This window comes from Streptomyces sp. NPDC052016 (genome assembly GCF_044548445.1).
Taxonomy (GTDB): domain Bacteria; phylum Actinomycetota; class Actinomycetes; order Streptomycetales; family Streptomycetaceae; genus Streptomyces.
In genome coordinates, this window is the sequence record NZ_JBIUBX010000021.1 from 57,672 (window position 1) to 158,018 (window position 100,347).

At 71.7% G+C, this 100,347-nt stretch carries 78 protein-coding genes, 1 pseudogene and 1 riboswitch (1 of these 80 cut by a window edge); of the genes and pseudogenes, 52 read left to right on the forward strand and 27 right to left on the reverse strand.

The window, feature by feature from the left end; all coding sequences use genetic code 11:
• From ACIHAR_RS25395 to hflX, 3 genes are all read left to right on the forward strand, one after another.
• Positions 1–785: the 3' end of a RelA/SpoT family protein gene (locus tag ACIHAR_RS25395; RefSeq protein WP_400022037.1), read on the forward strand. Its footprint begins 1,471 nt before the window's first position; 785 of the gene's 2,256 nt are visible here — the last part of the coding sequence; its start codon lies off the left edge, out of view; the stop codon is at positions 783–785.
• Positions 786–1,241: 456 nt separating this feature from the next.
• Complete coding sequence (locus tag ACIHAR_RS25400; protein ID WP_400022039.1) at positions 1,242–2,969, forward strand: M1 family metallopeptidase; 1,728 nt, start codon at positions 1,242–1,244, stop codon at positions 2,967–2,969.
• 149 nt (positions 2,970–3,118) lie between these two features.
• A complete protein-coding gene (hflX, locus tag ACIHAR_RS25405; RefSeq protein WP_365458919.1) occupies positions 3,119–4,612 on the forward strand; it encodes a GTPase HflX in 1,494 nt (497 codons plus the stop codon).
• Between the two features lie 103 nt (positions 4,613–4,715).
• On the opposite strand, the gene ACIHAR_RS25410 is transcribed toward hflX, so the two are convergent.
• Positions 4,716–5,918 carry a trypsin-like serine peptidase gene (locus ACIHAR_RS25410; protein WP_400022042.1) on the reverse strand — a complete coding sequence of 401 codons (1,203 nt, stop codon included), beginning with the start codon at positions 5,916–5,918 and terminating at the stop codon, positions 4,716–4,718.
• Positions 5,919–6,093: 175 nt separating this feature from the next.
• Entirely contained in the window at positions 6,094–7,317 is a 1,224-nt protein-coding gene (locus ACIHAR_RS25415; protein WP_400022044.1) for a trypsin-like serine peptidase, read from the reverse strand.
• 682 nt (positions 7,318–7,999) lie between these two features.
• Between ACIHAR_RS25415 and ACIHAR_RS25420 the strand changes: the two genes are divergently transcribed.
• The 4 genes from ACIHAR_RS25420 (at position 8,000) to ACIHAR_RS25435 (ending at position 14,989) form a co-directional block, all read left to right on the forward strand.
• Positions 8,000–9,682, forward strand: coding sequence for a diaminobutyrate--2-oxoglutarate transaminase family protein (locus ACIHAR_RS25420; RefSeq protein ID WP_400022046.1), 1,683 nt, complete (start codon positions 8,000–8,002; stop codon positions 9,680–9,682).
• A gap of 275 nt (positions 9,683–9,957) precedes the next feature.
• A complete protein-coding gene (locus ACIHAR_RS25425) occupies positions 9,958–12,066 on the forward strand; it encodes an IucA/IucC family protein (protein ID WP_400022048.1) in 2,109 nt (702 codons plus the stop codon).
• A 62-nt stretch (positions 12,067–12,128) separates the two neighbouring features.
• Positions 12,129–12,743: a GNAT family N-acetyltransferase gene (locus ACIHAR_RS25430; RefSeq protein WP_400022050.1), complete on the forward strand. Its 615-nt coding sequence runs from the start codon at positions 12,129–12,131 to the stop codon at positions 12,741–12,743.
• Between the two features lie 251 nt (positions 12,744–12,994).
• Complete coding sequence (locus tag ACIHAR_RS25435) at positions 12,995–14,989, forward strand: ATP-dependent DNA helicase (protein ID WP_365458904.1); 1,995 nt, start codon at positions 12,995–12,997, stop codon at positions 14,987–14,989.
• A gap of 156 nt (positions 14,990–15,145) precedes the next feature.
• Here the strand turns inward: ACIHAR_RS25435 and lexA are convergent, their stop codons facing one another.
• On the reverse strand, positions 15,146–15,925 hold the full coding sequence (gene lexA, locus ACIHAR_RS25440) for a transcriptional repressor LexA (protein ID WP_365458901.1): 780 nt from the start codon (positions 15,923–15,925) through the stop codon (positions 15,146–15,148).
• A 585-nt stretch (positions 15,926–16,510) separates the two neighbouring features.
• Here lexA and nrdR point away from each other — a divergent pair.
• A complete protein-coding gene (gene nrdR, locus ACIHAR_RS25445; protein WP_365458898.1) occupies positions 16,511–17,080 on the forward strand; it encodes a transcriptional regulator NrdR in 570 nt (189 codons plus the stop codon).
• A gap of 168 nt (positions 17,081–17,248) precedes the next feature.
• The gene (locus tag ACIHAR_RS25450; RefSeq protein WP_365458895.1) at positions 17,249–20,143 is read left to right on the forward strand and encodes a vitamin B12-dependent ribonucleotide reductase; all 2,895 of its coding nucleotides are present in this window, start codon (positions 17,249–17,251) and stop codon (positions 20,141–20,143) included.
• A 107-nt stretch (positions 20,144–20,250) separates the two neighbouring features.
• Here the strand turns inward: ACIHAR_RS25450 and ACIHAR_RS25455 are convergent, their stop codons facing one another.
• Positions 20,251–20,784, reverse strand: a complete 534-nt coding sequence (locus ACIHAR_RS25455; RefSeq protein WP_365458892.1) for a TerD family protein — start codon at positions 20,782–20,784, stop codon at positions 20,251–20,253.
• A 153-nt stretch (positions 20,785–20,937) separates the two neighbouring features.
• Here ACIHAR_RS25455 and ACIHAR_RS25460 point away from each other — a divergent pair, with 153 nt between their 5' ends.
• The 5 genes from ACIHAR_RS25460 to ACIHAR_RS25480 all read left to right on the forward strand — a co-directional run bounded on the left by ACIHAR_RS25460 (position 20,938) and on the right by ACIHAR_RS25480 (position 25,291).
• Positions 20,938–21,543 (forward strand): YdbC family protein, encoded by a 606-nt coding sequence (locus ACIHAR_RS25460; RefSeq protein WP_365458889.1) that lies wholly within the window; start codon positions 20,938–20,940, stop codon positions 21,541–21,543.
• A 121-nt stretch (positions 21,544–21,664) separates the two neighbouring features.
• Positions 21,665–22,324 carry a histidine phosphatase family protein gene (locus ACIHAR_RS25465; protein ID WP_365458886.1) on the forward strand — a complete coding sequence of 220 codons (660 nt, stop codon included), beginning with the start codon at positions 21,665–21,667 and terminating at the stop codon, positions 22,322–22,324.
• Positions 22,325–22,336: 12 nt separating this feature from the next.
• Positions 22,337–23,242, forward strand: a complete 906-nt coding sequence (locus tag ACIHAR_RS25470) for an ADP-ribosylglycohydrolase family protein (RefSeq protein WP_400022054.1) — start codon at positions 22,337–22,339, stop codon at positions 23,240–23,242.
• 640 nt (positions 23,243–23,882) lie between these two features.
• Positions 23,883–24,584 carry a ribonuclease HII gene (locus ACIHAR_RS25475; protein ID WP_400022056.1) on the forward strand — a complete coding sequence of 234 codons (702 nt, stop codon included), beginning with the start codon at positions 23,883–23,885 and terminating at the stop codon, positions 24,582–24,584.
• Between the two features lie 68 nt (positions 24,585–24,652).
• Positions 24,653–25,291 (forward strand): hypothetical protein, encoded by a 639-nt coding sequence (locus tag ACIHAR_RS25480; protein WP_365458877.1) that lies wholly within the window; start codon positions 24,653–24,655, stop codon positions 25,289–25,291.
• Positions 25,292–25,602: 311 nt separating this feature from the next.
• On the opposite strand, the gene ACIHAR_RS25485 is transcribed toward ACIHAR_RS25480, so the two are convergent.
• The gene (locus tag ACIHAR_RS25485; protein ID WP_365458874.1) at positions 25,603–26,223 is read right to left on the reverse strand and encodes a hypothetical protein; all 621 of its coding nucleotides are present in this window, start codon (positions 26,221–26,223) and stop codon (positions 25,603–25,605) included.
• 319 nt (positions 26,224–26,542) lie between these two features.
• Complete coding sequence (locus ACIHAR_RS25490; protein WP_400022059.1) at positions 26,543–28,708, reverse strand: RecQ family ATP-dependent DNA helicase; 2,166 nt, start codon at positions 28,706–28,708, stop codon at positions 26,543–26,545.
• Positions 28,709–28,883: 175 nt separating this feature from the next.
• On the opposite strand from ACIHAR_RS25490, the gene ACIHAR_RS25495 reads away from it, so the two are divergent.
• The 7 genes from ACIHAR_RS25495 (at position 28,884) to ACIHAR_RS25525 (ending at position 40,698) form a co-directional block, all read left to right on the forward strand.
• A complete protein-coding gene (locus ACIHAR_RS25495) occupies positions 28,884–30,626 on the forward strand; it encodes a DUF4192 domain-containing protein (protein ID WP_400022061.1) in 1,743 nt (580 codons plus the stop codon).
• A 701-nt stretch (positions 30,627–31,327) separates the two neighbouring features.
• Positions 31,328–33,247: a glycogen debranching N-terminal domain-containing protein gene (locus tag ACIHAR_RS25500; RefSeq protein WP_400022063.1), complete on the forward strand. Its 1,920-nt coding sequence runs from the start codon at positions 31,328–31,330 to the stop codon at positions 33,245–33,247.
• A 131-nt stretch (positions 33,248–33,378) separates the two neighbouring features.
• On the forward strand, positions 33,379–34,137 hold the full coding sequence (locus ACIHAR_RS25505; protein WP_388755950.1) for an NUDIX domain-containing protein: 759 nt from the start codon (positions 33,379–33,381) through the stop codon (positions 34,135–34,137).
• Positions 34,138–34,411: 274 nt separating this feature from the next.
• On the forward strand, positions 34,412–36,685 hold the full coding sequence (locus ACIHAR_RS25510) for an ATP-binding cassette domain-containing protein (protein ID WP_400022065.1): 2,274 nt from the start codon (positions 34,412–34,414) through the stop codon (positions 36,683–36,685).
• A 162-nt stretch (positions 36,686–36,847) separates the two neighbouring features.
• Positions 36,848–37,735 carry an FCD domain-containing protein gene (locus tag ACIHAR_RS25515; protein WP_365458856.1) on the forward strand — a complete coding sequence of 296 codons (888 nt, stop codon included), beginning with the start codon at positions 36,848–36,850 and terminating at the stop codon, positions 37,733–37,735.
• Positions 37,736–38,165: 430 nt separating this feature from the next.
• Positions 38,166–39,710: an RNA polymerase sigma factor gene (locus ACIHAR_RS25520; RefSeq protein ID WP_365458853.1), complete on the forward strand. Its 1,545-nt coding sequence runs from the start codon at positions 38,166–38,168 to the stop codon at positions 39,708–39,710.
• A 136-nt stretch (positions 39,711–39,846) separates the two neighbouring features.
• Positions 39,847–40,698 carry a serine protease gene (locus ACIHAR_RS25525; RefSeq protein ID WP_365458850.1) on the forward strand — a complete coding sequence of 284 codons (852 nt, stop codon included), beginning with the start codon at positions 39,847–39,849 and terminating at the stop codon, positions 40,696–40,698.
• 113 nt (positions 40,699–40,811) lie between these two features.
• On the opposite strand, the gene ACIHAR_RS25530 is transcribed toward ACIHAR_RS25525, so the two are convergent.
• The gene (locus ACIHAR_RS25530; RefSeq protein ID WP_365458847.1) at positions 40,812–41,042 is read right to left on the reverse strand and encodes a hypothetical protein; all 231 of its coding nucleotides are present in this window, start codon (positions 41,040–41,042) and stop codon (positions 40,812–40,814) included.
• Positions 41,043–41,485: 443 nt separating this feature from the next.
• Here ACIHAR_RS25530 and ACIHAR_RS25535 point away from each other — a divergent pair, with 443 nt between their 5' ends.
• The 3 genes from ACIHAR_RS25535 to ACIHAR_RS25545 all read left to right on the forward strand — a co-directional run bounded on the left by ACIHAR_RS25535 (position 41,486) and on the right by ACIHAR_RS25545 (position 46,113).
• The gene (locus ACIHAR_RS25535; protein ID WP_388755942.1) at positions 41,486–43,609 is read left to right on the forward strand and encodes a type IIA DNA topoisomerase subunit B; all 2,124 of its coding nucleotides are present in this window, start codon (positions 41,486–41,488) and stop codon (positions 43,607–43,609) included.
• A 357-nt stretch (positions 43,610–43,966) separates the two neighbouring features.
• Positions 43,967–44,524 (forward strand): DUF485 domain-containing protein, encoded by a 558-nt coding sequence (locus ACIHAR_RS25540; protein WP_365458841.1) that lies wholly within the window; start codon positions 43,967–43,969, stop codon positions 44,522–44,524.
• Positions 44,521–46,113 (forward strand): cation acetate symporter, encoded by a 1,593-nt coding sequence (locus tag ACIHAR_RS25545; protein WP_365458838.1) that lies wholly within the window; start codon positions 44,521–44,523, stop codon positions 46,111–46,113. The genes ACIHAR_RS25540 and ACIHAR_RS25545 overlap by 4 nt, the downstream gene beginning before the upstream one ends.
• 93 nt (positions 46,114–46,206) lie before the next feature.
• On the opposite strand, the gene ACIHAR_RS25550 is transcribed toward ACIHAR_RS25545, so the two are convergent.
• The 3 genes from ACIHAR_RS25550 to ACIHAR_RS25560 all read right to left on the reverse strand — a co-directional run bounded on the left by ACIHAR_RS25550 (position 46,207) and on the right by ACIHAR_RS25560 (position 49,861).
• The gene (locus tag ACIHAR_RS25550) at positions 46,207–46,887 is read right to left on the reverse strand and encodes a response regulator (protein WP_365458836.1); all 681 of its coding nucleotides are present in this window, start codon (positions 46,885–46,887) and stop codon (positions 46,207–46,209) included.
• Positions 46,884–48,554: a sensor histidine kinase gene (locus ACIHAR_RS25555; RefSeq protein ID WP_365458833.1), complete on the reverse strand. Its 1,671-nt coding sequence runs from the start codon at positions 48,552–48,554 to the stop codon at positions 46,884–46,886. Before ACIHAR_RS25555 ends, ACIHAR_RS25550 begins: the two co-directional genes overlap by 4 nt.
• A gap of 368 nt (positions 48,555–48,922) precedes the next feature.
• A complete protein-coding gene (locus tag ACIHAR_RS25560) occupies positions 48,923–49,861 on the reverse strand; it encodes a sucrase ferredoxin (protein ID WP_365458830.1) in 939 nt (312 codons plus the stop codon).
• A 587-nt stretch (positions 49,862–50,448) separates the two neighbouring features.
• Between ACIHAR_RS25560 and ACIHAR_RS25565 the strand changes: the two genes are divergently transcribed.
• Positions 50,449–50,685 (forward strand): hypothetical protein, encoded by a 237-nt coding sequence (locus ACIHAR_RS25565; RefSeq protein ID WP_189147568.1) that lies wholly within the window; start codon positions 50,449–50,451, stop codon positions 50,683–50,685.
• 211 nt (positions 50,686–50,896) lie between these two features.
• Here ACIHAR_RS25565 and ACIHAR_RS25570 read toward each other — a convergent pair whose 3' ends face one another.
• The gene (locus tag ACIHAR_RS25570) at positions 50,897–51,460 is read right to left on the reverse strand and encodes a DUF6082 family protein (protein WP_365458824.1); all 564 of its coding nucleotides are present in this window, start codon (positions 51,458–51,460) and stop codon (positions 50,897–50,899) included.
• 319 nt (positions 51,461–51,779) lie between these two features.
• On the opposite strand from ACIHAR_RS25570, the gene ACIHAR_RS25575 reads away from it, so the two are divergent.
• Positions 51,780–52,916: a CobW family GTP-binding protein gene (locus tag ACIHAR_RS25575; protein ID WP_400022073.1), complete on the forward strand. Its 1,137-nt coding sequence runs from the start codon at positions 51,780–51,782 to the stop codon at positions 52,914–52,916.
• On the opposite strand, the gene ACIHAR_RS25580 is transcribed toward ACIHAR_RS25575, so the two are convergent.
• Positions 52,913–55,369 (reverse strand): DNA topoisomerase (ATP-hydrolyzing) subunit A, encoded by a 2,457-nt coding sequence (locus ACIHAR_RS25580; protein ID WP_400022075.1) that lies wholly within the window; start codon positions 55,367–55,369, stop codon positions 52,913–52,915. The two genes, ACIHAR_RS25575 and ACIHAR_RS25580, sit on opposite strands and share 4 nt — an antisense overlap.
• A gap of 321 nt (positions 55,370–55,690) precedes the next feature.
• Between ACIHAR_RS25580 and ACIHAR_RS25585 the strand changes: the two genes are divergently transcribed.
• From ACIHAR_RS25585 to ACIHAR_RS25600, 4 genes are all read left to right on the forward strand, one after another.
• Positions 55,691–57,034: a pitrilysin family protein gene (locus ACIHAR_RS25585; RefSeq protein ID WP_365458815.1), complete on the forward strand. Its 1,344-nt coding sequence runs from the start codon at positions 55,691–55,693 to the stop codon at positions 57,032–57,034.
• Positions 57,031–58,419 (forward strand): pitrilysin family protein, encoded by a 1,389-nt coding sequence (locus tag ACIHAR_RS25590; RefSeq protein WP_365458812.1) that lies wholly within the window; start codon positions 57,031–57,033, stop codon positions 58,417–58,419. The genes ACIHAR_RS25585 and ACIHAR_RS25590 overlap by 4 nt, the downstream gene beginning before the upstream one ends.
• A 583-nt stretch (positions 58,420–59,002) precedes the next feature.
• Positions 59,003–59,170, forward strand: a riboswitch (cyclic di-AMP (ydaO/yuaA leader).
• 13 nt (positions 59,171–59,183) lie between these two features.
• A complete protein-coding gene (locus tag ACIHAR_RS25595; RefSeq protein ID WP_400022078.1) occupies positions 59,184–59,939 on the forward strand; it encodes a M23 family metallopeptidase in 756 nt (251 codons plus the stop codon).
• 187 nt (positions 59,940–60,126) lie between these two features.
• On the forward strand, positions 60,127–60,819 hold the full coding sequence (locus tag ACIHAR_RS25600) for a GntR family transcriptional regulator (RefSeq protein WP_400022080.1): 693 nt from the start codon (positions 60,127–60,129) through the stop codon (positions 60,817–60,819).
• Between the two features lie 269 nt (positions 60,820–61,088).
• Here the strand turns inward: ACIHAR_RS25600 and ACIHAR_RS25605 are convergent, their stop codons facing one another.
• Complete coding sequence (locus ACIHAR_RS25605; RefSeq protein ID WP_365458804.1) at positions 61,089–61,370, reverse strand: HPr family phosphocarrier protein; 282 nt, start codon at positions 61,368–61,370, stop codon at positions 61,089–61,091.
• A 178-nt stretch (positions 61,371–61,548) separates the two neighbouring features.
• Here ACIHAR_RS25605 and ACIHAR_RS25610 point away from each other — a divergent pair, with 178 nt between their 5' ends.
• The 4 genes from ACIHAR_RS25610 to ACIHAR_RS25625 are packed head-to-tail and all read left to right on the forward strand — an operon-like array spanning position 61,549 to position 66,886.
• Positions 61,549–64,359: a GNAT family N-acetyltransferase gene (locus ACIHAR_RS25610; RefSeq protein WP_400022082.1), complete on the forward strand. Its 2,811-nt coding sequence runs from the start codon at positions 61,549–61,551 to the stop codon at positions 64,357–64,359.
• Positions 64,360–64,402: 43 nt separating this feature from the next.
• Positions 64,403–64,999, forward strand: a complete 597-nt coding sequence (locus tag ACIHAR_RS25615; RefSeq protein ID WP_365458798.1) for a DUF5998 family protein — start codon at positions 64,403–64,405, stop codon at positions 64,997–64,999.
• Positions 64,999–66,195: an alkaline phosphatase family protein gene (locus tag ACIHAR_RS25620; RefSeq protein WP_400022085.1), complete on the forward strand. Its 1,197-nt coding sequence runs from the start codon at positions 64,999–65,001 to the stop codon at positions 66,193–66,195. The genes ACIHAR_RS25615 and ACIHAR_RS25620 overlap by 1 nt, the downstream gene beginning before the upstream one ends.
• Before the next feature lie 43 nt (positions 66,196–66,238).
• Positions 66,239–66,886 carry a thymidine kinase gene (locus ACIHAR_RS25625; RefSeq protein ID WP_365458793.1) on the forward strand — a complete coding sequence of 216 codons (648 nt, stop codon included), beginning with the start codon at positions 66,239–66,241 and terminating at the stop codon, positions 66,884–66,886.
• 33 nt (positions 66,887–66,919) lie between these two features.
• Here the strand turns inward: ACIHAR_RS25625 and ACIHAR_RS25630 are convergent, their stop codons facing one another.
• Entirely contained in the window at positions 66,920–67,723 is an 804-nt protein-coding gene (locus tag ACIHAR_RS25630) for a VOC family protein (RefSeq protein ID WP_365458790.1), read from the reverse strand.
• A 291-nt stretch (positions 67,724–68,014) separates the two neighbouring features.
• On the opposite strand from ACIHAR_RS25630, the gene ACIHAR_RS25635 reads away from it, so the two are divergent.
• Positions 68,015–68,866, forward strand: coding sequence for a sulfurtransferase (locus tag ACIHAR_RS25635; RefSeq protein ID WP_400022088.1), 852 nt, complete (start codon positions 68,015–68,017; stop codon positions 68,864–68,866).
• 136 nt (positions 68,867–69,002) lie between these two features.
• Here the strand turns inward: ACIHAR_RS25635 and sepH are convergent, their stop codons facing one another.
• The 3 genes from sepH to ACIHAR_RS25650 form a co-directional block, all read right to left on the reverse strand.
• On the reverse strand, positions 69,003–70,037 hold the full coding sequence (sepH, locus tag ACIHAR_RS25640) for a septation protein SepH (protein WP_365458782.1): 1,035 nt from the start codon (positions 70,035–70,037) through the stop codon (positions 69,003–69,005).
• 415 nt (positions 70,038–70,452) lie between these two features.
• The gene (locus ACIHAR_RS25645; RefSeq protein ID WP_400022090.1) at positions 70,453–71,772 is read right to left on the reverse strand and encodes a D-arabinono-1,4-lactone oxidase; all 1,320 of its coding nucleotides are present in this window, start codon (positions 71,770–71,772) and stop codon (positions 70,453–70,455) included.
• Positions 71,732–72,967, reverse strand: coding sequence for an MFS transporter (locus tag ACIHAR_RS25650; RefSeq protein WP_400022092.1), 1,236 nt, complete (start codon positions 72,965–72,967; stop codon positions 71,732–71,734). The genes ACIHAR_RS25645 and ACIHAR_RS25650 overlap by 41 nt, the downstream gene beginning before the upstream one ends.
• A 297-nt stretch (positions 72,968–73,264) precedes the next feature.
• On the opposite strand from ACIHAR_RS25650, the gene ACIHAR_RS25655 reads away from it, so the two are divergent.
• Both ACIHAR_RS25655 and ACIHAR_RS25660 read left to right on the forward strand, forming a co-directional pair.
• Complete coding sequence (locus tag ACIHAR_RS25655; RefSeq protein ID WP_400022094.1) at positions 73,265–74,392, forward strand: ferrochelatase; 1,128 nt, start codon at positions 73,265–73,267, stop codon at positions 74,390–74,392.
• 8 nt (positions 74,393–74,400) lie between these two features.
• A complete protein-coding gene (locus ACIHAR_RS25660; RefSeq protein ID WP_400022096.1) occupies positions 74,401–75,216 on the forward strand; it encodes an inositol monophosphatase family protein in 816 nt (271 codons plus the stop codon).
• 73 nt (positions 75,217–75,289) lie between these two features.
• Here the strand turns inward: ACIHAR_RS25660 and ACIHAR_RS25665 are convergent, their stop codons facing one another.
• A complete protein-coding gene (locus ACIHAR_RS25665) occupies positions 75,290–75,463 on the reverse strand; it encodes a hypothetical protein (RefSeq protein WP_016824338.1) in 174 nt (57 codons plus the stop codon).
• A 418-nt stretch (positions 75,464–75,881) separates the two neighbouring features.
• On the opposite strand from ACIHAR_RS25665, the gene ACIHAR_RS25670 reads away from it, so the two are divergent.
• From ACIHAR_RS25670 to ACIHAR_RS25685, 4 genes are all read left to right on the forward strand, one after another.
• A complete protein-coding gene (locus ACIHAR_RS25670) occupies positions 75,882–76,535 on the forward strand; it encodes a response regulator transcription factor (RefSeq protein WP_003993508.1) in 654 nt (217 codons plus the stop codon).
• A 4-nt stretch (positions 76,536–76,539) separates the two neighbouring features.
• Complete coding sequence (locus ACIHAR_RS25675) at positions 76,540–77,772, forward strand: HAMP domain-containing sensor histidine kinase (RefSeq protein ID WP_365458768.1); 1,233 nt, start codon at positions 76,540–76,542, stop codon at positions 77,770–77,772.
• Between the two features lie 396 nt (positions 77,773–78,168).
• Complete coding sequence (locus tag ACIHAR_RS25680; RefSeq protein WP_003993510.1) at positions 78,169–78,465, forward strand: DUF4193 domain-containing protein; 297 nt, start codon at positions 78,169–78,171, stop codon at positions 78,463–78,465.
• Between the two features lie 13 nt (positions 78,466–78,478).
• Positions 78,479–79,417 carry a hypothetical protein gene (locus ACIHAR_RS25685; RefSeq protein ID WP_365458765.1) on the forward strand — a complete coding sequence of 313 codons (939 nt, stop codon included), beginning with the start codon at positions 78,479–78,481 and terminating at the stop codon, positions 79,415–79,417.
• Positions 79,418–79,450: 33 nt separating this feature from the next.
• On the opposite strand, the gene ACIHAR_RS25690 is transcribed toward ACIHAR_RS25685, so the two are convergent.
• Positions 79,451–79,915 (reverse strand): DUF3093 domain-containing protein, encoded by a 465-nt coding sequence (locus ACIHAR_RS25690; protein ID WP_365458762.1) that lies wholly within the window; start codon positions 79,913–79,915, stop codon positions 79,451–79,453.
• Positions 79,916–80,016: 101 nt separating this feature from the next.
• Between ACIHAR_RS25690 and ACIHAR_RS25695 the strand changes: the two genes are divergently transcribed.
• The 6 genes from ACIHAR_RS25695 to ACIHAR_RS25720 all read left to right on the forward strand — a co-directional run bounded on the left by ACIHAR_RS25695 (position 80,017) and on the right by ACIHAR_RS25720 (position 84,584).
• Positions 80,017–80,601, forward strand: a complete 585-nt coding sequence (locus ACIHAR_RS25695) for a PaaI family thioesterase (RefSeq protein WP_365458759.1) — start codon at positions 80,017–80,019, stop codon at positions 80,599–80,601.
• Positions 80,598–81,149 (forward strand): dUTP diphosphatase, encoded by a 552-nt coding sequence (gene dut, locus ACIHAR_RS25700; protein ID WP_384649628.1) that lies wholly within the window; start codon positions 80,598–80,600, stop codon positions 81,147–81,149. The genes ACIHAR_RS25695 and dut overlap by 4 nt, the downstream gene beginning before the upstream one ends.
• A 1-nt stretch (position 81,150) precedes the next feature.
• Positions 81,151–81,915 (forward strand): DUF3710 domain-containing protein, encoded by a 765-nt coding sequence (locus ACIHAR_RS25705; protein WP_365458753.1) that lies wholly within the window; start codon positions 81,151–81,153, stop codon positions 81,913–81,915.
• Positions 81,916–82,070: 155 nt separating this feature from the next.
• Positions 82,071–83,255 (forward strand): alginate lyase family protein, encoded by a 1,185-nt coding sequence (locus ACIHAR_RS25710; RefSeq protein WP_400022101.1) that lies wholly within the window; start codon positions 82,071–82,073, stop codon positions 83,253–83,255.
• Between the two features lie 174 nt (positions 83,256–83,429).
• Positions 83,430–83,828 carry an OB-fold nucleic acid binding domain-containing protein gene (locus ACIHAR_RS25715; protein WP_365458747.1) on the forward strand — a complete coding sequence of 133 codons (399 nt, stop codon included), beginning with the start codon at positions 83,430–83,432 and terminating at the stop codon, positions 83,826–83,828.
• Positions 83,829–83,831: 3 nt separating this feature from the next.
• On the forward strand, positions 83,832–84,584 hold the full coding sequence (locus ACIHAR_RS25720) for a DUF3159 domain-containing protein (RefSeq protein ID WP_365458744.1): 753 nt from the start codon (positions 83,832–83,834) through the stop codon (positions 84,582–84,584).
• Between the two features lie 251 nt (positions 84,585–84,835).
• Here the strand turns inward: ACIHAR_RS25720 and ACIHAR_RS25725 are convergent, their stop codons facing one another.
• Positions 84,836–85,513 (reverse strand): TrkA family potassium uptake protein, encoded by a 678-nt coding sequence (locus ACIHAR_RS25725; protein ID WP_365458741.1) that lies wholly within the window; start codon positions 85,511–85,513, stop codon positions 84,836–84,838.
• The gene (locus ACIHAR_RS25730) at positions 85,513–86,181 is read right to left on the reverse strand and encodes a TrkA family potassium uptake protein (protein ID WP_365458738.1); all 669 of its coding nucleotides are present in this window, start codon (positions 86,179–86,181) and stop codon (positions 85,513–85,515) included. Before ACIHAR_RS25730 ends, ACIHAR_RS25725 begins: the two co-directional genes overlap by 1 nt.
• A gap of 395 nt (positions 86,182–86,576) precedes the next feature.
• Here ACIHAR_RS25730 and ACIHAR_RS25735 point away from each other — a divergent pair, with 395 nt between their 5' ends.
• The gene (locus ACIHAR_RS25735; RefSeq protein WP_400022104.1) at positions 86,577–88,700 is read left to right on the forward strand and encodes an APC family permease; all 2,124 of its coding nucleotides are present in this window, start codon (positions 86,577–86,579) and stop codon (positions 88,698–88,700) included.
• Positions 88,701–88,848: 148 nt separating this feature from the next.
• The gene (locus tag ACIHAR_RS25740; protein WP_400022105.1) at positions 88,849–90,192 is read left to right on the forward strand and encodes a class I SAM-dependent RNA methyltransferase; all 1,344 of its coding nucleotides are present in this window, start codon (positions 88,849–88,851) and stop codon (positions 90,190–90,192) included.
• A gap of 455 nt (positions 90,193–90,647) precedes the next feature.
• Here the strand turns inward: ACIHAR_RS25740 and ACIHAR_RS25745 are convergent, their stop codons facing one another.
• Positions 90,648–91,436, reverse strand: coding sequence for an OBAP family protein (locus tag ACIHAR_RS25745; RefSeq protein WP_365458669.1), 789 nt, complete (start codon positions 91,434–91,436; stop codon positions 90,648–90,650).
• Between the two features lie 309 nt (positions 91,437–91,745).
• Here ACIHAR_RS25745 and ACIHAR_RS25750 point away from each other — a divergent pair, with 309 nt between their 5' ends.
• Together ACIHAR_RS25750 and ACIHAR_RS25755 are read left to right on the forward strand one after the other, a co-directional pair.
• Positions 91,746–92,378, forward strand: coding sequence for a carbonic anhydrase (locus ACIHAR_RS25750; protein ID WP_400022141.1), 633 nt, complete (start codon positions 91,746–91,748; stop codon positions 92,376–92,378).
• A complete protein-coding gene (locus tag ACIHAR_RS25755) occupies positions 92,375–92,722 on the forward strand; it encodes a sulfurtransferase TusA family protein (protein WP_365458664.1) in 348 nt (115 codons plus the stop codon). The genes ACIHAR_RS25750 and ACIHAR_RS25755 overlap by 4 nt, the downstream gene beginning before the upstream one ends.
• Before the next feature lie 70 nt (positions 92,723–92,792).
• Here ACIHAR_RS25755 and ACIHAR_RS25760 read toward each other — a convergent pair whose 3' ends face one another.
• Genes ACIHAR_RS25760 through ACIHAR_RS25780 form a run of 5 tightly spaced genes read right to left on the reverse strand, consistent with a single transcriptional unit; the run spans position 92,793 to position 98,401 of the window.
• On the reverse strand, positions 92,793–93,413 hold the full coding sequence (locus ACIHAR_RS25760; protein WP_400022108.1) for a GNAT family N-acetyltransferase: 621 nt from the start codon (positions 93,411–93,413) through the stop codon (positions 92,793–92,795).
• Positions 93,344–94,339 (reverse strand): DUF5914 domain-containing protein, encoded by a 996-nt coding sequence (locus ACIHAR_RS25765; protein WP_365458661.1) that lies wholly within the window; start codon positions 94,337–94,339, stop codon positions 93,344–93,346. The genes ACIHAR_RS25760 and ACIHAR_RS25765 overlap by 70 nt, the downstream gene beginning before the upstream one ends.
• The gene (locus ACIHAR_RS25770) at positions 94,336–95,388 is read right to left on the reverse strand and encodes a phytoene/squalene synthase family protein (protein WP_400022110.1); all 1,053 of its coding nucleotides are present in this window, start codon (positions 95,386–95,388) and stop codon (positions 94,336–94,338) included. Before ACIHAR_RS25770 ends, ACIHAR_RS25765 begins: the two co-directional genes overlap by 4 nt.
• Positions 95,385–97,013, reverse strand: a complete 1,629-nt coding sequence (gene crtI / locus ACIHAR_RS25775) for a phytoene desaturase family protein (protein ID WP_400022112.1) — start codon at positions 97,011–97,013, stop codon at positions 95,385–95,387. Before crtI ends, ACIHAR_RS25770 begins: the two co-directional genes overlap by 4 nt.
• The gene (locus tag ACIHAR_RS25780; protein ID WP_400022114.1) at positions 97,010–98,401 is read right to left on the reverse strand and encodes a polyprenyl synthetase family protein; all 1,392 of its coding nucleotides are present in this window, start codon (positions 98,399–98,401) and stop codon (positions 97,010–97,012) included. The genes crtI and ACIHAR_RS25780 overlap by 4 nt, the downstream gene beginning before the upstream one ends.
• A 377-nt stretch (positions 98,402–98,778) precedes the next feature.
• Here ACIHAR_RS25780 and ACIHAR_RS25785 point away from each other — a divergent pair.
• Positions 98,779–99,993: pseudogene (locus ACIHAR_RS25785) on the forward strand (lycopene cyclase family protein); the annotation flags it as partial.
• Positions 99,994–100,347 lie beyond the last annotated feature (354 nt).

A 100,347-nucleotide genomic window follows, 5' to 3' on the forward strand; every position in this document is an offset into this window, starting at 1 on the left:
TGAGCACCGTTCTGCGGGACGGCGACACCGTTCAGCTCCTCATGGGCCAGGACCCGGCCTCCGAGCCCTCCAGGGAGTGGCTGGAGCACGCCCACACACCGGCCGCCCGCATCGCCATCCAGCGATGGCTGGCGACGCATCCGGGGCCGGACGGCGCGGGCGCGGAGCCGGGCGGAGGGATCGCGGAGCCGGGCGGTGGGGCTGCCGGTGACGCCACGGACGCCGGAGAGACGGCAGGCGGTGCGGCCGCCGACGCGATCGAGGCAGTGAGAGCCGCCGGCGGCGTCCTCGCCCGCCCCGCCGCCGAGCATCCCGCCCCCTGGCCCGGCGCCGCGATCACGGCGGTCGACCGTCCCCGAGCGAGCGTCCGGCTCGCCGGGTGCTGCACGCCCGTGCCCTCCGACGAGGTGATCGGCTTCGCGGTGCGCGGGGGAGCGGTGACCGTGCACCGCGTGGAGTGCGCCGCCGTGTCGCGTATGACGAACGCGGGGCGCGCACAGGTCGACGTGCGCTGGGGAGACACCACCGAGTGCCGGGTCACCCTGGTCGCCGAATCGTTCGGGCGCCCCCATCTGCTCGCCGACCTCACCGAGGCGATCGCCCTGGAAGGCGCCGAGATCGTCTCCGCGACGGTCGAACCCCCGAGCCAGCAACGCGTACGGCACACCTACACCCTCCAGCTTCCCGACGCGGCCCATCTGCCGACCCTGATGCGCGCCATGCGGAACGTCCCCGGCGTGTACGACGTGAGCCGCGCCCAGCACCACGCCGCACCGACACCCTGAACCGACATCCACGGGTGCGCCCCGGGAACCGCGCCCAGGCCCGGTCACGCCGGACGCCCGCGGTCCGGCCTGCCGGCTCGGCGTGGCCCGGGCGTCGTAGGCCACGTCCCGGCTCCCTTGCGCCGTACGACGCCCTCGTTCCCGTGCGCCCCGCCCGGCCCGTACGTCTTCTCCGGCGCATCCGGCGAGACGCTGTCCCAGGCCTCCCGTCCGGCACGCCTCGGTTCCGGCGCCCGCCGTACTCCCGCTCCGGCCTCGTTCCGACGCCCGCCGATACTCCCGCTCCGGCCTCGTTCCGGGCCGCCGATACACCCGCCCTGGCGCCCCTGCCCCGAACACCCACCGGCGGCGCTGCGCTGCACCCCCTGCTCGCAGCCACGCGCGTGTGCGACCCGTTCGGGTGGGGTGGGCGCGCGTCGTCGCCGGGGTGGGGGCGGGCGCTGGTAGCGGTGGTCCATGCCCCTCAGCCGTGTCACCCCCGGTGCCCGAACCGTCCGCTCCCGTCGCATCAAGTCCGCGATGCTCGCCTCGGCCGTCTCCGTCTGTCTCGTCGCCGCGAGTGCCCCGGCGACGCCGCTCGGTGTCGGCGACCGCCTCTTCCCGTACCTCGGCAACCCCGGGTACGACGTGGCGGCGTACGACCTGGCCTTCACCTACTCCGGCAGCAACAGCAAGCCGCTCCAGGCGGTGACCACCATCGAGGGCTGGACCACCGCCGCCCTCGAGCGCGTCAACCTCGACTTCGCCCACGGCAAGGTCCAGTCCGTGGAGGTCGACGGCGAACCGGCCGCCTTCACCAGTGCCGGCGAGGACCTGGTCATCACGCCGGAGGACCCGTTGCCGCAGGGCGACTGGATGCGCATCACCGTGCACCACACGAGCGACCCGGTGAGCGCCGACGGCCGGGAGGGCGGCTGGGTGCGGACCGCGGACGGCCTCGCGATGGCCAACCAGGCCGACGCCGCCCACCTGGTGTTCCCGTGCAACGACCACCCTTCCGACAAGGCGCGGTTCACGATCCGGGTCACCGCGCCCAGCGACTACACGGCCGTCGCCAACGGCCTGCCGGCCGGCGTCGACAAGGCCGGGAACACGACCACCTGGACGTACCGCACCCACCACCCCATGGCCACCGAACTCGCCCAGGTGTCCATCGGCCACTCCACCGTCCTGCACCGCGAGGGCCCGCACGGACTGCCCATCAGGGACGTCGTCCCGACCAAGGACCGCGATCTCCTCGAACCGTGGCTGAAGAAGACCCCCGACCAGATGACCTGGATGGAGAGCAGGGTCGGCCCCTATCCGTTCGAGACGTACGGCCTGCTCATGGCCGACGCCACCACCGGCTTCGAACTCGAGACGCAGACCCTCTCCCTCTTCGAGAGAAAGCTGTTCGCCGGGTCCGTCTACCCGGCCTGGTACGTCGAGTCGATCATGGTGCACGAGCTGGCCCACCAGTGGTTCGGCAACAGCGTCACCCCGCGCACCTGGTCCGACCTGTGGCTCAACGAGGGGCACGCCACCTGGTACGAAGCCCTCTACGCGGAGGAGCGGGCGGGGCGCACCCTGGAGGCGCGGATGAAGGCGGCGTACGGCGACTCCGACGGATGGCGTGCGGCCGGCGGCCCGCCCGGGGCCCCCAAGCCGCCCACTCCGGGCCAGAAGATCGGCATCTTCCGCGCGAACGTCTACGACGGCGCGGCCCTCGTGCTGTACGCCCTGCGCCAGGAGATCGGCACGCAGGCCTTCGAGCAACTGGAGCGCGCGTGGGTGCGCGACCACAAGGACGCCACGGCCGGCACCGCCGAGTTCCGGCGCCTCGCCGAGCAGATCGCCGGGCGCGACCTCGGGACCTTCTTCGAGGCCTGGCTGTACGGCGAGAAGACCCCGCCGATGCCCGGACACCCGGAGTGGAAGTCGGCGGCCCCCGTGTCCGCCGGAAAGGCCGGGGGAAAGGCCTCGGAGAAGGCCGGAGGGCAGGCTGAAGGGAAGGCCGAAGGGAAGACCGGCGGTAAAGCCGGAGCGAAGGCCGGAGACAAGGCCGGAGACAAGGCCGGCGGTGCGCTCGGAGGGAAGGCCGGGGGCACGGCCGGAGCGAAGGGCGGGGACAAGGCCGAGGGGAGGACTGGGGGAAAGGCCGGGGGAACGGCCGAGGGAAAGGCCGCGGCGAAAGCCGCGGAATAAGGCGATGACGAGACGGGTCGTACCGTGCGACCATCGTCAGGTCGGCGCGGCACAGGAAAAGCCGGACGGGACGACGGGAATCTCCCGGGGTACTCGTGCGTTGTGCAATACGACCGCCGATTCGACATCCCCAACGACGTAAGGACCCAATGACCTCCTCTTCTTCCCCTTCCCAGGACGCCAAGCGCTTGGCGCACGCCTACCCCGAAGGTCTTCGGGCCGATGCCCTGATGGAAGAGGACGTCGCCTGGAGCCACGAGATCGACGGAGAGCGGGACGGCGACCAGTTCGACCGCTCCGAGCGCGCGGCTCTTCGCCGCGTCGCCGGCCTCTCCACCGAGCTCGAGGACGTCACCGAGGTCGAGTACCGTCAGCTCCGCCTGGAGCGGGTCGTTCTCGTCGGCGTCTGGACCTCGGGGACCGTGCAGGACGCGGAGAACTCCCTCGCGGAGCTCGCCGCCCTCGCGGAGACCGCGGGCGCGCTCGTGCTCGACGGCGTGATCCAGCGCCGCGACAAGCCCGACGCGGCCACCTACATCGGCTCCGGCAAGGCCGACGAGCTGCGCGACATCGTCCTCGAGACGGGCGCGGACACCGTCATCTGCGACGGTGAGCTGAGCCCGGGCCAGCTGATCCACCTCGAGGACGTCGTCAAGGTCAAGGTCATCGACCGTACGGCCCTGATCCTCGACATCTTCGCCCAGCACGCCAAGTCCCGCGAGGGCAAGGCGCAGGTCGCGCTCGCGCAGATGCAGTACATGCTGCCGAGGCTGCGAGGCTGGGGTCAGTCGCTGTCCCGTCAGATGGGCGGCGGCAAGGGCGGCGGCCTCGCCACCCGTGGTCCCGGTGAGACCAAGATCGAGACGGACCGGCGCCGGATCCGCGAGAAGATGGCGAAGATGCGCCGGGAGATCGCGGAGATGAAGACCGGCCGTGAGATCAAGCGCCAGGAGCGCAAGCGCCACAAGGTGCCGTCGGTCGCCATCGCCGGCTACACCAACGCGGGCAAGTCCTCGCTGCTCAACCGCCTCACGGGCGCGGGCGTGCTCGTCGAGAACGCGCTGTTCGCGACCCTCGACCCGACCGTGCGCCGGGCCGAGACCCCGAGCGGCCGGCTGTACACGCTGGCGGACACCGTCGGATTCGTCCGGCACCTGCCGCACCACCTGGTCGAGGCGTTCCGCTCCACCATGGAGGAGGTCGGCGAGTCCGACCTGATCCTTCACGTGGTGGACGGCTCGCACCCGAACCCGGAGGAGCAGCTGGCCGCCGTGCGCGAGGTGATCAGGGACGTCGGCGCCACCGACGTGCCCGAGATCGTCGTGATCAACAAGGCGGACGCGGCCGACCCGCTGACGCTCCAGCGGCTCATGCGGATCGAGAAGCGCTCCATCGCCGTCTCGGCCCGCACCGGCAAGGGCATCGACGAGCTGACCGCGCTCATCGACAACGAGCTGCCGAGGCCGTCGGTCGAGATCGAGGCGCTCGTGCCGTACACGCACGGCAAGCTGGTCGCCCGCGCCCACACCGAGGGTGAGGTGATCTCCGCGGAGCACACGGCGGAGGGCACGCTGCTCAAGGCGCGGGTGCACGAGGAGCTGGCGGCGGATCTCGCGCCGTACGCTCCGGCGTCGCTCGCCTGACGTCTCGCGTACGACCGGACACTCCGGATACAAAGGCCCGCCCCCTGCCGAGCAGGGGGCGGGCCTTTCAGGTGGACGGCGCCGTGCAGGTGGCGCGTACGGGTCACTGACCGCCGTACGTCCTGCTCATGTTCTCGTAGAGCGCCTGGGCCTCCTGGCCGAGCTGCGGGCCTGCCAGCCAGGTGTTGTCCGCCGGGCCGATCGAGGTGTTGGAGACCAGCTTGGTCTCGCCGCCCACCGTCCGGAACCAGCCGCCGCCGGACGAACCGCCGGTCATGGTGCAGCCGATGCGGTACATCGTCGGCAGCGACGGGCTCAGCGACAGCCGCCCCGGCCTGTCGATGCACTTGAACATCTTCAGCCCGTTGTACGGCTCCGCCGCCGGGTAGCCCCAGGCGCCCATCGCGTCGACCTCGGTCGCGGACGGCGCGGAGAAGTCGACGTCCAGCGCCCCGCCGACGGTCTCCTCCAGCGACGTGGAGCCGGCCTCGGGCGTCACATGCAGCACGGCGTAGTCGTACGCCGCACCCGCGCCGCCCGTGTCCGAGCCGCCCTTGATCCATCCGTTCGACGTCGACGCCCAGTCGGCCCACCAGTTGCCGTACGGGGCGATCTCCGCGGCCGTCGCGTCTCCCAGCTGGGCCTCGGTCCTGCCGAGGTCGTTGTAGGCCGGGACGAAGACGATGTTGCGGTACCAGCCGCCCTCGCCGCCCGCGTGCACACAGTGGCCGGCCGTCCAGACCAGATTGGACTTGCCCGGGTGGTTCACGTCCGTGATGACCGTGCCCGAGCAGACCGCCGTGCCGTCGGGCGTGTCGAAGAAGACCTTGCCGACCGGGGCCGCGTTCTCGTGGTACGGCGTCTTCTCCGCCTCCGCCTCGACGGGCGCGGGCTCCGGGTCGCTGACGCCCTGGTCGGCGATGGCGTCCTTGGTGGTGACCGTCTTGTCGGCCTCCTTCGCGGACCGCATCCGCTCCGGCTTCCACAGGCCCTCGATCACCGGGTTGACGAAGTCCTTGGCCTCCCTCAGCCACTTGTCCTTGTCCCAGTCCCGCCAGCCGCCGTTCGCCCAGTCGTCGACGTCGATTCCGCGCTCCTTGAGCTTGTCGGCGATCTCGGACGGGACGCGGACCTTGCCGTCGCCGGTGCCGGCGGCCTGGGAGGCGGTGGCCGAGGCGTCGGCCTTGGTGTCGTCGGCGCCTTCGCAGGCGGTCGCGGTCAGCGTCAGGGCCGCTAGGAGCCCGCCGGTCAGAAGGAAGCGCCGCCGACCGCGCCGGTGCGCGACGGGCGTACGTGTGGAACGCATGGTGCGATGTCCCCCGTTGAAACACGTGAATGGCATGTACGGCATGTACTTGTCATGTTCTGGCGGCCCCCGACCTTGATCGCCGAGGGCAACACCCCACTATGCCCCCCGATTTGAGAGCGAACGGCGGTGGGGTGGTGAAGGTTCCCGTCAGACACCACCCCTCTGCCGCGGCTCACTGCCCGGCGAACTTCTCGCTCACCTCGTCGTACACGCCCTTGGCCGCCTCACCCAGCCGCGGCCCCGCGAGCCAGCCCGCGTCCACCGGGCCGATCGAGGTGTTGGACACCAGCGCCGGCTTGCCGTCCGAGCCCGTCGCCACCCAGCCGCCGCCGGACGAGCCGCCGGTCATCGTGCAGCCGATGCGGTACATCGTCGGGTCCGTGGCGTTCAGCGACAGCCTCCCCGGCTTGTCCTGGCACTGGTACAGCTTCTGCCCGTCGTACGGCTCTGCCGCCGGGTAACCCGTGGCGGTGACGCTCTTCATCTTCGTCGCGGTCGGCGCCGCGAAGTCCACCGGAAGCGCCGAACCGACCGTCTCCTCCAGCGACTTGCCGGAACCGCCCTCCTCCGGCGTCACATGGATCACGGCGAAGTCGTACGGCGCCCCGTCACCGCCGGTCTGCCCGCCCTGCTCGATCCACTGGTCCGAGGTCTGAGCCCAGTCACCCCACCAGACCCCGTACGGCGCCACTTCCTCCTTGGTCGCCGTCTGCAACTCCTTGTCCGACTTGCCCCCGTCGTTGTACGACGGCACGAACGCGATGTTGCGGTACCAGCCGCCCTTCTTGCCGGCGTGCACACAGTGGCCCGCCGTCCAGACCAGGTTGGACTTGCCGGGGTGGGCCGGGTCCTGCACCACCGTCGCCGAGCAGACCATCGTGCCCTCGGGGGAGTCGAAGAACACCTTGCCCGCCTCAGGCGCGTTGGCGTGGTACGTGGGAGACACGGCCGTCGCGTCCACTGCCGCCGGCGCCGGGTCGGTCACACCCTGGTCGCCGGCGAGGTCGCTGTCGTCGACAGCCCGGTCCGGGTCCTCGGCCTCGCGCATCCGGTCCGGGTCCCACAGGCCCTGGATGATCGGGTTGATGTAGTCCTGAGCCTCGCGCAGCCAGTCCTCCCTGTCCCAGTCCTTCCAGGCGCCGTTCCTCCACTTGTCGAGGTCGATTCCGTGCTCCTTGAGCCGGTCCTTGATGTCGTCCGGGATGGTGATCTTTCCGTCACCGCCCGCCGAGGCGGACGCGGTGGCCCGGCCGTCCGCCTCGGCGCCCCCCGAGTCGCAGGCGGTCGCGGTGAGCGTCAGCACCGAGGCGAGGGCAACGGCGCCCAGAACAGGGGAGGTTCCACGGCGGGCCTTCCTCCCCCGGCGAGCGGTGAACGACGGCCGTATGGATCGCATGATCTGACTCCCCCTGCTGGAAACGAACTTGGAGCGATGGCCGTCTCCGCCGCTGAACTCACGGTGATCTCACCCCCGGTTCACACGGGTCTCACGGCCTTGCGGAACGGCATCACACGATATGCGCTCGCTGCAGGCGACTTCCGACGGAACGGCAACGGTTCGGCCACAAGCCGTCTGACCTGGCCCGATATCTGGCATTCGACGTCCGGCATCTGACATCCGGTGGCAAGCGGCCGGCCCAGATGGTCCAGGTCGCCCAGGTGATCCAGGTGGCGCGCCGCAACCGCAAGGTTCCGTCACGCCAGGGATCTCTCGGCTACCCGTAACCCGCTGGACCGTCGGGGGTTGGTAGCCGTGGGGCCTTCCGTCTGCTCGCGGCCCTCCGTGCGGGATTCCACCGGGTGTGCGGGGGACGCCGTTTCGCCGAGGTCGGCGAAGCCGGCGCCGCTCCGACTCCCGGTCCGACTCCGGGGTCGACTCCCCGTCCGACTCCGGGTCCCGCGACGCACCAACTCGCCTCTGAACAGCGGGAGGACAGGGAGACGTGGCCGTGAACGAGCCTGCGCCCGGGGAGGCGTCTTCGGAGCCCTCCGGCGGCGGGGTTTCCGCTGCCGGAGGGCACACTGCCGGCGCTCGCGCCGCCGGCGCCTCCGCCGTGAGCGCGCCCACCGCGCGGAGCGTGAGCGGTGAGGGCGTCTCCGCTGTCGGGAACTCGGCAACTGGGCGGCCGACGCAGGAGGGAATCCTGCGGCGGCAGTCGGCGCGCGAGCCGGCGGCGCGCACCTACGCGCGCACCCTGCCGATCGTGCCCGTGCGGGCGCGCGGACTGACCATCGAGGGCGCTGACGGCCGCCGCTACCTCGACTGCCTGTCGGGCGCCGGCACCCTGGCGCTCGGCCACAACCACCCCGTCGTGCTGGAGGCCATCCGCAAGGTCCTCGACTCCGGTGCACCCCTCAACGTTCCCGACCTGGCCACTCCCGTCAGGGACGCCTTCATCACCGAATTGTTCCGCACCCTGCCCTCCGGACTCGCCGCCCACGCACGCGTGCAGTTCTGCGGTCCGGCCGGCACGGATGCGGTGGAGGCCGCCCTCGGACTGGTCCGGGCCGCCACCGGCCGCACGGGAGTCCTCGCGTTCACCGGAGCCCACCACGGCATGACCTCGGGTTCCTTCGACGCCTCCGGGGGCGCCTTCGGCATACGGGCGACGCGCCTGCCCTTTCCGCAGGACTATCGCTGTCCCTTCGGTGTCGGCGGCGAGCGGGGCGCCGACCTCGCCGCACGCTGGACCGAGTCCGTCCTCGACGACCCCCGATCCGGTGTGCGCCCTCCCGCCGGGATGATCGTCGAACCCGTCCAGGGCGAGGGCGGCGTCCTCCCCGCACCGGACGCCTGGATGCGGCGCATACGACAGATCACCGCCGAACGGTCCATCCCGCTCATCGCCGACGAGGCCCAGACAGGAGTCGGTCGGACCGGTGCCTTCTGGGCCGTGGAGCACAGCGGGATCACGCCCGATGTCATGGTCCTCTCCAAGGCCATCGGCGGCAGCCTGCCCCTGGCCGTCATCGTCTATCGCGACAGCCTCGACGTCTGGGAACCCGGTGCCCAAGTGGGCACGTTCCGCGGCAACCAACTCGCCATGGCCGCCGGCACGGCGACGCTCGCCTACGTCCGCTCCAACCATCTCGCCGACCGTGCGGCCACCTTGGGCGCACACATGCTGAGCCAACTCCGGCAACTGGCCCATGACTTCCCGTGCATCGGGGACGTGCGCGGGCGCGGGCTGATGATCGGGATCGAGATGGTGGACCCAGACGCCGTGTACGACAGCGGCGAACACCAATGGGCCGGCAGGCAGGGCCGCGCTGGTGCTCACGACCGCGAGGGCAGTCGGACGAACCCGACCGGGGAAGCAGCGGCGGCAGCTCCCGGATCCTCGGAGGTGCCTCTGCGGGCGGTTTCGGCGGGCCCCGACCAGGTGGGTGTTTCGGCCGACGTTGCCTCGTCGCGACTCCACTCTCCCGCTCAGGGAGAGGACATCCCGACCGCCGACGTTCGCGGCCCTCACCCGGCCGCCCCCGGCCTTGCCGCCGCCGTCCAGCGGGAGTGCCTGCGACGCGGCCTGATCGTCGAACTCGGCGGACGCCACGCCGGCGTCGTACGTCTGCTGCCGCCCCTGACGATCAGCGACGAGCAGGCCGCCGCCGTGCTCGACCGGCTGGCGGACGCCGTGGAGGCGGTGGCCCGCGCCCACCCCGGTCGCACGGGCCAGGTCGATCACGGCCGGTCCGGCCCGTCGCAACAACCGACCGGCCCACCCCCACGCCACGGGAGCGGCACCGAAGACCCGAGCTGACCCGACCGGCAGCCCCACAGGCGCCCTGCGTACGCCATGGTCATCCGCCGCCCGGGTACGACATCGCCGATGTGACCCGTGAGCGAACTGAGTGAAGAGGTGCACAGGCCGCCGGGGGCCGCCTCCGCCACGTGGAACACACAGCTCCCGGCCACGCCTCCCCAGAACCCACGTCTCGACGGAGCCACCGGAGTCCGCCCACGGGCTGCGTGCCCACCGCCACCACACCCCGTTTCGTCGCCGACCGAGCCCACCCCACCCGACGAGGAACGACCTTGAACACATCCCTCCAGCCAGCCGGCTCAGCCACCCCGCCCACTGCCACTTCCCCCGCACCGGCGTCCCCCTCCTCTGTTCCGTCAACGTTCTTCACCCCCGCTGCCCCGGTCCCCCGCCGTCGGGAAGACCCCCATGCCACCGAACCACCGCACCTGGCGCACCCCGCTCTCCTGGACCACCCCGACCCCCTCACGGCGGCCCAGGCCGCGGCCGTGGAGAACCTGCTGCGCTGCTGGGTGCGCGAGAACGGCCTGTCCGCCCCCGACGACGGCATCCTGCGCATCCCGCTGCCCGCCAGCGGCACCACTCTGCTCACCCCCGTCCCCTACTGGTCCCCGACGGGCTGGCACCGCTTCGGTCCCGTGCACCTGGCGCATGCCTCCGACCACGCCCCACCCGCGGACGCGGTCACGGTCGCGGCCCTGCTGGCCCGCGAGACGCTCGCATCGCCGACCCCCACGGCCGCCGCCACAGAGGAGCCGCGCATCGGCGAGGGACGGGACGCCCTCCGAGGCCACGGCACCACTGCCTGCCCAGGCCCAGAAACCGCCCGGGCAGACGGCCGCACCGCCCCCAACTCCGCCATCGAGGCCGGGGTCGACCTCGTCGCTCGCGTCGCCGACTCCGTCCGCCGAACCGCGACCTTCATCAGCAGCCGAGGGGAAAGCCCGGCGGACCAGCCTGACCTGTTCCTCTCGGCCGAACAGGCACTGATGCTCGGACATCCCTTCCACCCGACCCCCAAGAGCCGCGAAGGCCTCTCGGACACCGAAGCCGCCCTGTACTCACCTGAGTTGCACGGCACCTTCCGCTTGCACTGGCTGGCTGTCGCCCCCTCCGTACTCGCCACCGACTCCGCCTGGACCGAGCGTGGCCGCCGCGTCCCCGCGGACCGGCTGACGGCCCGACTCGCCGGCGCCGGGCTGTCGCTGCCCGACGGCCACGCCGCCCTGCCGATGCACCCCTGGCAGCTACATGAGGTCCGCCAACGTCCCGACGTCGCAGCCCTGTTCGACGCGGGACTGCTCCGCGACCTCGGCACCCACGGATTTCCCTGGCATCCCACCTCTTCCGTCCGCACCGTCTACCGCTCGGGCGCCCCGGCGATGCTCAAGCTGTCGCTGGGCCTGCGCATCACCAACTCCCGCCGCGAGAACCTCCGCAAGGAACTGCATCGCGGTGTCGAGGTGCACCGCCTGTTGCGCACCGGCCTGTGCAGGCAGTGGCAGACGGTCCATCCGGGCTTCGACATCGTCCGCGACCCGGCCTGGCTCGCGGTCGACGGCCCGGACGGCCTCCCGGTGACAGGGCTCGACGTGGTGATCCGGCACAACCCGTTCACCCCGGCCGACGACGTCTCCTGCGTCGCCGGCCTCGTCGCGCCCCGGCCGTCCGCCCGAGAGAACGCACAACCAGGTCATCCCGTGACCGGGACGCACCTGCCGGCTCAGGGCACGGCTTCCCCCGGGCCGTCGCGGCTCGCCGCGCTCGTCACCCGCCTCGCTCGGAAGACGGGCCGACCGCGAGTCGCCGTGGCCACCGAGTGGTTCCTGCGCTACCTCGAGCAGGTCGTCCGTCCGGTGCTGTGGTTCGACGGCGAGGCAGGCATCGCTCTGGAAGCACACCAGCAGAACACGCTCCTTCTGCTGGACCCCGACGGCTGGCCCACCGGCGGCCGCTACCGCGACAACCAGGGCTACTACTTCCGCGTGTCCCGCCGCACGGAACTCGACGCCCGACTGCCCGGAATCGGCGAACACAGTGACACCTTCGTCTCCGACGAGGTCACCGACGAACGCTTCGCCTACTACCTCGGCATCAACAACGTCCTCGGACTCATCGGCGCCTTCGGCTCCCAGCGGCTCGCCGACGAGCACGTACTGCTCGCCGCCTTCCGACGGTTCCTCACGGACGCCGCCCACGGCCCCGCCCGGTTGCGCAGTTCGCTGCCCGCCCGTCTGCTCGACTCACCCGTCCTGCGCTGCAAGGCCAACCTCCTGACCCGGCTCCACGGCCTCGACGAACTCGTCGGTCCGGTCGACACCCAGTCCGTGTACGTCACCATCGCCAACCCCCTGCATCTCCTCAAACCTTCAGCTTCCTGAACACCCACTCCCTCACCCCACCGAGGTGCCCACCCGTTCCGCCGTCGGAGAGAGGCCTTACCGTGCATCCCACACACGTCGAGGACATGCCGGCTCTCTGTCTGTCCGCACCCGATGCCGACGACCTGCTGAACCACATCGAGGGCTGGGGTCCCGTCGCCACTCCCACCGGCGTCTTCCACCTCGTCCCCGTCCGGGTCGAGAGGGACCTCCGCCGCATCTGCGGTTGGATGAACGACCCCGATGTCGCCGCCTTCTGGGAGCTTTCAGGTCCCGCCTCCGTGACCGAGGCCCATCTGCGGTGCCAACTCGACGGCGACGGACGCAGCGTTCCCTGTCTCGGTGTCCTGGACGGCACTCCGATGAGCTACTGGGAGATCTACCGGGCAGACCTCGACCCACTGGCCCGTCACTATCCGGCCCGGCCTCATGACACGGGTATCCACCTCCTCATCGGCGGTGGCGCCGACCGTGGACGAGGACTCGGCGCCGCTCTGCTCCGAGCCGTGGCCCGCCTCGTACTCGACAGGAGACCCGCGTGCGCACGTGTCCTCGCTGAACCCGACCTTCGCAACATCCCCTCCATCGCCGCCTTTCTCAGTGCCGGCTTCCGGTTTTCCGCCGAGGTCGACCTGCCCGCCAAGCGAGCGGCCCTCATGGTCCGGGACCGGCCATGACGCCCCCTGTTGCGACCCTCCGCTGTCGTGCCGTTACAAGGTGAACGCCTCGGGGTGCCGACCGGTTCCCCGTCGTCAGGCGGCCGAAGAATTCTTTTCCGGCCGGTCACGCACTCCGCCCCACCGCCCCTCCGCCCACCACCGACTCGAGAAGCACCGACATTGATTCCGTCCCCGCCGTCCCCGCTGTCACCTCTGACCACCTGCATGACCCCACGTTTGTCAGTCCCGCGCCGTAGGGTGGTCGCGCTATGACGAAGCCCTCACTCCCCGAACTCCTGCATGCCGCCGTCGCCGCCGTCGGCGGTACGGAGCGCCCCGGCCAGGTGACCATGGCCGAAGCCGTCGCGGAGGCGATCGACGACGGCTCCCATCTGCTGGTCCAAGCCGGCACCGGTACCGGTAAGTCCCTGGGGTACCTCGTGCCCGCGCTCGCACACGGGGAGAGAGTCGTCGTGGCGACCGCCACCCTGGCACTGCAGCGCCAGCTCGTGGAGCGGGATCTGCCGCGCACGGTCGACGCGCTGCATCCGCTGCTGCGTCGCCGCCCGGAGTTCGCGATGCTCAAGGGCCGCTCCAACTATCTGTGCCTGCACCGTCTGCACGAAGGCATGCCTCAGGACGAGGAGGAGGGCCTCTTCGACCAGTTCGAGGCGGCCGCGCCCACCAGCAAGCTCGGCCAGGACCTGATGCGGCTGCGCGACTGGGCCGACGAGACCGAGGACGGGGACCGCGACGACCTGACACCCGGCGTCTCCGACCGCGCCTGGAGTCAGGTCTCCGTCTCCTCGCGCGAGTGCCTCGGCGCCTCGAAGTGCGCGTACGGTGCCGAGTGCTTCGCGGAGATGGCTCGCGAGCGCGCCAAACTGTCCGAGGTCGTCGTCACCAACCACGCCCTGCTCGCCATCGACGCCATCGAGGGCGCCCCGGTCCTCCCGCAGCACGAGGTGCTGATCGTCGACGAGGCGCACGAGCTGGTCTCCCGGGTGACGGGAGTCGCCACCGGCGAGCTCACCCCGGGCCAGGTCAACCGTGCGGTGCGCCGCGCGGCGAAACTGGTCGACGAGAAGGCCGCCGACCAGCTCCAGACCGCCGCCGAGGGCTTCGAGCGGCTGATGGAGCTGGCGCTGCCGGGCCGCCTCGAGGAGATCCCGGAAGACCTCGGCTACGCCCTCATGGCGCTGCGCGACGCAGCGCGCACCGTCATCTCCGCGATCGGCGCGACCCGCGACAAGTCGGTCCAGGACGAGGACGCCGTCCGCAAGCAGGCGCTCGCCTCGGTGGAGAGCGTGCACGACGTGGCGGAGCGGATCGTGAACGGCTCCGAGTACGACGTCGTCTGGTACGAGCGCCACGACCGCTTCGGCGCCTCCCTGCGCGTCGCCCCCCTGTCCGTGTCGGGCCTGCTCCGCGAGAAGCTCTTCGCGGACCGCTCCGTCGTCCTGGCCTCGGCGACGCTGAAACTGGGCGGGGACTTCAACGGCGTGGGCGCCTCTCTGGGCCTCGCCCCCGAGGGCACGCAGGGCGAGGACGTCCCGCAGTGGAAGGGCATCGACGTCGGCTCGCCCTTCGACTACCCCAAGCAGGGCATCCTGTACGTCGCCAAGCATCTGGCGCGCCCCGCGCGGGACGGTGACCGCGGGGACATGCTGGACGAGCTGACGGAGCTGATCCAGGCGGCCGGCGGGCGCACCCTCGGCCTCTTCTCCTCGATGCGGGCCGCCCAGCTTGCCGCGGAGGAGCTGCGCACCCGCATTCCCGAGTTCCCCATCCTGTTGCAGGGGGAGGAGACCCTCGGCGAGCTGATCAAGAACTTCGCGGCGGATCCCAGGACCTGCCTCTTCGGCACGCTCTCGCTCTGGCAGGGCGTCGACGTCCCCGGACCCAGCTGCCAGCTGGTGGTCATGGACAAGATCCCGTTCCCGCGCCCGGACGATCCGCTGATGAGCGCTCGCCAGAAAGCGGTGGAGGACGCCGGGGGCAACGGCTTCATGGCAGTCGCCGCCACGCACGCCGCGCTGCTGATGGCCCAGGGTGCGGGCCGGCTGGTACGCGCCTCGGGTGACCGCGGTGTCGTCGCCGTACTGGACCAGCGCCTGGCGACCGCCCGCTACGGCAGCTACCTCAAGGCGTCCATGCCCGACTTCTGGTACACGACGGACCGCAACCAGGTCCGTAGGTCACTGGCGGCGATCGACGAGGCGGCGCGGAAGGCGGAGCTGGAATCGGCAGCGGAAGCGCAGTGAGGGAGGGCCTGGTCCGGTAGCCGGCCCGGCCGTCCGCCGTCCCCAAGCGGTGGGGCAGCGTCGGTGGGCGCAGCACAGGGCCCCGGAATCGGCGCAGGGATTCCGGGGCCCAGTCAGGGGCGGAGGCGGATCGAGAAGGCCCGTCCACCGCCGGTCTCAGACGCGGCGCAGAACGGCCACCACCTTGCCGAGAATGGTCGCGTCGTCGCCCGGGATCGGCTCGTATGCCGCGTTGTGCGGGAGCAGCCACACATGGCCGTCCTCACGCTTGAAGCGCTTGACGGTGGCCTCGCCGTCGAGCATGGCGGCCACGATGTCGCCGTTCTCGGCGACCGGCTGGCGGCGGACGGTGACCCAGTCGCCGTCGCAGATCGCGGCCTCGATCATCGAGTCGCCCACGACCTTCAGCACGAACAGCTCACCGTCACCGACGAGCTGCCGGGGCAGGGGGAAGACGTCCTCGACCGACTCCTCGGCCAGGATCGGGCCACCGGCGGCGATCCGGCCGACCAACGGAACATACGACGCGGCGGGCTTGCCGGCGGTGTCCGTGGGCTGCACGGCGGCGGCCTGGTCGGAACCGCGGACCTCGTACGCGCGCGGGCGGTGCGGGTCGCGGCGGAGGAAGCCCTTCCGCTCCAGTGCCATCAGCTGGTGGGCGACCGAGGACGTGCTGGACAGGCCGACCGCCTGGCCGATCTCCCGCATGGACGGCGGATATCCGCGCCGCTGCACGGAGTCCCTGATGACCTCGATCACCCGCCGCTGCCGGTCGGTGAGCCCCGAGCTGTCCGCCCGGATGCCTGGAGGTCGTCCCGGCAGGGAGCGCTTGTGCCCCTCGGGATTCGTGGCTTCGTTCATCGCGTGCACCGGCTCGAGTCGGCCCTGGGAGCGGTCCTGGGCGGTGATGGTGGCACTGTCTGCGGTGGTGGTCACGTCGGCCCCTCTCGATGGTCTCCCTGCTGGACAACGGTAGTTGCTTTCGAAAGGTTGCGCCAAACACACGTTCGAGTGAAAAAGCGTGAAACGCCTGACTTGATCATGTGCCTGGGTGTATGGCTAGCGCGCTGGCCGACGGATGAAAGCGTGCATTGTTGTACTCTTCACCGCCGGGATCGATGACCTTGTGAGGTGTCGCCCCAGTCTGCCATCCGTCCTCCCGTCGGTCGGGCACCGGGCCCGGCTCTGTGCGAGAGTCGCACCTCTCCTCCTCCTGGTGCTCACGCCACCCCTCAGTCGCGCCGCGGTGACACGGCTGTGCACGCGCGCCTAGGCGCGAGTTCCGCATGCTCAATGTGACGGCGGGAACGCGGCCTGTGAGCCCTTGGGGTGCGACACGCGTCGCCGCCTGGGTGTATGAGCCAAGCCCCATATCTAGTGGTTGGATGTCACCGGCAGCCCACAAGTTGTGGTCCCCCGGGTCATCGCACCCTCCTGGATCGCCTATGCTTGGGGCTGCTTCGAGGGGCCCGTGAGGCCCTGCGAGGCTATTGAGTCTGCTGTGAGGAGGGTTGGGAATTCATGCACTGCCCCTTCTGCAGGCACCCCGACAGCCGCGTGGTCGACAGTCGTACGACCGACGACGGCACGTCGATCCGCAGGCGCCGCCAGTGCCCTGACTGCTCCCGTCGTTTCACGACCGTGGAGACGTGCTCGCTCATGGTGGTGAAGCGGTCCGGAGTCACCGAGCCCTTCAGTCGCACCAAGATCATCAACGGTGTGCGCAAGGCATGCCAGGGACGGCCCGTCACCGAGGACGCACTCGCCCAGCTCGGCCAGCGCGTCGAGGAGGCGGTGCGTGCCACCGGGAGCGCCGAACTGACCACCCACGACGTGGGGCTGGCCATACTCGGCCCGTTGCAGGAGCTCGACCTCGTCGCCTACCTGCGATTCGCGTCCGTCTACCGGGCGTTCGACTCGCTCGAGGACTTCGAGGCCGCCATCGCGGAACTCAGGGAGCAGACGGGACACCCCGCCGCGGACGACGACGACCGCGAGGACGCCGAAGGCGCTGTCGCGGGGGGCCGGGAAGACGACGGCGGGCGTGGAGGGACCGTACAGGTCCCCGAGCCCGCCCACGCTGCCGACTGACCGGAGGGCCGGAACCGGGCGACAGACCCCGGATCCGGTCGGGGCGGCGGCGCACGAAGACTTTGTTGCGGGTGAGGGCGAGTGTGTCGCCCGCAGCACCAGACACAACACCGCGCCACGGGAACATCGTGGCATTTCAGGGCGTTTTTGCCTGTACAGGGAGGCGGCATGACAGAGACGGCGAGCGGTCCGGCACGAGGTTCCCGAGCGAAGGGCGCCAAGGCCACCAAGGGGCTGCGTGTCGAGCGCATCCACACCACCCCCGGCGTGCACCCGTACGACGAGGTGGCCTGGGAGCGCCGTGACGTCGTCATGACCAACTGGCGCGACGGCTCGGTCAATTTCGAGCAGCGTGGCGTCGAGTTCCCCGACTTCTGGTCGGTGAACGCGGTCAACATCGTCACCAGCAAGTACTTCCGGGGAGCCGTCGGCACCCCGCAGCGCGAGGTCAGCCTCAAGCAGCTGATCGACCGCATCGTGAAGACGTACCGGAAGGCCGGTGAGGACTACAAGTACTTCGCCTCGCCCGCCGACGCCGAGATCTTCGAGCACGAGCTGGCGTACGCCCTCCTGCACCAGATCTTCAGCTTCAACAGCCCGGTCTGGTTCAACGTCGGCACCCCGCAGCCCCAGCAGGTCTCCGCCTGCTTCATCCTGTCGGTCGACGACTCCATGGAGTCGATCCTCGACTGGTACAAGGAAGAGGGCATGATCTTCAAGGGCGGTTCCGGCGCGGGCCTGAACCTCTCCCGCATCCGCTCCTCCAAGGAACTGCTCTCCTCCGGTGGCAACGCCTCCGGCCCGGTCTCCTTCATGCGCGGCGCCGACGCCTCCGCCGGCACCATCAAGTCGGGTGGCGCCACCCGCCGCGCCGCCAAGATGGTCGTCCTCGACGTGGACCACCCGGACATCGAGGACTTCATCGAGACCAAGGTCAAGGAGGAGGAGAAGATCCGCGTCCTGCGCGACGCGGGCTTCGACATGGACCTGGGCGGCGACGACATCACGTCCGTCCAGTACCAGAACGCCAACAACTCGGTCCGCGTGAACGACGAGTTCATGAAGGCCGTCGAGCAGGGCGGCCAGTTCGGCCTGCGCGCGCGGATGACCGGTGACGTGATCGAGGAGGTCGACGCCAAGTCGCTCTTCCGCAAGATCGCCGAGGCCGCCTGGGCCTGCGCCGACCCCGGCATCCAGTACGACGACACCATCAACAACTGGCACACCTGCCCCGAGTCCGGCCGGATCACCGCGTCGAACCCGTGCAGCGAGTACATGCACCTGGACAACACGTCCTGCAACCTGGCCTCGCTGAACCTGATGAAGTTCCTCAAGGACGACGGTCAGGGCAACCAGTCCTTCGAGACCGAGCGCTTCCAGAAGGTCGTCGAGCTCGTCATCACCGCGATGGACATCTCCATCTGCTTCGCGGACTTCCCCACCCAGAAGATCGGGGAGAACACCCGCGCGTTCCGCCAGCTCGGCATCGGGTACGCCAACCTCGGCGCCCTGCTGATGGCCACGGGTCACGCCTACGACTCCGACGGCGGCCGCGCCCTGGCCGGCTCCATCACCTCCCTGATGACGGGTACGGCCTACCGCCGCTCCGCCGAGCTGGCTGCGGTCGTCGGCCCCTACGACGGCTACGCCCGCAACGCCGACGCCCACAACCGCGTCATGAAGCAGCACGCCGACGCCAACGGCACGGCCGTCCGCATGGACGACCTGGACACCCCGGTCTGGGCCGCCGCCACGGAGGCCTGGCAGGACGTGCTGCGTCTCGGTGAGAAGAACGGTTTCCGTAACTCCCAGGCGTCCGTGCTCGCCCCGACCGGCACCATCGGCCTGGCGATGTCCTGCGACACCACCGGTGTCGAGCCCGACCTCGCCCTGGTCAAGTTCAAGAAGCTGGTCGGCGGCGGCTCGATGCAGATCGTCAACGGCACCGTCCCGCAGGCCCTGCGCCGCCTGGGCTACCAGGAGGAGCAGATCGAGGCGATCGTCGCCCACATCGCCGAGCACGGCAATGTGATCGACGCCCCCGGTCTCAAGCAGGAGCACTACGAGGTGTTCGACTGCGCCATGGGCGAGCGCGCCATCTCCCCGATGGGCCACGTCCGCATGATGGCCGCGATCCAGCCGTGGATCTCCGGCGCCATCTCCAAGACGGTCAACATGCCGGAGACGGCGACCGTCGAGGAGGTCGAGGAGATCTACTTCGAGGCCTGGAAGCTCGGCGTCAAGGCCCTCGCCATCTACCGCGACAACTGCAAGGTCGGCCAGCCCCTCTCCGCGAAGACCAAGGAGAAGGAGAAGGCGGAGATCACCGAGAAGGCCGAGGAGACGATCCGTACCGCGGTCGAGAAGGTCGTCGAGTACCGCCCGGTCCGCAAGCGCCTCCCGAAGGGACGTCCCGGCATCACCACGTCCTTCACCGTCGGCGGTGCCGAGGGCTACATGACCGCCAACTCCTACCCGGACGATGGTCTCGGCGAGGTCTTCCTGAAGATGTCCAAGCAGGGCTCGACCCTCGCGGGCATGATGGACGCCTTCTCCATCGCGGTCTCCGTCGGCCTGCAGTACGGCGTCCCGCTGGAGACGTACGTCTCGAAGTTCACCAACATGCGCTTCGAGCCGGCCGGCATGACGGACGACCCCGACGTGCGGATGGCCCAGTCGATCGTCGACTACATCTTCCGCCGCCTGGCGCTGGACTTCCTGCCCTTCGAGACGCGCTCCGCGCTCGGCATCCACTCCGCCGAGGAGCGTCAGCGGCACCTGGAGACCGGTTCGTACGAGCCGGCCGAGGAGGACGTGGACGTCGAGGGCCTGGCCCAGTCGGCCCCGCGCCAGACCGACCTGAAGGCCGTCGCCACGCCGAAGGCGGACGCCGAGGCGAGCAAGCCCGCCCCGAAGCAGGCCCACACCAGCGCCGAACTGGTGGAGATGCAGCTGGGCATCCAGGCCGACGCCCCGCTGTGCTTCTCCTGCGGTACGAAGATGCAGCGGGCCGGCTCCTGCTACATCTGCGAGGGCTGCGGCTCGACCAGCGGCTGCAGCTGACACACGCCGTAACGGCCAGGGGTGACTGACCTGGCAGAGGGCGGTGGAGCCGGTCCACGGCTCCACCGCCCTCGTGCGTGTCCGACACCCGGCGTGCGGTACGGGGATCAGGACCGGCGCAGCCGGCCCATGATCCGGGTGAAGTCCGCCGGGTCGTCCTCGAAGCCCTGGACACCGTCGCGGAACGACCACCCGTCGGACGGCACACGGACAAATTCCGCGACCGTCGCCGCCGTCGCGCCGAGCACGCCGCCGAAGTCGTCCACCGCCAGGTCGGTGTATCCCTCGCGGATCCGGACGGCGGGATTGAGCACGCTGACGAAGGACCGGTGCGCGGGCCGCTGCTGGATGACCACACCGACGACCACGCGCGCGTACCGGGCGTCCAGCCGCGCGAGTTCCACCGTCAGGACCTCGTCCCAGCCGAAGCCCTTGCCGTCCTTGCTGTCCCGGTTGAGATAGATGGTGCCGTCGGGAGAGCGGCTGTCGAAGTGCACCACGTACGCGGGTGCGTCCTGCGGATCGTCCGTCAGGTAGGTCGCGGCCACTATGTCCAGATCCGTGGGCGGTTGCCCTGCCGGACTCGGGTCCCACTTCAGCGCTATCTCGACCTTGCGGATGCCCTTGTTCAGGCCGTTCACCGGACTGACCTCCCCGTTCCCCGTCTGCCGTTGCCCCGAACTGGCCGCTCGTCAGGGCCGGTTGTCCATCCTGCCACGCGCGCGTGCACGCTCGCACGACTGTCCCGAGCCGGAGGTGACCGACGCCACGCCCGCTGGCCTTACCATGGCGCGGTGCTGGTCAAGTGGATTCGCTGCACCGTGGTGGACCGCCGCGGTTTCGAACGCGGGCAGCGAAAGTGGGCGGGGCTTCTGGGGGAGCCGGGCTTTCGGGGACAGGGCGGGGGCTGGAGCAGGGCACGGCCCTCCGTCGCGCATGTCTTCTCCTTCTGGGAGAGCCGCGCCTTCTACGACTCCTTCATGGCGCGCTCCCACGACCGGCTCGCGGCCGCCCAGGCGGGCACCTTCAAGGACGCCCAGGTCCGCCTGTTCGACTACCGCTTCGACGTGAAAACGGGCTTCGAACCCCGCTTCACCGACTCGGACCTGTTGCGGGTGGCGCTGTGCCGGGTCCACGAGGAGCGCGCCGAGCACTTCACCCTGATGCAGGAGAAGGTGTGGAACCCCGCCATGGCCGGTTCCCCCGGCATGATCCGCGGGCTGTTCGCCGAGGCCCCGGGCCATGAGTTCCTGGTGCTGTCGATGTGGCGCTCCGAGGCCGAACACGGCAAGTACCGCACCGAGCGCGTGGAGCGACTCGCGCTGCGCGCCCAGACCGAGGCGGACATCTCCTCCCTCACCGGTGACATCGTGGAGCTGGAACCGACCTGGACGGTTTGACATCCGAACTCGCCGGCTGCGGGTGCTCCACTGTGGCTCTTGGTGGAGGATGTGTGTGACCTGTGCCGTATGAGGGCCCTCCGAGTGCTCGGACGCTCGCCATCCGATCTAGGGTTTCGGCATGGCACGACCACGGCGCATCGTTCTTGTCCGACACGGGGAGTCAACGGGCAATGTTGATGACACCGTGTACGAGCGTGAACCGGACCACGCACTGGCCCTGACCGAGCGAGGCTGGCGGCAGGCTGAGGAGACGGGCAAGACCCTGCGGGAGCTGTTCGGCGGCGAGCGGGTCAGCGTGTACGTATCGCCCTACCGGCGCACGCACGAGACCCTCCGCGCCTTCCACCTCGACCCCGAGCTGATACGGGTGCGCGAGGAGCCCCGGCTGCGCGAGCAGGACTGGGGCAACTGGCAGGACCGCGACGACGTCCGTCTGCAGAAGGCCTACCGGGACGCCTACGGGCACTTCTTCTACCGCTTCGCCCAGGGGGAGAGCGGCGCCGACGTGTACGACCGGGTGGGCGGCTTCCTGGAGAGCCTGTTCCGCAGCTTCGAGGCCCCCGACCACCCGCCGAACGTGCTCATCGTGACCCACGGTCTCGCCATGCGCCTGTTCTGCATGCGCTGGTTCCACTGGACGGTCGCCGAATTCGAGTCGCTGTCGAATCCCGGGAACGCCGAGATGCGGATGCTCGTTCTCGGGGACGACGGCAAGTACACGCTTGACCGGCCCTTCGACCGGTGGCGAGATCCGGAACCCTACGGGATCACCGGATAGAGTGGCAGAGCGATGACCCCTGACTCCTCTCCCGAAGGGCGCCTGGAGCGCGCCCTCGCCAGCCTGCGCGGACTCGCGGTGGGGGACGCGCTGGGCTCACAGTTCTTCGTGCCGGTGAACTACCCGCTGCTGAAGCGCCGCGAGCTGCCGCCCGGCCCCTGGCAGTGGACAGACGACACGGAGATGGCCTGTTCCGTGGTCGCCGTCCTGGCCGCCCACCACCGCGTCGACCAGGACGCACTGGCCCGCTCCTTCGCGGAGCACCACGACTTCGACCGTGGCTACGGTCCGGCCGTCAACCGGCTGCTGAGACTGGTCCGGGAGGGCGGCGACTGGCGCGAACTGTCCGCCGCGCTGTTCAACGGTCAGGGGTCCTGGGGCAACGGCGCCGCCATGCGGATCGCCCCGCTGGGCGCCTGGTACGCCGACGACCCCGAGCAGGCGACCCACCAGGCGGAGATCTCCGCCTATCCCACGCACCAGCACCGGGAGGCCGTGGTCGGGGCCATGGCCGTGGCCGCGGCCGCCGCGCTGGCCGGTGCGCCCGGCGGCCCGCCCAGTGCGGGGGCACTGCTGGACGACGTCATCTCCCTCGTCCCGAAGAGTGCCGTCGGCGCCGGCCTGCGACGTGCCCGGGACATGCTCGACTACGGCGACGCCGCCACCGTCGCGGCCGTCCTGGGCTGCGGAAGGCGTACGACAGCCCATGACACCGTTCCCTTCGCGCTCTGGTCCGCCGTTCGCTCCCTGGGCGACTACGAAGAGGCGTTCTGGACGACGGCACAGGTCGGCGGGGACGTGGACACCACCTGTGCCATCGTGGGCGGGATCCTGGCCGCGGCGAAGACGGGGACGCCTCCCCGGCCCTGGGTGGAGCAGGTGGAGGCGCTGCCGCAGTGGGTGCCGACGTCCGTGTGACGGCGCATTGAGCAGCGACGGCCACCTCGGTCCAACTCACCGTGACCGATGGGAACCCTCCGTGATCGGCTGCTCGTTGTTCGGTCATCCGCTGTGCGAGGTCTGTGCGCACGTGGGGTGACTGACCGGCGAGGCGCGAGGGGTGGGCTGTGATCGGTGTGCCGCTTCCTGACCGTGCTACGGGCGGCGATGGTGGCGGTGTGCGGGGCGTGACAAGCACACCAGAGCACTCACCTGACCAGGGTCGGGTGACTGAGGGCCCGTCACGTTCCGAGGTCTGTATATGCGGTTGGTGAAGGTCCGCGAGGGCGGTCGCGCGCTTGAGGGTGCGCCTGCTGTCTCGCCACCTCGCCCGTCCGGCGTTCCCCTCGTCGCTGCCCGACGGCACCGCAGCGCTCTCCGCAGGCGACGGACGGCTGTGTGCCGCACGTCGCGTCGGTCGGGGTGAGTGACCGGCCGAAGGTGTGCCTTGGCGAATCGGATGAGCGGGATGCCGAAAAGGCGGCCGCCCGGTTCATGCTGCTTGCGCTTCGGCCGGACGTGGGTCGGGGCGTCCTGACGCGGTCCCCGCCGGTCGGAGGGTCTTCGTGGGGATCCGGGGTGTCGCGAGGGTATCCGGGCGGCGTACCCTAAGGGCGCCATGCCGTACGAACCACCTACTCACACCGTCGAGCGCTCCCTCCGCGCCACGACCGGAGCGAAGGTCATTGCCGGTGTCGACGAGGTGGGCCGCGGCGCGTGGGCCGGTCCCGTCACCGTCTGCGCGGCGGTCACCGGACTCCGCCGGCCTCCCGTGGGGCTCACGGACTCCAAGCTTCTCTCCGTCAAGCGCCGCAATGAGCTTGCCGTGCAACTGGAGAAGTGGGTGACGTCGTACGCCCTGGGTCACGCCTCGCCAGAGGAGATCGACGACCTGGGGATGACGGCCGCGCTTCGGCTTGCCGCCGTACGCGCTCTGGACGCTCTTCCGATCCGCCCGGACGCGGTGATCCTCGACGGGAAGCACGACTACCTCGGCTCTCCCTGGAAGGTCCGCACGGTGATCAAGGGCGACCGGTCGTGCGTGGCGGTCGCGGCGGCCTCGGTGCTCGCCAAGGTTCAGCGCGACAAAATGATGGCCGAACTGGGTATCGACCATGCAGACTTCGGTTTTGCGGACAACGCCGGGTATCCCTCACCCGTGCACAAGGCCGCACTGGAGGAGCGGGGCCCTACCCCGTACCACCGGTTGTCGTGGGCGTATCTTGATGCGCTGCCCCAGTGGCGGCACCTCAAGAAGGCCCGCATCTGGGCGGACGGAAGCGTTCCGGAGATCGAGGGCCAGCTCGGCTTCGACTTCTGACGATTCCGCTCGCACGCATGTGCCACCCGCTGGCGCGAGCCGCACCAACGTTTGATAAATAACACCTCATGCCTCTCATTCCCGAGGAGCCTCAGATTCACGAGAGTGCCCAGGGTCCCCGCGCCACTCCGGCCAGCGGCCGCACCGCGCCGACCCCTCGACCCGTACCCGGTCCCCGTCCGGCGGCGCCGTCGCGCCCCGGTCGTCCTGGTCCCGTCCGTCCCGCGCCGCCGGTGCAACGCGCATCGCGTGACGTCGCCGCCAAGCCCGGGCCCGCGGCCCCGGCCGCCCCTGCCGTTCCGGCACCGGCCGCCGCGACTCCGCAGGTCCAGCTGATCCCGGCCTCGGCCGAGGGTGCGCTGGACGCGGCCGAGGAGGCCGTGGACCTGCTTCTGGACTCGGGCCGCGCCCCGGGTGACGTGCTGGTGATCACCACCGGCGAGCAGCACCCCTGGGCCGCCCACGAGCTGTCCTTCGGTGACGCGTCCTACTGGGCGCAGCACGACGCGGGGGACGACGTCTTCTACGCGGACGCCGCCGTCGCGGACCGAGCAGGCGTCCGTCCCGTGGTCGTGGTCGCCGTCAACGGTGGTTCCGCAGCCGCTGCGGCCACGGCGCTGCCCTTGGCCCACAAGCGGGCGGGTGCCTTGCTGATCGTCTGCGGTGACCCGCAGCAGATCAACGGGGTGCTGGGCGCGGGCGTCTGAGCCGGTCCCGGTCATCGGGGAACACCGGGCTTGGGGAGGCGTCGCGGCTGCGATACCTCCACGGGGGTCTTGGCGTGCGCGGACGACGGGAGTCTCGGCGCGCGCACCTCGGCGTGCCCGACGGCGTGCACTCCGAGGCCGCGCGGCAGGAGGCCCCACCCGAGCGCTCCGGCAGAGGGCTGTCGTACGCGCCGCCGAAGACGCGGCGGGCCCACGTGCCGATGTTGTGCGTCGGGTTGCGGGCGTCCGAAGCATCGCTCGCCCCTGGCCGGCGGGTCGTTTCGTCGGAATACGTGCTCGGGTGGTGTCCCTCAGCGGGCGGCTGCCCGGCGCAGAACCTCGGATGCGGCGCCGCCGGTTCTGGGCAGCGGCGGCGGTGCCTCGGACAGCGCGAAGGGCTCCGGAGGCGAGTCCGCGTGGGGGCGGCGGCCTCCGCGCCCCTCGCCGAGGACCTGCCATCCGTCCCGGGTCAGCGTGATGTACGCCCCGCAGCGCAGCCCGTGCAAGGTGCAGGCGTCACGCAGGCCCCACATCCAGGCGCCGTCCTCCTCCGTCCAACGCGCGTCGCCCTCACGGCAGTAGAGCAGCACGGCGGTGCGTACCGGAGTGCGGCGACGCAAGTCGTGCGGGATGACGCGACGCAGCTGGGCGAGCAACGCGTTCCGGAACATCCAGCCGTCGGCCGACGCCTGGCGCCGGGAAAACGAGGCGCTGGCCAGCAACCTCTCGTCGGGATCGAGCACGGCCACGACAGCGGTGGACGGTCTGGGCCGATGACGCGCGTGCAGCCCGCTGACGACCTCTCGCGGACTGCGCAGCAGCGGGATGCCTGCCGCGGCCCACTCGGCAGGCTCGAGCAAGCGGTTGGCGGAAGCGGCGGACGTGGACGTCGACAATGATGCCGCTGAGGACGGAGCGAATCCGAAGGTCACGAGCCTCCCTTCGGCTACGGCCCACACTGCGGGCGGGTCGGTTCGGGGGGAGCGCACACCACGGCAAAGCCCTACCGGACCACGGACGGGCCATGCGGGGGAGCGGAACTCAATTCTTCCTGTCGAACTTGGATGCGGCAACGAGCAATTGGGGCCGCCGACCGTTATATGTCGGCCCGTGTCTTATATCCCTACCCATTGGTGATGCGGTGACGCGTGTGTTCGTCGTACACGCCTCGTTCACCCGCTGTGTGGACCGTGTTCCCGGCAACGCGGCCGACATGCGGCGAGCCGACCTTCCAGCGGGCCGCACCACAGGTCAGCCCTGAACGGCCAGCACCAGGGGCAACACTCCCTGCGCGCCCGCGCGTCGGAGCATCCGTGCCGCGACCGCGAGGGTCCACCCCGTCTCGGTGTAGTCGTCCACGAGGAGCACCGGGCCGCGGGCCTCGGACAGCGCGGAAGCGAGCGCGGGCGGTACCTGCAGCATCCCGTCCAGCGCCTTGAGGCGCTGGGCGCTGTTGCTCCGTGGAATGGGGGAGGAAGCACCGGTGTACTCGACGGTGCCCAGCATCGGCAGCCGGCCGATGTCCGCGATGCGCGCGCCCAACGAGTGGATCAGCTGCGGGCGGGTGCGTGAGGCGATGGTGACCACGCCGACCGGGCGGGGCCCCGCGTCGTCCGCTCCCGAGGCCCAGCCACCGGGTCCCTTGGCCCAGTCGGCCAGCACACCCACCACCGCCTTCGTCACGTCGTCCGGGACGGGTTCGTCGGGGGCCTGGGCAGTCAGCATCGGGCGGAGCCGATTCCCCCAGCCGATGTCCGACAGACGCCCCAAGGCTCTCCCGGTCGACGCCTGTTCACCCGCCGGGATGCGCCCCTTGAGCTCCACGCCGATCGCGGGAAGGCCGGTCGGCCACATGCGGCGCGGTTCCACCTCGACACCCGCACGACCGAGGTCGACGCGCGCGGCGTTCAACGCCGTCGTGGACGTCTCGGTACTGTGGCGCGCCCCCGCGCAGTTGTCGCAGCGTCCGCAGGGTTTGGCCCCTTCGTCGTCAAGCTGGCGCTGCAGGAACTCCATGCGGCATCCGGTCGTCGACACGTACTGGCGCATCGCGTCCTGCTCCGACTTGCGCTGCCGCGCCACCCAGTCGTACCGCTCCGCCTCGTACGTCCAGGGCTGTCCGGTCGCGATCCAGCCGCCCTTGACCCGCTTGACTGCCCCGTCGACGTCCAGCACCTTCAGCATGGTCTCCAGGCGGGAGCGGCGCAGCTCCACCAGCGGCTCCAGCGCGGGCAACGACACGGGTCCGCTCGCGCGGGCGAGGACGTCGAGCGTGCGCCGCACGAGCTCCTCCGAGGGGAAGGCGAGCGACGCGAAGTACTCCCAGATCGCCTCGTCCTCCTTCCCCGGCAGCAGGAGCACCTCCGCGTGCTCGACACCACGTCCGGCGCGGCCCACCTGCTGGTAGTAGGCGATGGGTGACGAGGGCGAGCCGAGGTGCACGACGAAGCCCAGGTCGGGCTTGTCGAACCCCATCCCGAGGGCGGACGTGGCGACCAGGGCCTTCACCTTGTTGGCGAGCAGGTCGTCCTCGGCTTGCTGCCGGTCGGCGTTCTCCGTCCTGCCCGTGTAGGAGGCGACGGCGTGCCCGCGCTGACGCAGAAACGCGCTGACCTCTTCGGCGGCGGACACGGTGAGCGTGTAGATGATGCCGGAGCCCGGCAGCTCGTCGAGGTGCTCGGCGAGCCAGGCCATCCGGTGTGCCGCGTCCGGAAGCCGCAGCACACCCAGGGTGAGGCTCTCGCGGTCGAGCGGGCCGCGCAGGACCAGGGCGTCCGAGGTGCCCCCGGTTCCGAGCTGCTCTGCGACGTCGGCGGTCACCCGGGCGTTGGCGGTCGCGGTGGTCGCGAGCACGGGGACACCCCGGGGGAGGTCGGTGAGCATGGTCCGCAGCCGACGGTAGTCGGGACGGAAGTCGTGACCCCAGTCGGAGATGCAGTGGGCCTCGTCGACCACGAGCAGCCCGGTCGTGGCGGCGAGCTCGGGCAGGACCTGGTCACGGAAGTCCGGGTTGTTGAGTCGTTCAGGGCTGACCAGGAGGACGTCGACCTCGCCCGCGGCGATCTCGGCGCGGACCGTTTCCCATTCTTCGGTGTTCGAGGAGTTGATGGTCCGCGCGTGGATACCGGCCCGGGCCGCGGCCTCCACCTGGTTGCGCATGAGGGCGAGCAGGGGCGAGACGATCACGGTGGGCCCCGAGCCGCGCGCTCTCAGCAGCGAGGTGGCCACGAAGTACACCGCGGACTTGCCCCAGCCCGTGCGCTGGACGACCAGGGCCCGGCGCCGCTCGGCAACCAGCGCCTCGATCGCCCGCCACTGGTCGTCACGCAGTCGGGCCGTGCCGGTGGCGTCGCCGACGAGGCGGGCCAGAACGGCATCGGCGTCGGCCCGGAGATCCGCGTTGCTCGTGTGCTCCATGCGTCCATACAACAGGACCGCACTGACAATCCGGTCATGGCCGGCCGGTCCGGTGAGTGTGCCGGTCCGGCCGGTCTGCTGGTCCGGCCAGCTGCCGCTGTAGGTGTGACGTGTCCCTGATCGGACTTATCCACAGGCTCAAGCGGAATGTGGTGATCCGCGAGATCGTCTCCGCATGACGAATCACAGCGAAACCACTGGATCCTTCGAAAACGGCGACATCACCGGTGACGACGGACGTGACGGACGTCCGTCGGGCGACGCCCGGGCCTCGTTCGAGGGGCATGTCCCGTACGAGGGACGACCGCCGTACGACGCGGGCACCGCACACCAGGTCACCTTGCGTACCCCGGCCGAACTGGCCGACGCCCTGCCCTACCTGCTCGGGTACCGGCCCGAGGACAGCATCGTCCTGGTCGCCCTGCACGACCGGGGCGGACGCGGCAGGTTCGGCGGCCGGGCACGGCTGGGCATTCCCACGAACCCGGACGACTGGGGCGCGGTGGCCCGGCAACTGGCGCAGGGACTGGTGACGGGCAGCGAACGCAGGGGTGCCCGACCCGCGCAGATGGTCGCCTACCTCTGCCAGGAACCGGCGAAGGGAGAGACGGGCCGCCAGGTCATGGAACGGCTGGAGCCCCTGGCCCAGCACCTGCGGGTCGAGTGCGGTCGGCTTGACATCCCCGTGATCGAGGCCCTGTGCATCTCCGACGGCCGTTTCTGGTCGTACTGCTGCGCCGGCAAGGGCTGTTGTCCGGTCGAGGGTGTGCCGATGGGTCTCCCCGGTACCTCCGTGCTGGCCGCGGCGGCGACCTACGCCGGAATCCAGGTGCGGGGCACTCTGCGGGAGTTGCGTGCCCGTCTGCTCCCTCTGGAGACCGGCGCGGCGCTGGAACAGGAGGTCGCGCTCGACACGGCCAGCATGGCGCTGGTCCCCAGGATCCTGGACGCCGAGAGCCGCGCGGCCGTGGCGGAGGAGACCGTCGCACTGGCCGGACAGGTCATGGGTCGTTTCGCCGAGGCACCGCCCGTGACCGGGGCCCTCCTGGCGGACGACCGAGATGACGAGCTGCTCGCACCCGACGAAGCCGCGGCTCTCATCCTCGGTCTGCAGGACCGTGCGACGCGCGATCGCGCGGCCGAGTGGATGGAGGGGGACGAGGCAGCACCCGCCCTGCGACTCTGGCGCGCGTTGGCACGCCGGTGCGTCGGACCCTACGGAGAACACGCGGCGGCGCCTCTCACGCTCGCCGGGTGGGTCGCCTGGTCCAGCGGCGACGAACTGGAGGCCAGGGAGGCCCTCGCCATGGCCCTGGGTGCGGACCCCGGCTACCTGTTCGCGCGCCTCCTGCACCAGGCGTGCAACGAGGGGCTCGACCCGGAATCGGTCCGACGCTGCCTGCGCGCCGAGCGCGAGGGACGCGGGCGAAGGGCCGAGGCGCGCGCCGACTGCTTCCCCGCGGACCGGAGCGACGCGGATGTGGAGGCGCGCACCGGCGCGGAGGGCGCCGTATGGCCCGACGGAGCTGACGGAGGCGACAGGGGCGGTGACCCTGTCGGACCTCACATCGTCGACCGTCCCGACCTTGCGAAGTCTGTCGCGGACCCAGGCCCGCGGAGTGCGGCCTCGACGCAGACCGAGTCGGCGCCCGTACCGGCGACGGGTCGTCGGCGTCGCCGCCCGCGCTCCGCGGGGGCCGTCGGAAGCCTCCCGCGAGCGGAGGCGGGCCAGGGACATGAGCCGCGAGCCGACGCGCCGCGTTCCCGTACAGCGCCTCGTGGCACGCGCCCCGTCGCGGCCGGACGGGGCGCGTCGCGCCCGCGAACGCACGCGGCGGACAAGCCCACCGCGCGGCGCCGACGCGACTGCGCGGACGGCGCGCAGTCCGACGGCGGCGAGACCAGGGAGAAAGGGTGAGCGTGAGCCCTTCGCTGGTGCGCCGGGCGACGCCGTCGTGCGGGCGGCTGTCGGCAGCCCCCCTGCGGCGACGCGGTTGCCCTGACGCGACGCGGTTCTGCGATGCCGCGCCCGCGCCCCCTCCAGGACGGGTGGGGCGACGGAAGGCGGCTCTGCCGGCCCGGTGGGCGACTGCCGGACATCACCACCCACGCCGCCGTTCGGTGGGGCCCTCCGCCTCAAGGCGTGACCTGGCGGAGTCCCGATCCGTTCACCTGAGTGGCGGAACGCCTGCACGGGGCGAGTCGTCGCAGCGCACCCGCCCCGCCGGAGCCGTCCGCCTTCGTCGACCAGTCCGAGGCGCACAGAGAGCAGAGAAGTCACCCATGCATCAGCCGACTCCGCCCTCAGCCACCGACGAACGTGCCGCCCCCGACAGGTTCGCGTCCTTCACCGGGCAATGCGCCGACCTGCCGTCCGCGGACGGGCCCGGCCACCACGGGACCGTGTCTCCGCGGAGCAACGACACATGGCGTGTGGCGCCCCCCACCGGTCCGCAGGTGCAGCCGGACCCACCCACAGATCAGGGGCGTCACGGTCCTTATCCGTTCCCGCAGGCCGGAAGCACCCGTGGTCCTGTCATCGCCCCGTCGCGAGGCACGGCACCACCGGCCCCGGGGGCTCAGCGACGCTCCACCGACCTGCCGCCCGCCCACACGGCGATGATCTGTATCGCTCTGCCAGGTCTCGCCATCTCCACGGAGCAGGGGCAGCTGACCGGACAGGGACTGGAGGGCTTCTTCCGGGCGGGGCGGCGCGTCCTGTCCCGATGCCAGGTGCGGGTGGCCGGACGCGAGCCGCTCGTGGTCCAGGCCCGCATGACCTCGGCCGACCGGGCCCGTTTCGTAGGCGCCCTGCGGGCCACCCCGCACGGAGGCCCGGACCCGGACGTCATGGTCGAGCGGACCCGCTCCGCCGACGGCACCGAGCGGATCACGCTGCGCAGCGCCGCCACGCGACCGCTCCGCCTGCCGATGGAGGTGGCCCTCGGCACCGATTTCGCCGACCTCGGAGCCATCGCAGCCGGCGCCGTGGGCCCGGAACTGCCCGCCAGCGTCCAGGACTCCGGCCTGCGCTGGTCCTGTGCCGCCGGTACCGCGTACGTCACGGCCGAGCCCGCGCCCGCCGACGCGCTCGCCTCCGCCGGACTTCTGCGCTGGGACTTCGACGTGCCACCCGGCGGAAGCGTCACGGTGGAGCTGAGAGTCCACCTCGACGGCGCGGGCCCGGTCCGCGCCGTGGGCCGTGCCGCGACGAGTCCCCTGTCTCCCGCCCGGGCCACGGGGGACGACCCGCGCATCCCCCTGTTGTTGCGTACGAGCATCGACGACCTGGGCGCCCTGCTGGTACGCGACCCCGACCATCCCGCGGACACACACCTCGCGGCAGGAGCACCGTGGCGCTGCGGTCTGGCCCCGGCCGAGGCGCTGGCCGCCGCCCGCATGACGCTGCCCCTCGGCACCCGGCTCGCCGCAGGCACGCTCCGCAGCCTGGCCCGCACCCAGGTCACGGGTCAGGGGCCGCGGGCCGGCCTGATCCCCGGCCCGCGGCGGGACGCGGGTGCGCACCTCCCGCCGGGCTGCACGGGCACGGAGGCCACCCTGCTGTTCCCGGTGCTCCTCGCGGAGGCCCGCCGCTGGGGACTGCCCGACCACGAGACGGAGGAACTGCTGCCGGCGGCCGAGCGCTGCCTGGCCTGGCTGCTGGCCGCTGTGGGGGAGGGCGCCTACCTGCCGGATCCCCAACCCGGCGGTCCGGTCCGTTGCGAGACGCAGGCACAGGCCCATCGCGCGGCACTGCTCGGTGCCGACCTCCTCGACGCGTGCGGCAGGCCGGGCGGAGACGGGCTGCGTGACTGGGCACGGACGCTGCGGACCGCGTTCCGGCAGGACTTCTGGATCGACGATCCGGGCGGCGGTCGGCCCGCCGCTGCGCGCACCCCGGACGGGCGGCCGGTGACGCACCTGGGCGCCACCGCCGCGCACCTGCTGGACACCGGCCTGCTGGGCGGCGGCGGGCACGCCCCCGGCCTGCTGGACATGGTGCAGACCGAGCAGCTCGCCCGGCTCCTCGGCAGCCCGATCATGGACTCGGGCTGGGGGCTGCGCGGGCTGAGCACGAAGGAGGCCGGCCACAACCCGTTCGGTCACCGCAGCGGTGCTGTGCGGGTCCACGAGACGGCGATCGCCGTCGCGGGTCTGGCAGCCGCGGGCTACGAGAAGGAGGCCGGTTCACTGGCGCGCGGCGTGCTGGCGGCCGCCGAGGCCTTCGACCATCGCCTTCCCGAGATGTACGCCGGGGAACAGCGCACCGAGGGCAGCGCTCCGCTGCCCCACCCGGCCGCCTGCCGCCCCGCCGCCACCGCGGCCGCCGCCGGAGTCCTGTTGCTGACCAGCCTGGCAGGCATCCGCCCCGACGCCCCGGCGGGGACCGTCACCCTGCGCCCCCTGCGCAGCGCACCCCTCGGTGAGATCGGCCTGACGGGACTGCGGGTCGCGGGCGCCCCGTTCTCGGTACGGGTCAGCCGGCTCGGACTCGCCATGGTCGAGGAAGCGGCCGACGGATTGCAGTTGGGAGCGTGACCTGGAATGACGTGGATCCGGTCCGGAGCCGGATCGGCGCGGTGACGGCTGCGCCGGACGGGAGTCGATCAGCCACCGAAGCGACCGACGAAGGGAGTGTTTATCGTCAGGAAGACGACTATGATCGCCGCATGCCCTACGACCCGTCAGCCTTTCCGCCCTTCGCCGTCACCGTGGACCTGGTCGTGCTGACCGTGCGCCGCCACGCCCTGTGCGCGTTGGCGGTGCGCAGGGGAGAGCCGCCGTTCCAAGGACGGTGGGCCCTTCCGGGCGGTTTCGTGCGGGCCGACGAGGACCTCTCCCAGGCCGCGGCGCGCGAGCTGGCCGAGGAGACGGGGCTGCGCGCCCACGACCCGTCCGTCCCGGTCCAGGACAACGGCGCCCACCTGGAACAGCTGGCCACCTACGGCGACCCGAAGCGTGACCCACGCATGCGTGTCGTCAGCGTCGCCCACCTGGCGCTCGCCCCCGACCTGCCCGCTCCGCGCGCCGGCGGCGACGCGAGCAACGCGCGCTGGGCACCGGTCGAGGAACTGCTGCAGCAGGGCGGCTACGGCCGTGACGGCGAACCGGTCGCACCGCTCGCCTTCGACCACGCCCAGATCCTCGCGGACGGGGTGGAGCGCGCCCGTTCCAAGATCGAGTACTCGTCTTTGGCGACGGCGTTCTGTCCCAGCGAGTTCACCGTCGGAGAGCTGCGCCGCGTCTACGAAGCGGTGTGGGGCGTGGCGCTGGATCCGCGCAACTTCCATCGCAAGGTGACGGGCACCCCGGGCTTCCTGGTTCCCACGGGCGGCACCACCACGCGGCAGGGCGGTCGCCCTGCCCAGCTCTTCCGCGCCGGAGGCGCGACCCTGCTCAATCCGCCGATGCTGCGACCCGAGGTGTGAGGCCGTCGCGCCCCGAGCGCTGATACCGGCTGCCGGACGCAGGTTGCCCGCTGCCGCGGACGGCGTGTTGGTCGCGTCGCCGACACGGCTCGTCGCGCCCGGTCGCCCGTGCCTCCGACGCGCCATCGCAGCCCTGGACGCCTTGTCTGATGGCGCGTCAGAGCCTCAGTGTCTTCCGGGTCGACGCGCCAACACGCGTACATGTTGATCGCCTCGCGCGCTTCCAGGCGTGCGATACCGGAAAAAACGGACATAGCACGCTATCTTGCTCAGGGTGATCCAGGCCTTCGGACTGACCAGCAATCCCCGCAAGGAGCTTCCGCCCGCCCTCGACGATGTCTCCTTCGAAGCGCGCGCCGGTAGCGTCACCGTGCTGCTCGGCGCGCCAGGGGCGGGCAAGACCACGGCGCTGAGGCTCATGCTCGAACTCCAACAGGGCCGTGGCCTCACCTACTTCAGGGGACGCCCCTTGCACCGCATCGCCCACCCCTCGCGCGAGGTCGGCGTTCTCCTGGGCGACGTGCCGGGGCATCCCGCCCGCACCGTCCGCGGCCACCTGCGCATGCTGTGCGCCGCCGCAGGCGTGCCGGTCCGGCGTGCCGACGAGGTCCTCGAGGTGGTCGGCCTCGTCAGCCTGCGCGAGGAACGCCTCGGCACGCTCTCGCGTGGCATGGACCGCCGGCTGGGGCTGGCCTGCGCCCTTCTCGCCGACCCGCACACCCTCGTGCTCGACGACCCGGCCGACGGGCTCTCCGAACGCGAAAGCCGTTGGCTGCACGGCATGCTGCGCGCGCACGCGTCACAAGGGGGCACGGTCCTGTCCACCACGGCCGACCCCAAGGAGGCCACGCGCACGGCCGACCGGGTCGTCACCCTCGACGGCGGCAGACTCGTCGCCGACCAGGAGGTCGCTGACTTCGCCCGTACCCGGCTGCGCCCTCGGGTCGCCGTCCGCAGCCCCCATGCCGCCCGTCTCGCCGCGCTGCTCACCAAGGAGGCCCGCACCGCCCGACGTTCCGTAGAGGTGGTTCAGGAGGGCGGCAACCGGCTCTCCGTCTACGGCAGTACTTGCGCTGCCGTGGGCGAGACGGCGTTCCGGAACAACATTCTCGTCCACCAACTCGCCGACGAGGTGGGTGACATGGGGCCCGGAGCCGGCGGAGAGGGGGGTATGGAGGCCGGGGAGGACAGCCGCGAGCCGAGCACTACCCGGGAAGTCATCGTCGTCGGCGCGGCCCGCTCGACGGACACCGAGCGACGCCCCTCCTCGGTGCCTCACCAGTCGACGGACCGATCGTCCGGCGGCACACGGGCGTCCCAGGACGAGGCCAGGACACAGCCCTCCGCATCGGCTGTCGACGGGCCGGCCCCGGGCAACCGCTGCACGGCCGTCGTCCCCACCGCCACGGAAGAACGCCCCTCCGCCACCGAAAGCCGCCCGACCCGAACCGGCCCCGCCGAACCCCGCCCCACCGTAGCCGCGGCATCACCCGCCGCAGCCCCGGCAGCACCCACTGCCGACGCGACATCGCCTGCTGCCGTCGGCGAGGACCGGCCCACGGCCACCGACCCAACGCAGTCGCCGCCCCCCGGTGAACCGCAGCCCGCCTCCGGGCAGGCCGCGCCCGCGGCCGTCTCCGCCGACGCCCAGCCGTCTGCGGAGGCGGTTCCGACCCGGGTCACCCGGCCCTCGGCCGGGGAAACCCACCATCCCGCCTCGGCGCGAACCCTCGAAGTCCTGCCCGCCCTGCCGCCCCCGATCTCCGTCCGCCCCGCCCCCAGCCCCCTTCGTCCCCTCCGCTACGAACTCCGGCGCGCCGCCGGTATCAGCACCGGTTTCCTCACCACGGCCGTCGTGCTGCTCGTCTCCGCCGTCAGCGCCCTCCTCCTGGCGCGCGCCGGCCACACCTCACACCCGCGACTCCTGGCGGCCTGGCCGGTGGAGCTGCCGCTGCCCCCGGCCGCGCTCGGTGCGGGGCTGGTCGGTGCGCTCGCCTACGGTGACGAGTTCCGCCACCCGGCCCTCGCCGCGGACCGTGGCACCGTCCCCCGCAGGCTGGGACTGCTGGCCGCGAAGCTCCTCGTCACCGCGGTCACCGCCGTGATGCTGGCTTTCCTCACCGTGGGCTGCGACGCCGAAGTGCTCTATCTCGTCTACGGACCGGACTTCGCGAAGGTTCCCGCGGACTGGCTCCAGCTGAGCGCGAGTTGGATCGCACTCGTGATCGGCTGCGCGTGGGCCGGCGTGCTGGCGGCGGGCGTCTTCCGGTCCACCACGGCCGGGCTCGCCGCGGTCGTCGCCGTCCCGGTGCTCGCCGTGCCTCTCGTACAGAAGGCCGTGGAGAGTGCTTCCGTGCGGACGACGGCGGGCGAGGTCTCGACGCGGTTGCGCGAGGTGTTCCTGATGCAGTGGCCCTTCGGGGGAGAGCGTTATCTGGCCGCCGCGCTCCGCGTGATCGCCCAACCTGTGGGCGGTGCGCTGGCCTTGTCCCTGGCCGCACTGCTGGGCGCGTATCTGCTCACGACCCTGCGAAGCAGGGTGCGATGACAACTGTCCGTACGCATCCGGTCTCAGCGTGTGCGCAACTCCCCGCAGAAAGCCCATTTCTTTCCGATAAGGCGTCAATTGCGACGGGGTGAGCGATCACCCTTTCGTGTGCTTTTCACCAAAGACCTCAAGGGAGTTGGAAGCCGCGCCGACAAAGGATCCGTGAGTACCCTTGCGCACACCATGATGACCGCCGCCCGCTCCGCCGACTCCGGTCTGTCCGGCCCGGGCGAACTCGACCGCTACCCCTACGCCGAGGCCCCTGCCGCCGACCGCGTCGGAACTCCCGTCTGGGAGGGCGCGGACCCCGAGCTGGGCCGTGTGGGCCGACGTGCCGCGGGCAGCCGCGGACGCGGACTGCACGGCCAACTCGTTCAGCAGCTGGGTCAGATGATCGTTTCCGGCGATCTGGGCGCCGATCGCCCGCTGGTCCCCGAGGAGATCGGCCAGCGCTTCGAGGTCTCCCGCACCGTCGTCCGTGAGTCGCTCCGCGTCCTGGAGGCCAAGGGCCTGGTCAGCGCGCGCCCGAACGTCGGCACGCGCGTGCGGCCCGTGAGCGACTGGAATCTTCTCGACCCGGACATCATCGAGTGGCGGGCCTTCGGCCCGCAGCGCGACGATCAGCGGCGCGAGCTGAGCGAGCTGCGATGGACGATCGAACCGCTCGCCGCCCGTCTCGCCGCCGGGCACGGGCGCGAGGACGTCCAGCAGCGGCTGGCCGACATGGTCGAGATCATGGGGCACGCGGTGGGACAGGGTGACACGCTCACCTACTCCCGCGCCGACGCCGAGTTCCACTCACTGCTCATCCAGATCGCCGGCAATCGCATGCTGGAGCACCTTTCCGGGATCGTGTCGGCCGCCCTGCAGGTGTCCGGTGGGCCTGTCACGGGCTGCGACCGGCCGAACGAGGCGTCCCTGGCGCACCACGGCAGGATCGTCGACGCCCTCGGCGCGGGTGACGGTGCAGGCGCGGAAGCGGCCATGCGTCAACTGCTCACCGTCCATCCCGAGGTGGAGCGCGTCGTTCCGGCGCCGCGCGAGCACTAGCCCACACCCGCGGGCGGTGCGGTCGGGGATGTCCTTCCTCCTTCATCCCCCGGCCGTCGTGCCCCGCCCTCCCGTCGGACCCCGCAGTGCCCGAATCCCGGGCCTGCGGGGTCCGACGGCACAACAAGGCTGGTTGGGTCGCCATGGCAGGGGTAGACGTCGCGGGTAGTAACCGTATCTGCCCGCGTCTGACCGTTTTTGAGCGCTTACGGGGTGTGACTCGGGCCACGAAGATTAGGCGTAACGCTCGTGGAAACAACGCGATGACCTAAGAGGTGACAGCCGCGGAAGGAATACGGACGCCGTTCAAGGCGCTGTGGAACTTCCCGGCCCCCGCCCGCACCGTCGGCCCATCCCCAGGCCGGTGGTCGGCTCCTGTCCGCTGTGGACGGGGCCGGAAGCCGTTTTCCAACGTTCCGAGAGGTTGTTCGTGTCGGCCAGCACATCCCGTACGCTCCCGCCGGAGATCGCCGAGTCCGTCTCTGTCATGGCGCTCATTGAGCGGGGAAAGGCTGAGGGGCAGATCGCCGGCGACGATGTGCGTCGGGCCTTCGAAGCTGACCAGATTCCGGCCACTCAGTGGAAGAACGTACTGCGCAGCCTCAACCAGATCCTCGAGGAAGAGGGTGTGACGCTGATGGTCAGTGCCGCGGAGCCCAAGCGCACCCGTAAGAGCGTCGCAGCGAAGAGTCCGGCCAAGCGCACCGCCACCAAGACGGTCGCGGCGAAGACGGTGACCACCAGGAAGGCCACCGCCACCACCCCGGCAGCGGCCCCGGCCGCACCCGTTGTGGACGACCCCGCAGAAGAAGCAGCCCCCGCGAAGAAGGCGGCTGCCAAGAAGACGACCGCCAAGAAGGCGGCCGTGAAGAAGGCCGCCCCCGCCAAGAAGACGGCAGCCAAGAAGACCACCGCCAAGAAGGACGACGTCGAGCTCCTCGAGGACGAGGTCCTGGAGGAGGCGCCCAAGGCGGGCGACGAGCCCGAGGGCGCCGAGAGCGCCGGCTTCGTGCTCTCCGACGAGGACGAGGACGACGCCCCCGCGCAGCAGGTCGCCGCGGCCGGTGCCACCGCCGACCCGGTCAAGGACTACCTCAAGCAGATCGGCAAGGTCCCCCTGCTCAACGCCGAGCAGGAGGTCGAGCTCGCCAAGCGCATCGAGGCCGGCCTGTTCGCCGAGGACAAGCTGTCCAACGCCGACAAGCTCGCCCCGAAGCTCAAGCGCGAGCTGGAGATCATCGCCGAGGACGGCCGCCGCGCCAAGAACCACCTCCTGGAGGCCAACCTCCGCCTGGTGGTCTCCCTGGCCAAGCGCTACACCGGCCGCGGCATGCTCTTCCTGGACCTCATCCAGGAGGGCAACCTCGGTCTGATCCGCGCGGTCGAGAAGTTCGACTACACCAAGGGCTACAAGTTCTCCACGTACGCCACCTGGTGGATCCGGCAGGCGATCACCCGCGCGATGGCCGACCAGGCCCGCACCATCCGTATCCCGGTGCACATGGTCGAGGTCATCAACAAGCTCGCGCGCGTGCAGCGCCAGATGCTCCAGGACCTGGGCCGCGAGCCCACCCCGGAGGAACTGGCCAAGGAACTCGACATGACCCCCGAGAAGGTCATCGAGGTCCAGAAGTACGGCCGCGAGCCCATCTCGCTGCACACCCCGCTGGGCGAGGACGGCGACAGCGAGTTCGGTGACCTCATCGAGGACTCCGAGGCCGTCGTCCCGGCCGACGCGGTCAGCTTCACGCTCCTGCAGGAGCAGCTGCACTCCGTCCTGGACACCCTGTCGGAGCGCGAGGCGGGCGTCGTCTCCATGCGCTTCGGTCTCACCGACGGTCAGCCGAAGACCCTCGACGAGATCGGCAAGGTGTACGGCGTCACGCGCGAGCGCATCCGCCAGATCGAGTCCAAGACCATGTCGAAGCTGCGCCACCCGTCGCGTTCGCAGGTGCTGCGCGACTACCTGGACTGAGGTCCTGCCGAAGGACGACGCCGAAGGCCCGGCCCCCTCCAGGGAGCCGGGCCTTCGGCATGTGGGCGCGGGTGCGCGGCGCCAACGACTGCCTCACTCTGGGTGTCCATCGATCACTCCAGAGTGAGGAGCATGCATGCGTCGTCCCTTTGCCCGGGTGCTGGCCCGGCCGTTGGTACTGGCGGCCGTGGCCATGGCGATACCACTGGCCTCCGCGGCTCCTGCGGCCTCGGACGGAGTCGTCGTGGGGGGTTTCCCGGTCGATGTCTCCACCACCCCTTGGACCGTCGCCCTGTCCAGTCGTGACCGGTTCGGCGGTATACGGTCGGGGCAGTTCTGCGGAGGCGTGGTGGTCGGCCCGTCCACCGTGCTCACGGCAGCCCACTGCATGGGCGAGGAAGTCGTCGGATCGCCGCGGACGACCGACCTGAAGGTCGTCGCGGGCCGCACGGACCTCTATTCGGACACGGGCCTGGAGATCCCCGTCAGTGAGGTCTGGGTGAATCCGGCCTACGACACTTCCACCAACTCGGGGGACTTCGCTGTGCTCAAGCTCACCGAGGCACTGCCGCAGTCCTCGGTCATCGGCATGGCCGCGGCGGGCGATCCGGCATACGAGCCCGGAACGGAGGCCGTGGTCTACGGCTGGGGCGACACCGTCGGGATCGGTTCCTACGCCCGCAGCCTGCGAGCCGCTCGCATCCATGTGCTGCCCGACAGCCACTGCGAGGTGGCGTATCCCGGGCCTGTCGACGGCACGTACCGGGCGCAGACCATGATGTGCGCCGGCGAGGTGGAGGGCGGCCGTGACGCCTGCCAGGGCGACAGCGGGGGACCTCTGGTGGCGCGCGGCCGGCTGATCGGGCTGGTGTCCTGGGGGAGCGGCTGCGGGCGGGCGGGGAGCCCGGGCGTCTACACGCGTGTGTCGGAGATCCTCCGAGCGCTTCGCTGGGAGAGCGGCTCCCGGGACCCGCGCACGACTGACTGATGGGGTGGGTGGCGTCCTTCGCCTGACGAGTGCGGGCGGCCGCCCCTGGTAATCAGGGGCGGCCGCCCGCGTGCCGGCCTGTGCCGGATCTGCTCGTCGTGGAACGCGAAGGGTCAGCGCTCCTCTTCGGAGGCGATGGCGGGAACGGCCGTCAGCCGCTCCGTCTCGTCCTGTATCTCAGCGGCGATCTTCTTGAGTTCCGGCTCGAACTTGCGGCCGTGGTGGGCGCAGAAGAGCAGTTCTCCGCCGCTGAGCAGCACAACGCGCACGTACGCCTGTGCGCCGCAGCGGTCGCAGCGGTCAGCGGCCGTCAGCGGGCTCGCGGGGGTCAGAACAGTAGTCACGTCGCCTCTTCTCTAGCTCGACGAGCTGTCGTACCAGGGTCAACATCCAACCAGCCCCAAAACGTTCCCGCTCGTGGCTTCTCCTCGAAAAAATCTTCCGAGGCGGCCGTCTGCTGCCGGTTTGGCGGCGAATGTGCCGTATTGCGTATCTGTCGCGTCTTACGGTTTCGCGCTGTCGGTCATGGATCCGTCCTCCCGGCTGGGTTGCCGGTTTGTTCAGGAGGACGTGCCCGGAGCCTAAATGGTTCATGCCTCGAAGGGAACGTGATATGTACTTCACTCCATCGAGGGATCGAACACTCATACGACTCTGGGCTAGTCTGCGTTCAGACTGAGGGTGGCGTTACAACGGCTCTACCAGGCCTCGGTACCCTCTTGGCGGCGACCGAAGCCGCGCCCTTCCCCACTAGGGCCCATCTGAAATTCAGCGAGGAGCGAACCGCGTGACCGCCGATACGTCCGTGCCGTCCACAGCGCTGCTGGCAGGAGCAGACCGGGACGGTTCCAACTACACCGCGCGGCACCTGCTCGTCCTCGAGGGCCTCGAGGCCGTGCGCAAGCGCCCGGGTATGTACATCGGCTCGACCGACAGCCGCGGTCTGATGCACTGCCTCTGGGAGATCATCGACAACTCCGTCGACGAGGCCCTCGGTGGTTACTGCGACCACATCGAGGTGATCCTCCACGACGACGCATCGGTGGAGGTGCGCGACAACGGCCGGGGCATTCCCGTCGACGTCGAGCCGAAGACCGGCCTGTCCGGCATCGAGGTCGTCATGACCAAGCTGCACGCCGGCGGCAAGTTCGGAGGCGGCTCGTACGCCGCCTCCGGCGGTCTGCACGGCGTCGGCGCCTCCGTGGTGAACGCGTTGTCGGCCCGCCTGGACGTCGAGGTGGACCGCAGCGGGCACACGCACGCGATCAGCTTCCGCCGCGGTGTCCCCGGGGCGTTCGGGGCAGACGGACCGGACGCCAAGTTCGAGGCCAAGGGGGGCCTGCGCAAGGCCAAGAAGATCCCCAAGACCCGCACCGGTACGCGCGTGCGGTACTGGGCCGACCGCCAGATCTTCCTCAAGGACGCCAAGCTCTCCCTGGAGACCCTGCACCAGCGCGCGCGCCAGACCGCGTTCCTGGTGCCCGGCCTGACCATCGTCGTCCGCGACGAGTACGGCCTCGGCGAGGGCGGCAGCAAGGGCGAGGAGTCCTTCCGCTTCGACGGTGGCATCAGCGAGTTCTGTGAGTACCTGGCCACCGACAAGCCCGTCTGCGACGTGCTCCGCTTCACGGGGCAGGGCACCTTCAAGGAGACGGTCCCCGTCCTGGACGACCACGGCCAGATGACCCCCACCGAGGTCACCCGCGAACTCGGCGTCGACGTGGCGCTGCGCTGGGGGACGGGATACGACACGACCCTGCGGTCGTTCGTCAACATCATCGCCACGCCCAAGGGCGGCACGCACGTGGCCGGCTTCGAGCAGGCCGTCACCAAGACGATGAACGAGGTCCTGCGCGCGAAGAAGCTTCTGCGCGTCGCCGAGGACGACATCGTCAAGGACGACGCGCTGGAGGGCCTGACCGCCGTCGTCACCGTCCGACTCGCCGAGCCGCAGTTCGAAGGCCAGACGAAGGAGGTCCTCGGAACCTCCGCGGCCCGCCGGATCGTGAACACCGTGATCTCCAGGGAACTCAAGGCGTTCCTGACGTCCACGAAGCGGGACGCCGCGGCCCAGGCGCGCGTCGTCATGGAGAAGGCGGTCGCCGCCGCGCGCACCCGTATCGCCGCACGTCAGCACAAGGACGCGCAGCGCCGGAAGACGGCCCTGGAATCCTCGTCCCTGCCCGCCAAGCTGGCCGACTGCCGCAGTGACGACGTCGACCGCAGCGAGCTGTTCATCGTCGAGGGCGACTCCGCGCTGGGTACGGCGAAGCTCGCCCGGAACTCCGAGTTCCAGGCGCTGCTGCCCATCCGCGGCAAGATCCTCAACGTCCAGAAGTCCTCCGTGACCGACATGCTCAAGAACGCCGAGTGCGGCGCGATCATCCAGGTCATAGGGGCTGGTTCGGGCCGGACCTTCGACATCGACGCGGCCCGCTACGGCAAGATCATCATGATGACCGACGCCGATGTGGACGGTTCCCACATCCGCTGCCTGCTGCTGACGCTGTTCCAGCGCTACATGCGGCCCATGGTGGAGGCCGGCCGCGTGTTCGCCGCCGTGCCGCCGCTGCACCGCATCGAGCTCGTCCAGCCCAAGAAGGGCCAGGACAAGTACGTCTACACGTACTCGGACCGTGAGCTGCGCGACACCCTCATGGAGTTCCAGACCAAGGGGATCCGGTACAAGGACTCGATCCAGCGCTACAAGGGCCTGGGCGAGATGGACGCCGACCAGCTGGCCGAGACGACGATGGACCCGCGCCACCGCACCCTGCGCCGCATCAACCTCTCCGACCTGGAGGCGGCGGAGCAGGTGTTCGACCTCCTCATGGGCAACGACGTGGCACCTCGCAAGGAGTTCATCTCCAGCTCCGCCGCGACGCTGGACAGGTCGCGCATCGACGCGTAGGTGCTGGGCATCGGCCTTGGCCTGGGCTTCGGTCTCGGCCTGGGCCCCTCCGGCCTCCCTGGTCCCGGACCTCGACCTGGGCGGGCCCCTCGGCGGGGCCTGGGCCGTCGGGCTGCCGTATGAGGCTGCCGCGGGGGCCTCGCCCGGGTGCGTGGGTTGGCTCGCGGGCTTGAGCAATCCCGCAAGCCGGCCTGTTGGCCGAGGCAGGGATCAAGGGGCATGCCCAGGCGGTGCGTGACGCGTACGGGAAGGGCCGGTGCGACCGCCGACGGGGTAACGGGGTCCTCGGTCACCTGATGGGGTGAAGAGGGCGGGGAAGAAGAGTCACGGATCTTCCCGTTCCGTCCATCCTTGGGCATGCAGTCAAGCAATGGCCGTGCCCGTGGCAGCGGGGACGGTTCCGAGAGTTCGGGCGACCCCGGACAGGACCACGAACCGGCGTACGCGCCGGCCTCGGCAAGCGTGCGGTACGAGGATCCGTGGTACGACGCTCTCGCCTCTGGCTGGGGCGAGTCGAGCACCCTGAGCGCTCCCGTGGCCGAGGTGCCGGCGGCACGCGCGCGGCAGGACGGGGCCGTGGCGGCGGCCCAGATCTACCTCCAGGTGCAGCGCAGTGAGGCCTTCCAGGAGGTGCGCAGTCGGTATCGGCGCTTCGTGGTTCCGGCGGTCATCGGTTTCTTCGCCTGGTACGTGGGCTACGTCGTGACCGCGACGACCGCGCCCGGGTTCATGGCACGACCGGTGGCCGGTGCGGTGAACGTGGCGATGCTCGCGGGGCTCGGGCAGTTCCTCAGCACGTTCCTGCTCACCTGGGCCTACTCCCGGCACGCACGGCTGCGCAGGGACCGGGCGGCGCTCGAAGTGCGCTGGGAGACACAGGAACTGACGCGTGAGGCGCGAGGTGGTGCGTCGTGACCGGTGACCATCAGACGCTGGCGTTGCTGTTGTTCAGCACCTTCATCGCCGTCACCCTCGGGATCACGACGTGGGTGAGCCGGAAGCGGCATGGCTCGGCGGAGGAGTTCTATGCCGGTGGGCGGCTCTTCTCCCCGATGGAGAATGGTTTTGCCATCGCGGGGGACTACATGTCGGCCGCCTCCTTCCTCGGCATCTCCGGGCTCATCGCGCTCTTCGGCTACGACGGGCTGCTGTACTCGGTCGGCTTTCTGGTGGCCTGGCTGGTGGTGCTGTTCCTCGTCGCCGAACTGGTGCGCAACTGCGGACGGTTCACGCTCGCCGACGTGGTGGCCACGCGGATGACCGAGCGGCCGGTGCGGATCGCGGCGGGAACCTCCTCGGTCGCCGTGTCCGTTCTCTATCTGGTGGCGCAGATGGTGGGTGCGGGAAGCCTGGTCGCGCTGCTCCTCGGGAGGACCGGCGAGGCGGCCCAGGCCTGGACCGTCATCGGGGTCGGGGCCCTCATGGTGATCTACGTGTCGTTGGGAGGGATGCGGGCCACCACATGGATCCAGATCGTCAAGGCGGTACTGCTGCTCGGCGGAACCGTCGCGCTCACCGTGCTCGTCCTGGCGCGATTCCAGGGTGACTTCGACCGGCTGCTGCTCACGGCGGCGGAACGCAGCGGACACGGCGCCGCGTTCCTCGCACCGGGGCTCAAGTACGGTGGTGACTGGACCGCGCGCTTGGACTTCATGAGCCTGGGACTCGCCCTGGTGCTGGGCACGGCCGGGCTGCCGCACATCCTGTCCCGCTTCTACACCGTGCCGACCGCGCGGGCCGCCCGGCGTTCGGTCGTGTGGTCGATCGGGCTCATCGGCGGCTTCTACCTGATGACGATCGTCCTCGGCTTCGGCGCGGCGGCGATCGTCGGTACGGACGCGGTACGCAGGTCGAACGCGGCAGGGAACACGGCGGTTCCGCTCCTGGCGCTCGACCTCGGCGGAGGAGCCGGCTCCACGGGAGGAGCCGTTCTTTTCGCGCTCGTGGCGGCCATCGCCTTCGCCACGATCCTCGCGGTGGTCGCCGGGGTCACGCTCGCCTCCTCGGCGTCGGTGGCCCACGATCTGTACGCCTCCCTGCGGCGCAGGCACGCCGAGCCGCGCAGAGAGGTGGCGGTGGCGCGGATCGCCGCCGCCGGGATCGGCGTGGTCGCCATCGGCCTCGGTCTGCTGGCCCGCGACCTCAACGTGGCCTTCCTCGTGGGGCTCGCCTTCGCCGTCGCCGCGTCCGCGAACCTTCCCGTCCTGCTCTATTCACTGTTCTGGCGGGGCTTCACCACCCGGGGCGCCGTGTGGTCGGTGTACGGCGGACTGGTTCCGGCGCTGGTGCTGGTCCTGCTGTCGCCGGTGGTGTCGGGCAGCCCCCAGTCGCTCTTTCCCGGCCTCGACTTCCAGTGGTTCCCGCTGCAGAACCCCGGCCTGGTCTCCATCCCGCTGGGCTTCCTCGCGGGCTGGCTCGGCACCGTCACCTCGGCCGAGGTGCCCGACGAGGCCAAGCACGCGGAGACCGAGGTGCGGGCGCTGACGGGGGCGGGAGCCGTTTAGCAGGCGGTGCCTCGTCGTCGTACTGCATGGGGCGGCAAGCGGTGGGCGGCGGCCCTTACCGGTCCATTGAAGCGTGTCCTCATGAGCAGGTGGTCAGGAGCGGGTCGCCCACACGTATCGGTGTTCCGGGCGGCCCGCGTCCCCGTACTTCAGGGTCAGGCGGGCCCTGCCCGTGCGTTCCAGGAGCTTCAGATAGCGCTGGGCGGTCTGGCGGCTCACCCCCGTACGGTCGGCGATCTCCTGGGCCGACAGAGGGCCTTCCGCGTTCATCAGGGACTGACGTACGAGTTCCGCGGTGGTGGGGGAGTGGCCCTTGGGCAGCCCGGGCTCCGAGGGGGCCGACAGGGCGCCGAAGATGCGGTCGACGTCGGCCTGCTCGGCCTCGCCGCCGCCGTCGAGCGTGCGGCGCAGCTCCGCGTACGCCTCCAGTTTGGCGCGCAGGCCCGCGAAGGCGAACGGCTTGACCAGGTACTGCAGGGCGCCCTGCCGCATCGCCGCCTGCACGGTCGAGACGTCCCGCGCGGCCGTCACCATGATCACGTCCGTCTGGTGGCCGCGGCGGCGCATCTCCTGGACGACCTCCAGACCCGTCTCGTCGGGCAGGTAGTGGTCCAGCAGGACCAGGTCCAGTCGGGGCAGCAGGTCCAGCCGGCGCAGTGCCTCGGCCGCGCTGTGCGCCTCGCCGGCGACGTGGAAGCCCGGCACCTTCTCGACGTAGGCGGCGTTGACCTGGGCGACCCTGGTGTCGTCGTCCACGACCAGGACCTCGATCATCGCGACTCCTTCTCGTCAGTGCCCTTCGCGGGTGTGGCCAGGGCGGGTTCCGGTTCGGGCACGGTCAGCGCCTCCGGCAGGACCACGGTGAACTCGGCTCCGCCGCCCTGCGCCTCACCGACCGACGCGCTGCCACCCTGTCGCTCGGCGAGCCGCCGCACCAGGGAGAGACCGATGCCGCGTTTCCCGTGCGCCGGCGGTTTCTTCGTGGACCAGCCCTCGGTGAAGACCGACTCGCGGTGCTCGGCCGGGATTCCGGGGCCGGTGTCCCGGACGCGCAGGACGGCGGTGCGTCCCTCGGTCCGGAGCTCGATCTCCACGCGCGCGTGCGGCGTACCCGCGACGGCGTCGAGGGCGTTGTCCACCAGGTTCCCGACGACCGTGACAAGCCCGCGCGGGTCGACCAGCCGGTCCGGGAGGCGCGTGCGGTCCGAGATCGACAGGGCGACACCGCGCTCGGCGGCGACGGTCGCCTTGCCGACCAGCAGTGCGGCGAGCAGCGGGTCCTCGATCTTCTCGGTCACCTGCTCGGCGGTCGCCCGGTGGTCACCGACCACCTCGCCCACGAACTCCACGGCGTCGTCGTACATCTCCAGTTCGAGCAGGCCGAGCAACGTGTGCATGCGGTTGGCGTGCTCATGGTCCTGCGCGCGCAGTGCGTCGATCAGGCCGCGTGTCGAGTCGAGTTCGCGGCCGAGCTGCTCCAGTTCGGTGCGGTCGCGCAGGGTCGCCACGGCGCCGCCGTCGTCGGTGGGCATGCGGTTGGCGACCAGGACTCGCTGTCCGCGGACGGTGAGCAGGTCCGTGCCGGTCACCCGGCCGGCCAGGACGTCGGCCGTACGGCCCTCGCCGAGGGCCTCGTCGGGGGAGCGGCCCACCGCCTCGTCCCCGATGCCCAGGAGGCGCTGCGCCTCGTCGTTGAGCAGGCGGATGCGCCCTGCGCGGTCCAGGGCGACGACGCCCTCCCTGATGCCGTGCAGCATCGCCTCGCGCTCCGCGAGCAGTGCCGAGATGTCGGAGAAGGCGAGGTCGCGGGTCTGCCGCTGCACCCGCCGGGAGATCAGCCAGGCGGCCAGCGCTCCCACGGCGAGCGCGCCGCCGGCGTACGCGAACAGCCCCGGTATCGCGTGGATCAGCCGGGCCCGCACGCTGTCGTACTCGATGCCGACCGAGACGGCTCCGACGATGCTTCCGTCGTCGTCGCGCAGGGGGACCTTGCCGCGGGCCGAGCGGCCCAGGGTGCCGCTGTCGATCTCCATGACGTCCTTGCCGGCCAGGGCCTGGCTCGGATCCGTGGAGACGTGGCCGCCGATCTCCTCGGGGTCGGTGTGCGACCAGCGTGTGCCGTGGACGTCCATCACCACGACGTACTCGGCGCCACTGGCCTTGCGGATGCGCTCCGCCTCCCGCTGCACCGGCCCGTCGACCGAGGGCGGCGTGCTCTGCAGGTCCTCGGCGATCTGCGGCACCGCCGCGGTGGTCTGCGCGATCGCGAGCGCGCGACGCATCGCCTGGTCGTCCAGCTGGTCGCTGAGGGGGGCGAGGAACAGTCCCGTGGCGAGCACCACGACTCCGGCGGCGATCGCCAGCTGCATGAGCAGCACCTGCGAGAACACGCGCCGGGGCATGCCGAGGCGCAGGCGGCGGACAGGGGGAGTGGTGCTCATACCCCCGACGGTACGTGGCCGGGTCGGCCCAGCCGTAGGGGTGTGTGGCGTGCGTCTCTTGATCGGCTCGAGAGGCGTCGAGGCAGGGCAGGAGAGGGCACGGGGGCGAGGGCGAGTGGCGAGGGCGGCGGGAGTGCAGGGCATGTGGACATGGGAAGGGACCGGGCGAGCCCGGCGGACGGCAAGGAGATCACTTCCGCGCCGGGCCCAGCGGCGCCGTTGAGCCGCGGTCTGCATGGTCGAGATCCGCGTGCCGCGGTCTGCGTGAGCCGTGGTCCGCGTGAGCCGCGATCTGCGTGAGCCGCGGTCCGAGCGGGTGCCCAGCCGAACGGGTGCCTCGGCCGAACGGGTGCCTCCGAACGGGTGCCTCAGCCGGCCAGTGCCGTCGTCAGCTCGCGCACCGCCACCACGTCCATCCGCGCGGGTGAACCCAGCACCGACACCCCGCAGCTCTCCGGTCGGGGAGGCGAGGACGCGCCCTGTGCCACGACGACTCGCCAGTGCCGCCCGTCGAGGTGTGCGACGGTCACCTCCCAGCGCGGCGCCTCGCCCTCCGTACGGACGACGGCGAGGGTCTCCGCCGCGTACTCGCCGGTCGCCGCACGCACGGCCAGCTCCGCCGCCTGGCCGGGCCGTTCCCAGGCCGAGCTCCCGCGGCAGCCCTCCAGGACGATCCGGCCCTCCTGGACGCCGTGCAGGGCCTCCTTGACGGTGTGCGCGGCGGCCCGCCCGTACGCGTAACCGTGGGGCAGGACGAGAACGGTGGGGGAGAAGCGGTGACCGCCCAGGTGGGTGACCTCCCAGACGCCGTGCACGCCCGAGGCGGAGAGTTCGGCCGCGAGGGGGCGGCCCAGCAGCGCGCAGCAGCGGTCGCGCTTGCCGTTGGTGCAGACGAGGGCGAGCGGTCCGCCGGTATGGGGCCGGCCCTGGAGGGCGGTGTCGAAGCTGCGGTGGTCGCCCCGGCCGAGAGCGGCGAAGTCGACGTCCAGCAGACGGCTCGGGTCGTTGGTCGTGGCAGTGCGCAGCCACACCCCGCCGGGGGTGGTGTGGGCCGCGTACACGCGGCGCAGGCGCGGCGTGCCGAGGTCCGCATGACGTCCGGGACGCCGGATGAGCGCTACCCGGACGCCCGTGTTCTGGGCGGCCGCCTCCAGGGCGCGCCCGAGCGCGGGGTCCAGGTGGCTCGACACGAGCGCCCTGGCACCCCAGGGGCCGGGCTGTTCCACCAGAAGCCAGGTCCTGGCCGTGGGCGCGGTTGCGGACATGGGCTCGTCAAGGTCGCGCGAGACGGCCGTGCACGTACTCACAGAGGTGAGCCTAACCTGACTTGGGGCGGTGCGGCTTCCGGGGCGGGGTCGTGTCCTCCCCGGCACGGACACGCGCGGCTGCCGCGCCGGGATGCCCGTAACCCGGTCGTCCCGGGCGTCAGGCCTGGTCACGCGTGCTGTGGTACTGGTCGCGCGTGCTGCGGGGCTGATCGCGAGACGCGCGTGCTGGAGTGATCGGAGACGCGCGTGCTGGGGGAGTGATCGAATGCGCGCGTGCTGCGTGACTGGTCCGGACCGGGATAGGTGAAGCCTGATCCCAACGGGCCGGCGGCCCGGTCCGGCAGGACCGAACCGACCTGTCATCCGAAACGCGGGCGACTCCCCCCGCCGGCCCCGGAGATCGATCGGCGTCGGTGAGTGGCCGCCGCCATGCGCCCGATACTGCGGGCGTGCGGCAGACGAACGCGCCGCCGGACGAGCCCGCTCGCCGGCGCAGTCTCGCCCATACCGGTCAACTCACAGGCACCACAGACGCGGCTGAGTGACTTTTGCAGCGAAGCCCTCGCCAATCTCGCTACCGTTCTGCCACCCAACTGTGCCCAGACCCGTCGAAGGACCGATACCCCTTGAAGATCGTGCGCCGCATCGGTGTGCCCCCGAGCGCCCGAGGCAGTAACTCGGGAGCCACGTGCCCGGACGTGTTCGAACTCAGCGACGGCAACTTCGCCGTCATCGGCACCGAGGCCACCGAGGCGCTGGACGGTGAACTACCCGCGGACGCTGCTCGTGCCGACTACGAGCGCATCGTCATCGTGAGCAGGGAAACCCTGATCCGCGCCAAGGCAGACATTCCCGACGCCTGATCCCACCGCACGAGCACGCGTCCACCCGTAGACCCGTCCCGTCACCGACCCCGGTCGCACGCAACCGATGAGCGAGCCGGGCGCTTCCAGGCGAGCAGCACGGCACCCCGCGTCCCTGCTCGGTCTCCACCGATGAGGCCTGGCGCCAGAACGGCACCAGGCCACACGCTTGCCCGATGCCGACCGCTGCCCCGATGCCGACCGCTGCGCGTCATTCCTCCGTGTCGTCCGTCGGCGGATGGCCCACCACCCACCACTCGTCGGTGTCGGCGTCGTCCAGATCCATGACCAGGCCGTCTATCATCCGGCCGATCCGCGCCTCCTCGGACGCTTCGTTGAGGCTCGCGCGCTGATCCTTCGACGCCTCCCAGTACTCGCGGAAGACGGGGCTCTGGAAGAACTCGCGAAGATGCCGGTACAGCTCCTCCCGGTCCAGGAGTCCCGCCTGGTAGAGGTGGAAGAGGTGGGCGTACCACGCGTTGGCGTAGAGGAACTGCCGGCGCTTCTCCGGGGGGATGGTCTTGTCGTAGGTGTCGACGACCGCGGCGAGGGAGGGATCGTCGATCGCCCTGGCCGTCAGTTCCCAGTGCATGCGCTGCTGATGGGCCAGTGCCTTGCGCCGGATCGCCAGTTCCTCGAGCTCCAGCCGCCGCTCCTCCCGGCGGGCGGCCTCGAGGCGCAACCGTCGTGCCGCGAGCGTCACCGTGGCGGTGACGAGCATAAGGCCGAGCGTGGCGGACCCGAGCCTCCCCGCCTTGATTTTCTGTGTGGCCATGTCAACCCCCGAATCAGGCGACCGTCAGCCGGTCGTCGGATGCGGGTCGACTGACGGGGACCGGCGAGCGGTGGGCGGCGCTTGCCGCCTCCCAGGGTGCCGAGCGGCTCTGATCGGCGGGGAGGCGGAGAGGAGGCGCACGGAGGGAAGTGAGGGTCGCACACCACGGCGCCTTGCCCAACGTCTGCCCCGCGAGCGCTGCTAACAATCGTTCACTCAGCGGTGATTCTTCCGGCTCGTATCCTGGCTCCGCATTCAGTTCCCGACCGTGCGCCGGACCACGAGCCGGTGTACGCGTAGGTGCCAGAGAGGTCGCACGTTGACGCAGAGCCACGCCCCGCAGCAGATCCCGGTCGTCGTCCTCGCCGGATTCCTGGGCTCCGGCAAGACGACGCTGCTCAACCACCTCCTCCACCGCAGTGGGGGCAGCCGTATCGGCGCCATCGTCAACGACTTCGGCGCCGTCGAGATCGACGCCATGGCGGTGGCCGGCGCGCTTGGCGACTCCACCGTCTCCCTCGGCAACGGCTGTCTGTGCTGCGCCGTCGACGCCAGTGAACTCGACGTCTACCTCGAACGGCTCGCCCGGCCCTCCGCCGGCATCGACGTCATCGTGATCGAGGCCAGCGGGCTCGCCGAACCCCAGGAGCTCGTTCGGATGGTCCTGGCCAGCGAGGAGCCGGGCATCGTGTACGGCGGACTCGTCGAGGTCGTCGACGCCGCCGAGTTCGACGAGACCCGGGCCAGGCACCCCGAGATCGACCGCCACCTCGCCCTCGCCGACCTCGTCGTCGTGAACAAGCTGGACCGGGCGCCCGACGCCGACCGCGTCCTCGGGGCCGTCCGCAGCCTCACCGACCGGGCCGCCGTCGTTCCCGCCACCTACGGCCGCATCGATCCCGAGTTCCTCTTCGACTGCCGGCCGAGCGAGGAGCGCGTCGGGCAGCTCTCCTTCGACGACCTGCACGCACACGGTGAGGACGACGAGGACGGCCATGCCGGCCACCTGCACACGACCTACGACAGCCTCTCCTTCGTCTCCGCGGTCCCCCTCGACCCGCGCCGGTTGATGCCGTTCCTCGACAGCCGCCCGGAGGGCCTCTACCGGATCAAGGGGTACGTCGACTTCGGCCCGCACGACCCCGCCAACCGGTACGCCGTGCACGCCGTCGGCCGCTTCCTGCGTTTCCGCCCCGAGCGCTGGGAGCCCGCCGGGGAGCGCCTCACCCAGCTCGTCCTCATCGGCTCCGGCATCGACGCGGCCGCCCTCGGCGCGGAACTGGAGGCGTGCAAGAACGACGCCCCACACGCCGACGAGCACGGCATGTGGGGCGTTCTGCGGTACGTACGGGACCCCGAGGACGAGGTTGTGCACGACCCCGAGGACGCCGTCGACCGGGACGCCGACGACGAGGCCCTGCGGGCTCCTGACGACGACGTCCTCGAAGAGGCCTAGACCGGTCCCGCCACCACCGCGACCGTCTTCGCCAGCGACACGCCCGAGCCGTCGCGGCGCGGGTCGATCTCGGGAAGCTCGGCCGGGGTGCCGTTCTTCTGCGCCGCCCGTGCCGGGGCGGCGCCCGCCCAGGCCAGGGACAGGCAGTCCTCGCCCTTCAGGAACCGCTGGCAGCGCACACCGCCCGTGGCGCGACCCTTGCGCGGGTACTGGTCGAACGGGGTCAGCTTGGCCGTCGTCTGGACGGAGTCGTCGAGCGTGCCGCGGGAGCCCGCGACCGTGAAGACCACCGCGTCCACCGCCGGGTCCACCGCCGTGAACGAGATCACCTTGGCGCCCTCGGTGAGCTTGATGCCCGCCATACCGCCCGCCGGCCTGCCCTGCGGGCGGACCTGCGAGGCCTGGTAGCGCAGCAGCTGGGCGTCGTCCGTGATGAAGACCAGGTCCTCGTCACCCGTGCGCAGCTCGACCGCGCCGACGATCCGGTCGCCCTCCTTGAGCGTGATGACCTCCAGCTCGTCCTTGTTGGACGGGTAGTCGGGCACCACACGCTTGACGACACCCTGTTCCGTGCCGAGCGCCAGTCCCGGCGAGGACTCGTCGAGCGTGGTCAGGCAGACCACCGTCTCGTCGCCCTCCAGGGAGACGAACTCCGCCAGCGGGGCACCGCCCGAGAGGTTCGGCGCCGTGGCCGTGTCCGGGAGCTGCGGCAGGTCGACGACGTTGATCCGCAGCAGCCTGCCCGCCGAGGTGACCGCGCCGATCTCCCCGCGCGCGGTGGCCGGTACCGCCGAGACGATCACGTCGTGCTTGGTGCGCCGGCCGTCGCCGTCCTCCGCGAAGGGCTCGCCGTTCGCCGTGCGCGCCAGCAGGCCCGTCGAGGAGAGCAGCACACGGCAGGGGTCGTCGGCGACCTGGAGCGGCACGGCGGCGGCCGGGGTGCCCGCCGACTCCAGCAGGACCGTACGGCGCTCGGTGCCGAACTTCTTGGCCACCGCAGCCAGTTCGGCCGAGACCAGCTTGCGCAGCTCCGCGTCCGACTCCAGGATCCGGGTCAGCTCGGCGATCTCCGCGTTGAGCTTCTCCTTCTCCGCCTCGAGCTCGATGCGGTCGTACTTGGTCAGACGGCGCAGCGGCGTGTCCAGGATGTACTGGGTCTGGACCTCCGACAGGGAGAAGCGCTCCATCAGGCGCTCCTTGGCCTGAGCGCTGTTCTCGCTGGAGCGGATCAGACGGATGACCTCGTCGATGTCGACGAGCGCGGTGAGCAGGCCCTCCACCAGGTGCAGGCGGTCGCGCCGCTTGCCCCGGCGGAACTCGCTGCGGCGCCGGACGACCTCGAAGCGGTGGTCGAGGTAGACCTCGAGGAGCTCCTTCAGGCCCAGCGTGAGCGGCTGGCCGTCGACCAGCGCCACGTTGTTGATGCCGAACGACTCCTCCATGGGAGTCAGCTTGTAGAGCTGCTCCAGGACCGCCTCCGGCACGAAGCCGTTCTTGATCTCGATGACCAGGCGCAGGCCGTGCTCGCGGTCGGTGAGGTCCTTGACGTCGGCGATTCCCTGGATCTTCTTCGAGCCCACCAGGTCCTTGATCTTGGCGATGACCTTCTCGGGGCCGACCGTGAACGGCAGCTCCGTGACGACCAGGCCCTTGCGGCGGGCCGTGACGGTCTCCACCGACACCGTGGCGCGGATCTTGAAGGTGCCGCGACCCGTCTCGTAGGCGTCCCGGATCCCGGAGAGGCCGACGATCCGGCCACCGGTGGGCAGGTCGGGGCCCGGCACGTGCCTCATCAGGGCGTCCAGATCCGCGTTCGGGTAGCGGATCAGGTGGCGGGCGGCCGCGATGACCTCGCCCAGGTTGTGCGGCGGCATGTTGGTGGCCATGCCGACCGCGATACCCGAGGAGCCGTTGACCAGGAGGTTCGGGAAGGCGGCGGGCAGCGCCACCGGCTCCCGCTCCTGGCCGTCGTAGTTCGGCGTGAAGTCGACGGTGTCCTCGTCGATCGACTCCGTCATCAGGCTCGTGGCCGCGGCCTGGCGGCACTCGGTGTACCGCATGGCCGCCGGCGGGTCGTCGTTGCCCAGTGAGCCGAAGTTGCCGTGGCCGTCGACCAGGGGCACGCGCATGGAGAAGGGCTGGGCCATGCGCACCAGGGCGTCGTAGATCGACGCGTCGCCGTGCGGGTGCAGCTTGCCCATGACCTCGCCGACGACGCGGGCGCACTTCACATAGCCGCGGTCGGGGCGCAGGCCCATCTCGTTCATCTGGTAGACGATGCGGCGGTGCACCGGCTTGAGGCCGTCGCGGGCGTCCGGCAGGGCGCGGGAGTAGATGACCGAGTAGGCGTACTCGAGGAAGGAGCCCTGCATCTCGTCGACGACGTCGATGTCGAGGATCCTCTCCTCGTACGAGTCGTCGGGCGGCGGGGTCTTCGTGCTGCGGCGGGCCATCGCTGCCGGCTCCTCCTGTTTCCTGGTCGCTCGCCTACGGGGCGCTGACGCCTTCGGGCTCACTCTTGCTGACGCGTGTGACGGGTCTGATGCCGACCATTGTGGACCGTGGCACTGACAGCGCGGGCCGGGACCCGGGCGTCGGCGGCCGGCCCCGGCGGGAGGGCATCCCCCGCACGGCTGCCCGCAGGCTACGCGATCTCGCTCTCGGCGTACGCCGCCCGGGAACTTCGCCGACGCTCCGCGCGCTTGCATACAGTGGCAGGACCGGCAGGAAAACCGCGGTTTCGACGACCGCGTCCGCGATCGGAAGGGACGTACATGCCCATGGGTCACACGGCCACAGCCCAGGCAGGCTCCGGGGGCCTGACAGCGACCGAGCACCGCCTGGCCAACGGCCTGCGCGTGGTGCTCTCCGAGGACCACCTGACCCCGGTCGCGGCGGTGTGCCTCTGGTACGACGTCGGTTCGCGCCACGAAGTCAAGGGGCGTACCGGTCTTGCTCACCTTTTCGAGCACTTGATGTTCCAGGGCTCCGCACAGGTCAAGGGCAACGGCCACTTCGAGCTGGTCCAGGGGGCCGGCGGCTCCCTCAACGGCACCACCAGCTTCGAGCGCACCAACTACTTCGAGACCATGCCCGCCCACCAGCTGGAGCTCGCCCTCTGGCTGGAGGCCGACCGCATGGGCTCGCTGCTGGCCGCCCTGGACGACGAGTCCATGGAGAACCAGCGCGACGTCGTCAAGAACGAGCGCCGCCAGCGCTACGACAACGTTCCGTACGGCACGGCCTTCGAGAAGCTCACCGCCCTGGCCTACCCGGACGGCCACCCCTACCACCACACGCCGATCGGCTCGATGGCCGACCTGGACGCGGCGACCCTGGAGGACGCGCGCGCGTTCTTCCGCACCTACTACGCGCCGAACAACGCCGTCCTGTCGGTCGTCGGCGACATCGACCCGGAGCAGACGCTCGCCTGGATCGAGAAGTACTTCGGCTCCATCCCCGCCCACGACGGCAAGCCCGAGCCCCGGGACGGCACGCTGCCCGACGTCATCGGCGAGCAGCTGCGCGAGGTCGTCGAGGAGGAGGTCCCGGCCCGCGCCCTGATGGCCGCCTACCGCCTGCCGCAGGACGGCACGCGCGCGTGCGACGCCGTCGACCTGGCGCTCACCGTGCTCGGCGGCGGCGAGTCCTCCCGCCTGTACAACCGCCTCGTCCGCCGCGACCGTACGGCGGTGGCGGCCGGCTTCGGCCTGCTGCGGCTCGCCGGGGCGCCGTCCCTGGGCTGGCTGGACGTGAAGACCTCCGGTGACGTCGAGGTGCCGGTCATCGAGGCCGCCATCGACGAGGAGCTCGCCCGGTTCGCCGAGGAGGGCCCCACGGCCGAGGAAATGGAGCGCGCCCAGGCCCAGTTGGAGCGCGAGTGGCTGGACCGGCTGGGCACGGTCGCCGGCCGCGCCGACGAACTCTGCCGGTACGCCGTGCTGTTCGGCGACCCGCAGCTCGCCCTGACCGCCGTCCAGCGCGTGCTGGACGTCACGGCCGAGGAGGTGCGGGAGGTCGCCAAGGCCCGTCTGCGCCCCGACAACCGAGCCGTACTGGTCTACGAGCCCACCGAGAACACCGCCGACGAGGACGAGAACGAGGAGGCGGCCAAGTGACCGAGCTCGCCACGATGGACTTCCACCCCCAGCCGCAGGCGGGCGAGGCCAGGCCCTGGGCGTTCCCCGCCCCCGCGCGCGGGACGCTCGACAACGGCCTGACCGTTCTGCGCTGCCACCGCCCGGGCCAGCAGGTCGTCGCCGTCGAGATCCTCCTCGACGCGCCCCTGGACGCGGAGCCGTCCGGACTCGACGGCGTCGCCACGATCATGGCGCGAGCCTTCTCCGAGGGCACCGACAAACACTCCGCCGAGGAGTTCGCCGCCGAGCTGGAGCGCTGCGGCGCCACCCTGGACGCGCACGCCGACCACCCCGGCGTCCGGCTGAGCCTGGAGGTCCCGGCCTCCCGCCTGGCCAAGGCTCTCGGCCTGATCGCCGACGCCCTCAGGGCGCCCGCGTTCGCCGACAGCGAGGTCGAACGCCTCGTGCGCAACCGCCTCGACGAGATCCCGCACGAGCTGGCCAACCCCTCGCGGCGGGCCGCCAAGGAGCTCTCCAAGGAGCTGTTCCCGGCCACCGCGCGCATGTCGCGCCCGCGCCAGGGCACCGCGGAGACGGTCGAGAACATCGATTCCGCGGCCGTCCGCGCCTTCTACGAGAAGCACGTCCGGCCCGCCACGGCCACCGCCGTGGTCGTCGGTGACCTGACGGGCCTCGACCTGGACGCGCTCCTCGGCGACACCCTGGGCGCCTGGACGGGCTCCGCCGCCCAGCCGCGGCCCGTACCGCCGGTGTCCGCCGATGACACCGGCCGGGTCGTCATCGTGGACCGCCCCGGCGCCGTCCAGACGCAGCTGCTGATCGGCCGCGTCGGCCCCGACCGGCACGCGCGCGTGTGGCCGGCACAGGTCCTTGGCACCTACTGCCTCGGCGGCACCCTCACCTCCCGCCTGGACCGCGTCCTGCGCGAGGAGAAGGGCTACACCTACGGCGTGCGCGCCTTCGGGCAGGTCCTGCGCTCCGCGCCGGACGGCTCAGGGGCCGCGATGCTCGCCATCAGCGGCTCCGTCGACACCCCGAACACCGGTCCGGCGCTGGAGGACCTCTGGAAGGTGCTGAACACGCTCGCCGCCGAGGGACTCACCGACGCCGAGCGCGACGTCGCCGTGCAGAACCTGGTGGGCGTGGCGCCGCTGAAGTACGAGACCGCGGCGGCTGTCGCGAGCACCCTGGCCGACCAGGTCGAGCAGCACCTGCCCGACGACTACCAGGCGACGCTGTACCAGCAGCTCGCCGCGACCGGCACCGTCGAGGCCACCGCGGCGGTCGTGAGCGCCTTCCCGACGGACCGCCTGGTGACCGTCCTCGTCGGTGACGCCGCCCAGATCAAGGAGCCGGTCGAGGCCCTGGGTATCGGCGAGGTCAAGGTCGTCTCGGCCGAGTAGGGCGTTGTCCGGCGGAGCGGGTCGCGGGAGTCGACGGTGACGCACGGGCGCAGGTGAGCGGGGCGTCGTGCGTCCAGTTGCCGGGCGGAGGGGGCGACGCGGCGGGAGGCCTCCCGCCCGAGCGGAGTCGAGCGTGGGGAGGGCGTGTGCCAGGCCCCGCGTCCGCGGCCTGACCCGCCCGGCCGGACCGACTGTGGCCGCGGCGCCTGCTCACCGTGGCGTCCGCTCACCGCGCCGCACGCTCGCCGCGGCGCCCGTGCCGCCGGGCCCCGTGTCACGCGCGGCCGGACGGACCGTGGCCGCGGCGCCTGCCCACCGTGGCGCCTGCTCACCGCGCCGCCTGCTCACCGCGCCGCCCGCTCGCCGTGGCGCCCTGCCCGCCGGGCCCCGCGTCGCGCGCGTGCAATGAGGCCCCGGTGACCCGACGGTCACCGGGGCCCCTTGATGTCCGAATTGAGGGAGAGGTTGCCTGTCTGCCCTGTGGCATGCGCTACAAAAGCCGCGTTCCGTTTGGGGATTGAGATCGGGCCCGTCTAGTTTCGTCCGGGCTGTTCGTCGGGCAGTGCGCCGCACCCGCGGCACCGGACAGCCATCGCCGAGTCCCCGTACGGCGCGAGCCAGGGGAGCCGGGGACCCAACTGTGCAGTCCCTGGGGTGAATCGGACGCCCGCGCGAGTCGCGAGGGGGCCCGTAGGAGACCTTCCTGCTCCGAACCCGTCAGCTAACCCGGTAGGCGAGAGGGAAGGAAAGGACCGCTCAACTTCATGGCGTTCACCTGCGCCACCGGGAAGCACCGTCGTCCCAGCCGGATGAAGCGCACCACCGCCCGCGCGGCGGGCATCGCGGCGCTCACCACCACCGGCGTCATCGGCACCGTCGCCTCCTCCCCGGCTTTCGCCGCCGAGACCCCCGTCGAGCAGACCGGGCTGATGCCCGTCGTCACCATCGGCGACTCCGTCGCCGAGCGGATCGACGACCAGGCCGCCGCCCAGAAGCAGGCCGCCCAGGAGGAAGCCGCGCGCAAGGAGGCCGCCGCCCAGGCGGCCGCGAAGGTCAAGAAGGAGCGCGAGGCGAGGGCCCGAGCAGCGCGCGAGGCCGAGCGCAAGCGCCTCAACACCTTCGTGTCGCCGATCGCCGGCTCCTACGTGTCCACCGGCTACCGGTCCGGCGGCTCCCTGTGGTCATCCGGAAGCCACACCGGCATCGACTTCCACGCCTCCAGCGGGACCCCCGTGCACGCGGTGGGGCTCGGCACCGTCGTCGAGGCCGGCTGGGGCGGCGCCTACGGCAACCAGGTCGTGATCCGGATGAACGACGGCACCTACACCCAGTACGGGCATCTGTCCTCCATCAGTGTCTCGGTGGGCCAGAAGGTCACCCCGGGCCAGCGGATCGCCCTCTCCGGCGCCACCGGCAACGTCACCGGCCCGCACCTGCACTTCGAGGCCCGCACGAGCCCGGAGTACGGCTCGGACATCGACCCGGTCGCCTACCTCCGTGGGCACGGCGTCAGCCTCTGACGACGTACCCGGCAGATCGTCCAGCCCCGGCCCTCGCGGCCGGGGCTTTCGCCGTTTCATGAGCCTCGTTGTCCAAAAAATATCCATGGATTCCGGCCCGCCGTCGGAAATTCCGGCTCGTTGCAATAGAGTCACCCGACGGACGTCATTCGTCGACGTTTCACGGGGATTAAGGCGGAGGTCGGTCATGCGTATTCCGGCGCACTCGGTGTGCACGGCCATCCGGGACGACATCGTCGCGGGTGTCTACGAGCGCGGCAGCCGCCTCACCGAGGAACTCCTCGCCCGCCGCTACGGCGTCTCGCGCGTCCCCGTCCGCGAGGCGCTGCGCACGCTCGAGGCGGAGGGCTTCGTCGTGACGCGGCGGCACGCGGGCGCGTGCGTCGCCGAACCGACCGAGCAGGAGGCCGCCGACCTGCTGGAGATGCGCATGCTGCTGGAGCCCCTCGGAGCCTCCCGGGCCGCGCAGCGCCGCACCGAGGCCCATCTGAAGGTGCTGCGCGGTCTGGTGAGGCTGGGCCAGGAGCGTGCCAGGAGGGGAAACAGCGAGGACCTGCGGTCTCTGGGCGGCTGGTTCCACGAGACGCTCGCCCAGTCCTCCGGCAGCCACACCCTGACGTCGACACTCACCCTGCTGCGCCACAAGATCGCCTGGATGTACGCGGTGGAGGCGCCGACCAACCCGGTGGAGTACTGGGCGGAGCACGGGGCGATCGTCGACGCGGTGGCACGCGGCGACGGCGAACGCGCGCGGGCGCTCACGGCGCTGCACGCCGAGCGCTCGTCGGCCGCGCACCGGCTGCGCTTCACGGGCGCGGAACGCCCCGACCGTGTGAGGACTTCGCAACACGTAGTAAACATGTCGGGCCCGCGGCATTAACAATGGGGCCGTATACAAAGAAGGGATATTCGGCGGAGGTGTATTTCCGCTGCCCTTTTTCCAGCGCGCCCGGGAATTCCGCCGGTGCGCTGCCTCGTGCGCTCGCGGACTTTTTCCGGTCGGCCTAGGAAATGCCTCGGTGACGACCGGGGAAAAGGGCGGAGCCGCGCCGCCCGGGACGGGCGACGCGGCTCGGTGCGCGCTTCGAGCGAGGTTCGGACGGTCTCAGCCCGGAGGCTCAGACGGTCTCGGCTCAAAGGCTCAGAGGCTCAGACGGTCTCGGGAAGCTCCTCGAGCCCCTCGGAGACCAGCTTGGCCAGCCGGTCGAGGGCGATGTCCGCACCCTCGGCGTCGGAGGCGAGGACGATCTCCTCGCCACCCTGGGCGCCCAGACCGAGGACGGCCAGCATGGAGGCCGCGTTGACGGGGTTGCCCCCCGCCTTGGCGATCGTCACGGGGACGCCTGCGGCCGTGGCGGCTCGGACGAAGATGGAGGCGGGGCGGGCGTGGAGGCCCTCGGCCCAGCCGACGTTGACGCGGCGCTCAGCCATGTGTTGCTGCCCTTCGGTGTTCAGGGTTGTCTAGACCAGTGTTCCACACGTGAAGCGTGCCCGGAACGGGTCTGTGTCCCGTTCCGCCGTGGTCGTCGGGTCGCGGCCTCGACCCGACGTTCCGTCCTCCACAGACTGCCTCGCGCCGTTGTCGTACGCGAGCCGTACTCTGGGCCCCATGCAGAGCGCGCCGGACCGGCACGAGTACCCCGCCCACTGGGAAGCCGACGTGGTGCTGCGCGACGGCGGCACCGCGCGCGTCCGCCCCATCACCGTCGATGACGCCGAGCGCCTGGTCAGCTTCTACGAGCAGGTCTCGGACGAGTCGAAGTACTACCGCTTCTTCGCGCCCTACCCGCGTCTGTCCGCCAAGGACGTCCACCGCTTCACGCACCACGACTTTGTGGACCGGGTGGGACTCGCGGCCACGGTCGGCGGCGAGTTCATCGCCACCGTACGCTATGACCGCATCGGTGCCGACGGCCTGCCCGCCTCCGCGCCCGCCGACGAGGCCGAGGTCGCCTTCCTCGTGCAGGACGCCCACCAGGGCAGGGGCGTGGCCTCCGCCCTCCTGGAACACGTGGCGGCCGTCGCGCGCGAGCGCGGCATCCGCCGGTTCGCCGCCGAGGTGCTCCCCGCCAACACCAAGATGATCAAGGTGTTCACGGACGCCGGGTACACCCAGAAGCGCAGCTTCGAGGACGGCGTCGTCCGCCTGGAGCTCGACCTCGAGCCCACCGAGCGCTCCCTTGCCGTACAGCGCGCGCGGGAGCAGCGCGCCGAGGCCCGCTCGGTACGGCGGCTGCTGGTGCCGGGCTCGGTCGCCGTCGTCGGCACCGGCCGCACCCCCGGCGGCGTCGGCCGCAGGGTCCTCGGCAACCTCCGGGAGGCCGGCTTCACCGGGCATCTGTACGCGGTGAACAAGGCGTTCCCCGACGACTTCAAGGAACTCGACGGGGTGCCCGCGCACCGTTCCGTGCGCGACATCGACGGGCACGTCGACGTCGCGGTGGTCGCCGTCCCGGCCGAGCGCGTGCCCGAGGTCGTCGCCGAGTGCGGCGAGCACGGCGTGCAGGGACTCGTCGTCCTCGCCGCCGGCTACGCGGAGAGCGGGCCCGAGGGCCGCGATCGCCAGCGCGAACTCGTGCGGCAAGCGCGCGCGTACGGGATGCGGATCATCGGCCCCAACGCGTTCGGGATCATCAACACCTCCCCGGAGGTGCGGCTGAACGCGTCCCTGGCACCGGAGATGCCCAGGCCGGGCCGCATCGGCCTGTTCGCCCAGTCCGGCGCCATCGGCATCGCCCTGCTGTCCCGGCTGCACCGGCGCGGCGGAGGCGTCACCGGCGTCACGGGCGTGTCGACCTTCGTCTCCTCCGGCAACCGCGCCGACGTCTCCGGCAACGACGTCCTCCAGTACTGGTACGACGACCCCGACACCGACGTCGCCCTCATGTACCTGGAGTCCATCGGCAACCCGCGCAAGTTCACCCGCCTCGCCCGGCGTACGGCCGCCGTCAAGCCGCTCGTGGTGGTGCAGGGCGCCGGATCGGCCCCGCAGGGGCACGCCGTACGGGCCACGCGGCTGCCGCACGCGACGGTGTCGGCGCTGCTGCGGCAGGCAGGTGTGATCCGCGTGGACACCATCACCGAGCTGGTGGACGCCGGCCTGCTGCTCGCGCGCCAGCCGCTGCCGGGAGGCCCGCGGGTGGCCATCCTGGGCAACTCCGAGTCGCTGGGGCAGCTGACCTACGACGCGTGCCTCTCCGAGGGCCTGCGCCCGCTGCCGCCGCTCGACCTGACCACGGAGGCGTCGGCGGAGGACTTCCAGGCGGCGCTGGCGCGGGCCCTGGCCGACGAGACCTGCGACGCGATCGTGGTGACGGCCATCCCGGCGATCGGTGAGGCGTCGCCCGGCGACGCGGAACTGGCGGAGGCCCTGCGTTCGGCGACGGCCACCGGCCCCGCCAAGCCCGTGCTCGTCGTGCACGTGGAGCTCGGCGGCCTGGCGGAGGCCCTGTCGGCGGCCGCGAGCACCGCCCCACGCGCGCGTGCCGCGACGACGGACGCGGCGGCACCGCAGGCCGGCCCGGGCCGCACCCCGGTGACCGAGGCGCCCGAAGGCGCCCACCTCATCCCCGCCTATCCCGCCGCCGAACGCGCGGTCCGCGCCCTCGCCGAGGCCGTGAAGTACGCGCACTGGCGCCGCGAGGCCGCCGACCCCGGCAAGGTGCCCGAGTACGAGGACATCGACGAGAGGGGCGCGGCCCGGCTGATCGAAGGGCTCCTAGCGCGCGGGCAGGGCCTCACCCTCGGCACCGACGAGACCTGCGAGCTCCTCGGCCGGTACGGCATCTCCGTGCGCCGGGCGATCCCCGCCCCCTCCCCGGACGAGGCCGCGCGGGCCGCCGCCGCCCTCGGCTACCCCGTCGCCCTCAAAGCCACCGCACCCCACCTGCGGCACCGCGCCGACCTGGGCGGCGTCCGGCTCGACCTCGCGGACGAGGAACAACTGCGGCGGTCGTACGACGAGTTGACCGAGCTGTTCGGGACGCCGCAGGAGGTGCGCCCGGTCGTCCAGGCGATGGCCCCCCGCGGGGTCGACACCGTCGTCCGCGCGGTCATCGACCCGGCGGCCGGAGCGGTGCTCTCGTTCGGGCTCGCCGGGGCCGCCTCGCAACTGCTCGGCGACATGGCGCACCGCCTCGTCCCGGTCACCGACCGCGACGCGACCTCCCTGGTCCGGTCGATCCGGACGGCGCCGCTCCTGTTCGGCTGGCGCGGCTCCACGCCCGTCGACACCCCGGCCCTGGAGGAGCTGCTGCTGCACGTGTCCCGCCTGGTCGACGACCACCCGGAGGTGGTCGCGGTCACCCTGGAGCCGGTCGTGGTCGCCCCGCACGGCCTGAGCGTCCTCGGCGCCTCGGTACGCCTGGCCCCGCCGCCCGCCCGCGACGACCTCGGCCCCCGGACGCTCCCCGCGTACTGAGGCGCTCGTGAGCTGTCCCTCGCAGTCAGTGGGTCCCCGTAGGATGGACGGCATGGCCAAGACCAGTACGACGACCCAGGGGCTGCGTGCGGCGATCGAGCGCAGCGGCTACTACCCGGCCCTCGTGGCCGAGGCGGTGGAGGCCGCCGTGGGCGGCGAGCCCATCCGGTCGTACCTGGTCCACCAGGAGACCACCTTCGACCAGAACGAGGTGCGTCGGCACGTGACCGTGCTGGTCCTCACCGGCAACCGCTTCATCGTCAGCCACACCGACGAGCAGGCCGCCGACACCACCTCCCCGACCCCGTACGCGACGACGTCCACCGAGTCCGTGAAGCTCGGCCGGATCTCGTCGGTCGTCGTCAGCCGCGTGGTGGCCAACCCGGAGTCGTACACGCCGGGCACCCTGCCGCGCGAGGTCGTGCTGACCATCGGCTGGGGCGCCGTCTCCCGCATCGACCTGGAGCCGGCCGCCTGCGGCGACCCCAACTGCGACGCCGACCACGGCTACACGGGCAACTCGACGGCGGACGACCTCAGCCTGCGCGTCAGCGAGGCCGGCGACGGCCCGGAGACGGTGCGCCAGGCGCTCGTCTTCGCACAGTCGCTCTCCGAGGCGACCGCGGACACCGCCCGCTGATGGCTCAGCCCGCCGCCTGGGACGCCCCGGAACCCCTCGCCGTCTCCTCCGCCCCCGTCCCCGAGTACGGCTCCGGGTCCCTCGCCGACCTGCTGCCCACGCTGGCCGCCGGCCTCGGCGTACCCGGCATGAGCGCGACGATCCCGGAACTGACCCCGGCCGACCGCAACTGCGTCTTCCTGATCGACGGCCTCGGCTGGGAGCAGATCAGGGCCCACCCGGACGAGGCGCCGTACCTGCACTCCCTCCTCGGCAGTTCGCGCGGCGGCACCGGACGCCCGATCACCGCCGGCTTCCCGGCGACGACCGCCACCTCCCTCGCCTCCGTCGGCACCGGCCTGCCGCCGGGCGCCCACGGGCTGCCCGGATACACCGTGCGCAACCCGGCCACCGGCGAGCTGATGAACCAGCTCCGCTGGCAGCCGTGGACCCCGCCGCTCCCCTGGCAGCCGTACCCCACGGTCTTCGAACTGGCCCACGCGGCGGGCGTGCACGCCGCCCAGGTGTCCTCGCCCCACTTCGAGACCACCCCGCTGACCAAGGTCGCACTCAGTGGCGGAACGTTCCTGGGGCGCCTGACCGGCGAGGAGCGCATGGACCTCGCCGCCGAGCAGCTCGCCGCCGGCGACCGCTCCCTCGTCTACACGTACTACGCCGAACTCGACGGCGCCGGGCACCGCTACGGCGTCGCCTCCGACACCTGGCGCGGCCAGCTCATGTACGTCGACCGGCTCGTCCAGCGCCTCGTGGAACAACTCCCGCCGCGCAGCGCGCTCTACGTCACCGCCGACCACGGCATGGTCGACGTGCCCTTCGACGAGGAGCACCGCATCGACTTCGACGAGGACTGGGAGCTGCGCGCCGGGGTCGCCCTGCTGGGCGGCGAGGGCCGCGCCCGCCACGTCTACGCCGTCCCGGGCGCCGAGAACGACGTCCTGACCTGCTGGCGCGAGGTGCTCGGGGAGCAGTTCTGGGTGGCCTCGCGGGACGAGTCCATCGCCGCGGGCTGGTTCGGGCGGCCCGGCCAGATCGACGAGCGCGTGTACGCCCGCCTCGGCGACGTGATCGCGGCGGCCCGGGACGACGTCCTGCTCATCGCCTCCGAGCGGGAGCCGAAGGAGTCGTCGATGGTCGGCAACCACGGCTCGATGACCCCTGCCGAGCAGCTCGTTCCCCTCCTCGAAGTACGCTCCTGAAGCACGCTTCCTGTTCTCCTTGCCGAAAGGTCCGCGACTCCCCATGCCCGAGCTGGTGTTCTTCTCCGGAACCATGGACTGCGGGAAGTCGACGCTGGCTCTCCAGATCGAGCACAACCGCTCCGCGCGCGGCCTGCAGGGCGTGATCTTCACCCGTGACGACCGCGCGGGCGAGGGCAAGCTGTCCTCCCGCCTCGGCCTGGTCACCGACGCCGTCGAGGTCAAGGACGGCCAGGACCTGTACGCGTACCTCGTCGACCACCTCTCGCACGGCGGCCGCGCGGACTATGTGATCGCGGACGAGGCCCAGTTCCTCGCCCCGGAGCAGATCGACCAGCTCGCGCGCGTGGTGGACGACCTCGGCATGGACGTCTACGCCTTCGGCATCACGACCGACTTCCGCTCGAAGCTGTTCCCCGGCTCCCAGCGGCTCGTCGAACTCGCCGACCGCGTCGAGGTCCTCCAGGTCGAGGCCCTGTGTTGGTGCGGCGCCCGCGCCACGCACAACGCCCGCACCGTCGGCGGCGTCATGGTCGTCGAAGGCGCCCAGGTCGTCGTCGGCGACGTCAACCAGGCCGACACGATCGGCTACGAGGTCCTCTGCCGCCGGCACCACCGCCGCCGCATGACGTCGGCGACGGCGAAGGCGGCCGCACTGTCGCCGGACGTGCTGCCCGTACAGCAGGTCTAGGGCGGGCGATCGTCCCGCCGGCCGGCCGTAGGGTCAGCGCGGATCCTGGATCAGTGCGAAGCGGGCCCCTTCGGGGTCCGCCACGGTCGCCACGCGTCCGTGCGCGCTGTCCCGGGGCGGTCGCAGGACAAGCCCTCCGAGGCCGACGACCCGTGCGGCCGCCTCGTCCGCGTCGCCGACCTCGAAGTAGGTCATCCAGTGCGGCCCCCGGTCCCTGGGCAGGGCGCTGCCGACGCCGTCGATGCCGGCGACCGGGCGGCCGGCGACGTGCAGGGTGACGTAGTCGGAGTCGGCGGAGGCCATGGGCTCCCGCGCGAAGCCGAACACCGTCTCGTAGAACTTGGCGACGATCGCGGACTCGAAGGTCAGCAGCTCGTTCCAGGCGGGTGTGCCGGGCACCCCGGTGATGTCCGTGCCGAGGTGGGCGGACGCCTGCCAGATGCCGAAGACGGCGCCGGAGGGGTCGGAGCCGATGGCCAGGCGGCCGGCCTCGGCGGCGTCCAGCGGGCCGACCCCGATGGTGCCGCCGCACAGACGCACCGTTTCGGCGGCCGTGTCCACGTCGTCCGCGGCGAGGTAGGGCGTCCAGGCGACGGGGAGGTGGCGGTCCGGGGGCAGTTGGCCGATGCCGGCCACCTCCCGGCCGTCGAGCAGGGCCCGCACGTACGGGCCGAGGGGCCGCGGGCCGGGTTGGAACTCCCAACCGAACAGTTCGCCGTAGAACTCCTGGGTGGCGGTCAGTCCGTGCACCATCAGGCTCACCCAGCAGGGTGTGCCGGGTGCGTACCGGGCGTGTGCTTCGCCGTTCCCGTCGGCCGACCCACGTGCCTCGGTCATCGTCACTCTCTCCCCGGCCCTCGCGGTGGCCGCGTCGCTTCCGCCCTCCGGCCCTCGAGCCGATGCTCGCACCACCCGCGGGACCGCGCGCTCCGGGCGCGCCGCACCGGGTGCACGCCGGGAGGATGCCCGATGTGCTGTTGATCGTCCGCATCCGTGCGTTGGCCGACAGATGTCGATCGGCTGTACGGCACGTGCTCGGCCCCGTACGCCTTGTGACCGATCCTGTCCGGCGGAGCAGAGTAGCCGGACCCGGGCGACGGGGCCACCCCGTGCGCAAGGATGGTGGCCATGAACGCCATCATCACCGCAACCGAACTCGCGAGCGAGCTGACCGGGGACAACCCGCCGGTCGTGCTCGACGTCCGCTGGCAGCTCAGCGTGGCGAAGGCGGCCGGGGAGCCGCCGTTCGACGGCCGCGCCGCCTACGCCTCCGGGCACGTGCCCGGCGCCGTCTACGTCGACCTGGACCGGGAGCTGGCCGGCGCGCCCGGTGCGCGCGGCCGCCACCCGCTGCCGGATCTCGCGGTGTTCGGCGCCGCGATGCGTCGGGCGGGTGTGTCGGCGGCCCGGCCGGTGGTCGTGTACGACGGCGGGCAGGGGTGGGCGGCGGCCCGCGCGTGGTGGCTGCTGCGCTGGACGGGTCACCCGAACGTGCGGGTCCTCGACGGCGGGTTGCCGTCCTGGCGGGGGGACCTCTCGGTCGACGAACCGGTGCCCTCGGAGGGCGACTTCGACCCGGCGCCGGCGGTCGGCGGCCTGCTCGACGCGGACGGCGCGGCGGCGCTCGCCCGTTCCGGCGTGCTGTTCGACGCCCGCGCGGGCGAGCGGTACCGGGGTGAGGTCGAGCCGATCGACCCGGTCGGCGGGCACATTCCGGGGGCGGTCTCGGCGCCGACGACCGAGAACGTGGGCCCGGACGGCCGATTCCTGCCCGCCGAGGAGCTCGCGGACCGCTTCAAGGCGCTGGGCGCGTCCGACGGCACGGAGGTGGGGGTGTACTGCGGCTCGGGCGTCTCCGGCGCGCACGAGGTGCTGGCGCTGGCGGTGGCGGGCATTCCGGCGGCCCTGTACGTCGGCTCGTGGTCGGAGTGGTCGTCGGATCCGGCGCGGCCGGTTGCGACGGGCCCCGACCCCCAGTGAGCCGACGGCGTGGAGACGTGGGGGAGGGCCGCACCGAACAGATGCGGCCCTCCCGTACGTATGACTCCTTGTGCGAACCTACTTCCGCGAACCCTCGGCCGCCTCGGGCGAGTCGTCCCACGGCGACTTACCCGGCTTACTCCTGCTTCTTGCGCCGGGTGCCGAACACGATCTCGTCCCAGCTCGGCACCGCCGCGCGGCGTCCCGGGCGGACACCGTCGGCCTCGGCCTGACGGTCGGTGGCGCCGACCAGGCGATCCCGGTGGCTGCCGACCGAACGCGGCATGAGGACGTCGGCGTAGGCCGAACCGGCGGACGCGGCGGGCGCCGGGGGCTCCTCCGCGGCCGGCTCCTCGACGGGCTCCTCCGGCTCCTCCGACGGGCGTTCCGGGACGACCAGGTCGCCCCGGAAGCTCGGCACCGCCTCCAGCAGGCTGGTCAGCGAGTCCCGCTCCCGTTCGCCGGTGCTCTCCTCGGCCGGTTCGGACGCCTGCGCGGGCAGGCTCGGCCGTTCGAGAGCGCGGTCCATCGAACGGTCGCGCGGCAGCCGGGCGATGCGGGGGACGAACGGGAAGCTGGGCTCGGGAGCGGCCAGGTCGTCGGACTCGCCGATCAGCGAACGCGCCTCGTCGTCGACGGCCTGGACGAGCCGCCGCGGCGGGTCGTACGTCCAGCTCGCCGAGTGCGGTTCACCGGCGACCCGGTAGACGAGGAGGACCTCCCACGTGCCGTCGTCGCGCCGCCAGGAGTCCCACTGCACGGTGTCCTTCTCGGCGCCGCGCAGCAGCAGTCGCTCCTGGACGGCCTCGCCGAGCTGGGGACCGGCGGCGTTCTCACCGGGCCGGCGGACGGGCGTCTTGCGGGCGCGCTCGGCCATGAAGGCACGCTCGGCCAGCACGGGGCCCTCGAAGCGTCGGACGCGGTCGACGGGGATGCCCGCCATCTGCGCGACTTCCTCCGCCGTGGCGCCGGCTCGTATACGCGCCTGGATGTCACGGGGGCGGAGATGGCTCTCCACCTCGATCTCGATCTGGCCGAGGCGGGGACGGTCGCCGCGGACGGCGGCGCGCAGACGCTCGTCGATCGGAAGCGTGTACTCCGTGCTGTCCGCAGCCTTCAGCACCAGCCGTGTGCCGTCATTCGAGACGGCCACGACACGCAGTTCGGGCATGGGGACCTCCCGGGTGGTGCCTGCCGACGTCACGTGCGTCGCTGCTTCCGCTAGTCGAGTGTGGCCTGCCCGGGTGCAGCCTGCCACAACCTTGCCGAGTTGCCCGGCGTGTCGGGCAGGGGCCCTGGGCCGCCGTTATGGCACGGTTACCTATTCGCCACGCTAAGTGACCAAAATCGTCACCCTGTGCAACCAGCCCCCTCCCGGCGGTCCAGCGAGGCCCCGGACGCCCTGGCGGGAGACCGGACCCAGGGCTCGCAACAGTACTCCATTTGGGCCACGTGCGTGGATTGGCACGCCGCCCAACTTCTGGCAAGGGGTGCGACTTGGCCGTCCGTTGCCCGGTTTTCGCGATCTTGAACGTGGCGAAGTTCACGCAACCCGCCGAAACGGAACCAGGCGCCCCCCGCGCCCGCTACGCCCCCAGAACCCTCCTCAAGTAGTCGTTCTGGAACAGACGATCGGGATCCAGCCGGTCCCGCAGTGCCGTGAACTCCTCGAAGCGCGGGTAGACCTCGGCGAAGTACGCCGCGTCGCGCGTGTGCACCTTGCCCCAGTGCGGCCGGCCCTCGTGTGCGGTGAAGATGCGCTCGGCGGCGGTGAAGTACCCCTGGTACGGCGTGCCCTTGACCATGTGGACGGCGATGTAGGCGCTGTCGCGGCCGGAGGCGGTGGACAGCGTGATGTCGTCGGCCGGTGCGGTGCGCACCTCGACCGGGAAACTGATCCGCAGTCCCGAGCGGTCCACCATGGACTTCAGTTCGCGCAGCGTCCCGGTCACGGCCTCGCGCGGCACGGCGTACTCCATCTCCACGAACCGCACGCGGCGCGGGGAGGTGAAGACCTTGAAGGGGATGTCCGTGTAGGTGCGCGCGGACAGGGCCTTGCTGGAGACACGGGCGATCGCCGGGATGGTGGCGGGCACCGCCCGGCCGACCCACTGGGCCGCCTGGAAGACGCCGTTGGAGAGGAACTCGTCCTCGAACCAGCCCGCGAGCTGTCCCACCGGCCGGCGGGGGCCGGCGCTGCGGTTGTTGCGCTTGGTGTTGGTGCTGCCGGTGTGCGGGAACCAGTAGAACTCGAAGTGCTCGTTCTCGGCCCAGAGTTCGTCGAAGTCGGCGAGCACCTCGTCGAACGGCATCGGCTCCTCGCGCGCGGTGAGCAGGAAGAGCGGCTCCACGGCGAACGTGACGGCGGTGACGATGCCGAGCGCGCCGAGGCCGATCCGCGCCGCCGCGAAGACCTCCGGGTTCTCCTTCTCGGAGCAGGTGAGGACCGAGCCGTCGGCCGTGACCAGCTCCAGGGCCCTGATCTGGGCGGCTATCGAGCCCGACTCGCGGCCCGTGCCGTGGGTGCCGGTGCTGATGGCCCCGGAGACCGTCTGCTCCATGATGTCGCCCATGTTGGTGAGCGACAGGCCCTCGCGCGCCAGGGCCAGGTTGAGTCGCTTGAGCGGGGTGCCGGCCTCGACCGTGACGGTCATGTTCTCGCGGTCGACGTGACGGATGCCGGTCAGCAACTGAGGCCGGATCAGCACACCGTCCGTCGCGGCGATCGACGTGAAGGAGTGCCCGGTGCCGACCGCCTTGACCCTCAGCCCGTCCTCCGCGGCCCGTCGCACCGCCGCGGCCAGTTCGTCGACGGAGGCGGGCGTGACCTCCCGCGCGGGGCGCGCGGCGACGTTGCCGCCCCAGTTACGCCACGTGCCGTTCTTCCCGCTCGCTGTGCTGCTCAACGGTGCCTCCCCGACCCGGAGCCGGCCTGAGCCGGCGGTACCCCAGGAAACCGACCGCGGCCGCGACGGCCCCGGACACCGCCGGAACCCCGTACCCGGCCCGCGCGCCCGCCGCGTCGATGACCCAGCCGGCGATGGACGAGCCGAGCGCGACGCCGACGGCCAGCCCGGTGCTCACCCAGGTCATGCCCTCGGTCAGTTGCGCGCGCGGTACGTGCTCTTCGATGAGGGACATGGTCGTGATCATCGTGGGAGCGATGGCCAGGCCCGCAACGAACAGCGCCACGGCCAGAAACGGCAAGTTCCCGACCAGTAGGAGGGGGATCATACTCACGGCCATCATGAACACGCCGAGCAGCCAGCGGCGCTCCGGCGCTCCCCTGAGGCGCAGCAGGCCGAACACCAGACCCGCCGCACAGGAACCCGCCGCGTAGAGCGCCAGGACGACGCTCGCGGCCCCCTTGTGGCCCTGCTCGTCGGCGAAGGCGACGGTGACCACGTCCACCGCGCCGAAGATCGCCCCGGTCGCCACGAAGGTGGCCACCAGCACCTGCAGGCCGGGCGAGCGCAGGGCCGTGCCGCCGCCGCGCTTCTCCCGCGGGTGCGGCTCGGGCTCGGTGGCCCGCTGGGCCGTCAGCCAGAAGACGCCGACGGCCAGGAACACGGCCGCCAGCAGCGGCCCCGCCTCGGGAAACCACGCGGTGGACAGCCCGATGGAGATGATCGGCCCGAAGATGAAGCACACCTCGTCGACCACGGACTCGAAGGAGTACGCGGTGTGCAGCTGGGGGGTGCCCCGGTACACGGCCGCCCAGCGGGCCCGGATCATCGCGCCGAGGCTCGGCACGGAGCCGATCCCGGCGGCGCACACGAACAGCACCCAGTCAGGCCAGTCGAAGTGCGCGGCCAGCAGCAGCCCGGCCGACGCGGCGAGCGCGACCAGCGTGGCGGGGCGCAGCACCCGGCGCTGCCCGTACTGGTCCACCAGGCGCGAGATCTGCGGCCCGATCGCCGCGGCGGCCAGCGCGATGGTCGCCGACAGAGCACCCGCGAGGCCGTAGCGCCCCGTGAGCTGCGACACCATCGTGACCACGCCGATGCCCATCATCGACAGCGGCATCCGGCCGAGGAACCCCGCGGCGGAGAAACCCTTGGAGCCGGGGGCGGCGAACAGGGCGCGGTAGGGGCTGGGCACGGAGGTCTCCGGTGGGTCCGGTCACGCGTGCGGGGCAGCGCGGCACGGCGTGGAAGGCGGCTCTGGGGGCTCGGTGAAGCGGTGCATGGCGCGCGACAGGGGCGGTAAGGCGTGAATGCCGCTCATACAGCTTACGGAGTTAGGCAACCCTAACGCACGCCTTTCCACCCCCTCGCGGCAGGCGGCTCTCCGGGCGGCGCCCCCGTTCCGCCGGTACCCAGGCGGCTCACTCGAGGGCTCCGCCGTCCGGCACCCCGCCGTTTTCCGGCTGTCAGTGCAGGGTGGCAGGATCAAGACATGCCAGACGCGCTCGATCCCACCCCCTACGACGCCCTGCTCCTGCTCTCCTTCGGCGGCCCGGAAGGCCCGGACGACGTGGTCCCGTTCCTGGAGAACGTGACGCGCGGGCGCGGCATCCCCAAGGAACGCCTCAAGGAAGTCGGCCGGCACTACTTCCTGTTCGGCGGGGTCAGCCCCATCAACGACCAGAACCGCGCCCTGCTCGACGCCCTCCACAAGGACTTCGCCGACCACGGCCTGGACCTGCCGATCTACTGGGGCAACCGCAACTGGGCCCCGTACCTCACCGACACCCTGCGCCGGATGGTCGCCGACGGCCGCCGCCGCATCCTCGTCCTCGCCACCAGCGCGTACGCCTCCTACTCCGGCTGCCGCCAGTACCGCGAGAACCTCGCCGACTCGCTGGCCGCCCTGGAGGCCGAGGGCCTGGAGCTGCCGAGGATCGACAAGCTGCGGCACTACTTCAACCACCCGGGCTTTTTGGAACCCATGATCGACGGCGTGGTCCGGTCGCTCGCGGACCTCCCCGAGGACGTGCGGGACGGCGCGCACATCGCGTTCACCACCCACTCGATCCCGACGGCCGCCGCCGACACCTCCGGCCCCGTGGAGGACCACGGCGACGGCGGCGCCTACGTCAGGCAGCACCTGGACGTGGCCCGGCTGATCGCCGACGCCGTCCGCGAGCGCACCGGCGTCGACCACCCGTGGCAGCTCGTCTACCAGTCCCGCTCCGGCGCCCCGCACATCCCGTGGCTGGAGCCCGACATCTGCGACCACCTGGAGGAGCGGCACGCGGCCGGCGTCCCGGCGGTCGTGATGGCCCCCATCGGCTTCGTCTCCGACCACATGGAGGTCCTCTACGACCTCGACACGGAGGCCAAGGCCAAGGCCGAGGAGCTGGGCCTGCCGGTGCGCCGCTCGGCCACCGTCGGCGCCGACCCGCGCTTCGCCGCCGCCGTCCGCGAGCTCGTCCTGGAGCGCGCCGCGGCCGAGAGCGGCCGGGACGTCACGCCGTGCGCCCTGGGCGCGCTCGGCGCGAGCCACAACCTCTGCCCGGTCGGCTGCTGCCCGGCGCGCGCGCCGCGGCCCGCCGCCGCGGGCGCCGACAGCCCCTACGCGTGAGGAGCGCCGTGACCGACCCCCTGCACACGGAGCTCCTCGAGCTCGCTCGGGAAGCCGCCCGCCGGGCCGGCGCGCTGCTGCGCGACGGCCGCCCGGCCGACCTCTCGGTCGCCGCCACCAAGTCCAGCCCCATCGACGTGGTCACCGAGATGGACATCGCGGCCGAGAAGCTGATCACCGGCCTGATCGCCGAGCACCGCCCCGACGACGGCTTCCTCGGTGAGGAGGGCGCCTCCAGCGAGGGCAGCAGCGGCGTCCGCTGGGTGATCGACCCGCTCGACGGCACGGTCAACTACCTCTACGGGCTGCCCACCTGGGCCGTCTCCATCGCGGCGGAACAGGACGGCGAGACCGTCGTCGGGGTCGTCGAGATCCCGATGCGCGGGGAGACCCACCACGCGGTGCGCGGCCGCGGGGCGTGGGCGACCGGCGCCTGGGAGGGGGAGCGGACCCTCGCCTGCCGACCCGCGGCACCCCTCGACCAGGCCCTGGTCTCCACCGGGTTCAACTACGTCACCGAGGTCCGCGCCCACCAGGCCGACGTCGCGCAGAAGCTGATCCCGTTGGTGCGGGACATCCGGCGCGGCGGCAGCGCGGCCGTGGACCTGTGCGACGTGGCCGCCGGCCGCCTGGACGGGTACTACGAGCGCGGACTGCACCCCTGGGACCTCGCCGCGGGCGACCTGATCGCCAGGGAGGCGGGCGCGCTGACCGGTGGCCGCCCCGGAGAGCGCCCCTCCCGCGATCTGACGGTCGCCGGGACCCCGGGCGTCTTCGAGCCCCTCCAGCGGCTCCTCGAGGACTTCGGCGCCTGGCACGACTGACGCGGGTACCGGCCCACGCGAAGGGGCCCCGGCGCTGGATTCGCCGGGGCCCCTCCGCATGCGTACGAACTGCTCAGACGCCAGACGCGCCGACCTCCACGCCGTGCTCGGCGGCGAGGCGGCGCAGGTCGTCGAGCTCGCCCTGCTCCACCTCGACGAGGAAGTCGTCGCCCTCGTCACGAGCCCGCGTCAGGTCGGACTCGGTCGCCTTTATGCGCTGCAGAAGTCCTGCGGTGAATGCGTCCATGCTGCGCCCCCTCGTCCTTGGGTCGTGGGTCGGTGGCACGGGGATGTGCCGGTTGGGAGGGGCGATCACGTCTCTCCAGCAGATGCCCGGCACGCTGCCCTGCCGGGCGGCGACGGTGCCGGACACCCACGCCCGCTCTGCGGCAAGCGGTCGGAGTACCGCATGTGCTGCGGCCCATGCAGAGCGTGATCGCGGGGTGTAAAACCCGTCCTCCCCCCGCTCCCTTCCGCAGAAACCTCAACCGCACGAGAAAATCTCGCGTTCCCGGGCTTCACACCTGTCCTTCATGGCCAGGCTCACCCGTCTTACCGCCGACTTATGGCCGAAAAGGGCAGGATGGAAGCACACACTCACTCGAACCCCTGCCCGCGTGCGCCCATGGAGCGCTACGCGGGTGGACACAGGAAGGACAAGCGACGTGCGCGTACTCGTCGTCGAGGACGAGCAGCTGCTCGCGGATGCGGTGGCCACCGGACTGCGCCGGGAGGCCATGGCCGTCGACGTCGTGTACGACGGCGCGGCCGCCCTGGAACGCATCGGCGTCAACGACTACGACGTGGTGGTCCTCGACCGCGACCTCCCCCTCGTGCACGGCGACGACGTCTGCCGCAAGATCGTCGAACTCGGCATGCCCACACGGGTGCTGATGCTCACGGCGTCCGGCGACGTCAGCGACCGGGTCGAGGGTCTGGAGATCGGCGCCGACGACTACCTGCCCAAGCCCTTCGCCTTCAGCGAGCTCATCGCACGCGTGCGCGCCCTCGGCCGGCGCACCAGCGTGCCGCTGCCGCCCGTCCTGGAGCGCGCCGGCATCAAGCTCGACCCCAACCGCCGCGAGGTCTTCCGCGACGGCAAGGAGGTTCAGCTCGCGCCCAAGGAGTTCGCCGTCCTGGAAGTGCTGATGCGCTCCGAGGGCGCCGTCGTCTCCGCGGAGCAGCTCCTGGAGAAGGCCTGGGACGAGAACACCGACCCGTTCACCAACGTCGTGCGCGTGACCGTCATGACCCTGCGCCGCAAGCTCGGCGAACCTCCGGTGATCGTCACCGTCCCCGGCTCCGGCTACCGGATCTGATCCCGTGGCCACGACACCCGCGCCTCCCCAGGCGCCCCCGAAACCCACCTGGGACCCCCGAAGGCCCCAGGCCCCCTTTCCCTGGCTGCGCCCGACCATCCGGATACGGCTGACCCTGCTGTACGGCGGGATGTTTTTGATCGCGGGCATTCTGCTGCTGTCGATCATCTATCTGCTCGCCGCCAACGCGCTCAACGTGGGCAGCGAATTGCCTTTCAAGATTCTCTCCGGGGAGGTCGCCAGCCAGAGCTGCAATTTCCCGAGTGAGCCGACGGCGACCGAACTCAACCGCGCGATGGCCGAGTGCGCCAACCAGCAGCGCCAGCACGCCCTGGACGACCTCCTCAGCCGTTCCCTCCTGGCGCTGCTCGGCCTCGCCGTGATCGCCTTCGCCTTCGGTTACGCGATGGCCGGCCGCGTCCTGAGCCCGCTCGGCCGGATCCTCCGAACCGCCCGCGCAGTGGCGGGCTCGGACCTGTCCCGCCGTATCGAGCTGGACGGACCGGACGACGAGCTGAAGGAGCTCGCCGACACCTTCGACGACATGCTGGAGCGCCTGCAGCGCGCCTTCACCGCGCAGCAGCGCTTCGTCGGCAACGCCTCGCACGAGCTGAGAACGCCGCTCGCGATCAACCGCACGCTCCTCGAGGTGCACCTCTCCGACCCGAACGCGCCCATGGAGCTCCAGCAGCTGGGCAAGACGCTGCTGGCCACCAACGAGCGCAGCGAGCAGCTCGTGGAGGGCCTGCTGCTGCTCGCCCGCAGCGACAACCAGATCGTCGAGCGCAAACCCGTCGACCTGGCCGAGGTCGCCGAGCAGGCCATCGACCAGGTGCACGGCGAGGCGCAGGCCAAGGGCGTGGAGATCCGCGGCACACGCGAGACCGCCGTCGTCCAGGGCAACGGCGTGCTCCTGGAGCGGATCGCCCTGAACCTCGTGCAGAACGCCGTGCGGTACAACGTGCCCGATGACGGCTGGGTCGAGGTGACCACCGAGGTCCAGCACGGCCAGGCGGTCCTCGTCGTCTCGAACACCGGGCCGGTCGTGCCGGCGTACGAGATCGACAACCTCTTCGAGCCCTTCCGGCGCTTGCGCACGGAGCGGACGGGAAGCGACAAGGGGGTCGGGCTCGGCCTGTCCATCGTGCGGTCCGTGGCCCGGGCGCACGGCGGGCACATCGCGGCCCAGCCGCGCGAGGGCGGAGGGCTCGTGATGCGCGTCACCCTGCCCGTCTGAGATCATGTCGCCGACACACGCGGGGATGTTCGCTTTGCGCGGAATTTTCGGGGCTGTGACCCAGCTCCCTCGTGTGTGATCGATCACAAGGGCGATTTTCCGGCCATCTACTCTCAGTGATCATGAAGGCCTTCGGAAAGCCCGGAAACTCCGGGTTTTCGGGGGTCCTGATCACGGGAAGTACACGGTGAGGCGCCTTTGAAGTGCGACATTCGGACCGTGTACGGTCCCGATCGCCATCCAACGCGATCACTCGTGAGGAGTCCGGTTGGGTGTCGATTGAGTAACAGACCTTGATGTGAGGCAAAATCTCCGCCTCGAGGCGGGCACAAGTCCGGCCTCTCACGCGTTACGTGCGCTGGAGACACCGCAGACACCCAGAGGGGGAGAGGCGAAATGGCTACCGATTACGACACCCCACGCAAGACCGACGACGACGTGGATTCCGACAGCCTTGAAGAGCTGAAGGCCCGGAGGAACGACAAGTCCGCCTCCGCCGTCGACGTCGACGAGTTCGAGGCCGCGGAAGGCCTGGAGCTCCCCGGCGCAGACCTTTCCAACGAGGAACTGGCCGTCCGGGTGCTGCCCAAGCAGCAGGACGAGTTCACCTGCATGAGCTGCTTCCTGGTGCACCACCGCAGCCAGCTGGCCCGCGAGAAGAACGGCCAGCCGATCTGCCGCGACTGCGACTGAGGGCGGGTCGGCCGTGACTGGCTCGACCCCTCCTCGGAAGCGCCGCTTCCCTCTGAGGGCAGCGGACAAGGGGCCGTCCGATGGCTCCCAAGGCGTGCGTGACGACGAGCGGGGCTCATCCGGCAAGGGAGTGGTCCCTGCGGGATCGGCCTCGCTCGAGCCGACGGGCGAGGGTGATACCCCCGTTCCGGCCCAGGGCGCCGCGCCCGTCGCGCAGCGACGGGCGGCGGTGATCCGGCACAAGGCCGTGGACCTGGCCAGGGAAGGCGTCCGCAAGGGCGGCAGCCGGGCCCGGGCGGGCGTGGCGCACCTCACCGACCGGATCATCGAGATCGCCCCCAGGATCCCCGTACGGGACCTGCAGACACTCCGCCGGCAGTTCCCCGGCCTCGGGCCGGAGCAGATCGCCGACAAGCTGGTGGCGGGCGCGGCGAACGCCACGTCCACCGTCGGGGCGGGCGTCGGCGCGGCGGCCATGCTTCCCGTGCCCCCCGCGATGCCGGCCGAGATCGCCGCGGAGATCACCGGCGTCGCCGCGATCGAGCTGAAACTCATCGCCGAACTGCACGAGGTGTACGGCGTGCGCCCGCAGGGGAACCTCGTGGACCGCAGTACCGCCTACCTCCACTCGTGGTCGGGCGAACGCGGGGTCGACATGCTGAAGCCCGCTTCGATCAACTCGGCCCTCGGCGGGCAGCTGAAGCGCGAGCTGCGTCAGCAGATCATGAAGCGCATGGTGCGCGACCTGCCGAACCTGATGCCGTTCCTGGTGGGCGCCGCGGTCGGCGCGCTCATGAACCGGCGGGACACCAGGAAGCTGGCCTCGAAGGTCCGGGCCGATCTGCGCAGGATGCAGGTGCCGTGGGACGCCCTGCCCGAACTCCCGCCGCTGGAGAAGCCGGAGAACCCGCTGCCCCTCGACGGCGGAAGCCCCGGGAGAACCGGGGACTGAGAAGTCTTTGCGCGGCGCGGGCTGAACCTTCGCCTACGCCGCGGCCTCCCGCGCCTCCCGGAGCGCCTGGGCCAGGCGCTCCGGCTCCCGGGTCGACAGATACAGGTACGGCGTCGGGTCGTCCGGGTCGGTCACCTCGACGCGCAGTGCCGTGGGCACGTAGGCGCGCAGCAACAGGAAGGCCCGGGTGTCCGCCTTGTACGTGCGCCAGGCGCGCGCCTCCTCCCGGTCCAGGACCTCCGCCTCGCCCAGCGCCGTGACCGGGATCTTCGCCTCGCCGGCGATCAGGGACCCGCCCACGACCCGGATGCGGACGGAGCCGTAGGAACTGGCCACGACCGCCGCGACGGCGGTGCCCCCGACCAGGCCGCCGAGCGTCGGCAGGGTGCCGAAGGGCAGCAGGATCAGGGCGAAGGAGACGCCCACGAGAGCCGAGACGAACCACCACGAGCGGGGGGCGGTGAGGCGTTCTTCGTAGGGGGTGGCGGAGAGCTGCATGGAGCCAAGCTTGGCACGGTGTCCCTGTGGGGCCATGGCCTGGGGGTCCGCCCGCAGCGCCGGCCGTCAGGGTGACGGACGGGCGGGTAAGGTCTGCGGCTGTGAGTGGTATTTCCGCAGCCCTGCAACCTCCGGCTGACGCCGTGAAACCCGTTCGGCACCCCGATGCTCCCGCGCCCGGCGAGCTTCTCGGCGCCCACTACGAACAGTGTTTCGGATGTGGCGGCGCGCAGCCGCACGGGCTGCACCTGGAGGCGCGGGCCGGCGAAGGCGTCGCCGTCACCGCCGAGTTCACTGTGCAGCCCGCCCACCAGGGTGCGCCGGGGCTGGCCCACGGCGGTGTGCTGGCCACCGCGCTCGACGAGACGCTCGGCTCGCTGAACTGGCTGCTGCGGACGATCGCCGTGACCGGACGGCTGGAGACCGACTTCGTGCGGCCCGTGCCCGTCGGGACGACGCTGTACCTGGAGGCCGAGGTGACGGCGGTGGCCGGGCGCAAGATCTACTCGTCCGCCACCGGGCGGATCGGTGGGCCCGAGGGGCCCGTGGCCGTCCGCGCGGACGCGCTCTTCATCGAGGTCAAGGTCGATCACTTCGTCGACCACGGCCGCAAGGAGGAGATCCAGGCCGCCATGAGCGACCCGGACCAGGTCCGGCGTGCCCGCGCCTTCGAGGTGAACCCGTGAGCCGTCCTCCCGTGAACGTCCTGATCCGGCGCGTCGACCCCGACGTACCGCTTCCGACGTACGCGCACCCCGGTGACGCGGGGGCCGATCTGCGGACCACCGAGAGCCGGGAACTGGCGCCGGGGGAGCGGGCCGTGCTGCCCACAGGGGTTTCCATCGCGCTGCCCGAGGGGTACGCGGCCTTCGTGCATCCTCGTTCGGGGCTGGCCGCCCGGTGCGGTGTCGCCCTCGTGAATGCCCCGGGGACGGTTGATGCCGGGTACCGTGGGGAGATCAAGGTGATCGTGGTGAATCTCGACCCGCGCGAGTCCGTGCGGTTCGAGCGCTTCGACCGGATTGCCCAACTGGTTGTCCAGCAGGTCGAGAGGGTCCGCTTCCAGGAGGTGGCGGAGCTTCCCGACTCGGCGCGGGCCGAGGGGGGCTTCGGGTCCACCGGTGGTCATGCCGCCGTGGACGGCGGGCGCGGCACAAGCGGTCAGGCCGCCATGGGCGGCGCGACGGGTGGGAATCGATACGCTTCGGTCGTATCCGACCGGGAAGGACAGTGACGTGTTCGGACGTCGCAAGAAGAAGGGTGCCGCCGAGGACGCGGCCGGCGAGGCCGAGCAGGTCGTCGACAGTGTCGACACTGAGGCGGACGAGGTGACGGGCGAGCGGGAGCGCGTGCGGCTCGAGCCCGAGCCGCGGCCCGACGGGCCGTGGGACAGCTCGGAGGTGCGCGACCCGGGTGAGGGCCGTGTGGACCTGGGCGGGCTCTTCGTGCCCGGGGTGGACGGCATGGAGCTGCGGGTCGAGGTCGCGGGCGACGCGATCGTCGCGGCCACCGTCGTACTGCGTGACAGCGCCATCCAGCTGCAGGCCTTCGCCGCGCCCAAGCGCGAGGGCATCTGGGGCGAGGTGCGCGAGGAGATCGGCTCCGGCATCACCCAGCAGGGCGGCATCGTCGACGAGGTCGAGGGCCCGCTGGGCTGGGAGCTGCGGGCGCAGGTGCCGGTGCAGCTGCCGGACGGCACGGGCGGCTTCCACGTCGTGCGCTTCGTCGGTGTGGACGGCCCCCGCTGGTTCCTGCGTGGTGTGATCTCGGGCCAGGGCGCGGTGCAGCCGCAGGCGGCCGGTCTGCTCGAACAGATCTTCCGGGACACGGTGGTGGTCCGCGGTGACGGCCCGATGGCGCCCCGCGACCCGATCGTCCTCAAGCTGCCGAACGACGCCCAGATGGTCCCCGAGGGCGTCCAGCAGGAGGACGCGGGCTCGCGCTTCTCCGGCGGCATGGGCCAGCTCCAGCGCGGACCGGAGATCACCGAGGTCCGGTAGACAGCCGCGGAAGCAGGGCCGCGTCCCCTCGACGAGGGGACGCGGCCCTTTCTGCTGCGCGGACCCTTGACGAGAGATTGGTCTGTACCTACGGTCTCCGCTGAACGCCCGGTTCATAAGGGCGCTCTGTGTTCACATACCCGAACGGAGCCGCTGTGCGCAGAACCGCATTCCTTGTGACCGTCACCGCCCTCCTCCTCGGCACCCTCACGGTCCCCGCGACGACCGCCCACCGCGCCGAGGCCGCACCCGCCACCTTCGTCCACCCGGGCGTCACCGTCTCCCGGGCCCAACTCGACTTCGCCCGCCGCCAGGTCGACGCCGGCGCCCAGCCCTGGAAGGGCGCCTTCGACCGGATGCTGGCGAGCAAGTACGCCGACCTGAACCGCGTCCCGCGACCCCGCGCGATCGTCGAGTGCGGGTCCTACTCCAACCCCAACTACGGCTGCACCGACGAGCGCGAGGACGCCCTCGCCGCCTACACCCACGCCCTCGCCTGGTACGTCACGCGGGACGAACGGCACGCCCGCAAGTCGATCGAGCTGATGGACGCCTGGTCGGCCGTCATCCGGGACCACACCAACAGCAACGCGCCCCTGCAGACCGGCTGGGCCGGTTCCTCCTGGCCGAGGGCCGCCGAAATCATCAAGCACGCGTACACCGGCACCTGGGCGAACTCCGGCCGCTTCGCCACCATGCTCCGGGACGTCTACCTGCCCGAGATCATCAACGGCTCGAACTCCAACGGCAACTGGGAGCTGTCGATGATGGAGGCCGCCATCGGCATCTCCGTCTTCCTGGAGGACAGGACGTCGTACGACAAGGCCATGGCGCGCTTCCGGACCCGCACCGCCGCCTACGTCTACCTGGCCTCCGACGGAGCGCTGCCGAAGACCGTGCCGAGCCAGAACCTCAACACCCGCGAGAAGATCGTCGCCTACTGGCAGGGCCAGTCCACCTTCGTCACCGGACTCAGCCAGGAGACCTGCCGCGACTTCGCCCACACCGGATACGGGCTCTCGGCCATCTCGCACGTCGCCGAGACCAGCCGGATCCAGGGGCAGGACCTGTACGGCACCGACGTCGGCGAGCGGCTGCGGCACGCCCTCGGCTTCCACGCCAAGTACCAGCTCGGCACCGCCGCCCCGGACTGGCTGTGCGGCGGCTCCCTCGTACTCGGGCTCGGCCCGGTCACCGAGGTCGGGTACAACGCGCTGCACAACCGCCTGGGCATCGCCATGACGAACACGCAGACCCTGACCCTGCAGAACCGCCCGGCGGGCACCAACAACCTCTTCGTCGCCTGGGAGACGCTGACACACGGGGACAACACGGCGTGAACCGATCGGGGGGTCTCGTCCGATGAACGGGTGAGCAGGGGAGCGACGAACGAGTGAGAGGGAGGGATCATGCACCGGTCGATCCGCGACGCGTGCACGGGGACACAGAACGGGCGGCCGGCGGCGACGGCACGCGGCTACGGTCCTGTGGGTGTGCCCCGGTACGCTTCTGATATGAGTGCTGTCCCTCGTTCCGAAAAGCCGGCGAGCCGGTTCCGGCGCATGCTCGACCGGCTCTCCTCCTCGCAGGAGGACCTGGAGTCCGAGGAACTGCGGGAGGACGCGGAAACCGCCGGTTGCACCCGGATCGGAGACTGCCAGGACCGGCAGATAGTGACGGTTACTGGTACCTTGCGCACGGTCACCCTGCGGCCGCGCGCCGGAGTCCCGGCCCTGGAGGCCGAGCTGTTCGACGGCTCCGCCGCGCTGGACGTGGTGTGGCTGGGCCGGCGCTCCATAGTCGGGATAGAGCCGGGGCGCAGGCTCATCGCATCGGGCCGGATCTCGATGAGCCGGGGCCGCCGGGTGCTGTTCAACCCCAAGTACGAACTGAGACCCCTCGGTAGGGAGTAGCCGGTGACGTCGCTCGACAAGCCGACCGAAGACACTCAGCAGGACAACGCCCGGACGGTGACGGAGGCCGCGCTGTTCGAGGCGTTCGGCGGAGTGCGGGGCATGGTCGAGACGGTGCTGCCCGGCCTGCTCTTCGTCACCATCTACACGATCAACAAAGACCTGCACATGTCAGCGATCGCCGCGCTCGCGGTGTCGCTGGTCCTGGTCGTGGTCCGCCTGGCCATGAAGGACACCGTGAAGCACGCCTTCAGCGGTGTCTTCGGCGTCGCCTTCGGTGTCGTGTTCGCGATGATGACCGGCAACGCGAAGGACTTCTACCTGCCCGGCATGCTCTACACGCTGGGGCTGGCGCTGGCGTACATCATCACGACCCTGTGCGGGGTGCCGCTGCTCGGGCTCATCCTCGGACCGGTCTTCAAGGAGAACCTCTCCTGGCGGACCCGCAACCCCGGGCGCAAGAAGGCGTATGCCAAGGCCAGTTGGGCCTGGGGGCTCATCCTGCTCGGCAAGTGCGCGATTCTGTTCCCGCTGTACTGGTGGGCCGACACGACGCAGTTGGGCTGGGTGCTGGTCGCGCTGAAGATCCCGCCGTTCCTGCTGGCCGTGTGGCTGACCTGGGTGTTCCTGGCGAAGGCGCCCGCGCCGATCGACGTCTTCGCTGAGATGGAGGCGGAGGAGCGGGCGGCTGCGGAGAAGGACGCGGCCGCGAAGGAGGGCGCGGAGGCCGGCGGGCGCCACCGCCGGGAGTCGTAGACGTCCGGAGTCGTACGCCCCGGCGCTCGTGCGGGCGCGGAGGGCTCCGCACCCGCCGCCCGTCGCCTTCCCGTCCCCGGGGACTGCCGCCTCCGTAGGGCTTCGGGCCGCGCGACCATCTACGCGCCCGCACACCCGGCACCCGCGGTACCCGGCGGCCCCCGCTTCGGCCTCGGGCGGGCCTCGAACCAGAACGCCGGACGGGCTGAGTTCGGTCAGCTCGTCCGGCGTCGGTCAGTCCGGGGCGGTCATCAGCCGCCCGTGTCGCCCCGCCGCACCGACAGCAGGTCCTCGAGCTGCTCCTCCCGTGCCTGCGCGGCCACGAAGAGGAGCTCGTCGCCGGCTTCCAGGGAGTCCTCGCGGGACGGCGTCAGGACGCGGTTGCCGCGGATGATGGTGACGAGGGAGGTGTCCTCGGGCCACTCGACGTCACCGACCTGGGTGCCGGCCAGGGCCGACTCCTCGGGGAGGGTCAGTTCGACGAGGTTGGCGTCGCCGTGGCTGAAGCGCAGCAGGCGGACCAGGTCGCCGACGCTCACGGCCTCCTCGACCAGGGCCGACATCAGGCGCGGGGTCGAGACCGCGACGTCCACGCCCCACGCCTCGTTGAACAGCCACTCGTTCTTGGGATTGTTGACGCGGGCGACGACGCGCGGGACGCCGTACTCCGTCTTCGCCAGCAGGGACACGACCAGGTTGACCTTGTCGTCGCCCGTCGCGGCGATCACGACGTTGCAGCGCTGGAGCGCCGCCTCGTCCAGGGACGTGATCTCGCAGGCGTCGGCCAGCAGCCACTCCGCCTGCGGGACGCGCTCGACCGAGATGGCGGTCGGCGCCTTGTCGACGAGCAGGACCTCGTGGCCGTTCTCCAGCAGCTCGCCCGCGATCGAGCGGCCTACGGCACCGGCTCCGGCAATGGCGACCCTCATCAGTGACCGCCCTCCTTCGGGCCCTCGGCGAACGACGCCTCCACCTTCTCGACCTCGTCGGTGCGCATCATCACGTGGACCAGGTCGCCCTCCTGCAAGACCGTCTGCGAGGTGGGCAGAATGGCCTCGCCGAGGCGGGTGAGGAACGCCACACGGACGCCCGTCTCCTCCTGCAGCTTGCTGATCTTGTGACCGACCCACGAGGACGAGGCGTGCACCTCGGCGAGCTGGACACCCCCGGTGGGGTCCGTCCACAGGGGCTCGGCGCCCGACGGGAGCAACCGGCGCAGCATCTGGTCGGCCGTCCAGCGGACCGTGGCCACCGTCGGAATGCCCAGACGCTGGTAGACCTCGGCGCGGCGGGGGTCGTAGATGCGGGCCGCGACGTTCTCGATGCCGAACATCTCGCGGGCGACGCGGGCGGCGATGATGTTGGAGTTGTCGCCGCTGGAGACGGCGGCGAAGGCGCCGGCTTCCTCGATACCCGCCTCGCGCAGGGTGTCCTGGTCGAAGCCGACCCCGGTGACCCGGCGGCCGCCGAACGTGGAGCCAAGACGTCGGAAGGCGGTGGGGTCCTGGTCGATCACCGCGACCGTGTGCCCCTGTTGCTCCAGGGTCTGGGCGAGAGCGGAACCCACTCTGCCGCAGCCCATGATGACGATGTGCACGACCGTCCTTCCGAGGTCAAGTGTTGCTGACTTGGCTTTAATAGGGTCTCAGACCGCCGACCAAGCTACACAGGCGCGGTCAGCGCCGGGCACCCCCGTGCACGGTTTGCCCGGGTCAGCGACGGCTGATGCTCTGAAGGCTGAAGAAGACGAGGACGCCGAGGCCGACCAGGCTGCCGGCGGCGCCGATCAACTCCGCGGTCGTGTGCATGGAACCTCCGAAGGGGTGCGGGCGACGGGGGATTGTCATATAGGCATGGCGGCCGACGCGGCCATGGAATCCGCAGCCGCGCCGTGGCTGATTTCACCCGTGAGGCAGACGCGGCACGTCGACACCGGGCCGACGCCGGGGGAGGGTGGGCGGCCCCGTGTTCGAAGGCCTACGATCCTCTGTTGTGTCCAAACTGACCGACGTGCCCAAACGGATCCTGATCGGGCGCGCACTGCGCAGTGATCGGCTCGGAGAAACGCTCCTGCCGAAGCGCATCGCCCTACCCGTCTTCGCATCCGACCCGCTTTCCTCCGTGGCCTACGCGCCCGGGGAGGTGTTGCTGGTCCTGTCCATCGCGGGTGTGTCGGCCTACCACTTCAGCCCGTGGATCGCGATCGCGGTCGTCGTCCTGATGTTCACCGTGGTCGCCTCCTACCGACAGAACGTCCACGCCTACCCCAGCGGCGGCGGCGACTACGAGGTGGCCAACACCAACCTCGGCGCCAAGGCGGGCCTCACCGTCGCCAGCGCGCTGCTCGTCGACTACGTCCTGACCGTCGCCGTCTCCATCTCCTCCGGCATCGAGAACCTCGGCTCCGCGGTCCCGTTCGTCGTCGAGCACAAGGTGGCCTGCGCCGTCACCGTCGTCGTCCTGCTGACGGTGATGAACCTGCGCGGCGTCAAGGAGTCCGGCAAGCTCTTCGCGATCCCGACGTACGTGTTCGTCGCCGGCGTCTTCATCATGATCGCGTGGGGCGCCTTCCGCGGACTGGTCCTGAACGACACCATGCGGGCACCGACGGCCGACCTCACGATCAAGCCGGAGCACCAGGGCCTGGCCGGCTTCGCCCTGCTCTTCCTCCTGCTGCGCGCCTTCTCCTCCGGCTGCGCCGCGCTCACCGGCGTGGAGGCCATCTCCAACGGCGTGCCGGCCTTCCGCAAGCCCAAGTCGAGGAACGCGGCGACCACGCTCGCGATGATGGGCCTGCTGGCCGTCACCATGTTCTGCGGCATCATCGTCCTGGCCCTGGTCACCGACGTCCGCATGGCCGAACACCCGGCCGCCGACCTGCTGAGCAACGGCGTCGCCGTCGGCTCCGACTACGTCCAGAACCCGGTGATCACCCAGGTCGCCGAGGCCGTCTTCGGCAGGGGCAGCCTCCTCTTCATCGTGCTCGCGGCGGCGACCGCCCTGGTGCTGTTCCTCGCGGCGAACACCGCCTACAACGGCTTCCCGGTGCTCGGCTCGATCCTCGCGCAGGACCGCTACCTCCCGCGCCAGCTGCACACCCGCGGCGACCGCCTGGCGTTCTCCAACGGCATCGTGCTGCTGGCCGGCGCGGCGACCCTGCTGATCGTCGTCTACGGCGCCGACTCCACGCGCCTGATCCAGCTCTACATCGTCGGCGTCTTCGTCTCCTTCACGCTCAGCCAGACCGGCATGGTCCGCCACTGGAACCGCCACCTGGCGATCGAGACCGACCCCGCCAAGCGCCGCCACATGGTCCGCTCCCGCGCGATCAACGCCTTCGGTGCGTTCTTCACCGGTCTGGTCCTGGTCGTCGTCCTCGTCACCAAGTTCACCCATGGCGCCTGGGTCGCCCTGCTCGGCATGGTGATCTTCTACGCGACCATGACCGCGATCCGCCGCCACTACGACGGAGTGGCCGCGGAACTCGTCGCTCCGGACGGACCCAGCGATGACAGTGTCCGCCCCTCGCGCGTCCACTCCGTGCTGCTCATCTCCAAGATCCACCGCCCGACGCTGCGCGCCCTGGCCTACGCCAAGCTGATGCGCTCCGACACCCTGGAGGCGCTCACCGTCAACGTGGACCCGACGGAGACCAGGGCGCTGCGCCAGGAGTGGGAACGGCGCGGCATCGACGTACCGCTGAAGGTCCTCGACTCCCCCTACCGGGAGGTCACGCGGCCGGTCATCGAGTACGTCAAGAGCCTGCGCCGGGAGTCGCCGCGCGACGCGGTGTCGGTGATCATCCCCGAGTACGTGGTCGGCCACTGGTACGAGCACCTGCTGCACAACCAGAGCGCGCTGCGGCTGAAGGGCCGGCTGCTCTTCACTCCGGGTGTGATGGTGACCTCGGTGCCGTACCAGCTGCAGTCCTCCGAGGTGGCGAAGAACCGGGCCCGCAAGCGCCAGGACTGGAGCGCCCCCGGTTCGGTGCGGCGCGGTCCCGCGACGGAGGACCGGGCGAAGGAGCCGTCGGGCTCGGGGGCCTCGGGGGCCTCGGGGGCCACGGGCTCCGAGGCGCAGCGGTCCTCGGACTCACCGGGTTCGTCGGGTACCTAGGGTTCTCTGGTCCCCGGATCCCGAAGTTCACAGGTGTCCTGGGTCCCGGGGCCGACCGGCGGGTGGTGAACGGCCGGACGACAGCGACGTAGACTGGTGGGCTGTTGTCCGGCCGTTCCTCGTTCCGACGTAGTGGAGTCACCCCGCCATGCAGGCAGAACCGAACAAGTCGCAGGCGGACTCGCTGGTGGGCGAGGAGTACGAGGTCGAGATCGGCCCCGTCGCCCACGGCGGCCACTGCATCGCCCGTACGGACTCCGGCCAGGTGCTGTTCGTCCGGCACGCACTGCCCGGCGAGCGGGTCGTGGCCCGGGTGACCGAGGGCGAGGAGGGCGCCCGCTTCCTGCGCGCGGACGCCGTGGAGATCCTCTCCGCCTCCAAGGACCGGGTCGAGGCGCCCTGTCCCTTCTCCGGTCCCGGCCGCTGCGGTGGCTGCGACTGGCAGCACGCCAAGCCCGGACCCCAGCGCCGCATGAAGGGCGAGGTGATCGCCGAGCAGCTGCGCCGGCTCGCGGGCCTCACCCCGGAGGAGGCCGGCTGGGACGGCACGGTGATGCCGGCCGAGGGCGACAAGGTTCCGGCGGGCCAGGTTCCGCAGTGGCGCACGCGCGTGCAGTACGCGGTGGACCCCGGGACGGGCCGGGCGGGCCTGCGCCGGCACCGTTCGCACGAGGTCGAGCCGATCGACCACTGCATGATCGCCGCGGAGGGCGTCAGCGAGCTGGGCGTCGAGAAGCGGGACTGGAGCGGCATGGCGTCCATCGAGGCGATCGCGGCGACGGGTTCGCAGGACCGCCAGGTCATCCTCACGCCCCGGCCGGGCGCGCGCCTGCCGATCGTGGAGCTGGACAGGCCGGTGTCGGTGATGCGGGTCGGGGAGAAGGACGGCGGGGTCCACCGTGTCCATGGACGCCCCTTCGTCCGCGAGCGCGCGGACGGCCGTACGTACCGCGTCGGCAACGGCGGCTTCTGGCAGGTCCACCCGAAGGCGGCGGACACCCTGGTCACCGCGGTCATGCAGGGCCTGCTGCCCCGCAAGGGCGAGACGGCGCTGGACCTGTACTGCGGGGTGGGCCTGTTCGCGGGCGCGCTGGCCGACCGGCTCGGCGAGAAGGGCGCGGTGCTCGGCATCGAGTCCGGCAAGCGGGCCGTCGAAGACGCCCGCCACAACCTCGCGGACTTCGACCGGGTGCGGATCGAGCAGGGCAAGGTCGAGAACGTGCTGCCGAGGACGGGCATCACCGAGGTCGACCTCGTCGTCCTGGACCCGCCGAGGGCGGGCGCGGGACGGAAGACGGTCGAGCACCTGGCCTCCCTGGGCCCCCGAAGGATCGCGTACGTGGCCTGCGACCCTGCGGCGCTGGCGCGCGACCTGGGGTACTTCCGGGACGGGGGGTACCGGGTGCGGACGCTGCGGGCGTTCGATCTGTTCCCGATGACGCATCATGTGGAGTGCGTGGCGATTCTCGAGCCCGCCGCAAAGGCGCTCTGAGCTGCGATTTTCCTCCGTCGCTCAGGTGCGTCCGGGTGTGCCCGACCTGTCTTCGGAAATGCACGACGTGGCGTGCGTCGCACGCTGGTGAACGCCATCCGACCTGGCGTCCCAAGGGCCGCGTCGGGGTGGCGGTGCGGGCTTTCCTTCTTCCGGCACGAAGGGAAGCCGACCGTCTTGACGCTCGGTCGACACTCTGAACAACGGCCACCCGCAGCATGAGCAGTTCCCGGTACTCCAGCTCGAGGCTGAAGTCGGCGCGGACTCTGCGCAGCAATCCGTTCCGATCTGTTGCGCGGGAAACTCCTCAGCAGTAACCGGTCGATGCCGATCAGTTCGCTGTTGGGTCGACGGCCTCCCGCATGCCCCCAGCAGTGCAGGCGGGGGAGCCTTTCCTCGGCGGTGTACGACTCAGGGGTCAACTCAGGCTTACACCGGCAGTGAGTGCGGGGCGGTCAACGCTTGAGATCCATTTCCTCGATGCGGGTCTGTACGGTCCGGCCGCTCTCCCACGCGTTGGCGCCCGGGACCACTTCCGGCATGGGGATGTCCGCCCGGTTCTGCCGCTTGCGGGACGTGGAGACGCCCAGCCTGTCGTCCCGGGCCTGGATCATCTCGTCCGCGGCCTGCCCGTCCTCGGTGAAGCCCATCATCAGCTGCGGGATGCCGTAGGGGAAGTCGTCGCGGTCGTACTGCCAGGTGTGGAACGTCTTGCCGTAGGTGCTCACGAGGTCCTCGAAGTAGGCGTGTTCGGCCAGGTCGGGGATGCCGGGGGCGGTGAGGCTTCCGGACTTCACCTCGTAGTGGTGGCTGTGCCACAGCCGTTTCTCGTCCTCGGGCAGGGCGCGGAACCGCTCCTCGCTGATGATGTACTCGATGCCGATCAGCCGGGCGTCGGGGGCGTTGCGGTCGAAGATCACACACTGGTGCAGGTCGTGCCGGAGGTGGATGCAGAAGTGCGTGGCCTCCACCTGCCGGCCCATGTCGTCGGCGTACATGTGGAAGCCGTTGAGGTAGGTGCTCATCGCGTCGAGCGGGTACTTCGGCTGCATCGCGCCGGCGGCCAGGTCGAGTGCGCGGTGCTTGAGCGGGTGTCCCTTGCCGATCTTGCTGATCGTGGCCGCCTTGCGGCCGAACAGGAGACCGGCCGCGGCCGTCACGCCTGCCGCGACACCGATCCCGACGGACGCGGCCGGCCCTCGGCCGGAACCGCGCGAGCGGTGCGTGCCGTGTATGGATGCCATGGGCGGCGAGTGCCCTGCGCCCGGTGGCCGTAACGGGCCGCAGCGGGTGCTTCGAGGTGAAACCGAGGCGGCCGTACGGCGACTCCTGAGCGTGCGCGGACGAGGACGGACCAGAAAGCGGGAACGGGTTGCTCGGAGAACCCGACTACCTGGTCCGCGTGGTCACGGCCGACCTGCCGTCCCACCAGCACCTCGGCGCACCCGGTCCGAGCACACCCCGGCGCCGTCGAGAAGAGGCCGCGGACGTTGCCTGCGGCCCATGAGTGACGCCACCCCGGTAGCCCCGGCCACCCACGCGAAGCCTTTGACCTGCTCACCGCCGGGAACCGGCGCTTCGCCGCCGCCACCCCTCAGCACCCCAACCAGGACGCCGTCCGTCGCGCCGGCACGGCATTCGCCCAGCACCCGCACGCCGTGCTGCTCGGGTGCTCCGACTCCCGGCTGGCCGCCGAGATCATCTTCGACCAGGGGCTGGGAGACCTGTTCGTCGTACGCACCGCCGGGCACGCTGTGGGACCGGAGGTCCTCGGCAGCATCGAGTACGGGGTGAGTGTGCTGGGGTGTCCGCTCGTCGTGGTCCTCGGGCATGACGAGCGCGGTGCCGTCGCGGCGACCCGTGCCGCTGTGAAGGACGGTACGACCGCACGCGGCTACCTGCGGGACGTCATCGAGCGGGTGACCCCCAGTGTGCTGGCCGCCCAGGCCGCCGGTGTGAGCGAAGACGACGGGTTCATCGCCACGCACGTCCGCCACACCGTCGACCTCGTCATGGAACGCTCCCAGGAACTGGCCGACCAGGTCGCCTCCGGACGCACGGCAGTGGTCGGCCTGACCTACCGCCTGGCCGAGGGCACTGTACGGACGGTCACCTCCCGCGGCCTGGACCTGCCGCCGGACGAGACCACAGCGCCCGGCATCGCATCGGCACCCGACAACCGATGACGCGCACGTCCCCGCCCCCCGAGCCCGACCTGACCGTCGACGGCACCGGCCTGCTCTGCGTCACCCTCCTGCTCCGCCTGCGCAGACAGATCGACGGCGCGCCGCCGGGCACCGTCGTCCACGTCATCGCCACCGACCCCGCGGCGCCGCTCGACCTGCCCGCGTGGTGCCACATGACCGGCCACACCTACCTCGGCCCCGTCCCTGGCGAACGGCCGGTGTACGCCCTGGAGCTCACCGCCGGTGCGCGGGCCACCCGCGCGGACGCGCCCTGGCACCCGCTCCGACAGGGGCTGGAGCAGCCGGAGCAGCGGGAGCAGCAGGCGCAGCCTCGGAGCCGGTGACGCGTTGTGCCGCCCCGGTGGGCGAACCGTCGGGGGAGCCGTGTCGGCGCACAGCCGAGGCCGGCGGCCGTCAGGGGGTGCGGAAGCCTCGGAACGTCACCTGCCTGCGGGTCTTGAATCCGAGCCGCTCGTACAACGCGATCGCGCCGGTGTTCGTCTCGGCCACATGCAGGAAGGGGCGTTCGCCGCGGGCCACGATACGGGCCGCGAGCGCACTGACAAGGCGGGCGGCGTGGCCCTGCCCGCGTGCGTCGGGAGCGGTGCAGACGGCGCTGATCTCGGTCCATCCCGGAGGGCACAGGCGCTCTCCGGCCATCGCCACCAGGGTGCCGTCCACCCGCACACCCAGGTAGGTGCCGAGTTCGTGGGTGCGCGGCCAGAAAGGCCCCGGCTCGGTCAGGGCGACGAGATCGAGCATCTCGGGAACGCTGTCCGCGCCCAGTTCGATCACCCCGGTGCCGGACTCGGAGCCCGCCGCGCGGGCCATGAGGCCGCTGCCCGGCGCACGTCCGACCCCCGCCGTACCTCGTGCCCGGGCGACCCGGCGTGGGTGCGCGGCTTCACCACGGGAAGCCGCGCCCCGCCCCGCACGCGGGCGCCGCCGACCCGGCAGCCCGCGCGTCAGCCCGGGAAACGGCCCGTCGACCGGAGCTGCCAGCGCCGCTCGGCGTACGCCAGGTCGTCCCGCCACAGCCGGCCGGCCGCCGCGCGGACGAGGGGCCGCAGCAGCGGCGCGGCCCGGCGGGCGGCGGCGAAGCCCCTGCGGTCCGAGGCGGCGACCACCGCCTCGACGACGGCCGTGCGGGGACGGCCGAGGGCGTCCGTGCCGAGCGGGGTGGCATGGGTCTCCACCACGGAGCCCACGCCCTCGCCCTCGGTGATGCGCATGACGACCGTGCGGGGCTCGGGCGCCGTGAACACGGCCCGGACCGGGACGACCAGCCGACCCGCCACCTTGAAGGACACGTCGACGGTGAGGGCGTCCGTGCCGCCGTCCGCCGTGCCGGGCGCGTCCACCACCGCCAGGTCGACGAAGGAGTACGGGTGGAACCATGCCCCGTGCCACGGGTCGAGCCGGTTGGCCACCACGTCCTCGGGTTCGCAGGCGCCCTCGCCGGTCCATACGGCGGCCAGGGCGCGCGCGGCCTCGGGACGGCGCGGTACGACCGGCTCGTCCAGCGGCTCCTCACCGCCGACCGTGTCCAGCCGCACCCACACCAGCACCCCGTCGTCGTGCACCGGCAGCGGCGACCAGCCCGCGTACGGCCTGCCGTCCAGGGCGAGACCGTGCCAGTGGCACACCAGAGTGCCGCAGCGCACCGGACTGTCCCGCAGCGGCGCTCCCAGGTGCGGACAGATGCCGGGCCCGCCGGCGAGGCGGCCGTCGGGGCCGGGCCACACCACGACCTCCTGCCCCGCCACGGTCCGCGCCAGCTTGCCGTCCCCCCGAAGAGCACCGGAAGCGCCGACGACGTACCAGTTCCCGGACGGGCGGGCCTGCGCCCGCTTCAACGCCTGGGCGATCACCGCGGGCCGCGCCTCGCGCCAGGTGGGCCGCTGGCGCTCCCAGGGCACGGCGCCGCGGCGCAGCGACAGCGGCAGGCGACGGCCGTTCACGAAACCTCCTCGGCGGAGCGCACGGCCGCCGCGCGGGAGGGCGCGGCGGCGGGCAGCGGGTGGGACAGGGACGGGCCGGTCGGGCCGACCGGGCCGGTCGGCGGGGCAGGGCGGACGCGGGCCCGCAGCCGGGCCGCCGCCACGCGGGTGAGCCCGTGGGCGGCGACGAGTGCCCGGCGCCGCCGCGGCACCACCGACCGGCGGTGGAGCGCGGTGTAGCCGTCGCGGGCGACGGCGTCCAGGATGCCGCCGTACAGCACGGCCGCGGTGCGGACGCAGGGCCGCGCCACCGGGTCGAGCAGCGCGATGCCGGGCACGGCCGCCCGGTACACGCCGCGGTTCAGCGCCTCGAACTCCCTGAGCGCGGCGGTGATCCGGCGGTCCGGGTGTCCGGTGGCCCGGCTCCACAGCAGCAGCTCCCGGTCCACGCCGTGCGCGGCGAGCAGGTCGGCGGGCAGGTACACGCGCCCCCGGTCCAGGTCCTCGCCGACGTCCCGCAGGAAGTTGCTCATCTGGAAGGCCTCGCCCAGCGCCGCCGCGTACGGCGCGGCCTCCTCCCGGGGCACCACCGTGCCCAGCACCGGCAGCATCTCCAGCCCGATCACCGCGGCCGACCCGTGCATGTAGCCGCGCAGATCGGCGTAGGTGGGGTAGTCGCTCACCACCAGGTCGGCGCGCATCGCGGTCATGAAGTCCCGGAAGTGGGCGTGGTCGATGGCGTAGCGGCGGGCGGTGTCGGCGAGCGCGCGCACCACCGGCTCGTCGCCGCCGCCCCACCGCAACCCCTCCTCCAGCTCGCCCCGGAGCCGGGCCAGCGCCCGCATCCGCAGCTCCGGTCCGGCGCCCGGACCGGGGGAGTCGACGATGTCGTCGGCCCAGCGGGCGAAGCCGTACAACGCGTGCACAGCGGGCCGGCGCTCGACCGGCAGCAGCCGAGTGGCCAGGAAGTAGGTCCTGCCGTGCCGGGCGTTGAGGGCGCGGCAGTGCCGGTAGGCCGCGCGCAGGGCCGGATCGGTGATCCCGGCCGCGTCGAGCTCTCGGTCGGTCATCCGGATGTGCCTCCGTTCGCGGCGTCGGCCGTGCGGTCGGTGGGACGAGCCGGGGACGGGCGCGGGCCGGACGGGGAGCCGGCCGTCGCCGTGCCGCCCCTCCGGGCGAGCGCGGACGTACGCGCCCCGGTGCGCCCGCGTACGGGCACGCCGGCCACACGGGCCGCGGCCAGCTTTCCCGACAGCAGGACGGTCGGCACGCCGACGCCGGGTGTGGTGCCGCAGCCGGCCAGGACGGCGTTCTCCGTGCCGCGCACCAGGTTGCGCGGCCGGAACGGGCCGGTCTGGGCGAAGGTGTGGGCGGCGGAGAACGGTGTCCCGGCGGCGTGCCCCTGCGCGTGCCAGTCGGCCGGGGTGACCAGGCACTCCTCCTCGACGGCGGCCCCGAGGCCGTCGAGTCCGCGCCGCTGGAGCTCCCGCAGGAGGATGTCACGGTAACGGGGGCCGAGATCGGACCAGGCCGCGGCGTCCGGGCCGATGTCGGTGTTGGGGCAGGGGGCGAGGATGTAGTGCAGATGACGGCCCGGCGGCGCCAGACCGGGATCCGTGGCGGTGGGACGGGTGATGAGCAGCGACGGATCGCTCATCAGCCGCCCGGCACGGGTGAGTTCGTCGAACGTGCCGCGCCAGGCCGCGCCGAAGGAGATCGTGTGGTGGGCCAGGTGGGGCCAGGTGCGGTCCGTGCCGGCGTGCAGCACCACCGCGGAGGGGGAGTGGCGCAGCCGCAGCGGCCGGCGCGGGCGGCGGCCGAGGAGCCGGTAGGCGACGGGCAGGTCCGGGGTGAGGACCACCGCGTCGCACCGGACGCGGCCGGTGTCGGTGACGACGGCCGTGATCCGCGCCCCGCTCCGCTCCAGCCGGGCCACGCGCTCGCCGAACCGCAGCTCGGCGCCCGCCTCGGCGGCGGCGTCCGCCATGGCCCGCGGCAGGGCGTGCATGCCGCCGCGCGGGAAGTACACGCCGGCGACGGTGTCCATGTACGCGATGACCGCGTACGCGGCCAGCGCCCGCTCCGGGGGCACACCGGCGTACAGGGCCTGGAAGGAGAACACCCGGCGCAGCCGCTCGTCCCGCAGGAAGCGGCCGATCCTCGCGTCGAGGCGGCCGAATCCGCCGAGCGCGGCCAGCCGGGCGAGATCGGCGTTGAGCAGGCCGAGCGGCGAGTCGAAGTTGGCGTCGATGAACCGGCGCATCTGCGCCCGGTACAGCCGCTCCAGCCAGTCGCGCAGCCGACGGTAGCCCGCGGCCTCCGCCGACCCGGCGAACCGCTGCACCTCCGCGGCCATCGCGTCCGCGTCGGTGTGCACGTCGAGCCTGCTGCCGTCCGCGAAACACGCCCGGTACGCCGGGTGCAGCGGAACCAGGCCGACGCGGCGGTACAGGCTGTCGCCGACGGCGGCGAACGCCTCGTCGGCCAGCTCCGGCATGGTCAGCACGGTGGGGCCGGTGTCGATCCGGTAGCCGCCGAGGTCGAGGCGCCCGGCCCGTCCTCCGGGCAGCTCCTCGCGTTCGACGACGGTGACGCGGCGTCCGGCGCCCAGCAGGTGCAGGGCCGCCGACAGCCCGGCGAGTCCGGCGCCGACGACCACCACGTGGTCCGTGCGGCCGGGCAGGGTCCGTGTCATCGGCCGGCCCCCTCGGCACCGCCGGGCCTCGCGGCGCACGGACCGGACACGGGGCGCAGGCGGGCGGTGGTGTCCGCGCCCGGTCGCGTCCCGGCCGCCGCGAGCAGCAGCCGGCGCAGTTCGCCCCCGCCCTCGGGGTCGAGCAGGGCGCCGTCGAAGTGCCGCAGTCCCTGCGCGGCAAGGCGGTCGATCCTGGCTTCCACGGTGGCGCGCGCCCCCGTCGCGACCAGTACCTCCCGCACCTCCGCCAGACCGTCCTCGGTGAGCGAGGCGTCACCGAGGCGACGGTCCAGCACGGCCAGCGCTGCCCGGTCACCGGCCGTCTCGGCCCGTGCCCGGGCCACCGCGACCAGATAGGTCGCCTTGCCCTCGCGGATGTCGCCGCCGCACGCCTTGCCGGTCTCGCGCGGGTCGCCGAAGACGTCGTCCAGGTCGTCCCGCAGCTGGAACGCCATGCCGACACACCGGCCCGCGTCGCACAGCCGCCGCAGTGTCGCGTCGTCCGCGCCCGCCACGGCGGCACCCAGGGCAAGGGGCCGCTCCACCGAGTACAGGGCGCTCTTCAGGCAGGCGGCGCGCAGCGCGCGGGGCAGCGACCGCGCGTCGGTGACCTGGCCCTGTACGTCCAGGTACTGGCCCGCCACCATCTCGGTGCGCATGTCGCTCCACAGCCGCCGCACCACCACCGAGGCCCACTCGGCCATGGGCGTCTGTGCCACCAGGTCGTCCGCCCAGGCCAAGGCCAGGTCGCCGGCGAGGATCGCGGCCGACTGCCCGAACCGCTCGGCCCGTTCGCGTCCCACCCGGCCGGCGTGGCGAGCGGCCACCTCCGCGTGCAGCGCGGGCCGGCCGCGCCGCAGCACCGCCCGGTCCATGACGTCGTCGTGCACGAGAGCGCAGGTCTGGAGCAGTTCCAGGGCGGCACCGACCCGCAGGGCCGCCGCAGCGGCCGCCGGGTCAAGGCCGGCGCAGGCCCGCGACGCCCACCACACCAGTCGCGCGCGTGTCCGCTTGCCGCCCCGCAGGGTGAAGCGCGTCACCCGTTCGGCCAGTTCCTCGGCGAACAACCCGTCCGCCATCCGGGCGCGGTGCAGACGCTCCGCCAGCACGTGGTCGAGCATCCGGCCGACGGCCCCGGGCACGTCGGCGTCGACCTCGCGCACCTCGCAAGGCCCCCAGGCGGGAGGCGCACCGCTCGCCCGGTGCCACGACCGCGCCGTTCCGGGGCCCGCACCGTCGTCGGCCGCGGGCAGGCACGGCAGGGCCGCCACGGACGCCTCCCCCGCGCACGCCTCCGCCGCGCACGCATCGGCCACGGACGCCTCAGCGACGGCGACCAGGCGCGGTGGCGCGGTCGCGGGGTGATCCTTCGCGTGGGTGGGACGCATCCCGGTTCCCTCCGTAGTGTCCGTCGTTCCCGTCACCCGTCTGCTTCGGCGCGGGCGGCGCGGACGGATGCGTGAACGCACGCGGCATCCCGGGACGCGCCCGCCTCCACGCTGCCGTGTCCGGGGCGCGTGCGCTCGCCGACCGGGGGGTGCCCTGCATCCGACGGGGTACACAAGCCGGAATACGGAGCCGGGACGTCCAGTAACGGGAAACACCGAGGAGCCCGTGACCGCCGTAGGACCTCCCACCGCCGTACGACCTCCCGCCCGCCGCCCGGCCGGGCGTACGCGGAGTCGAGGCGTACGCGGAGTCGAGGCGTACGCGGACCGGGCGTACGCGAAACAGGGGCGTACGCGCATCGAGGAAGGAGAACGCCGTGCTGGAGTGGGACGTGGCCGTCGTCGGGGCGGGTGCCGCGGGGCTGTCTCTGGCGCACCGGCTCGCCGGTCACGCACCCGGCCTGCGGACACCGTCGGTGGTGCTCGTCGACGCGCCTCCCGGCCCGCTGCGACCGCCTCCGCGCACCTGGTGCCACTGGGCGGCGGGGCCGGGCCGGTTCGACGCGGCGGTGAGCGCCGAGTGGCGCCGCCTGCGGGTGCGCCCGCGCAGCGTCGCTCCCGGCGGAGGCGTCGTCGGCGGCACCGTCGAGAGGGACATCGCCCCGCTGCGGTACCGGATGATCCGATCCGACGACTTCGAGCGCCTGGTCCTGGGTGACCTGGCCGGCAGCCCCAACGTCCGGCGCCTGGAAGCGACCGTCGAAACGGTGCGGGACGTGCCCGGCGGCGCCCACGTGCACCTCAGGGACGCCGACGGAAGGGCGCGTGTGCTGAGCGCCCGCTGGGTGTTCGACTCACGCCCGCCGGGCAGCCTGCCGGCCGCCCGCACCCTGCTGCTCCAGCACTTCCACGGCTGGTTCGTGCGCACCGCCCGGCCCGTCTTCGACCCGGACGCCGTCGAGCTGATGGACTTCCGCACCCCGCAGCCCGCCCACGGCCTGTCCTTCGGCTACGTGCTGCCGCTCGGCCCGTGCGAGGCGCTCGTGGAGTACACCGAGTTCTCCGCTCGCACCCTCGCACCGGACGGCTACGAGGCCGCCGTACGGCACTACGCCGACGAGGTGCTGCGGCTCGGCGAACGGCAGATCGTGGCCACCGAGACCGGCGTCATCCCGATGACCGACGCGCCGATCCCCCGCCAGATGGGGGCCTCCGTCTTCCGTATCGGCGCCGCCGGCGGCGCCACCCGGCCCGCCACGGGCTACACCTTCGCCGGAGTCCAGCGCCAGACCCGGGCCGTCGCCGACGCCCTGCGCCGCGGGCGCCGCCCGCTGCCGCCCGCCGTGCACTCGGCGCGCTCCCGCGCCATGGACGCCGTCCTGCTGCGTGCCCTGGACAGCGGCCGGGCCGACGGCCCGGAGCTCTTCTCCCGCCTGTTCGCCAGGGTGCCCGTGGCGCGGCTTCTCCGCTTCCTCGACGGGGACACCCGCCTCCACGAGGATCTGTCGATCGGCCTGCGTCTCCCCGCCGTGCCGATGCTGCGCTCCGCCCTGGAACTGCCCCGCCTGCCCCGCCGCCCCCGCGACCTGCCCACCGCACCGCGCTCCTCGGCGCACCCGGCCGACTCGCCGCATCCGGCGGCTGGTCCCGCCGTGTCGCCTCCCGGCGCGGCCGGACCCGCCGCCCCGCCGGGTCCTCCGGCCGACCAGGGAGTTGCGCCGGCACCGGGGGCTCCGCCCGTTCCGTCGGCGCACCCGCCCGGCCCGCCGCGTCCGGCGGCATCCGGGTCGGCCCCGACTGGCCCGCGGTCGTCCGGGCCCGCTGCGACCGTTCCGCCGTCCTCCGGCCCCGCCCCGACTGGCCCGCGGTCGTCCGGGCCCGCTGCGACCGTTCCGCCGTCCTCCGGCCCCGCCCCGACTGGCCCGCGGTCGTCCGGGCCCGCTGCG

What these genes read in the sequence shown, in the direction of transcription:
- ACIHAR_RS25505 (WP_388755950.1), top strand. Translation starts at nt 33,379, where the DNA reads ATGCCCTACGACCCGTCAGCCTTTCCGCCCTTCGCCGTCACCGTGGAC.
- ACIHAR_RS25540 (WP_365458841.1), top strand. Translation starts at nt 43,967, where the DNA reads ATGCAGTCAAGCAATGGCCGTGCCCGTGGCAGCGGGGACGGTTCCGAG.
- ACIHAR_RS25725 (WP_365458741.1), bottom strand. Translation starts at nt 85,513, where the DNA reads ATGAGGGTCGCCATTGCCGGAGCCGGTGCCGTAGGCCGCTCGATCGCG.
- ACIHAR_RS25610 (WP_400022082.1), top strand. Translation starts at nt 61,549, where the DNA reads ATGCAGAGCGCGCCGGACCGGCACGAGTACCCCGCCCACTGGGAAGCC.
- ACIHAR_RS25680 (WP_003993510.1), top strand. Translation starts at nt 78,169, where the DNA reads ATGGCTACCGATTACGACACCCCACGCAAGACCGACGACGACGTGGAT.
- ACIHAR_RS25620 (WP_400022085.1), top strand. Translation starts at nt 64,999, where the DNA reads ATGGCTCAGCCCGCCGCCTGGGACGCCCCGGAACCCCTCGCCGTCTCC.
- ACIHAR_RS25690 (WP_365458762.1), bottom strand. Translation starts at nt 79,915, where the DNA reads ATGCAGCTCTCCGCCACCCCCTACGAAGAACGCCTCACCGCCCCCCGC.
- ACIHAR_RS25525 (WP_365458850.1), top strand. Translation starts at nt 39,847, where the DNA reads ATGCGTCGTCCCTTTGCCCGGGTGCTGGCCCGGCCGTTGGTACTGGCG.
- hflX (WP_365458919.1), top strand. Translation starts at nt 3,119, where the DNA reads ATGACCTCCTCTTCTTCCCCTTCCCAGGACGCCAAGCGCTTGGCGCAC.
- ACIHAR_RS25745 (WP_365458669.1), bottom strand. Translation starts at nt 91,436, where the DNA reads ATGGCATCCATACACGGCACGCACCGCTCGCGCGGTTCCGGCCGAGGG.
- ACIHAR_RS25450 (WP_365458895.1), top strand. Translation starts at nt 17,249, where the DNA reads ATGACAGAGACGGCGAGCGGTCCGGCACGAGGTTCCCGAGCGAAGGGC.
- ACIHAR_RS25605 (WP_365458804.1), bottom strand. Translation starts at nt 61,370, where the DNA reads ATGGCTGAGCGCCGCGTCAACGTCGGCTGGGCCGAGGGCCTCCACGCC.
- ACIHAR_RS25490 (WP_400022059.1), bottom strand. Translation starts at nt 28,708, where the DNA reads ATGGAGCACACGAGCAACGCGGATCTCCGGGCCGACGCCGATGCCGTT.
- ACIHAR_RS25435 (WP_365458904.1), top strand. Translation starts at nt 12,995, where the DNA reads ATGACGAAGCCCTCACTCCCCGAACTCCTGCATGCCGCCGTCGCCGCC.
- ACIHAR_RS25600 (WP_400022080.1), top strand. Translation starts at nt 60,127, where the DNA reads ATGCGTATTCCGGCGCACTCGGTGTGCACGGCCATCCGGGACGACATC.
- ACIHAR_RS25550 (WP_365458836.1), bottom strand. Translation starts at nt 46,887, where the DNA reads ATGATCGAGGTCCTGGTCGTGGACGACGACACCAGGGTCGCCCAGGTC.
- ACIHAR_RS25740 (WP_400022105.1), top strand. Translation starts at nt 88,849, where the DNA reads ATGCAGGCAGAACCGAACAAGTCGCAGGCGGACTCGCTGGTGGGCGAG.
- ACIHAR_RS25585 (WP_365458815.1), top strand. Translation starts at nt 55,691, where the DNA reads ATGCCCATGGGTCACACGGCCACAGCCCAGGCAGGCTCCGGGGGCCTG.
- ACIHAR_RS25625 (WP_365458793.1), top strand. Translation starts at nt 66,239, where the DNA reads ATGCCCGAGCTGGTGTTCTTCTCCGGAACCATGGACTGCGGGAAGTCG.
- ACIHAR_RS25415 (WP_400022044.1), bottom strand. Translation starts at nt 7,317, where the DNA reads ATGCGATCCATACGGCCGTCGTTCACCGCTCGCCGGGGGAGGAAGGCC.
- ACIHAR_RS25495 (WP_400022061.1), top strand. Translation starts at nt 28,884, where the DNA reads ATGACGAATCACAGCGAAACCACTGGATCCTTCGAAAACGGCGACATC.
- ACIHAR_RS25780 (WP_400022114.1), bottom strand. Translation starts at nt 98,401, where the DNA reads ATGCGTCCCACCCACGCGAAGGATCACCCCGCGACCGCGCCACCGCGC.
- ACIHAR_RS25465 (WP_365458886.1), top strand. Translation starts at nt 21,665, where the DNA reads ATGGCACGACCACGGCGCATCGTTCTTGTCCGACACGGGGAGTCAACG.
- ACIHAR_RS25480 (WP_365458877.1), top strand. Translation starts at nt 24,653, where the DNA reads ATGCCTCTCATTCCCGAGGAGCCTCAGATTCACGAGAGTGCCCAGGGT.
- ACIHAR_RS25555 (WP_365458833.1), bottom strand. Translation starts at nt 48,554, where the DNA reads ATGAGCACCACTCCCCCTGTCCGCCGCCTGCGCCTCGGCATGCCCCGG.
- ACIHAR_RS25715 (WP_365458747.1), top strand. Translation starts at nt 83,430, where the DNA reads ATGAGTGCTGTCCCTCGTTCCGAAAAGCCGGCGAGCCGGTTCCGGCGC.
- ACIHAR_RS25570 (WP_365458824.1), bottom strand. Translation starts at nt 51,460, where the DNA reads ATGGCCACACAGAAAATCAAGGCGGGGAGGCTCGGGTCCGCCACGCTC.
- ACIHAR_RS25665 (WP_016824338.1), bottom strand. Translation starts at nt 75,463, where the DNA reads ATGGACGCATTCACCGCAGGACTTCTGCAGCGCATAAAGGCGACCGAG.
- ACIHAR_RS25755 (WP_365458664.1), top strand. Translation starts at nt 92,375, where the DNA reads ATGACGCGCACGTCCCCGCCCCCCGAGCCCGACCTGACCGTCGACGGC.
- ACIHAR_RS25410 (WP_400022042.1), bottom strand. Translation starts at nt 5,918, where the DNA reads ATGCGTTCCACACGTACGCCCGTCGCGCACCGGCGCGGTCGGCGGCGC.
- crtI (WP_400022112.1), bottom strand. Translation starts at nt 97,013, where the DNA reads ATGACACGGACCCTGCCCGGCCGCACGGACCACGTGGTGGTCGTCGGC.
- ACIHAR_RS25500 (WP_400022063.1), top strand. Translation starts at nt 31,328, where the DNA reads ATGATCTGTATCGCTCTGCCAGGTCTCGCCATCTCCACGGAGCAGGGG.
- ACIHAR_RS25655 (WP_400022094.1), top strand. Translation starts at nt 73,265, where the DNA reads ATGCCAGACGCGCTCGATCCCACCCCCTACGACGCCCTGCTCCTGCTC.
- ACIHAR_RS25470 (WP_400022054.1), top strand. Translation starts at nt 22,337, where the DNA reads ATGACCCCTGACTCCTCTCCCGAAGGGCGCCTGGAGCGCGCCCTCGCC.
- ACIHAR_RS25770 (WP_400022110.1), bottom strand. Translation starts at nt 95,388, where the DNA reads ATGACCGACCGAGAGCTCGACGCGGCCGGGATCACCGATCCGGCCCTG.
- ACIHAR_RS25635 (WP_400022088.1), top strand. Translation starts at nt 68,015, where the DNA reads ATGAACGCCATCATCACCGCAACCGAACTCGCGAGCGAGCTGACCGGG.
- ACIHAR_RS25595 (WP_400022078.1), top strand. Translation starts at nt 59,184, where the DNA reads ATGGCGTTCACCTGCGCCACCGGGAAGCACCGTCGTCCCAGCCGGATG.
- ACIHAR_RS25400 (WP_400022039.1), top strand. Translation starts at nt 1,242, where the DNA reads ATGCCCCTCAGCCGTGTCACCCCCGGTGCCCGAACCGTCCGCTCCCGT.
- nrdR (WP_365458898.1), top strand. Translation starts at nt 16,511, where the DNA reads ATGCACTGCCCCTTCTGCAGGCACCCCGACAGCCGCGTGGTCGACAGT.
- ACIHAR_RS25580 (WP_400022075.1), bottom strand. Translation starts at nt 55,369, where the DNA reads ATGGCCCGCCGCAGCACGAAGACCCCGCCGCCCGACGACTCGTACGAG.
- ACIHAR_RS25615 (WP_365458798.1), top strand. Translation starts at nt 64,403, where the DNA reads ATGGACGGCATGGCCAAGACCAGTACGACGACCCAGGGGCTGCGTGCG.
- ACIHAR_RS25475 (WP_400022056.1), top strand. Translation starts at nt 23,883, where the DNA reads ATGCCGTACGAACCACCTACTCACACCGTCGAGCGCTCCCTCCGCGCC.
- ACIHAR_RS25630 (WP_365458790.1), bottom strand. Translation starts at nt 67,723, where the DNA reads ATGACCGAGGCACGTGGGTCGGCCGACGGGAACGGCGAAGCACACGCC.
- sepH (WP_365458782.1), bottom strand. Translation starts at nt 70,037, where the DNA reads ATGCCCGAACTGCGTGTCGTGGCCGTCTCGAATGACGGCACACGGCTG.